General features: G+C 63.7%; 96 protein-coding genes and 2 pseudogenes (2 of these 98 cut by a window edge). 51 read left to right on the top strand and 47 right to left on the bottom strand.

The genetic code is table 11. The annotated features are described in order from the left end of the window. Positions 1–167, bottom strand: the 5' end (the start) of a protein-coding gene (locus tag ABIA96_RS07235; RefSeq protein WP_354136330.1) for a putative bifunctional diguanylate cyclase/phosphodiesterase. Its footprint begins 1,570 nt before the window's first position; only the first 167 of its 1,737 coding nucleotides appear in the window; its start codon is at positions 165–167; its stop codon lies beyond the left edge, outside the window. Between the two features lie 272 nt (positions 168–439). Beyond that, positions 440–1,405 carry a sensor histidine kinase gene (locus tag ABIA96_RS07230; protein WP_354136329.1) on the bottom strand — a complete coding sequence of 322 codons (966 nt, stop codon included), beginning with the start codon at positions 1,403–1,405 and terminating at the stop codon, positions 440–442. 194 nt (positions 1,406–1,599) lie between these two features. Between ABIA96_RS07230 and ABIA96_RS07225 the strand changes: the two genes are divergently transcribed. Beyond that, positions 1,600–2,439, top strand: a complete 840-nt coding sequence (locus tag ABIA96_RS07225) for an SDR family NAD(P)-dependent oxidoreductase (RefSeq protein WP_354136328.1) — start codon at positions 1,600–1,602, stop codon at positions 2,437–2,439. 214 nt (positions 2,440–2,653) lie between these two features. Here the strand turns inward: ABIA96_RS07225 and ABIA96_RS07220 are convergent, their stop codons facing one another. Both ABIA96_RS07220 and ABIA96_RS07215 read right to left on the bottom strand, forming a co-directional pair. Further along, positions 2,654–4,030 carry a cytochrome P450 gene (locus tag ABIA96_RS07220; RefSeq protein ID WP_354136327.1) on the bottom strand — a complete coding sequence of 459 codons (1,377 nt, stop codon included), beginning with the start codon at positions 4,028–4,030 and terminating at the stop codon, positions 2,654–2,656. A gap of 141 nt (positions 4,031–4,171) precedes the next feature. Continuing rightward, on the bottom strand, positions 4,172–5,407 hold the full coding sequence (locus ABIA96_RS07215; protein ID WP_354136326.1) for an LLM class flavin-dependent oxidoreductase: 1,236 nt from the start codon (positions 5,405–5,407) through the stop codon (positions 4,172–4,174). Between the two features lie 310 nt (positions 5,408–5,717). Between ABIA96_RS07215 and ABIA96_RS07210 the strand changes: the two genes are divergently transcribed. After that, positions 5,718–7,130, top strand: coding sequence for an MFS transporter (locus ABIA96_RS07210; RefSeq protein WP_354136325.1), 1,413 nt, complete (start codon positions 5,718–5,720; stop codon positions 7,128–7,130). Between the two features lie 141 nt (positions 7,131–7,271). Beyond that, the gene (locus ABIA96_RS07205) at positions 7,272–8,435 is read left to right on the top strand and encodes an extracellular catalytic domain type 1 short-chain-length polyhydroxyalkanoate depolymerase (protein ID WP_354136324.1); all 1,164 of its coding nucleotides are present in this window, start codon (positions 7,272–7,274) and stop codon (positions 8,433–8,435) included. 12 nt (positions 8,436–8,447) lie between these two features. On the opposite strand, the gene ABIA96_RS07200 is transcribed toward ABIA96_RS07205, so the two are convergent. Next, positions 8,448–9,128 (bottom strand): MBL fold metallo-hydrolase, encoded by a 681-nt coding sequence (locus ABIA96_RS07200; RefSeq protein ID WP_354136323.1) that lies wholly within the window; start codon positions 9,126–9,128, stop codon positions 8,448–8,450. A 171-nt stretch (positions 9,129–9,299) separates the two neighbouring features. On the opposite strand from ABIA96_RS07200, the gene ABIA96_RS07195 reads away from it, so the two are divergent. Further along, a complete protein-coding gene (locus tag ABIA96_RS07195) occupies positions 9,300–10,901 on the top strand; it encodes an alpha-amylase family glycosyl hydrolase (RefSeq protein WP_354136322.1) in 1,602 nt (533 codons plus the stop codon). 135 nt (positions 10,902–11,036) lie between these two features. Here the strand turns inward: ABIA96_RS07195 and ABIA96_RS07190 are convergent, their stop codons facing one another. Further along, positions 11,037–12,737, bottom strand: a complete 1,701-nt coding sequence (locus ABIA96_RS07190; protein WP_354136321.1) for an alpha-amylase family protein — start codon at positions 12,735–12,737, stop codon at positions 11,037–11,039. A 145-nt stretch (positions 12,738–12,882) separates the two neighbouring features. Here ABIA96_RS07190 and ABIA96_RS07185 point away from each other — a divergent pair, with 145 nt between their 5' ends. Beyond that, a complete protein-coding gene (locus ABIA96_RS07185) occupies positions 12,883–13,374 on the top strand; it encodes an MmcB family DNA repair protein (RefSeq protein ID WP_354136320.1) in 492 nt (163 codons plus the stop codon). A gap of 259 nt (positions 13,375–13,633) precedes the next feature. Here the strand turns inward: ABIA96_RS07185 and ABIA96_RS07180 are convergent, their stop codons facing one another. After that, the gene (locus tag ABIA96_RS07180; RefSeq protein WP_354136319.1) at positions 13,634–14,188 is read right to left on the bottom strand and encodes an ActR/PrrA/RegA family redox response regulator transcription factor; all 555 of its coding nucleotides are present in this window, start codon (positions 14,186–14,188) and stop codon (positions 13,634–13,636) included. Between the two features lie 103 nt (positions 14,189–14,291). Then, positions 14,292–15,602 (bottom strand): ActS/PrrB/RegB family redox-sensitive histidine kinase, encoded by a 1,311-nt coding sequence (locus ABIA96_RS07175; RefSeq protein ID WP_354136318.1) that lies wholly within the window; start codon positions 15,600–15,602, stop codon positions 14,292–14,294. Positions 15,603–15,713: 111 nt separating this feature from the next. Here ABIA96_RS07175 and ABIA96_RS07170 point away from each other — a divergent pair, with 111 nt between their 5' ends. The 4 genes from ABIA96_RS07170 to ABIA96_RS07155 all read left to right on the top strand — a co-directional run bounded on the left by ABIA96_RS07170 (position 15,714) and on the right by ABIA96_RS07155 (position 19,979). Continuing rightward, positions 15,714–16,517: an ABC transporter ATP-binding protein gene (locus ABIA96_RS07170; RefSeq protein WP_354136317.1), complete on the top strand. Its 804-nt coding sequence runs from the start codon at positions 15,714–15,716 to the stop codon at positions 16,515–16,517. Between the two features lie 136 nt (positions 16,518–16,653). Continuing rightward, positions 16,654–17,472, top strand: a complete 819-nt coding sequence (locus tag ABIA96_RS07165) for an ABC transporter permease (protein ID WP_354136316.1) — start codon at positions 16,654–16,656, stop codon at positions 17,470–17,472. A gap of 121 nt (positions 17,473–17,593) precedes the next feature. Beyond that, complete coding sequence (locus ABIA96_RS07160; RefSeq protein WP_354136315.1) at positions 17,594–18,922, top strand: polyhydroxyalkanoate depolymerase; 1,329 nt, start codon at positions 17,594–17,596, stop codon at positions 18,920–18,922. A 217-nt stretch (positions 18,923–19,139) separates the two neighbouring features. Beyond that, complete coding sequence (locus ABIA96_RS07155; RefSeq protein WP_354136314.1) at positions 19,140–19,979, top strand: M48 family metallopeptidase; 840 nt, start codon at positions 19,140–19,142, stop codon at positions 19,977–19,979. Positions 19,980–20,160: 181 nt separating this feature from the next. On the opposite strand, the gene ABIA96_RS07150 is transcribed toward ABIA96_RS07155, so the two are convergent. Then, positions 20,161–22,377 carry a transglycosylase domain-containing protein gene (locus ABIA96_RS07150; RefSeq protein ID WP_354136313.1) on the bottom strand — a complete coding sequence of 739 codons (2,217 nt, stop codon included), beginning with the start codon at positions 22,375–22,377 and terminating at the stop codon, positions 20,161–20,163. A gap of 169 nt (positions 22,378–22,546) precedes the next feature. Between ABIA96_RS07150 and ABIA96_RS07145 the strand changes: the two genes are divergently transcribed. Beyond that, positions 22,547–22,972: a DUF1330 domain-containing protein gene (locus tag ABIA96_RS07145; protein WP_354136312.1), complete on the top strand. Its 426-nt coding sequence runs from the start codon at positions 22,547–22,549 to the stop codon at positions 22,970–22,972. Positions 22,973–23,028: 56 nt separating this feature from the next. On the opposite strand, the gene ABIA96_RS07140 is transcribed toward ABIA96_RS07145, so the two are convergent. The 3 genes from ABIA96_RS07140 to ABIA96_RS07130 form a co-directional block, all read right to left on the bottom strand. Continuing rightward, positions 23,029–24,255, bottom strand: coding sequence for an ABC transporter substrate-binding protein (locus ABIA96_RS07140; RefSeq protein WP_354136311.1), 1,227 nt, complete (start codon positions 24,253–24,255; stop codon positions 23,029–23,031). A 178-nt stretch (positions 24,256–24,433) separates the two neighbouring features. Continuing rightward, positions 24,434–25,663 (bottom strand): ABC transporter substrate-binding protein, encoded by a 1,230-nt coding sequence (locus tag ABIA96_RS07135; protein WP_354136310.1) that lies wholly within the window; start codon positions 25,661–25,663, stop codon positions 24,434–24,436. Between the two features lie 150 nt (positions 25,664–25,813). Then, positions 25,814–26,176 carry a DUF1304 domain-containing protein gene (locus ABIA96_RS07130; protein WP_354136309.1) on the bottom strand — a complete coding sequence of 121 codons (363 nt, stop codon included), beginning with the start codon at positions 26,174–26,176 and terminating at the stop codon, positions 25,814–25,816. Positions 26,177–26,270: 94 nt separating this feature from the next. On the opposite strand from ABIA96_RS07130, the gene ABIA96_RS07125 reads away from it, so the two are divergent. Beyond that, the gene (locus ABIA96_RS07125; RefSeq protein ID WP_354136308.1) at positions 26,271–26,801 is read left to right on the top strand and encodes a methylated-DNA--[protein]-cysteine S-methyltransferase; all 531 of its coding nucleotides are present in this window, start codon (positions 26,271–26,273) and stop codon (positions 26,799–26,801) included. Positions 26,802–26,846: 45 nt separating this feature from the next. Here the strand turns inward: ABIA96_RS07125 and ABIA96_RS07120 are convergent, their stop codons facing one another. Beyond that, positions 26,847–27,215, bottom strand: a complete 369-nt coding sequence (locus ABIA96_RS07120) for a nuclear transport factor 2 family protein (protein WP_354136307.1) — start codon at positions 27,213–27,215, stop codon at positions 26,847–26,849. Positions 27,216–27,360: 145 nt separating this feature from the next. Between ABIA96_RS07120 and ABIA96_RS07115 the strand changes: the two genes are divergently transcribed. Beyond that, entirely contained in the window at positions 27,361–28,263 is a 903-nt protein-coding gene (locus ABIA96_RS07115) for a LysR family transcriptional regulator (protein ID WP_354136306.1), read from the top strand. A gap of 90 nt (positions 28,264–28,353) precedes the next feature. Here ABIA96_RS07115 and ABIA96_RS07110 read toward each other — a convergent pair whose 3' ends face one another. Then, positions 28,354–31,146, bottom strand: coding sequence for a [protein-PII] uridylyltransferase (locus ABIA96_RS07110; protein ID WP_354136305.1), 2,793 nt, complete (start codon positions 31,144–31,146; stop codon positions 28,354–28,356). A 187-nt stretch (positions 31,147–31,333) separates the two neighbouring features. Here ABIA96_RS07110 and ABIA96_RS07105 point away from each other — a divergent pair, with 187 nt between their 5' ends. The 5 genes from ABIA96_RS07105 (at position 31,334) to ABIA96_RS07085 (ending at position 35,532) form a co-directional block, all read left to right on the top strand. Then, positions 31,334–32,305 (top strand): aliphatic sulfonate ABC transporter substrate-binding protein, encoded by a 972-nt coding sequence (locus tag ABIA96_RS07105; protein ID WP_354136304.1) that lies wholly within the window; start codon positions 31,334–31,336, stop codon positions 32,303–32,305. Positions 32,306–32,459: 154 nt separating this feature from the next. Continuing rightward, on the top strand, positions 32,460–33,305 hold the full coding sequence (locus tag ABIA96_RS07100; protein ID WP_354136303.1) for an ABC transporter permease: 846 nt from the start codon (positions 32,460–32,462) through the stop codon (positions 33,303–33,305). 17 nt (positions 33,306–33,322) lie between these two features. Further along, complete coding sequence (locus ABIA96_RS07095; protein ID WP_354136302.1) at positions 33,323–34,108, top strand: ABC transporter ATP-binding protein; 786 nt, start codon at positions 33,323–33,325, stop codon at positions 34,106–34,108. A gap of 70 nt (positions 34,109–34,178) precedes the next feature. After that, a complete protein-coding gene (locus tag ABIA96_RS07090; RefSeq protein ID WP_354136301.1) occupies positions 34,179–34,688 on the top strand; it encodes an OsmC family protein in 510 nt (169 codons plus the stop codon). A gap of 40 nt (positions 34,689–34,728) precedes the next feature. Beyond that, a complete protein-coding gene (locus ABIA96_RS07085; RefSeq protein ID WP_354136300.1) occupies positions 34,729–35,532 on the top strand; it encodes a hypothetical protein in 804 nt (267 codons plus the stop codon). Between the two features lie 85 nt (positions 35,533–35,617). Here the strand turns inward: ABIA96_RS07085 and mutS are convergent, their stop codons facing one another. Next, positions 35,618–38,356 (bottom strand): DNA mismatch repair protein MutS, encoded by a 2,739-nt coding sequence (gene mutS / locus ABIA96_RS07080; RefSeq protein WP_354136299.1) that lies wholly within the window; start codon positions 38,354–38,356, stop codon positions 35,618–35,620. Between the two features lie 227 nt (positions 38,357–38,583). On the opposite strand from mutS, the gene pcaF reads away from it, so the two are divergent. The 5 genes from pcaF (at position 38,584) to ABIA96_RS07055 (ending at position 43,450) form a co-directional block, all read left to right on the top strand. Beyond that, the gene (pcaF, locus tag ABIA96_RS07075; protein ID WP_354136298.1) at positions 38,584–39,792 is read left to right on the top strand and encodes a 3-oxoadipyl-CoA thiolase; all 1,209 of its coding nucleotides are present in this window, start codon (positions 38,584–38,586) and stop codon (positions 39,790–39,792) included. Between the two features lie 190 nt (positions 39,793–39,982). Next, positions 39,983–40,876, top strand: coding sequence for a dioxygenase family protein (locus ABIA96_RS07070; RefSeq protein WP_354136297.1), 894 nt, complete (start codon positions 39,983–39,985; stop codon positions 40,874–40,876). Between the two features lie 125 nt (positions 40,877–41,001). Continuing rightward, positions 41,002–41,703 (top strand): protocatechuate 3,4-dioxygenase subunit beta, encoded by a 702-nt coding sequence (gene pcaH, locus ABIA96_RS07065; protein WP_354136296.1) that lies wholly within the window; start codon positions 41,002–41,004, stop codon positions 41,701–41,703. 1 nt (position 41,704) lies between these two features. After that, positions 41,705–42,307 carry a protocatechuate 3,4-dioxygenase subunit alpha gene (gene pcaG, locus ABIA96_RS07060; RefSeq protein ID WP_354136295.1) on the top strand — a complete coding sequence of 201 codons (603 nt, stop codon included), beginning with the start codon at positions 41,705–41,707 and terminating at the stop codon, positions 42,305–42,307. Between the two features lie 81 nt (positions 42,308–42,388). Further along, complete coding sequence (locus ABIA96_RS07055) at positions 42,389–43,450, top strand: phosphotransferase (RefSeq protein ID WP_354136294.1); 1,062 nt, start codon at positions 42,389–42,391, stop codon at positions 43,448–43,450. A 132-nt stretch (positions 43,451–43,582) separates the two neighbouring features. Here ABIA96_RS07055 and ABIA96_RS07050 read toward each other — a convergent pair whose 3' ends face one another. The 3 genes from ABIA96_RS07050 to ABIA96_RS07040 are packed head-to-tail and all read right to left on the bottom strand — an operon-like array spanning position 43,583 to position 46,782. Continuing rightward, positions 43,583–45,139 carry a DHA2 family efflux MFS transporter permease subunit gene (locus ABIA96_RS07050; RefSeq protein ID WP_354136293.1) on the bottom strand — a complete coding sequence of 519 codons (1,557 nt, stop codon included), beginning with the start codon at positions 45,137–45,139 and terminating at the stop codon, positions 43,583–43,585. Positions 45,140–45,143: 4 nt separating this feature from the next. After that, positions 45,144–46,307 (bottom strand): HlyD family secretion protein, encoded by a 1,164-nt coding sequence (locus tag ABIA96_RS07045; protein ID WP_354136292.1) that lies wholly within the window; start codon positions 46,305–46,307, stop codon positions 45,144–45,146. Next, positions 46,300–46,782, bottom strand: a complete 483-nt coding sequence (locus ABIA96_RS07040; protein ID WP_354136291.1) for a MarR family winged helix-turn-helix transcriptional regulator — start codon at positions 46,780–46,782, stop codon at positions 46,300–46,302. The genes ABIA96_RS07045 and ABIA96_RS07040 overlap by 8 nt, the downstream gene beginning before the upstream one ends. Before the next feature lie 156 nt (positions 46,783–46,938). Here ABIA96_RS07040 and ABIA96_RS07035 point away from each other — a divergent pair, with 156 nt between their 5' ends. The 5 genes from ABIA96_RS07035 to ABIA96_RS07015 all read left to right on the top strand — a co-directional run bounded on the left by ABIA96_RS07035 (position 46,939) and on the right by ABIA96_RS07015 (position 51,563). After that, on the top strand, positions 46,939–47,433 hold the full coding sequence (locus ABIA96_RS07035) for a Fur family transcriptional regulator (protein ID WP_354136290.1): 495 nt from the start codon (positions 46,939–46,941) through the stop codon (positions 47,431–47,433). A gap of 35 nt (positions 47,434–47,468) precedes the next feature. Then, positions 47,469–48,422: a DMT family transporter gene (locus tag ABIA96_RS07030; protein ID WP_354136289.1), complete on the top strand. Its 954-nt coding sequence runs from the start codon at positions 47,469–47,471 to the stop codon at positions 48,420–48,422. 12 nt (positions 48,423–48,434) lie between these two features. Continuing rightward, a complete protein-coding gene (gene ispG, locus ABIA96_RS07025; protein ID WP_354136288.1) occupies positions 48,435–49,718 on the top strand; it encodes a flavodoxin-dependent (E)-4-hydroxy-3-methylbut-2-enyl-diphosphate synthase in 1,284 nt (427 codons plus the stop codon). 139 nt (positions 49,719–49,857) lie between these two features. Beyond that, a complete protein-coding gene (locus tag ABIA96_RS07020) occupies positions 49,858–50,754 on the top strand; it encodes a TauD/TfdA dioxygenase family protein (protein ID WP_354136287.1) in 897 nt (298 codons plus the stop codon). Continuing rightward, positions 50,751–51,563 carry an N-acetylmuramoyl-L-alanine amidase gene (locus ABIA96_RS07015; RefSeq protein ID WP_502918803.1) on the top strand — a complete coding sequence of 271 codons (813 nt, stop codon included), beginning with the start codon at positions 50,751–50,753 and terminating at the stop codon, positions 51,561–51,563. The genes ABIA96_RS07020 and ABIA96_RS07015 overlap by 4 nt, the downstream gene beginning before the upstream one ends. 109 nt (positions 51,564–51,672) lie before the next feature. On the opposite strand, the gene ABIA96_RS07010 is transcribed toward ABIA96_RS07015, so the two are convergent. The 3 genes from ABIA96_RS07010 to ABIA96_RS07000 all read right to left on the bottom strand — a co-directional run bounded on the left by ABIA96_RS07010 (position 51,673) and on the right by ABIA96_RS07000 (position 54,742). Further along, the gene (locus ABIA96_RS07010; protein WP_354136285.1) at positions 51,673–53,283 is read right to left on the bottom strand and encodes a Na+/H+ antiporter; all 1,611 of its coding nucleotides are present in this window, start codon (positions 53,281–53,283) and stop codon (positions 51,673–51,675) included. 46 nt (positions 53,284–53,329) lie between these two features. Then, positions 53,330–54,187, bottom strand: a complete 858-nt coding sequence (bla, locus tag ABIA96_RS07005) for a class A beta-lactamase (protein WP_354136284.1) — start codon at positions 54,185–54,187, stop codon at positions 53,330–53,332. Positions 54,188–54,367: 180 nt separating this feature from the next. Further along, complete coding sequence (locus tag ABIA96_RS07000) at positions 54,368–54,742, bottom strand: nuclear transport factor 2 family protein (protein WP_354136283.1); 375 nt, start codon at positions 54,740–54,742, stop codon at positions 54,368–54,370. A gap of 94 nt (positions 54,743–54,836) precedes the next feature. On the opposite strand from ABIA96_RS07000, the gene ABIA96_RS06995 reads away from it, so the two are divergent. Both ABIA96_RS06995 and ABIA96_RS06990 read left to right on the top strand, forming a co-directional pair. Then, positions 54,837–55,265 carry a GFA family protein gene (locus ABIA96_RS06995; protein ID WP_354136282.1) on the top strand — a complete coding sequence of 143 codons (429 nt, stop codon included), beginning with the start codon at positions 54,837–54,839 and terminating at the stop codon, positions 55,263–55,265. Positions 55,266–55,444: 179 nt separating this feature from the next. After that, entirely contained in the window at positions 55,445–57,253 is a 1,809-nt protein-coding gene (locus ABIA96_RS06990; RefSeq protein WP_354136281.1) for a caspase family protein, read from the top strand. Positions 57,254–57,307: 54 nt separating this feature from the next. Here the strand turns inward: ABIA96_RS06990 and ABIA96_RS06985 are convergent, their stop codons facing one another. Together ABIA96_RS06985 and ABIA96_RS06980 are read right to left on the bottom strand one after the other, a co-directional pair. Further along, positions 57,308–57,991, bottom strand: a complete 684-nt coding sequence (locus tag ABIA96_RS06985) for a DUF1345 domain-containing protein (protein ID WP_354136280.1) — start codon at positions 57,989–57,991, stop codon at positions 57,308–57,310. A gap of 306 nt (positions 57,992–58,297) precedes the next feature. Further along, the gene (locus tag ABIA96_RS06980) at positions 58,298–59,221 is read right to left on the bottom strand and encodes a polyprenyl synthetase family protein (RefSeq protein ID WP_354136279.1); all 924 of its coding nucleotides are present in this window, start codon (positions 59,219–59,221) and stop codon (positions 58,298–58,300) included. Positions 59,222–59,382: 161 nt separating this feature from the next. On the opposite strand from ABIA96_RS06980, the gene mtgA reads away from it, so the two are divergent. The 3 genes from mtgA to ABIA96_RS06965 all read left to right on the top strand — a co-directional run bounded on the left by mtgA (position 59,383) and on the right by ABIA96_RS06965 (position 61,197). Beyond that, positions 59,383–60,057 carry a monofunctional biosynthetic peptidoglycan transglycosylase gene (gene mtgA, locus ABIA96_RS06975; RefSeq protein ID WP_354136432.1) on the top strand — a complete coding sequence of 225 codons (675 nt, stop codon included), beginning with the start codon at positions 59,383–59,385 and terminating at the stop codon, positions 60,055–60,057. 168 nt (positions 60,058–60,225) lie between these two features. After that, complete coding sequence (gene rpmF / locus ABIA96_RS06970; protein WP_007598106.1) at positions 60,226–60,408, top strand: 50S ribosomal protein L32; 183 nt, start codon at positions 60,226–60,228, stop codon at positions 60,406–60,408. A 150-nt stretch (positions 60,409–60,558) separates the two neighbouring features. Beyond that, positions 60,559–61,197 carry a hypothetical protein gene (locus ABIA96_RS06965; protein ID WP_354136278.1) on the top strand — a complete coding sequence of 213 codons (639 nt, stop codon included), beginning with the start codon at positions 60,559–60,561 and terminating at the stop codon, positions 61,195–61,197. A 6-nt stretch (positions 61,198–61,203) separates the two neighbouring features. On the opposite strand, the gene ABIA96_RS06960 is transcribed toward ABIA96_RS06965, so the two are convergent. Then, entirely contained in the window at positions 61,204–61,464 is a 261-nt protein-coding gene (locus tag ABIA96_RS06960; protein WP_354136431.1) for a hypothetical protein, read from the bottom strand. Between the two features lie 219 nt (positions 61,465–61,683). On the opposite strand from ABIA96_RS06960, the gene ABIA96_RS06955 reads away from it, so the two are divergent. After that, entirely contained in the window at positions 61,684–63,378 is a 1,695-nt protein-coding gene (locus tag ABIA96_RS06955; RefSeq protein WP_354136277.1) for an EAL domain-containing protein, read from the top strand. A 102-nt stretch (positions 63,379–63,480) separates the two neighbouring features. On the opposite strand, the gene ABIA96_RS06950 is transcribed toward ABIA96_RS06955, so the two are convergent. The 4 genes from ABIA96_RS06950 to ABIA96_RS06935 form a co-directional block, all read right to left on the bottom strand. Further along, positions 63,481–66,348 (bottom strand): PAS-domain containing protein, encoded by a 2,868-nt coding sequence (locus ABIA96_RS06950; protein WP_354136276.1) that lies wholly within the window; start codon positions 66,346–66,348, stop codon positions 63,481–63,483. A 199-nt stretch (positions 66,349–66,547) separates the two neighbouring features. Continuing rightward, entirely contained in the window at positions 66,548–67,423 is an 876-nt protein-coding gene (locus ABIA96_RS06945; RefSeq protein WP_354136275.1) for a GNAT family N-acetyltransferase, read from the bottom strand. A gap of 36 nt (positions 67,424–67,459) precedes the next feature. Beyond that, entirely contained in the window at positions 67,460–68,440 is a 981-nt protein-coding gene (locus tag ABIA96_RS06940) for an amino acid--[acyl-carrier-protein] ligase (RefSeq protein ID WP_354136274.1), read from the bottom strand. Between the two features lie 33 nt (positions 68,441–68,473). Further along, entirely contained in the window at positions 68,474–69,691 is a 1,218-nt protein-coding gene (locus ABIA96_RS06935; RefSeq protein WP_354136273.1) for an acyl-CoA dehydrogenase family protein, read from the bottom strand. Between the two features lie 357 nt (positions 69,692–70,048). Here ABIA96_RS06935 and ABIA96_RS06930 point away from each other — a divergent pair, with 357 nt between their 5' ends. The 3 genes from ABIA96_RS06930 (at position 70,049) to mtnA (ending at position 72,513) form a co-directional block, all read left to right on the top strand. Then, entirely contained in the window at positions 70,049–70,321 is a 273-nt protein-coding gene (locus ABIA96_RS06930; RefSeq protein WP_354136272.1) for a phosphopantetheine-binding protein, read from the top strand. Between the two features lie 188 nt (positions 70,322–70,509). Then, positions 70,510–71,385, top strand: coding sequence for an S-methyl-5'-thioadenosine phosphorylase (locus tag ABIA96_RS06925; protein ID WP_354136271.1), 876 nt, complete (start codon positions 70,510–70,512; stop codon positions 71,383–71,385). Positions 71,386–71,403: 18 nt separating this feature from the next. Next, positions 71,404–72,513 carry an S-methyl-5-thioribose-1-phosphate isomerase gene (gene mtnA / locus ABIA96_RS06920; protein WP_354136270.1) on the top strand — a complete coding sequence of 370 codons (1,110 nt, stop codon included), beginning with the start codon at positions 71,404–71,406 and terminating at the stop codon, positions 72,511–72,513. A 119-nt stretch (positions 72,514–72,632) separates the two neighbouring features. Here the strand turns inward: mtnA and ABIA96_RS06915 are convergent, their stop codons facing one another. Further along, positions 72,633–73,268 carry an HAD-IA family hydrolase gene (locus ABIA96_RS06915; protein WP_354136269.1) on the bottom strand — a complete coding sequence of 212 codons (636 nt, stop codon included), beginning with the start codon at positions 73,266–73,268 and terminating at the stop codon, positions 72,633–72,635. 110 nt (positions 73,269–73,378) lie between these two features. On the opposite strand from ABIA96_RS06915, the gene ABIA96_RS06910 reads away from it, so the two are divergent. Beyond that, on the top strand, positions 73,379–74,137 hold the full coding sequence (locus ABIA96_RS06910) for a S1 family peptidase (RefSeq protein ID WP_354136268.1): 759 nt from the start codon (positions 73,379–73,381) through the stop codon (positions 74,135–74,137). Positions 74,138–74,260: 123 nt separating this feature from the next. Continuing rightward, complete coding sequence (locus ABIA96_RS06905) at positions 74,261–75,763, top strand: flavin-containing monooxygenase (RefSeq protein WP_354136267.1); 1,503 nt, start codon at positions 74,261–74,263, stop codon at positions 75,761–75,763. Positions 75,764–75,969: 206 nt separating this feature from the next. Here ABIA96_RS06905 and ABIA96_RS06900 read toward each other — a convergent pair. Next, a pseudogene (locus ABIA96_RS06900) lies at positions 75,970–76,083 on the bottom strand (DNA-binding response regulator); the annotation flags it as partial. 13 nt (positions 76,084–76,096) lie between these two features. On the opposite strand from ABIA96_RS06900, the pseudogene ABIA96_RS06895 reads away from it, so the two are divergent. Beyond that, a pseudogene (locus ABIA96_RS06895) lies at positions 76,097–76,189 on the top strand (transposase); the annotation flags it as partial. Positions 76,190–76,208: 19 nt separating this feature from the next. Here the strand turns inward: ABIA96_RS06895 and ABIA96_RS06890 are convergent. Beyond that, positions 76,209–76,676 carry a MarR family winged helix-turn-helix transcriptional regulator gene (locus ABIA96_RS06890; protein ID WP_354136266.1) on the bottom strand — a complete coding sequence of 156 codons (468 nt, stop codon included), beginning with the start codon at positions 76,674–76,676 and terminating at the stop codon, positions 76,209–76,211. A 59-nt stretch (positions 76,677–76,735) separates the two neighbouring features. Between ABIA96_RS06890 and ABIA96_RS06885 the strand changes: the two genes are divergently transcribed. Continuing rightward, entirely contained in the window at positions 76,736–77,167 is a 432-nt protein-coding gene (locus ABIA96_RS06885; protein ID WP_354136265.1) for a cupin domain-containing protein, read from the top strand. A gap of 40 nt (positions 77,168–77,207) precedes the next feature. On the opposite strand, the gene ABIA96_RS06880 is transcribed toward ABIA96_RS06885, so the two are convergent. The 4 genes from ABIA96_RS06880 to ABIA96_RS06865 form a co-directional block, all read right to left on the bottom strand. After that, the gene (locus ABIA96_RS06880) at positions 77,208–78,038 is read right to left on the bottom strand and encodes an MlaD family protein (protein ID WP_354136264.1); all 831 of its coding nucleotides are present in this window, start codon (positions 78,036–78,038) and stop codon (positions 77,208–77,210) included. Between the two features lie 191 nt (positions 78,039–78,229). Continuing rightward, positions 78,230–80,449, bottom strand: a complete 2,220-nt coding sequence (locus ABIA96_RS06875; RefSeq protein ID WP_354136263.1) for an acetate--CoA ligase family protein — start codon at positions 80,447–80,449, stop codon at positions 78,230–78,232. Between the two features lie 180 nt (positions 80,450–80,629). Next, entirely contained in the window at positions 80,630–81,199 is a 570-nt protein-coding gene (locus tag ABIA96_RS06870) for a class GN sortase (RefSeq protein ID WP_354136262.1), read from the bottom strand. 178 nt (positions 81,200–81,377) lie between these two features. Further along, positions 81,378–83,639: a marine proteobacterial sortase target protein gene (locus ABIA96_RS06865; RefSeq protein WP_354136261.1), complete on the bottom strand. Its 2,262-nt coding sequence runs from the start codon at positions 83,637–83,639 to the stop codon at positions 81,378–81,380. A 187-nt stretch (positions 83,640–83,826) separates the two neighbouring features. Between ABIA96_RS06865 and ABIA96_RS06860 the strand changes: the two genes are divergently transcribed. Beyond that, positions 83,827–84,597 (top strand): helix-turn-helix domain-containing protein, encoded by a 771-nt coding sequence (locus ABIA96_RS06860; RefSeq protein WP_354136260.1) that lies wholly within the window; start codon positions 83,827–83,829, stop codon positions 84,595–84,597. A gap of 76 nt (positions 84,598–84,673) precedes the next feature. Here the strand turns inward: ABIA96_RS06860 and ABIA96_RS06855 are convergent, their stop codons facing one another. Both ABIA96_RS06855 and ABIA96_RS06850 read right to left on the bottom strand, forming a co-directional pair. Further along, the gene (locus tag ABIA96_RS06855) at positions 84,674–85,894 is read right to left on the bottom strand and encodes an ABC transporter substrate-binding protein (protein WP_354136259.1); all 1,221 of its coding nucleotides are present in this window, start codon (positions 85,892–85,894) and stop codon (positions 84,674–84,676) included. Positions 85,895–85,968: 74 nt separating this feature from the next. After that, a complete protein-coding gene (locus ABIA96_RS06850) occupies positions 85,969–87,519 on the bottom strand; it encodes an acyl-CoA synthetase (RefSeq protein ID WP_354136258.1) in 1,551 nt (516 codons plus the stop codon). 265 nt (positions 87,520–87,784) lie between these two features. On the opposite strand from ABIA96_RS06850, the gene ABIA96_RS06845 reads away from it, so the two are divergent. The 7 genes from ABIA96_RS06845 (at position 87,785) to ABIA96_RS06815 (ending at position 96,507) form a co-directional block, all read left to right on the top strand. Then, positions 87,785–88,921 (top strand): acyl-CoA dehydrogenase family protein, encoded by a 1,137-nt coding sequence (locus ABIA96_RS06845; RefSeq protein ID WP_354136257.1) that lies wholly within the window; start codon positions 87,785–87,787, stop codon positions 88,919–88,921. A 12-nt stretch (positions 88,922–88,933) separates the two neighbouring features. After that, positions 88,934–90,097 carry an acyl-CoA dehydrogenase family protein gene (locus ABIA96_RS06840; RefSeq protein WP_354136256.1) on the top strand — a complete coding sequence of 388 codons (1,164 nt, stop codon included), beginning with the start codon at positions 88,934–88,936 and terminating at the stop codon, positions 90,095–90,097. Further along, positions 90,097–90,753: a glutathione S-transferase family protein gene (locus tag ABIA96_RS06835; protein ID WP_354136255.1), complete on the top strand. Its 657-nt coding sequence runs from the start codon at positions 90,097–90,099 to the stop codon at positions 90,751–90,753. Before ABIA96_RS06840 ends, ABIA96_RS06835 begins: the two co-directional genes overlap by 1 nt. Positions 90,754–90,928: 175 nt before the next feature. Continuing rightward, entirely contained in the window at positions 90,929–91,729 is an 801-nt protein-coding gene (locus tag ABIA96_RS06830) for a helix-turn-helix domain-containing protein (RefSeq protein WP_354136254.1), read from the top strand. A 211-nt stretch (positions 91,730–91,940) separates the two neighbouring features. Further along, positions 91,941–92,807 (top strand): beta-keto acid cleavage family enzyme, encoded by an 867-nt coding sequence (locus ABIA96_RS06825; RefSeq protein WP_354136253.1) that lies wholly within the window; start codon positions 91,941–91,943, stop codon positions 92,805–92,807. A gap of 113 nt (positions 92,808–92,920) precedes the next feature. Beyond that, positions 92,921–94,537: an acyl-CoA carboxylase subunit beta gene (locus ABIA96_RS06820; protein ID WP_354136252.1), complete on the top strand. Its 1,617-nt coding sequence runs from the start codon at positions 92,921–92,923 to the stop codon at positions 94,535–94,537. Further along, positions 94,534–96,507: an acetyl/propionyl/methylcrotonyl-CoA carboxylase subunit alpha gene (locus ABIA96_RS06815; RefSeq protein ID WP_354136251.1), complete on the top strand. Its 1,974-nt coding sequence runs from the start codon at positions 94,534–94,536 to the stop codon at positions 96,505–96,507. The genes ABIA96_RS06820 and ABIA96_RS06815 overlap by 4 nt, the downstream gene beginning before the upstream one ends. A 113-nt stretch (positions 96,508–96,620) precedes the next feature. On the opposite strand, the gene ABIA96_RS06810 is transcribed toward ABIA96_RS06815, so the two are convergent. The 7 genes from ABIA96_RS06810 to ABIA96_RS06780 form a co-directional block, all read right to left on the bottom strand. Next, positions 96,621–97,607 (bottom strand): ABC transporter ATP-binding protein, encoded by a 987-nt coding sequence (locus ABIA96_RS06810; protein ID WP_354136250.1) that lies wholly within the window; start codon positions 97,605–97,607, stop codon positions 96,621–96,623. Further along, positions 97,604–98,611 carry an ABC transporter ATP-binding protein gene (locus ABIA96_RS06805; RefSeq protein ID WP_354136249.1) on the bottom strand — a complete coding sequence of 336 codons (1,008 nt, stop codon included), beginning with the start codon at positions 98,609–98,611 and terminating at the stop codon, positions 97,604–97,606. Before ABIA96_RS06805 ends, ABIA96_RS06810 begins: the two co-directional genes overlap by 4 nt. After that, the gene (locus ABIA96_RS06800) at positions 98,611–99,504 is read right to left on the bottom strand and encodes an ABC transporter permease (RefSeq protein WP_354136248.1); all 894 of its coding nucleotides are present in this window, start codon (positions 99,502–99,504) and stop codon (positions 98,611–98,613) included. Before ABIA96_RS06800 ends, ABIA96_RS06805 begins: the two co-directional genes overlap by 1 nt. Positions 99,505–99,513: 9 nt before the next feature. Continuing rightward, complete coding sequence (locus ABIA96_RS06795) at positions 99,514–100,461, bottom strand: ABC transporter permease (protein WP_354136247.1); 948 nt, start codon at positions 100,459–100,461, stop codon at positions 99,514–99,516. A 29-nt stretch (positions 100,462–100,490) separates the two neighbouring features. Then, positions 100,491–102,089, bottom strand: a complete 1,599-nt coding sequence (locus ABIA96_RS06790) for an ABC transporter substrate-binding protein (protein WP_354136246.1) — start codon at positions 102,087–102,089, stop codon at positions 100,491–100,493. 406 nt (positions 102,090–102,495) lie between these two features. Continuing rightward, positions 102,496–104,046, bottom strand: coding sequence for an AMP-binding protein (locus ABIA96_RS06785; protein WP_354136245.1), 1,551 nt, complete (start codon positions 104,044–104,046; stop codon positions 102,496–102,498). A gap of 19 nt (positions 104,047–104,065) precedes the next feature. Next, positions 104,066–105,220: an iron-containing alcohol dehydrogenase gene (locus tag ABIA96_RS06780; protein WP_354136244.1), complete on the bottom strand. Its 1,155-nt coding sequence runs from the start codon at positions 105,218–105,220 to the stop codon at positions 104,066–104,068. A 526-nt stretch (positions 105,221–105,746) separates the two neighbouring features. Here ABIA96_RS06780 and ABIA96_RS06775 point away from each other — a divergent pair. The 3 genes from ABIA96_RS06775 to ABIA96_RS06765 all read left to right on the top strand — a co-directional run bounded on the left by ABIA96_RS06775 (position 105,747) and on the right by ABIA96_RS06765 (position 111,478). After that, positions 105,747–106,964, top strand: a complete 1,218-nt coding sequence (locus tag ABIA96_RS06775) for an efflux RND transporter periplasmic adaptor subunit (RefSeq protein ID WP_354136243.1) — start codon at positions 105,747–105,749, stop codon at positions 106,962–106,964. Beyond that, positions 106,961–110,122, top strand: a complete 3,162-nt coding sequence (locus tag ABIA96_RS06770; protein WP_354136242.1) for an efflux RND transporter permease subunit — start codon at positions 106,961–106,963, stop codon at positions 110,120–110,122. The genes ABIA96_RS06775 and ABIA96_RS06770 overlap by 4 nt, the downstream gene beginning before the upstream one ends. Positions 110,123–110,287: 165 nt before the next feature. Beyond that, positions 110,288–111,478 carry an ABC transporter substrate-binding protein gene (locus ABIA96_RS06765; RefSeq protein ID WP_354136241.1) on the top strand — a complete coding sequence of 397 codons (1,191 nt, stop codon included), beginning with the start codon at positions 110,288–110,290 and terminating at the stop codon, positions 111,476–111,478. 61 nt (positions 111,479–111,539) lie between these two features. Here the strand turns inward: ABIA96_RS06765 and ABIA96_RS06760 are convergent, their stop codons facing one another. The 3 genes in view from ABIA96_RS06760 to ABIA96_RS06750 are tightly spaced (at most 26 nt apart) and all read right to left on the bottom strand, a layout consistent with a single transcriptional unit that may run on beyond the window. After that, positions 111,540–111,926 carry an MAPEG family protein gene (locus tag ABIA96_RS06760; protein ID WP_354136240.1) on the bottom strand — a complete coding sequence of 129 codons (387 nt, stop codon included), beginning with the start codon at positions 111,924–111,926 and terminating at the stop codon, positions 111,540–111,542. 26 nt (positions 111,927–111,952) lie between these two features. Further along, a complete protein-coding gene (locus ABIA96_RS06755; protein WP_354136239.1) occupies positions 111,953–113,035 on the bottom strand; it encodes a lipocalin-like domain-containing protein in 1,083 nt (360 codons plus the stop codon). After that, positions 113,025–114,703 carry the 3' portion of an ABC transporter permease gene (locus ABIA96_RS06750; protein ID WP_354136238.1) on the bottom strand. 784 nt of this gene lie beyond the right edge of the window, so 1,679 of the gene's 2,463 nt are visible here — the last part of the coding sequence; its start codon lies off the right edge, out of view; the stop codon is at positions 113,025–113,027. Before ABIA96_RS06750 ends, ABIA96_RS06755 begins: the two co-directional genes overlap by 11 nt.

Genomic DNA, 114,703 nt, shown 5'->3' with positions numbered 1-114,703 from the left:
GACGGACGGCTGCCGTCCATGCCGAGTTGGGCGGCCGCGACATCGTTAACCAGGAGAAGCTTGCCTTGCGCATCCTGCACGGTCAGGCCGGCAGGCAGCATTCTAACGATTTCCTTGAGAAATCCGAGTTCGGCTTCATTCGCGCCGCTATATGCATTGTCGTTCATAGAGTCATGAATCTTGTTGTTTCAGCGCGCCTTTGCAATGAGCGCGATCATGCGCAGTTCCCTCTTAGGTTTGGTTAAGGGGTCCGCAGAAATACGGGGGTGTTTTGGGGGAAACTTGTGGCGTTGCGAGGTGCGCCGCCGATCGTCATTAACGGAAGGTCAACAGCGCCTGCAAAAGGGAGAGCGTAGCGCGCGGCTATCTTTCGTTTGGGTCGTGATTGAATCGGCGCGAGCGATGGTGGACACCTCTCGCTGCTGGGGAGAGGCGATCCTCACTCACTTTTGGGAATGCGACATTGCATGGTGCAATGCAGCCCGGTCTTCAAATAAGAGACCTCGGTCTTGCCGTCGAAGGCTGACAGCGCCGACTTCAGCAGCTTGGTGCCGAAGCCGGGCTCGGAGATGTCGCCAACGGTCGGTCCCTCGGTTTCATCCCAAGTGATGGTCAATCGATCGTCGCTCAAGGTCCACGACACCTGCAGCAATCCGCGAGGCGAGGAAAACGCGCCGTATTTGCCGGCGTTAGTGGCGAGTTCGTGAAACATCAATGACAGCGTCACCGCAAGCTTTGGCGGCAGAAACAGCCGGTCGCCGTTGAGTGTGAAGCGGACATGGCCGTAAGGGCCGAGCTCGGAGATCAGGAGATCGCGAATGTCGCAGCCGGCCTTGTCGACCCGTGCGATCAAATCGTCAGTGGCCGCCAGCGAGCGCAGCCGCGGGTCGATGCGGGCCCAGACCTGTGGCTCGTCGTGCAGCACCTGGTGCAGCACGGCGTGTACCGTCGACAGCTTGTTCTTCAGCCGGTGCTGGAGCTCGTCGACCAGGACCTTGCGATAGTCTTCCTCCTCGATCAGGCGCTTGGAGATCCGGCGCTGCTCCGTCAGCATCGTGCGATAATGCTCGACACCCCAGATGGTCAGCGCGGAGACGCCCCAATAAAGCGTCAGCAGGGCGAACCGCGCGCGATCGGCAAACGCATGGTCGAAATTCACGACGACGCCGAGCACGCCGCCGACCAGTGCCGTCACGACGCCGATCCGAAGGCCCCCGAAGGCGGCTGCAAAGAACACCGCCGGGAAGTACGGTGTGAAGTAGACGTCGGGACGCACATGCGCGAGTCCCCAGCGCGCCAAGGTCGCGATCAGCACGCAGGTCACGGCAAACGCAATGCTCAGGCCGAGCGTTGGCGGCGCCACGCCCTGCCAGCCCTTGCGGAATTCGTCGATCAGCTTCCCCATGCGTAGCCCGGTTGCGGCCCGTCTCTCGATTTTCGGACTTCCATCGCCATGATGTTACGCATCTCGCATGCGCAAGCAAAGCTTGCCTTGCCGGGAGCCGGCGGGGATAGTGAATGCGGCGCCGATTGTCGTGGTGACGTCATCGATCGGTGTCCGCCATTTGGCTTCAAATCATTCGAAAACAGGGACATTCCATGGGCAGGCTTGACGGTAAGGTTGCGGTGATCACGGGTGCGACGAGCGGGATCGGATTGCGTACCGCGGAAGTCTTCGTTGCCGAAGGTGCCAAAATTGTGATCGCGGGCCGCCGTATGCCGGAAGGCGAGGCGCTGGCAAAACAGCTCGGCGTTGCCTGCGTTTTCCGCCAGACGGATGTGACCGTCGAAGCGCAGATGCAGGCGCTGATCGCGCTCGCGGTGGAAAAATTCGGCCGGATCGACTGCCTCTTCAACAATGCCGGCGGCCCGGCGCAGACCGGCGGCATCGAGGGCCTCGAGGTCGAGCGTTTCGACGCCGCGATGGCGACCCTGGTCCGCAGCGTCATGCTCGGCATGAAGCACGCCGCGCCCTATATGAAGAAACAGGGGTCCGGCAGCATCATCAACAATGGCAGCATCGCCGGCCGCCTTGCCGGCTTCTCCTCCTCGATCGTGTATGGCGCGGCCAAGGCGGCGGTCATCCATCTCACCAAATGCGTGGCGATGGAGCTCGGCGAGTCCAATGTGCGCGTCAACTCGATCTCGCCCGGCGCGATCGCGACCGGCATTTTTGGCAAGGCGCTGGGACTATCGACGGAAGCTGCCGAGAAGACGCCGGCGGTGATGCGCGATGTCTACAAGACCGCGCAGCCGATTCCGCGCGCCGGCATTCCCGACGATATCGCCAACGCCGCGGTGTTTTTGGCGAGCGACGAATCCAGCTTCATCAACGGCCACGATCTCGTCATCGACGGCGCCATCACCGGCGGCCGCAACTGGAGCCAGCAGCAGCAGGGCCTGACGGCCCTGCGCAAGGCGTTCGATCAGGGCGCGTAGGAGCTCCGGAGGAGGTCCCGTAGGGTGGGCAAACAAAGCGAAGCGTGCCCACCATCTTTCGTTCCGAAAATTGGTGGGCACGGCGCTATGCGCCTTTGCCCACCCTACGAAACCGGGTTTCCGTCATTGCGAGAAGCGAAGCGACGAAGCAATCCAGAATGTTTCCGCGGAAAGGCTCTGGATTGCTTCGCTTCGCTCGCAATGACGACTGTGACTAAACCGCCTGCACCCTTACCCTCAACCCATCCCGCGGCTTCGGGATCGGCCACATCTGCCAGTCCGGCTTATAGCCCGGCTCCAACGACACCTCGATATTCTGCAGGAAGTGCCGGGCAAAACATTTCGCCTGCATGTAGGCGAAGTGCAGGCCAAGGCACATATGCGCGCCGCCGCCAAACGGCACCCAGGCGAAGCGGTGACGGTTGCGCTGGGCTTCTTCGGTGAAGCGCAGGGGATCGAAGCGATCCGGCTCCGGCCAGATGTCCTTCATGTGGTGCGTGTAGAGCGGATTGACGCCGACAGCCGTGCCCGCGGGAACCGTATAGCCCTTGAATGCAAAATCGCGCATCGCGCGGCGCGGCATCGAGGGGACCGGCGGCTTGATCCGCAGCGCTTCCTTGAAGGCCATCTCCGTCAACGGCATCTTTTCGAGATCGTCGAAGCTGCTCGGCGCGCCCGGAGCAAGCCCGAGCGCGAGAACTTCGGCGCGCAGCTTGGTCTGCCAGTCCGGATTGGCGGCGAGCTCGCCAATGAAGGACGTCAGCGACGAGGTCAGCGTGTCGTGCGCCGCCATCATCAGAAAGCTCATATGGTCGATGATGTCCTGCTCGGACAGCAGCGCACCGTCCTCATGGGTGGCGCGGCAGAGTTGCGAGAACAGATCGTCGCCGCCGTGATTGCCGCGGCGCAGCGGGATCTGCTCACGGAAATAGGCGATGATACGTTTGCGCCCCTTCACCCCTCGCGCCATCTGCGTGCCGGGCAGGGGACGGCGGATCGGGGCGACCGCCGCGGCAACCATATCGACGAAGGCGCGGTTGATCTCGTTGACCTCCGGTCCGATATCGGCGCCGAGGAAAGACGCTGCCGCAAGATCGAGCGTGAGTTGCTTCATCGCCGGATAAAGCTGCATCTCGCCGGGCTTGGCCTTCCACTGCGCCACCCGTGCCGAAATGCCGCGGTCGAGGTCGCTGAGATAGGACTTCATCGGCCCGGACTTGAACGCGACCGAAAGGGCCTTGCGATGCAGCCGGTGCTCGTCGAAATCCAGCAGCATCAAGCCGCGCGGAAACAAGAGCCCGAGCACATTATTCCAGCCGTGGGTCGACGAAAACAGCTTCTGCTGATCGAACAGCACGAGCTCGTTGGCTTCCGGCCCGAGCAGCACGACATTGGTCTCGCCGAAGATGTGGGTGCGATAGACGGGCCCGTATTTGGCGCCGTTCCTCTCGATATGTCCCTTGGGGTCGGCGAGCACCCGGAAGGTCATGCCGACGATCGGCCAGCCTTCGTCGCCCGGGATATGCGTCAGTTCATTGCGTTTGGGTGCGGTGTACTGAAGCGCAGGCGTGGCCACATTCTGCATGGACATGACGATGGCTCCGGTTGGCTGACCGAACAGAGATCGCGCGACCGCGACAACAATACGGCCTGCGCCAGGCGGATCGTGATCAGCATAGCACAGGCCGAGATATCCTGCTTGTGAACGTCGTTACAAGCGTAGCGCCGATGCCTACCGCTTGGCCGCTTCCTTCTGCAGATCCGGCGCGTTGACGGCGGGAATCGCGACGCGGCCGGGGCCGGTCATTTTCAGCGCCTCGGCAGCCTTCTCGTTCTGCATGATCTTGGCCATCACGGCCTGGCCGGCACGTTCGAAGATCGCGCGGTTCTCGATCACGAACTTTTGCGACCTACGGAGGCCATCGATGTAGCCGTTGATCTCCGGCACGACGTAGCGCGCGACCATGTCCCAGCTCCGGCGCGTGGCTTCCGGATTGGCCCAGTCGTGCACGAAGCCGATGACGGCGCCGACGCCGCCGGACACCTGCATCACGTTCTTGATGGTTTCGACGAGATCGTCGGGCGTGCCGATGGTGGACGCCGCGCCCTCGACGAAAGCGGTCTTGTCCACGGCCTCGTCGGGCGAGGAGAATGCGGTGAGGCCAGGCCGCTGCAGCGTGCCGACATTGTATTCGTTGTGCCAGCGCATCAGTCCCGCGCCGGCCTCTTTGCGCGCCTGCTCGCGGCTCTCGGCGATGTGGAAGCTTAGCAGGACGCGCCAGTCGGCGCGGCTGACCTTGGTGCCGTGTTTCTTGGCGGCATCCTCGGCAAACTGCCATTGCTGCTGCAGCGACATCAGGCCCTGCGTCGTCATCGAGCCCAGCGAGATGATGCCGATGCCGTATTTTCCGGCGAGCGTCATGCCCGACGGCGAGATCTGCGACGCCACAACGAACGGCATCTCTTCCTGCAACGGCAGGATCTGAAGCGCGGCGTCGTTCATGGTGAACCAGTCGCTCTTGGCGGTGACGCGCTCGCCGTTGAAGAGCCGGCGGATCACGCCGATTGCCTCGTCCTGGCGGTCGCGCTGTGTCATCGGGTCGATGCCAAGCGTGTGCGCGTCCGAGGCCAGCGCGCCGGGGCCGGAGCCGAAGATGGCGCGGCCGCCGGTCATGTGGTCGAGCTGCACCATGCGCTGGGCGACGTTGTAGGGATGGTGATAGGGCAGCGACACCACGCCGGTGCCGAGTTTGATCCGCTTGGTGCGCTCGCCGGCTGCGGCCAGGAACATCTCGGGCGAGGCGATCATCTCCCAGCCGGAGGAATGATGCTCGCCGCACCAGAACTCGTCATAGCCGAGCGCATCGAGCTGCTCGACCAGGTCGAGATCGCGCCGGAACTGAAGCATCGGATGCTCCCCGATCGGGTGATGCGGGGCAAGAAAGGCTCCGAATTTCAGGCGCGCCATGGCGTTCTCTCCGGCTGTCATTTTCTGTTTGTTGGTGCCGTGAGGCTACGTGCCCGATGGCACGAACGCAATCGCGCGTATGTCCCGCACGACGGAATGCAGGCATGCGTTGAGGCGCTGCCGCGATGTGCTCGGCCTGCATGGCCCGAGACGCTGCGCTTTGCGGGCTCCCCACCATGAGAGTCCAAGACCACGGCGGTTCAGCACGGTCCGACGCCAAAGAGGCAGGTCCTACCTCCGAGGTAATCGCGCCGATGACGCCGATCTGCGAGCCTGGCGCGCAAATATATTCCCGAGGGGGCGCGCGCCGATGCATCAACCCGTCACAAAGCCCGTTGATTCGACGCGCCGCTGGTGGGTGCTGGCGATCGTCGTCGCCGCGCAGTTCATGTTCGGCGTCGACGCCTTCATCGTCAACGTCGCCATTCCCACCATCGCGGTCGACCTGCACGCGACGCCGGCGCAGATCGAGTCCGTCATCGCGATCTATCTGATCGCCTATGCGACGCTGGTCGTCACCGGCGGCCGGCTTGGTGATATCCACGGCACCAAGAATGTCTTCCTGGCCGGCGTGCTCGGCTTCACCGTGACATCTCTGTGGTGCGGCCTGGCGCAATCCGGCATGGAGCTGATCGTCGCGCGGCTGGCGCAGGGCGCGACCGCAGCGCTGATGGTGCCGCAGGTGCTGGCGACCCTGCATTTGCTGTTCACCGACGACTCGCGCGGTCGCGCCTTTAGCATCTACGGCATCGTGCTCGGGCTCGCGGGCGCTGCGGGCTTTCTGCTCGGCGGTCTGCTGGTCACGATCGACCTCGCCCACACCGGCTGGCGCTCGGTGTTCTTCGTCAACGTGCCCTGCGGGGTCGTGATCGCCGCGGCCGCCTGGCGCATCATGCCGCCGGTGCCGCGACGGGCTGGTACAAGGCTCGACATCAGGGGCAGCATCGTGCTGTTCGCGGGGCTGCTGTGCCTGATCGGCCCGTTGCTGTTCGGTCACGATGCCGGCTGGGCACCGGGGCTGTGGATCGCGATGGCGATGGGCGGCGTGATCCTGGCGGCGTTCCTGCAACTCGAACATTCGGTCGCGCGCGCCGGCGGCATGCCGTTGATCGATCTGACGCTGCTGGCGGATGCGGCCTTCCTGCGCGGGCTCGGCGCGGCCTTCTTTTTCTTCGTCGCCAACCTCTCGTTCTATCTGGTGATGACGCTGTTCATGCAGCGTGGGTTAAGGATCGCGCCGCTCGCAGCCGGCCTCGCCTTCATTCCGCTCGCACTCGCTTTCGTGGTGGCGTCGCGCCACAGTGGTGCGCGGGCGCGGCATCGCGGCACCAAAGTGCTGATCGAAGGCTGCGCGCTTCAGATCGTTGGCCTCGCCGCGCTCGCGCTTCTCGCGAATGATCTCGATACGCCGACGCCGATCGCACTCGCGCTGATCATGATCATCTTCGGCTACGGCCAGGGCATGGTGATGGCGCCGCTCTCGGGCGCGGTGCTCTCGACCGTCAAACCCGTCGCGGCCGGCTCGGCGTCCGGCATGTACGGCACCGTTGCGCAGATCGGAAATGCGGCCGGAGTGGCCGCAATCGGCGCGGTGTTCTTCGCGGTCGAGGCGTTGCAATCAGCGCGGGCAGGATTTCTCGTCTCGCTCGGGCTGTTTGCGGCGTTAATCATGATCTGCGCCGCATTCCTGACGTGGATGCGTCATGCATCTGCACGAAGTTGAGGCAGGGCGGTTAATACCTGCTGATTCCTGCGGGAATTTGCGTGATTCCCGGCATGTTGACAGCACACGGCCTTTTCATTTTGCACTGCAGCAACTATCTGGTCTGGGTAAACGTTGAACGTCGCCCACCAGGAATTTGCCGTGTCGCTAGCCCGTAATCTCGATCTCTTGAAACATCTGCCGAAGATGGATGGTCTGCGCTTGCCCGACTTTGGCGCGAGCGCCGACGCCTCAAGTCCGCTCGCGGAAGTCACAGGCTTCGGTGACAATCCCGGCAATCTTCGCATGTTGGCGTTCGTGCCGGCGCAATTGCAGAAGCCGCGCGCGCTCGTCGTCGTGCTGCATGGCTGCGGCCAGACCGCGGCGGCTTACGACCTTGGCGCGGGCTGGTCGACGCTCGCGCGTCACTACGGCTTCGCGCTGGTGATGCCCGAGCAGCAGCGCCTCAACAACGGCAACACCTGCTTCAACTGGTTCAATGCGGAAGACACCGCGCGTGACAGCGGCGAGGCGCGTTCGATCCGCGAGATGATCGCGCATATGGTTCAGGCACATCGCATCGATCCCCGGCGCGTCTTCATTACCGGCCTCTCCGCCGGCGGCGGCATGACCTCGGTGATGCTCGCGACTTATCCGGAAGTGTTCGCGGCCGGCGCGGTGATCGCAGGCCTTCCTTACGGCATTGCCTCGAACTTGCGCGAGGCGCTGGACGGTATGTTCCATTCGCCGGCGCGGCCCGAGCGTGAGCTTGGTGATTTCGTGCGGCGGGCGTCGAACCATCGCGGGCCGTGGCCGAAGGTGTCGGTGTGGCACGGCAGCGCCGACCGCACCGTCAATCCCGGCAATGCCAACGAGATCGTCAAGCAGTGGCTCGATTTGCACGATTTGCCGACGGCGCCGATGGCCGAGACCAATGTCGACGGCTATCCGCGCCAGGCCTGGTGGAACAGGGACGGCGAGACCCTGGTGGAATCCTACGCCATCACCGGCATGGCGCACGGTACGCCGCTGGGGATTGCCGACAACGACCAGCGCTATGGCGTCGAAGGCGCGTTCCTGATCGAGGCCGGCATTTCATCGTCGTATCATATCGCAAAGTTCTTCGGCCTGACCGGATGGATTCAGGACGCGGTGAAAAAGCCGGCGGACTCGAAGCCGGCACTTTCGCCGGCACCGCATCTCGCCCGCTCGATCCGCGCGGCGGTGGCCGATGAGTCGGCCGAGCCGAAGCGGGAGATGGCCAGCGGCTTCGATCTCGGCGCGGTCATCACGCGTGCGCTGACGGCCGCGGGATTGATGAAGTAATTCGCTGCGCCCCTACATCTCGCCGGTGATGAACGGATTGGTCATCCGCTCCTGGCCGATGCTCGAGCCCGCGCCGTGGCCGCAGATGAAGCCGACATCATCGCCGAGCGGCAGCAGCTTGGTCATGATCGAATTGATCAGCGTGGCGTGATTGCCGCCGGGCAAATCGGTGCGCCCGACCGAGCCCGCGAACAGGACGTCGCCGACATGGGCAAACCGCAAATCCTTGTTGAAGAACACCACGCTGCCCGGTGAGTGGCCGGGGCAGTGAAAGACGTCGAAGGTCAGGCCGCCGATCGAGACGGCGTCGCCCTCGTCGAGCCAGCGGTCCGGTTCGAAATTGCGCACCTCCTTCATGCCGAAGCGCGCGCCGCTCTCGACCACATTGTCGAGCAGATATTTGTCGGCGACATGCGGGCCCTCGATCGGCACGCTCAGCGCATCGCGCAATTCCGCTGCGCCGCCGACATGGTCGATATGGCCGTGGGTCAGCCAGATCTTCTCGACCGTCACGCCGGTCTGCTTGATCGCCTCGAGGATCTTCGGCACGTCCCCGCCGGGATCGATCACCACGGCTTTCTTGGAAAGCTCGTCCCAGATGATGGTGCAGTTCTGCTCGAACAGCGTCACGGGGACGATGATCGCGCCGGCCTTGGCCTGCGAGGATTCCTGGGTGTTATTTTGCTCAGTCATGGGCCTCACAATGCCGATTTTTGCTGCGCCGCCAAGCAAAATAGTCGTGGCGCGGACGGGGAACAGTCGCGTCCGCCGTCACACAGCCGTCCCAATTCGCGTGGCTGTTTGAACCGGGGCGTTGCTGCCGCGTTCTATCGCGCAGGCAGATTTCCGGGTGGGTTTTCCGACATGGCTCAAAGCGGCGAGAACTGGTGGCGCGACGGCATCTTCTATCAGATCTATCCGCGCTCCTTTCAGGACAGCAATGATGACGGCGTCGGCGATCTCGCCGGCATTTTGCGGCGGCTGCCTTATGTGAAATCGCTCGGCGTCGATGCGATCTGGCTGTCGCCGATCTTCCCGTCGCCGATGGCCGATTTCGGCTATGACATCTCGGACTATACCGGCGTCGATCCCCTGTTCGGCACGATGGCGGATTTCGATGCGCTGCTCGCGGCCGCGCATGACAATGGTCTGAAGCTGATCCTCGACCTCGTTCCGAACCACACGTCCGACCAGCATCCCTGGTTCATCGAAAGCCGCTCCTCGCGCGACAACCCCAAGCGCGACTGGTACATCTGGCGCGATCCAGGCGCGGACGGCGGCGTGCCGAACAACTGGCTGTCCGAGTTCGGCGGCAGCGCATGGCAAGTCGACGCGGCGACGGGGCAATACTACTATCACGCCTTCCTCGCCGAGCAGCCCGACCTCAACTGGCGCAATCCGGACGTTCGCACTGCGATTTACGACGTGATGCGGTTCTGGCTGGAGAAGGGTGTCGACGGCTTTCGCGTCGACGTGATCTGGCACCTGATCAAGGATGCCGAATTTCGCGACAATCCGCCGAATCCGCATTACGTCGAGGGCCGGCCGCCGAATGAGAACATTCTGACCCGGTACTCCACCGATCAGCCGGAGGTGTTTGACGTCATCGCCGAGATGCGGCGCGTCACCGATGCCTATTCAGCGCGCGTGCTGATCGGCGAGGTCTATCTGCCGCTGCACCGGCTGATGGCCTATTACGGCAACGACCTTACCGGCGCGCAGATGCCGTTCAATTTCGCGCTGCTCTCGACCTTCTGGAGCGCGCGCTCGATCGAGAAGATCATCGAGGACTACGAGAAAGCGTTGCCGAAGGGCGCGTGGCCGAACTGGGTGCTCGGCAATCACGATCGTCCGCGCGTCGCCAGCCGGGTCGGGCCGGAGCAGGCCCGTGTCGCTGCCATGCTGCTGTTGACCTTGCGCGGCACGCCGACCCTTTACTACGGCGATGAGATCGGCATGCACCAGCTCGCCATCTCCCCTGCGGATGTCCGCGATCCCTTCGAGAAGAACGTGCCCGGCATCGGCGTCGGCCGCGACGGTTGCCGCACGCCGATGCAATGGGATTCGTCCAACTTCTCCGGCTTTTCGGAGGCGAGGCCGTGGTTGCCGCTGCCGGAGGATCATACCCGCGAGAACGTCGTTAATCTCGATGCCGATACGCGCTCGATTCTCAGTCTGTACAAGCGCCTGATCGCGTTGCGGAAGAGTTCACCGCCGCTGTTCGCCGGCGACTATCATCCGATCGCCGCGCAAGGCGATTTGCTCGTCTATCGCCGCGAGGTCGAGGGCAGGGCGGTCATCGTCGTGCTCAATCTCGGCCCTGAGCCGATTGCGGTGACGACGAGCTCTATTCGCTTCGGCAGTGAGATCCTGCTGTCGACGTTTCTGGATCGCGAGGGCGAGCGGCTGGAAGGCGTGCTGGATTTGCGGGGGAATGAGGGTGTGATCGTCCTACCGCCATCGTAGCTGCCGCGAAATGGCCGACACTCTCGCCCCGTCATTGCGAGCGCAGCGAAGCAATCCAGACTGCCACCGCGGAAAGACTCTGGATTGCTTCGCTGCGCTCGCAATGACAACTGTGGAAACGACGACATCGCGACATTATCCGGGATGCCTCTTCCCCCGCACCGTAGTCTTGTCGATATCACTCCGCTTCAACAAATAATCCAGCCCGCCGACGCGGTACCAGCGATAGCCATAGGGCTCCAGCACGATGCGGTGCTGGCCGCGCTTGTCTGCGTGGCTGTGATCCTCCGCGAGCAGATTGATCAGGTGCTCGCCGGCATCGCCGGGCAGGCCCGCCGCAAACGCGATCTCGCGCGGCTTCTCGTCGAGATTATGCACGAACAGCACGGAGTTGTTGCGCCAGTCATAGCGCATGATGAACACAGCGGGATCGCGTGTCGGGATGATCGCAAAGTCGCCCCAGCCGATCTCGGGCACCTCCTTGCGCATGCGGACGATGCGCTCGGTCCAGTTCAGCATCGAATTGGGATCGCGCCGCTGTTTGGCGACGTTGACGTGCTCGTAGCCGTAAGGTCCCTTGTCGATGACAGGGTTTGCCGGCTTGTTGCTCTTGGTGAAGCCGCCATGCGGCTCGGTCGACCATTGCATCGGCGTGCGCGCGCAATTGCGTTCCGGCAGCGAGAGATCGTCGCCCATCGCGATCTCGTCGCCGTAGCGGATCACAGGCGTTCCCGGCAGCGTGCACATCAGGCTGTAAGCGAGCTCGAGCCGCCGGCGGTCGCCCCCCAGCATCGGCGCAAGCCGGCGCCTGATGCCGCGGTTGTAGAGCTGCATGTCCTTGTCGGGACCAAAGCTTTTGAACACGGTGTCGCGCTGCGCCTTGGTCAGGCGTCCCAGATCGAGCTCGTCATGATTGCGCAGGAACAGGCCCCATTGCGCCGAAGCCGGCCGCGGCTTTGTTGCTTTCAGTGCCTTCGCCAGAGGTCGCGAGTCGCTCGACGCCAGCGCATAGAACAGATGCTGGTTCACGTGAAAATTGAACATCATATGCATGCGGTCGGCGTCCTCACCGAAATATTCCATGTCGGTGTCCGGCAGCACATTGGCTTCGGCCAGAATGATGGCGTCGCCCTCACGCCATTGCAGGAATTCGCGGAAGGTCCGCAGCATGTCGTATTGCTCTATTGGCCTCTTCACCTTCGCGCCCTTGGTGGCGATGATGAAGGGCACGGCGTCCATGCGAAAGCCTGAGACGCCGAGCTGGATCCAGAACCCCATGATCTTCAGGATCTCCGCCTGCACGTGCGGGTTCGACGTGTTGAGATCGGGCTGGAAATCGTAGAAGCGGTGGAAGTAATACGCGCCGGCTTCCTTGTCGCGCGTCCAGGTCGATTTCTGCACGCCGGGAAACACCATGCCCTTGTTGGCGTTGGCAGGCTTCTTGTCCGACCAGACATACCAGTCGCGATAGGGCGAGTTCTTGTCGCGCCGCGCCTCCTTGAACCAGGGATGCTGGTCGGAGGTGTGGTTCACCACGAGGTCGATGATGACGCGGATGCCGCGCTGCTTGCAGCCATGGGTGAACTCGACGAAATCGCCGAGCGTGCCGTAGCGGGAATCGACGCTGTAATAATCGGCGATGTCGTAGCCGTCGTCGCGGCCCGGCGAAGTCTGGAACGGCATCAGCCAGATCGTGGTGATGCCGAGGCCATGCAGATAATCCAGCCGGCGCAACAGGCCCTTGAAGTCGCCGACACCGTCGCCGTTAGCGTCCATATAGGTGCCGACGGAGAGGCAATAGATGACGGCGTTCTTGTACCAGAGATCGTCGATCATAGCGGGGCAGCCCTCGATGCTCCCGCCGAGGTGCGGCGGCTGCGTGATAAGTGCGTGGGGGAGGGGAGGTTCCCGCGAGTGTGACGCCGCGGTTCGGCTCCGTCGGGCAGTGTCCCCGCCCACAGGAATCGGCTAATCTGTCCGCATGGAGAACCCCGCCCGCAACATCGCCTTCGTACCGCCGCCGGACCGTCGTCAATCCGAGACGGCGCTTGCGATCGCGCGCGGCACGGCGCGGCTGTTGCGCTCGCTCGGCTTTACCTGCATCAGCGAATTGCCGCTGCCGTCAGGCCGGCGCGCCGACCTGGTGGCGCTGAACGAGCGCGGCGAGATCTGGATCGTCGAGATCAAATCGTCGGTGGAGGATCTGCGCGCCGACCAGAAATGGCACGAATACCGCGCCCATTGCGATCGGCTGTTCTTCGCCTTCACGCAGGACCTGCCGTGCGAGATATTTCCGCAAGATACCGGCCTGATCATCGCGGACGCCTATGGCGCGCACATGCAGTGCGAAGCGCCCGAGCACAAGATCGCAGCAACGACCCGCAAGCAGATGACGGTGCGGTTCGGAATGGCGGCCGCGCTGCGGATCAACCGGCTGGTCGATCCGCAGGGGCATGCGGATTTCTGGGAATGAGCGCCGCAAACAAAGGTGTCGTAGGGTGGGCAAAGCGCAGCGTGCCCACCATTCAAGCCAATCAAGATTAATGCAGAGATGGTGGGCACGGCGCTTTGCGCCTTTGCCACCCTACGAGACCTATACTCCCGTCATCCTGAGGTGCTCGCGCAGCGAGCCTCGAAGGATGCAGGGCCGAGATGCAGCCGGGCCGTCGCCCTTCGAGGGCCGCTTCGCGGCCACCTCAGGGTGACGGTGATAGATTATTGGTTGCGGAAATCTACCTTGGCGCGCGCTTCGCCAAAATCCGCTGCAGCGTACGCCGGTGCATGTTCAGCCTCCGCGCCGTCTCCGAGACGTTGCGGTTGCACATTTCGTAGATGCGCTGGATGTGCTCCCAGCGCACGCGGTCGGCGGACATCGGGTTCGCCGGCAACTCGGACTTGTCCGAGCTGGTCGAGAGCAGCGCCGCGACGACGTCGTCGGCATCCGCAGGCTTCGAGAGATAATCGATCGCGCCCATCTTCACCGCGGTGACGGCGGTAGCGATGTTGCCATAGCCGGTCAGCACGATTGCGCGGGCTTCGGGACGCTTCTTCTTCAGCGCGGAAACGACGTCGAGACCGTTGCCGTCGCCGAGCCTGAGATCGACCACGGCGAAAGCGGGCGCGGACTTGCCGATCTGCGCAAGACCGTCCGAGACCGTGTCACACGACGTCACCGCGAAGCCCCGTGTTTCCATGGCGCGCGACAGGCGCTCCAGGAACGGCTTGTCGTCCTCCACGATGAGAAGCGAGCGGTCGCTCTGTTCGTTCATTTCGGCGATGGCGTTCAAGGCTTTGTCCTCTCTTCAGCACATCTACATATGGCGTCGCAATCAGGCGGTGCCAAGGCCGCCAACAGTCGATCGGGCCTTACATGCGACGCAAGGTCGCGGCCTATCCTATTGTTTCTTCTAGGCTCTCGATAGTCTCAAAACGTTCGCGCGGCCACGCGATCTGTACCACTGCACCGTGTTCCGGAAAGGGCCGATTGGTAAACGAGACCTTGGCGCCGGTGCGTTCGAGCAGCGTGCGCGCGATGAACACGCCGAGCCCGAGGCCGCCGCCTGCATCCTGGGTGCGCCGCCGCGACAAATAGGGCTCGCCGATCCGGTTCATGAGATCGGGGGGAATGCCGGGGCCGTCGTCGGAAATCACGATCTCGATCGTCTCATTATTCCACCACGCATTCACTTCTACGGCGGTGCGCGCGAAATCGACGGCATTCTCGATGATGTTGCCGACGCCGTAGAGCACCGCCGGATTGCGCGATCCGACAGGTTCGGTCGCGGCGGCTACCGCGATCCGGACCTTGATGTCGACACCGAAGTCGCGGTGTGGCGCCACCACCTCTTCGATCAGCTCGGACAGTTTCATGCGGTCGAAGGGCGCACCGGTGGAGGAGAGCTGGGTGATCTTGCTCAAGATGTCGCGGCAGCGCTGCGTCTGTTCACGCAAGGTCTTGAGGTCGGCAGCGAAGACCGGATCCGTCACCGTCTTCTCGAGCTCGCGCGAGATCAGGAAGATGGTTGCGAGCGGCGTGCCGAGTTCGTGGGCGGCGGCGGCGGCCAATCCGTCGAGTTGGGTCAGATGCTGCTCGCGTGTCAGCACCAGTTCGGTCGCGGCCAAGGCGTCGGCGAGCTTGCGCGCTTCCTCGGTCACCTGGAACGAGTAGAGGCTGGTGACGCCGATCGCGAGCACGATCGAAAGCCATACGCCGACGAGATAGATCGGCGGCAGCACCACGGGATCCTCGGAGTCCCAGGGCAGCGGCAGATGAAAGAAAAACAGGATCGAAGCGCAGGCCACCGCCAGAAGGCCGAGGGCGAATGTCAGCCGGGCCGGCAGCGCGGTGGCCGAAATCAAGACAGGCGCGAGGAACAGGAACGAGAACGGGTTCTGCAATCCGCCGGTGAAGAACAGCAGTCCCGCCAGTTCCACGATGTTCAGCGCCAGCAGCCCGGCCGCCTGGAGCGGCTCAAGCCGTTGCATCGGGTTGGCGACGGTTTGCAGAGCCAGATTGAGCGCCGCTGACAACGCGATGATGCTAACGCAGGGGACGATCTCGACGTCGAACTCGAACCCCTGCGCCACGATGAAGATCGCGGCGAGCTGGCCCAGCACCGCGAGCCAGCGCAGCCGCAGGATGGTGTCCAGGCGGATGTGTCGTTGCGAGGGGCGGAAGTCGGAAGCGGCAGTCTCGGTCATTTCGGCCAATCTAGCGGTGCGCGTGTCCGATCACAAACACGCTGGCCCACACATTCGGTCTGCTTACAAGCCTTGCGCTTACCAGCGCAATGGCGGAAGAACGCCTCTAGCATGACCGAGAACGCCAATGCTGCAAGTCGGCCGACTGTCGCGGATGGCATTTTGTCCACGGCCATCGAGGTCGATCGCCTCGTCAAGGTCTACAAGCAGACCCGCGCGGTGGACGGCATCTCCTTCACGCTGCCCCGCGGCAGCATCACAGGGCTGCTCGGCGGCAACGGCGCCGGCAAGACCACCACCATCGCGATGATCATGGGGCTGGTGCTGCCGACCTCCGGCCGCGTCCGTGTGCTCGGGCACCGGATGCCGGAGGACAGCGCCGCCGTGCTGGGGCGGATGAATTTCGAGAGCCCCTATGTCGACATGCCGATGCGGCTCACGGTGCGGCAGAACCTCACCATTTTCGGCAAACTCTATGCGGTCAGGCACCTCGCCGACCGTATCGCCAAGCTGGCCGACGATCTCGAACTCAACGAGTTCATTGACCGCGCCAACGGCAAGCTCTCCGCCGGACAGAAGACCCGCGTCGCGCTCGCGAAAGCGCTGATCAACCAGCCGGAGCTGTTGCTGCTCGACGAGCCGACCGCCTCGCTCGATCCTGATACCGCCGACTGGGTGCGGGCGCATCTGGAGCGGTACCGCAAGGAACACAACGCCACCATCCTGCTGGCCTCGCACAACATGCTCGAGGTCGAGCGGCTCTGCGACCGGGTCATCATCATGAAGCGCGGCCGCGTCGAGGACGACGACACGCCCGACGCCATCATGGCCCGCTACAACCGCACCACGCTGGAGGAGGTGTTTCTGGACGTCGCGCGCGGGCGGACGAACGGTGCGAATGAGGGGGCGCGATGAGCGAGTTTCTATCTTTGGGTCGTAGCCCGGATGGAGCGAAGCGAAATCCGGGGCCAATCCATCCGGGCGCCGCGGCCCCGGATTGCGCTTCGCTCCATCCGGGCTACCGGCTCCATCCGGGCTACTCGGTACCACGATGAGCAAGCTTTCTCTCCACCGCGGCATCTCCGCCCAACGCATCGGCGCGATGATCCTGCGCTACTGGTATCTGCTGATGTCGTCCTGGCCGCGGCTGCTCGAGCTGTTGTACTGGCCGGCGCTGCAAATCATCACCTGGGGCTTCCTCCAGCATTACATCGCCCAAAATGCCAATTTCTTCGCGCGCGCCGGCGGCACGCTGATCGGCGCCGTCATCCTCTGGGACATCCTGTTTCGCGGCCAGCTGGGCTTCTCCATCTCTTTCCTGGAGGAGATGTGGGCGCGCAACCTCGGCAACCTCATGATGAGTCCCCTGAAGCCGATCGAGTTTCTGCTCTCGCTGATGGTGATGAGCCTGATCCGGCTGACGATCGGCGTCATTCCGATGACGCTGCTCGCGCTGATCTTCTTCCACTTCAATGTCTACAGCCTCGGCCTGCCGCTGATCGCCTTCTTCTGCAACCTGATCTTCACCAGCTGGTCGGTCGGCATCTTCGTCTCGGGTCTGGTCTTGCGGAACGGCCTTGGCGCCGAGAGCATCGTCTGGACGTTGATGTTCGGCATCATGCCGCTTGCCTGCATCTATTATCCGGTCAGTGTCCTGCCGGGTTGGCTGCAATATGTCGCATGGTCGTTGCCTCCGACCTACGTGTTCGAGGGGATGCGCGCGCTGCTGATCGAGAACACCTTCCGGACCGATTTGATGCTGCAGGCGTTGGCCATCAACGCAGTGCTTCTGGTTGCTTCCTTTTGGGCATTCCTCGCTCTTTTGCGCAGCGCCCGAAAACACGGCTCGCTGCTGTCGGGCGGCGAATAACGTCACTTTCCCGTGGATTCAGGCTGATTTAACCGCGCCCGCCACGTAGATGTACGGAACCATGCATTGACGCAATATTACGCATTCGGCAGTATGCTGCGATGCGAAGAGGAATTTGATCATGCCGATTGGTGAGTTTGGCGGCGCGCCGCCCCTGGCTGCAGAAGGCAGTCCGGTCCTGACAACGCCGATGTACTGGATGTACGAGATGGCTCAGGCCTCCCTCAATCCGGCACGCGCCATCACCGACGCGACCAAGCTGCTGTTTCAGAATCCGCTGAATCCCTGGGCGCGCACCGAAGTCGGCAAGTCGGTGGCTGCGGCCTGCGAATTGTTCGAGCGCACCACGCGCCGCTACGGCAAGCCGGAATGGGGCCTCGACGACACCGATGTCAACGGCATCCGTGTCCCTGTCGAGGTCCGCTCGGTCTGGGAAAGACCATTCTGCAAGCTGCTCCATTTCGATCGCAAGTTCGCCCGTCCGCTGCGCAGCCCGCAGCCGCGCGTGTTGATCGTGGCGCCGATGTCCGGCCATTACGCGACGCTGCTGCGTGGCACCGTCGAGGCCTTCCTGCCTGCGCATGAAGTCTACATCACCGATTGGGCCGACGCCCGCATGGTGCCCTTGAGCGAAGGCCGCTTCGATCTCGACGATTACATCGATTACGTCATCGAGATGCTGCATGTGCTCGGCGGCAACACGCACGTGCTGGCGGTGTGCCAGCCTTCCGTGCCCGTCGTCGCCGCCGTCTCGATCATGGAAGCGCGGCGCGACCCTTTCGTGCCGACGTCAATGACGCTGATGGGCGGCCCGATCGACACCCGCCGCAATCCGACCGCGGTGAACCAGCTCGCCCAGGAGCGCGGCATCGACTGGTTCCGCAGCACCGTGATCAGCAAGGTGCCGTTCCCGCATCCGGGCATGATGCGCGACGTCTATCCGGGCTTCCTGCAGCTGAACGGCTTCATCAGCATGAATCTCGATCGGCACATGGACGCCCACAAGCAGCTCTTCGCCAATCTGGTGAAGGGTGACGGTGACCTCGTCGACAAGCATCGCGACTTCTATGACGAGTATCTCGCGGTGATGGACCTCTCGGCCGAGTATTATCTGCAGACAGTCGACACCGTGTTCGTGAAGCATTCGCTGCCGAAGGGCGAGATGATGCATCGTGGAACTCGCGTCGATCCGTCCAAGGTCACGCGTGTTGCGTTGATGACGGTCGAAGGTGAGAACGACGACATCTCGGGTCTCGGTCAGACCGAAGCGACGCACGGATTGTGCAGCTCGATTCCGGATCATCGCCGCGTTCATTACGTCCAGAAGGGCGTTGGACATTACGGTGTGTTCAACGGCTCGCGCTTCAAGTCGGAAATCGTGCCGCGTATCCATGATTTCATGGTCTCGGCTACGAATCCGAACACAGCACAGGCGGCCGCGGCCGAATAACTGCGTTTTTCGGCTTTCCCGTCGAAAATTCCGACCCCGTGGGAGGCTTCGGGAGGGTTAGGTTCCCGTCAGATTCGAGGTATTTAGGTAGCTTTATAGGAGTGAGTCCTCCCTCACCCCTTGGGGGTGTCACATGCATCCTACGGGGGCGAAAAAACCGGGTTCCAACCCCAGTCTGTAGGGTCTCCCGGACGCCAGACCCCTGTATATTGGGCAAATGATTTGTTTTTGCGCCGAGCGCTTTCCCTGGCGGCGGTTATGGCAGAATCCGGGCGAACTCTTGCTCCCCGGACTGACAGACATGGCCACACGCGCACTCCTCTATCGGCGGCCCCACGAACCGAAGACCGTTTTGATCGCCCATGGGTCGCAATTCTTTGCGATTCGGCTGCGCAGGCATCGTCGAGCGCGCCGTTACACGCTCAGAATTCATCCGAGCGACCGTGAAGCCATCCTCACGATCCCGCCGCGCGGCACGCTCGCCGAAGCCAAGGACTTCGCGCAGCGTCATGGCGCATGGATTGCGGCACGTCTCGGCCGTTTGCCCAAGGCTGCACCGTTCCAGCCTGGCACAGTGATACCGCTCCGCGGCGTTCCTCACCGCATCGTACATCGCGCCATCGCGCGCGGCACGGTGTGGACCGAAATTCGTGACAGCGGTGAGCGCATTCTCTGCGTCGCCGGCGGGCTCGAACATGCCGATCGCCGCGTCAGCGACTTCCTCAAGCGCGAAGCGCGCAAGGATCTGCAGCGCTCGGCGGAGATTCATGCGGCCGAGCTCGGCGTCAAGGTGAAGCGGCTCTCGATCCGCGATCAGTCCAGCCGCTGGGGCTCCTGCACCTCGGCCGGCTCGCTGTCGTTCTCCTGGCGCCTGATCCTCGCGCCACCTTACGTGCTCGACTATCTCGCCGCGCACGAGGTCGCCCATCTCGTCGAGATGAACCACTCGGCCCGCTTCTGGCGCGTCTGCGGCAAGATCTGCCCGTCGATGGAGCGCGCCAAGAAGTGGCTCGACACCTGTGGCAATGATCTGCACCGGTATGGGGTCGAGGATTAGGGCGCGCTGTTGTTGCATTTGACGCCGTCATCGCCCGCCTTGTGCGGGCGATCGCATTTTGCTCCATCACATCAGGGCTTTCGACCCATCGAGCGCCCCTCATGCCGCTACACGCCGGCTACTGTGCATGGGGTTGTTCTGGCGTTTTTGAATTGAGGTCACCCGCGACCTCAGATCGAAGCTACCGGTTTCCGCCAAACAGCCGGTCCATCAGCCAGCCATCGAGCCCTGCCGCGGCTTCCGGCCGCGCATTGACATTGGCGCGCGTCGGCGGCGGGGCACGATAGCCGCCATTGCTGACCGGCGCAGGTCCAGGCGCTGCCACCTGTGTCGGTGGCGACACCTGCGATGAGATCTGCACGAGGTTCGCCGGCCCCCAATTGCTTTGCAGGTTCGGCAAGGCCGCCACCGGCACGCCCTCGTGCGCGGTGCGCATGAAGCGGGTCCAGACTTCGACCGGCAGGCCGCCGCCGGTCGCCTTCTTGGTCGGCGAGTTGTCGTCATTGCCGAGCCAGACGCCGGTGACGAGGTTGGCGGTGTAGCCGATGAACCAGGCGTCGCGATAATCCTGGCTGGTGCCGGTCTTGCCGGCCGCCTGCCAGCCCGGGATCTCGGCCTTCTTCGCTGTGCCGGAGATCAGCGTCTCCCGCATCATCGTGTTCATCATGCCCACGTAACGCGGCTCGATCACCTGGCTATGCTCGTCGGCAGGCCGCATGTAGAGCAGCTTGCCGTCGAGCGTCCTGATCCGGGTCACAACATGCGGCACGGCCGCGAAGCCGCCATTGGCGAACGCCGCATAGGCCCCGACCATCTCGACCACAGAGACTTCCGAGGTGCCGAGCGCGATCGAGGCGTTGGGCTCGAGTTTGGAGGAGATGCCGAGCCGATGCGCAGTCCGTACCACGTTCTTCGGCCCGACCTCGAGGCCGAGGCGGATGGCAACGGTGTTGAGCGACATCGCCAGCGCATGCGTCAGCGTCACCGCGCCGAAATACTCGTGCGTGTAGTTCTCGGGCTTCCAGCCCTTGACCTCGATCGGCGCGTCCTGGCGGATGGTGTCGGGCGTCAGCCCTTGTTCCATCGCCGTCAGATAGACGAACGGCTTGAAGGATGAGCCCGGCTGGCGCTTCGCCGTGACCGCGCGGTTGTACTGGCTGTCGGAATAGTTCCGCCCGCCGACCATGGCACGCACCGCGCCGTCGGGCGTCATCGCCACCAGCGCTCCCTGGCTGACATTGAACTTCACGCTCTTGGCCGCAAGCTCGTCGATGATGGCGGCCTCCGCCACGGCCTGGAGCTTTGGATCGATCGTGGTCTCGACCTTGATGCTGTCGTCGATCTGGCCGACGAGATCGTCCAGCACCTCGCCGATCCAGTCGGCGACGTAGTTCACGGTGCCGGCGCCCACCGGCTTCACGTTGTAGGAGGGATGGCCGATCGAAGCCTGCGCCTGCGCTTCGGTGATGAATTTGGCGTCCGCCATCGCTGCAAGCACGATCTTCGCGCGCGCTTCCGCACCTTCCGGATTGCGGTTCGGCGCCAGGCGCGAGGGCGATTTGACCAGGCCGGCCAGCATCGCGGCTTCGGCGATCGTCACGTTCTTGGCCGGCTTACCGAAATATCTTTGCGCGGCGGCCTCGACGCCGTAGGCGCCGGAGCCGAAATAGACGCGGTTGAGATAGAGTTCCAGGATCTCGCTCTTGGTATGCTTGCGCTCCAGCCAGATCGCGAGCTCCGCCTCCTGCAGCTTGCGCTGCATGGTGCGCTCCTGCGTCAGGAACAGGTTTTTCGCGAGCTGCTGCGTCAGCGTCGAGCCGCCCTGCGACACGCCGCGATGGAGCACGTTGGTGACGAGCGCGCGCAGAATGCCGATGGGGTCGATGCCGAAATGCGAAAAGAAGCGGCGGTCTTCGATGGCGATGAAGGCCTTGGGCAGATAGGGCGGCAGGTCTTTCAGCGAGACGTTGGCGCCGGCCATCTCGCCGCGCTGCGCCAGCAGGCTGCCGTCCATGCCGACGATCTGGATCGTCGGCGGCCGCTTTGGAATCTCCAGCGACTGGATCGGCGGCAGATGGGCGCCAACCCAGATCACGACGCCAACGATGGCGATCACGCCCCACAGGCTCAGCACGGCGCCCCAATAGACGAGGCGGCCGAGGCCGGCGCTTATACTTGATTTCGACCGGCGCTTGGCGCCGCTGCGGCTGGCCGGCGTCTTGCGCTCGCGCGGCGGCTCGTCGTCGGACGAATCGGTCTTGCGCTTGGTGGAGGACTTTTTCGGCTTGTCGCCGCCGCCGGGAATGCGATCAGCCGCGGTCAGGCGCAGATCGGCGAGCGCCGCGGGCAAGCCGAACAACGGCTCCTTCCGCCCACCCTTTTTCTTTCCCGACCCCATACGCAAACGCCCGGTCACCCCGCCCCGCCGCACGCTAGCGGTCGCTGTTTAAGGCCCGGTTACCCGGTCGTTAACGCGCGATTAGGAGGTGCGGCATTCGCCCGCCGCAGTTCCGCTCATGGGAAGGCAGAGCTAGGATCGTGGCCACAGACAAGAGGGAACCCCACGCATGGGCCACATCGATCCGACCAAGGACATCTTTGCGCAATTCCGGGATAACGACCGCCCCGGTCCGATCCACATGCTCAATCTGGTGCGACTGCGCAAGGACGCGGCCTATCCCGACGGCCGCAAGGCAAGCGGCGCGGAAGCCTATGCGGCCTATGGTCGCGAAAGCGGCCCCGTGTTCGAGCGCCTCGGCGGCCGCATCGTCTGGCAGGGCAGGTTCGAATTGATGTTGATCGGCCCGCAAGAGGAGCGCTGGGATCACTGCTTCATCGCCGAATACCCAAGCGTCGCCGCCTTCGTCGAGATGATCCGCGATCCCGTCTATCGCGAAGCCGTCAAGCACCGCCAGGCCGCGGTGGAGGATTCGCGCCTGATCCGGCACGCGGTGCTGCCAGTGGGGAAGAACTTTGGGGAGATACCGAAGTAGGCCTCCAAAAAAATCGGCGGCCCTTGGGCCGCCGATTGCATTTCAGATCTCAACCACTAACCCGCCGGACCCGCGTCCTCCAGGATCGGGCCGAACAGCTCCCAGCGCTCGCCGTTGAACTTCATCATCTGAAGCTGCTTGTTGACGCGGTAGTCGGTCGCCGAGGTGTTGGCCTTGATGCCCGGCAGCGCGACGTCGCTCGTAAAGTCCTTCAAAGAAGCCGCCTGCTTCATGACGTTCTCGCGCGTCAGGTTGTCGCCGCACTGCTTCAGCACATAGACCAGGAGCTGGGCGGTGCCATATCCATAGGTGTTGAAGTTCGAGTCCTTGTCGCCATCCGGATAGTACTTGGCCATGAAGTCGAAATACTTCTTCAGACCGGCGTCGTCCTTCCAGGTCGGATCCAGCGGCTCCTTGCCGTAGTTGACGCTGATCAGGCCCTTGGCGGCATCAAGGCCTGCCGGCTTCAGCACCGCGCCGACCGAGGTGGCGTTGATGTCGACGATCTGCACCGGATGCCAGCCCATCTCGGCGATCTTCTTGATTGCCTGCGCGGCCTGCTTCGGCGTCGTCGCGCTGAAGAACAAGTCTGCGCCGGCATCCTTGATCTTGAGGATCTGCGAGTCGACTGTGGGATCGGACACCTCGTAGGACGCTTCTGTCACGATCATCTTGGCGGCCTTGTCGCCGAGGCCGGCCTTCATGCCGTTCAGATAGTCCTTGCCGAGATCGTCGTTCTGATAGAGCACGCCGATCTTCGCGTTCGGATGCTCCTTCAGAATGTACTGGCCGTAGATTCGACCTTCGACGAAATAGTTCGGGTTGTAGCCCATGGTCCACGGGAAGTTCTTCGGGTCCGTGAACCTCGAGGCGCCGGTTGCCGCGAACAGCTGCGGCACCTTCTTGGAGTTGAGATATTTCTGGACGGCCGCGTTCACGGGCGTGCCGATGATCTGGAAGGTCAGGAGCACCTCGTCGCTCTCGACGAGCTTGCGGATCTGCTCCACGGCTTTCGGCGGCGAATAGGCGTCGTCATACTGGATCAGATTGATCTTGCGGCCGTTGACGCCGCCCTGGTCGTTGATCATCTTGAAATAGGCAGCCTGGGTCTTGCCGATCGACGAATAGGCCGACGCCGGTCCCGAAAACGGCATGGTCTGTCCGACCTTGATCTCGGTGTCGCTGGCGCCAGGATCATATTTCTTCTGGGCATTGGCCGCAGAGACTGACAGCGCGAAGGTCAGCGCCGTTGCCGTGGCCAGATGCAAAATTCCATTCCTCATTCGCAATTTCCTCGATGTGTTATTGCAGATGGTCTGCCCGACGCACTGCTGCGCACCCGACGCCATCGCTGGCCGCGAGTGTGGAGGAACCCTTGCTGCAACGCAAGGTGGGCGGAGACGCGCAGTTCGTAGGGTGGGTTGCGACAGCGTAACCCACCCTACGAGATCGGTTCTAAGGTTAACCCGCCGGGCCATTATCCTCAATGATCGGCCCGAACAGCTCCCAGCGCTCGCCGTTGAACTTCATCATCTGCATCTGCTTGTTGACGCGGTAATCGTTCGGCCCGGTGTTGATCTTGATGCCGGGCAGCGCGAAGCTCGGAGTGAAGTCTTTGATGTTGGCGACCTGCTTCATCACGTTCTCTCGCGACAGGTCATCGCCGCATTGCTTCAGAACTTGGACCAGGAGTTCGGCAACCGAATAGCCATAGGTGTTGACGGTGTTGAGCTTGTCGCCTTCGGGGAAATACTTGTCCATGAAAGCGAAGAACGCCTTCACACCGGGATCGTCCTTCCACTGGGGATCGCCGGGCTCCTTGCCGTACTGGGTCGAGATGATACCCTTGGAGATGTCGAGGCCGGCCGGCTTCAGCGTCGCTGAGATCGGGCTGGCATTGATGTCGAGAATGTGTACCGGCGTCCAGCCGAGCTCGGCGACCTTCTTGATGGCCTGTGCCGCGAACTTCGGCGTCGAGGCATCGTAGAAAAGATCGGCGCCCGTCGATTTCAGCTTGACCACCTGCGAGTCCACCGTCGGATCGGTCACTTCGTAGGAGACCTCGCCGACGATCATGCCGGCGGCCTTGTCGCCAAGGCCGCTCTTCAGGCCGGCAAGATAGTCGCGGCCCATGTCGTCGTTCTGGTACAGCACGCCGATCTTGGCGTTCGGATGCTCCTTGAGAATGTACTTGGCGTAGATTCGTCCCTCGGAGATGTAGTTGGGATTGTAGGCAATGGTCCAGGGGTAGTTCTGCGGATCGTTGAAGCGCGCTGCACCAGTCGAGGCGAGGAGCTGCGGGATCTTCTTGCCGTTGAGATATTTCTGCACGGCGGCGTTGGCGGCCGTGCCGATGATCTGGAAGGTGAAGAGCACTTCGTCGCCTTCGACGAGCTTGCGAACCTGCTCGACGGTCTTCGGCGGCGAATAGGCATCGTCATACTGGATCAGATTGATCTTGCGGCCGTTGATGCCGCCCTGGTCGTTGATCATCTTGAAGTAGGCGGCCTGCGTCTTGCCGATATTGGCGTAGACGGAATAGGGGCCGGAGAACGGCACGGTCTGGCCGATCTTGATCTCGGTGTCGCTCGCACCGGTGTCGTATTTTTTCTTCTGTGCGAGGGCTTGGTTGGCGGAGAACGCGAAGGCGAGCGCCACCGTGGCAGCAATGAAGGCTCTGCGATTGCTCATGTTGGGTTGTTCCTCCTGATGGAATTTTCTGGTCGACGGTCTTTTTCCCGTTGATTGCAACGGTCGCCATCGCTGCCGAAGATTGTGGAGGAAGGGCAGGCGCCGCGCAAGGATCGCGGCACTTGCGCCTTAGCGTCTCAGGCGAAGGTCTTAGGACAGGAACAAAGCAACCAGCGCGATCGCCGCGGGCAGCGCCTGTACGATCAGGATGCGTGTGCTGACGGTCGCGGCGCCATAGGCGCCGGCCACGATCACGCAGAGCAGAAAGAACACTTTGATCTGGAACGCGAATGCCGGGTTGCCGTGGACCAGACCCCAGATCAGGCCGGCGGCGAGGAAGCCGTTATAGAGGCCCTGATTGGCAGCCAGCACCTTCGTGATCTCGGCCTTCTCGGGCGTATTGCGGAATGTCTTCAAGCCAAGCGGCTTGTCCCAGAGGAACATCTCCAGGATCAGGAAGTAGGCGTGCAGTGCGGCAACCAGCGCCACCAGGATATTGGCGATCCAGATCAAGTTGAGCTCCCCCAAAAAGCATCAGCTTTCGGGTGGACGTTATCACGGCCGGCATGGCAAACGCGATGGCGTGTTTCGATGCCATGGTGCCGCAATGCCCGCGCGATCAATCAAGCCGTCTGTTAGCTTTGGCCTCGATCGGCTGCCGACGCCGATCGGGATCGCGCTGCTCGTCACCGATGCCGACGGCGCGTTGCGGGCGCTCGACTGGGACGATTACGAGCACCGCATGCGCGAACTCCTGCGCCTGCATCATGGCGCGGTGGATTTGGTTGATCTGCCCGCGCCGACGGCGATGAAGACCGCGCTGTCGGCTTACTTCGAGGGGGATCTCGGTCAGCTGTCAGGCATTGCATGGCGCATCGCCGGCACCCCGTTCCAGCAGAAGGTCTGGACCGCGCTCGCGAAAATTCCCGCAGGAACCACGATGAGCTACGGCGCGATGGCCGCAAGGATCGACATGCCCAGGGCTATTCGCGCCGTCGGCCATGCCAACGGCTCCAATCCGATCAGCGTCGTGCTGCCCTGTCACCGCCTGATCGGCGCCGATGGCTCGCTGGTGAAATACGGTGGCGGCCTCGAACGCAAGCGCTGGCTGCTGCGGCATGAAGGGGTAGAGGTTTAAGAGGTTTGAGAATTTGTGAGCGACTCGCGGCGCTGTAACCGATCCTCAGACTTTGGACGTCATCACTTTCTGCACGATCTTCCAGGTCCCGTTCACCTTCAAGCACGACAACAGGTCCGTGAAGGACCGCGGCGGAATCTGCAATTTCACCTTCAAGAGCGCGAGCTCGCCTTCAACATCGATTGACAGGATCTGATCGTCTCGCTCGAACCCCTGTTGCTCCGGCGCTTTCATGTTGCGGACCGCTGTTAGCCAGGTCGCAATCGGCGTCACGCCCACGTTACCGTCCTCGGCGACCTTCGTCACGGAACTCGAGGGGTGAAATATGGATGCAAATTTCTCAGCATCCATTTCGTAGGCAGCATCGAAATAGGTCTGCGCAAGGGAGCGCAAGACGGGAACGTCCGTATCCATTGTCATCCTCAAGCTGTTGTACCGAACTCATTCATGCGGCTCAGCCAGTCGTGCCAAGCGTCAACCTGCTTGCGCATGACTACGGCAAAGCGGCTTATGAGAATAGACGTCTTGCATGGCATGGGCTCATGAGCAATATTCATAAATGATGACAAGCGAAATGAATGAACTCGCTGCGTTTGCAGTCGTGGCCAGTGAACGAAGCTTCACACGCGCTGCGATAAAGCTAGGTGTGTCTCAGTCTGCCTTGAGCCACACAATCCGGAGGCTTGAGCAACGGCTTGAACTGCAGCTGCTCGCTCGAACAACCAGGAGCGTTGCACCAACCTCTGCGGGGACAGCTCTCCTGGAAGACTTGTCTCCGGCACTTGAGCAAATTCGTCATGCCCTGGACAAAGCCCGGAACGTTCGGCACCGACCCGAAGGTCGCCTTCGAATTGTGATGTCACGATCAGCTGCCGTGATGGTATTGTTACCGCGGTTGAGAGCTTTCGCTGAGGCCTACCCTGACATTGTGCTCGACGTTGTCACCGTCACTGGCCCCGTGGATCTTGTTGCAGGCGAGTTCGATGCCGGTATTCAGCTTGGCGAGTACATTCAAAAGGACATGATCGCGGTTCGTGTCACACCCGAACTGCGATTGGCGGCGGTAGGGTCGCCACGCTATTTCGCTTCACGACGCATCCCCGAAAAGCCAAAGGACCTCAACGATCATCGGTGCATTACTCTGCGTCTTGCGGGTGGTCCATATCGGTGGGAGTTCGAGCAGGGACGAAAGTCGGTCACGATCAACGTGAACGGCCCGCTCGTAATTGACGATACTCACTTGGTGATTCAGGCGGCGCTCGCGGGCGTTGGTATTGGAATCGCCTATGAAGAGCAGGTCGCCGGATATGTCGCGAAGCGCCGCCTTGTTAGGGTGCTGGAGGATTGGACGCCGCCAATTCCCGGCTTTTTCATGTATTACCCCAGTCGTCAGCATCAACCAGCCGCGCTGTCTGCCTTGGTGAGGGCGCTACGACTCTCCGAACAAAAGTCGACGCGATGACTGGTAAGGGGTTGAAGGCGTAACGTGCCGACCTCTCCTCTCGTCATTCCGGGACGCCGCGCAGCGGCGAGCCCGGAATGACGAAAGAAATCACGCCGCCGGTGCCGCGACCGCCTTGTCGCCGGCCATCACATGGGTCAGCGCGCTCTTGATCGCGGCCTGGCGGGTCGGCGCGTTGATCTGCGCGCCCAAGAGGTCGGTGACATAGAACACGTCGCGGGCGCGCTCGCCGAAGGTCGCGACATGGGCCGAGGCGATGTTGAGGTTGAGCTTGGAGATCGCGGTGGTCAGCTCGTAGAGCAGGCCGGGGCGGTCGAGGCCTGACACCTCGATAACGGTATAGCGGTCGGACCACTGGTTGTTGATGGTTACTTCCGGCTCGACTACGAAAGGCCGCGCCTTGCTGCGCACCGTGCGGCGCGCCACCACTTCGGGCAGGCGCAGCTTGCCTTCCAGCACGTCCTCGATCATTTCGCCGATGCGCGTGGCACGGCGCCCCTCGTCCTCGTCGCGGTCGTACTCCCGGGAAATCGAGATCGTGTCCAGCGCGCGGCCGTCGGTCGTGGTGTAGATCTGCGCATCGACGATGTTGGCGCCGGCCGAGGCACAGGCGCCCGCGATGATCGACAGCAGCCAGGGATGGTCGGCGGCGAAGATCGTGAGCTCGGTGACGCCGCGCACCTCGTCGAAGCCGACATTGATCGCGAGCTTGTGGCCGGCCTGTTCGCTCGACCGCACGAAGCGTGCGTGGCGAATTTTCCGCGGCAGCTCGACCTTGAGCCAGTAGGCGGGATAGTGCCGGCCAACATAGGCATCGAGCTCGTCCGCCGGCCACTCGGCGAAGGCGTGCCGGAATTCGGCGTAGGCGGCCGTGAGGCGTTTGCCGCGGTCGACCTCCGAGAAGCCGCCGGTCAGCACCGGCTCGGTCTCGTAATATAATGAGCGCAACAGCTGCGCCTTCCAGCCGTTCCACACACCCGGACCGACGCCGCGGATGTCGGCTGTGGTCAGAATGGTCAAGAGCTTCATCTGCTCGACCGATTGCACCACGGCGGCGAAATTCTCGATGGTCTTGCGGTCGGAGAGATCGCGCGACTGCGCGACCGTCGACATGGTCAGATGCTCCTCGATCAGCCACGCCACGAGCTCGGTGTCAGCCGCGCTGAAGCCGAGCCGCGGGCAAAGCCGGCGCGCGACCTTGGCGCCTGCGATCGAATGATCCTCCGGCCGTCCCTTGGCGATGTCGTGCAGCAGCGTCGTGATGTAGATCACTGCGCGGTGCTCGGGCCGGATCTTGCGCATCAGGTCGCTGGCGAGCGTAAACTCGTCGAGGCCGCCGCGCTCGATGTCCTGGAGGAAGCCGACGCAGCGGATCAGGTGCTCGTCCACGGTATAGTGATGATACATGTTGAACTGCATCATCGAGACGATCTTGCCGAAGGCGCGGATGAAATGACCGAGCACGCCGGTCTCGTTCATCCGCCGCAGCACGATCTCGGCGTTGTCGGAGGTCAGGATCTCCATGAACAGCTGGTTGGCTTCAGGATTCTCGCGCATCTGCGCGTTGATCAGTCCGAGTGAGCGCGTCACATCGCGCATCGCATCCGGGTGGAAGGCCAAATTGTTCTTCTGCGCCAGGCGGAAGATGCGGATCAGATTGACGGGATCGTGCTTGAAGACGTCGGGCGCGGCGACGTTGATGCGGTTATTGTCGACGATGAAGTCGTCGCTGTCAGGGACGCGCCGCTTCACGGGCGTCGGGCGCAGCCGCGCCATCATCCGGCTCAGCACCGGTGCGGGCTTGGCCTGCTGGTCCTCGAGCTTGGCGCAGAGGATAGCGGTGAGGTTGCCGACTTCCTTGGCGACCAGGAAGTAGTGCTTCATGAAGCGCTCGACGTCCTGCATGCCGGGATGCGAGGTATAGCCGAGCCGGATCGCGATCTCGCGCTGGAGGTCGAAAGAGAGGCGCTCTTCGGCGCGGCCAGAGTAGAAATGCAGATTGCAGCGCACCGACCAGAGGAAATCGGCGCAACGGCGGAAGCTGCGGTACTCCTGCGCGTCGAACACGCCGCGCTCGGCCAGTTCGTCGGTGTCGCGCACGCGATAGACGTATTTGGCGATCCAGAACAGTGTGTGCAGGTCGCGCAGCGCGCCCTTGCCGTCCTTGACGTTGGGCTCGACCAGATAGCGCGACTGGCCGCCGCGGCGGTGACGTTCCTCGCGCTCGGCGAGCTTTGCGGTAACGAATTCGGACGCAGTGCCCTGCACCACTTCCTTGTCGAAGCGGGCGACCAGTTCGTCATAGAGCGGCTGGTCGCCGGTGAGGAAGCGCGTCTCCAGGATCGCGGTGCGGATGGTCATGTCGCCGCGCGCCTGCCGGATCGATTCATCGACCGAGCGCGTGGCATGGCCGACCTTCAGGCCCATGTCCCAGAGACAATAGAGAATGGCTTCGGCGACCTGCTCGCCCCAGGCCGTCTGCTTGTAGGGCAGGATGAACAAGAGATCGATGTCGGATTCGGGGGCCATCAGACCGCGGCCATAGCCGCCGGTCGCGACCACCGCCATGCGCTCCGCCCCGCTCGGGATCGGCGAGCGGTAGAGATGACGGGTCGCGGCCGAATACAGGATACGGATAATCTCGTCCTGCACATGGCACAGCCGCTCGGCGCAGCGCCTGCCATGGCGGTCCTTCAGTAGAATTGCCTGCGCCGCAGTCCGCGCCGCAAGCAGCTCGGCCTTGAGCAATTGCGCGGTCGCCGTACGGAACGCGTCCTCGCGGCCTCGATGCTTTTCGGCAAGCGCATCGACCGCGGCGGTGATCCGCGCGGTGTCGAAGCGATCATCCACTTCGGGCTTGTGCTCTGTCGCGACGCTGTCCATGTCTCACCGGATATAAGAGGTGACAGGCGCTGTCACCCGCCATTCTCAGGCAATAGTCGTTCCATGCTGGAAATCGCGAGCTTTGAGCAAAGTTGTTCTCAGGCAGCGCACTTTCAAGGGGAGATTTTCTCGTTGACCTCCGGATATAACTCATTGAAAAACAATGAGGTTTTGGAGGATTCTGGGCATGACCAAGATTTCACGACGTATTCTTTTGGTGGGAGCCGTGGCGCTCGCCGTGACCCCCGCCGCAAGGGCTGTTGATCCGCTCAAGGAGATCCGTATCGACTGGGCGACCTACAACCCGGTGTCGATGGTCCTGAAGCAGAAGGGGCTCTTGGAGAAGGAGTTCGCCAAGGACGGCATCACCATCACCTGGGTGCAGTCGGCCGGTTCGAACAAGGCGCTCGAATTCCTCAATGCCGGTTCGATCGATTTCGGCTCGACCGCGGGCTCTGCGGCGCTGGTCGCGCGCATCAACGGCAACCCGATCAAGTCGATCTATGTCTATTCGCGTCCCGAATGGACGGCACTGGTGACATCAAAGGATTCCAAGATCGCCGATATTGCTGACCTCAAGGGCAAGCGCGTCGCGGTGACGCGCGGCACAGATCCGCACATCTTCCTGGTGCGTGCGCTGCTCAGCGCGGGTCTGACTGAAAAAGACATCACGCCGGTACTGCTCCAGCACGCCGACGGCAAGACCGCGCTGATCCGCGGCGACGTCGATGCATGGGCCGGTCTCGATCCGATGATGGCGCAGGCCGAAGTCGAGGAGGGCGCCAAGCTGTTCTATCGCAAGGCCGACGCCAATACATGGGGCATCCTCAATGTGCGCGAGCAGTTCTTGAAGGACTATCCGGACGCAGCCCGCCGCGTGCTCGCGGTCTACGAAGAGGCGCGAAAGTATTCGCTGGCGAATTACGATGAGCTGAAGAAGACCTTCATCGCCGTGACCAAACTCCCTGACGCCGTCGTCGACAAGCAGCTCAAGGAACGCACCGAGCTCACCCACAGCCGCATCGGCGCGCCCCAGCGCGAGTCGATCCTCGCCGCGGGCCTCGCGCTGCAGCAGGCCGGCGTCGTCGATGCCAAGGTCGATGTGAAGGCGACGCTGGATGCGCTGATCGACGATCAGGTCCCGCTGCCGACGAACTAGTTCGGCCTGTAGCCCGGATGGAGCGAAGCGAAATCCGGGATTTCTCCCCGCGGCACGATTCCCGGATTGCGCTGCGCTCCATCCGGGCGACGCGGGCGGAGGCCGTGGCAAGAGTAGTGTTGCATTCCCGCGCCAGACGCGCTTCCTACCGGCCATGATCTCCGACGCGCCAGTTTTGCAGCAATCCTCGGAACCCACCGAGAGCGCCGTCGCGCCTTCGCGGCTGTCGCGTTATGCGCGGCCGATGCTGGGGCTGCTGCTGCCACTACTGCTCGCGGCTGGATGGGAGTTCGTGGTCTGGCTCGGCTGGTCCAACGGCCGGCTGGTGCCGCCGCCTTCCCGGGTCTTCGCGACGATCTCCGATCTTGCCCGCTCCGGCGAGTTGATCCGCCACATCGCCGCAACACTGTGGCGGGTCGGCCTCGGCTTTGCCTTCGGCGTCATCGCGGGCACGCTGTTGGGTGCCGTTTCCGGCTATTGGTCGCTGGCGCGCCGGCTGCTCGATCCGACCGTTCAGGCGCTGCGCGCGATTCCCTCGCTGGCCTGGGTGCCGCTGTTTATCCTCTGGCTCGGCATTTTCGAGACCTCGAAGATCGTGCTGATCGCGGTCGGCGTGTTCTTTCCGGTCTATCTCGGCGTGATGGGCGCGATCCTCTCGGTCGATCGCAAGATATTCGAGGTCGGCCGCGTCTTCCGGCTGTCCGGGTTCGCGATGATCCGCCGCATCCTCTTGCCCGCAGTGCTGCCGGCTTATGTCGTGTCCTTGCGCGTCGGCCTTGGTCTCGGCTGGATGTTCGTCGTCGCGGCCGAACTGATCGGCGCCTCCGAAGGCCTTGGCTATCTCCTCCTCGACGGCCAGCAACTCGGCAAGCCTGCGCAGATCATGGCCGCGATCGTGATCTTCGCCATTCTCGGCAAGCTCACCGACTGGCTGATCGAGATTGCCGCTGCGCCGTTCCTGCGCTGGCAGGACGCCTTCGGGCGAGCCAAAGCAACTTGATAGGGGAGCGTAACGCGATGCTGGCGCTCGACCGGGTCAGCAAGACCTATCCCAACGGCGTGCAGGCGCTGGCTCGCTTCTCCGCCGAGATCAGGCAGGGCGAGATCCTCGCCATCATCGGCGGCTCCGGCTGCGGCAAGTCCACGCTGCTCCGCGCCATCGCCGGCCTCGACCGCGCCAGCTCGGGCACCGTGACGCTCGACAGCGAGGCGATTGCCTCGCCGCATGCCAAGATCGGCATCATCTTCCAGGAGCCGCGGCTGCTGCCCTGGCTCAGCGTCGCTGACAATATTGGCTTCGGCCTCGCCGATCTGTCCGCGGCTGAGCGACGCGAGAAGGTGGCGCGTGCGCTCGCCCGCGTCGGCCTCGCCGACAAGGCACAGGCCTGGCCGCGCGAGCTCTCCGGCGGGCAGGCGCAGCGCGTCGCGATTGCGCGGGCGCTGGTGCCGCAGCCCGAAGTGCTCCTGCTCGACGAGCCGTTCTCGGCGCTCGATGCCTTCACCCGCCGCGACCTTCAGGACCATCTGCTCGACCTCTGGGCCGATACGCGCCCGACCTTGATCCTCGTCACACATGACGTCGACGAGGCCGTGGTGCTGGCTGACCGCGTGCTGGTGATGCGGCCGCGGCCGGGCCGGCTGTTCGACCAGATCGACATCAATCTGGGCCGGCCGCGCGACCGCAATTCGCCGCTGTTCGAGAATTTCAAGCGAAGTGTGCTGACGTCACTCGACCGGTCGCTCGACCGCAACGTGCCCGACCGTGACGCAACCCAGGGTCCCGGACAGGCCATGTGGTGGTGACAATTTCTCTCTGAGCCGGTACATCGCAAGCAGGTACTTCGTAGGGGCAATTTTTCCGGGAGAGAACAAGATGGACGCCGCAGAACTGCGCCAGATGCAGGCCCCGATCAAGGAACGCTACAAGATCGATCCCAAGACGGCGATGATCACGCTGAAGGCCAAGGGCTCGACCGACAGCGAAGGCATCGCCTGCAAGGTCGAGACCGGCCGCGCCATCGCGATGGCTGGCCTGCATCCCGCCACCGGCGGCTCCGGCCTCGAACTCTGCTCCGGCGACATGCTGCTGGAAGCACTGGTTGCCTGCGCCGGCGTGACGCTGAAATCGGTCGCAACCGCGGTCGAGATCCCGCTGAAGACCGGCAACGTCTATGCCGAGGGCGATCTCGATTTCCGTGGCACGCTCGGTGTCGACAAGGAAACCCCGGTCGGCTTTGCCGAGATCCGCCTGCGCTTCGAAGTCGACACTGATGCGCCGCAGGATAAGCTCGACCTCCTGCTGAAACTGACGGAACGCTATTGCGTGGTCTATCAGACCATCAAGAATGGCCCGAAGATTTCGGTGTCGATGCAGCGGATGTAGCTGCCACCTTCCCCCTTGAGGGGAAGGCAAGAAGAAAAAAATGTCCGCCGAACTGTCTTACATCCTCTTCCTTCTCCTGCGCATGGCGGTTGCGGCCGCCTTCGTGGTATCGGCGTCTGTTATCACCGAGCGCTCCGGCCCGGTGATCGGAGCTCTGGTGGCGACGCTGCCGATCTCGGCGGGGCCTTCCTATGTCTTCCTCGCGATCGACCATGACGCCGCCTTCATTGCGCAGGGCGCGCTGTCGAGCCTTCCGGTCAACGCCGCAACGATCTTCCTGGGGCTGACCTATGTCGTGCTGGCGCAGCGGCATAGCTTTGCCGTGAGTGCCGGAAGCGCGGTGGCGGTGTGGATTGTGCTGGCGTCCATCATCCGTCTGTTCGACTGGACCTTGACGGCCGGGCTCGCCGTCAACCTGGTCGCCTTCGGCATCTGCATTCCGCTGCTTGCGCAGTACCGCCATGTGAAGATGCCGCTGGTGACGCGTCGCTGGTACGACATTCCGTTCCGCGCCTCGCTGGTCGCAACTCTCGTCGCGATCGTGGTCTCGACCTCGGGATGGGTTGGCCCGCGCGTCTCCGGTGTCATCGCGCTCTACCCGATCGTCTTCACCAGCATGATGGTGATCCTGCATCCCCGCATCGGTGGGCCGCCGACGGCAGCGGTGCTTGCGAATTCTGCCTGGGGTCTGCTCGGTTTCGGCATGGCGATTGCGGTGCTCCATGTCGGTGCCGACAATTTCGGGTCGGTGATCGGACTGAGCATGGGGCTTGCTACCTGCATCGTCTGGAATTTGACGCTGTGGTGGAATGGGCGACGGAAACGGCTGGCGGCGGTTTCGTAGGGTCGGCAAAGGCGCGCTCTTCGCGCGCCGTGCCCACCGTTAGTAAGTGGTGGGCACGCTACGCTTTGCCCACCCCACGGCACCGTTACTGCTTCGGCAGTTTGGCCTTCAGCGCATACAGCGCATCCAGCGCCTCGCGCGGGGACATCTCGTCCGGGTGCAGCGCCTTGACGGCTTCCATCAGCAGCTCGGCCTCGGTCGGCGGCGCAGCCTCCGCGGCGGCGCGTGAGGGGACTGCGAACAGCGGGAGGTCATCGGCGAGCGCACGGGCGGTCTGGCCGCGATCCTGGGCCTCTAACTTCGCCAGCACCGATTTCGCGCGCGTGATCACCGCGGGCGGGAGGCCGGCGAGTTTGGCCACCTGGATGCCGTAGGAGCGGTCGGCCGAGCCCGGCAGCACCTCGTGCAGGAATACGACATTGCCCTGCCATTCCTTCACGCGCACGGTCGCGTTGAACATGCGCGGCAGTTTGGCCGAGAGCGCGGTCAGCTCGTGATAGTGCGTCGCGAACAGCGTGCGGCAGCGGTTGCTTTCGTGCAGATGCTCGATCGCGGCCCAGGCGATGGAGAGGCCGTCGAAGGTCGCGGTGCCGCGGCCGATCTCGTCGAGGATGACCAGCGCGCGCTCGCCGGCCTGGTTGAGGATCGCAGCGGTCTCGACCATCTCCACCATGAAGGTCGAGCGTCCGCGCGCGAGATCGTCGGCGGCGCCGACCCGGGAGAACAGGCGGTCGATGATGCCGATCCGCGCGCGTGTGGCCGGCACGAAACTTCCGATCTGGGCAAGAAGAGCAATCAGTGCGTTCTGGCGCAAGAAGGTCGACTTACCCGCCATGTTCGGGCCGGTGAGCAGCCAGAGCTGGCCGGACTTTTGTGCCGGCGCGGGCGAGAGGTCGCAGGCATTGGCGATGAACGGCTCGCCATTGCGCTTCAGGGCCTGCTCGACCACGGGATGACGGCCGGCTTCGATGGCAAAGCCGAGGGAACCATCGACCTCGGGCCGCACATAGTTCACGTCGACCGCGAGCTTGGCCAGCGACGTTGCAACATCGAGCAGCGCAAAGCCTTGCGCCGCGGCGCGCAGATCGTCGCTGATCTCGATCGCCTTGGCGCAGAGCCGTTCGAAGATGTCGAGCTCGAGCCCCAGCGCGCGGTCGCCGGCGTTGGCGATCTTGGCTTCGATCTCGCCCAACTCGGAGGTGGTGAAGCGCACCTGGCCCGCCAGCGTCTGGCGATGGATGAAGGTCGCGTTCAGCGGCGCCGACATCAGCTTGTCGCCATGCTGCGCGGTGACCTCGACGAAATAGCCGAGCACGTTGTTGTGGCGGATCTTCAGACCCTTGACGGAGGTCAAGTCGGCGTAGCGCGCCTGCATCGAGGCGACGACGAGGCGGGAAGCGTCGCGCAGGCTTCGCGTTTCGTCCAACGCAGGTTCATAGCCCGCGCGAACGAAGCCGCCGTCGCGTTTGATCAGCGGCAATTGTTCATCGAGCGCACCGGCAAATTCGGCAGCGAGATCGCGCGACGGGCGCTGCAGGGCCGCCCTCACGGCAGCGATTTCCTGCGGCGGTTGGTCGAGCTCGCCGAGCCGCGCCAGCACCTGATCTGCGGTGATGATCCCGTAGCGCAAGCCCGCAAGATCGCGCGGACCGCCGCGGCCGACCGAGAGACGGGCAAGCGCCCGCGACATGTCGGGCGCACCGCGCAAGATGCTGCGGATGTCCTCGCGCGTCGCTGAATCCGCGACGAAGGCGCTGACGGCATCGAGCCGCCGCGCGATCGCCGGCGCATCGGTCAAGGGTGCCGCGAGCCGCTGTGCCAGCAGGCGTGAGCCCGCTGACGTCACCGTGCAATCGATGGCATCGAGCAGCGAGCCGCGGCGTTCGCCCGCCAGCGTCCGCGTCAGCTCGAGATTGGCGCGCGTGGCCGGATCGATCGCCATGGTCGCGCCCGAGGCCTCGCGCCTCGGCGGCGACAGCGGCGGATGCTTGCCGACCTGGGTGCGGTCGACATAGGTGACGGCAGCAGCCGCAGCGGTGGCTTCGAGCCGCGTCAGCTGCGCCAGCCCGTCCATGGTCGCGACGGCGAAATAATCGCACAGGCGCTTTTCCGCGGTGGCGCCATCGAAGACGTCGCGGGTCACCGGCGTCACCGCCGGCAGCTCGCGCAATGTCTGTCCGAGCTCGTTATCGCTATAGAGCGCGTCGGTGACGATCGCCTCGTTCGCGTTGATGCGCGCCAGCGTCGCGGCGAGCTCGCCACCCGAAACTTCCGTGACCGTGAATTCGGCGGTCGTGATGTCGATCCAGGCAAGGCCGAACCGGTCGCCGCCCGCAGACGAGCGCGCCCGGGCGATCGCCAGCAGGTAATTGTTGGCACGGGCGTCGAGCAGCGTGTCCTCGGTCAGCGTGCCCGGCGTGACCAGCCGCACTACGCCGCGGCGGACCACGCTCTTGTTGCCCCGCGCTTTCGCGGCGGCCGGATCCTCGGTCTGCTCGCAGACGGCGACCCGGTGCCCGGCGCTGATCAGGCGGTGCAGATAATCCTCGGAGCGCTCGACCGGCACGCCGCACATCGGGATGTCAGCGCCCTGGTGCTTGCCGCGCTTGGTCAGCACGATGCCGAGCGTTTTCGAGGCGATCTCGGCGTCCTCGAAGAACAGCTCGTAGAAATCGCCCATCCGGTAGAACAGCAGCAGGCCCTGATGCGCCGCCTTGATTTCAAGGTACTGTTCCATCATCGGCGTGACGCGCGCGGCGGCTTCCGCCTGTGGCGCGGGGACGTCGTCGGGAGGCGGTACGGGAACGGGCTGTTGCATGGTCATGAGCCGCGCAACCTACAAAATTTCGCCTCGTGCTCCTATCGCTTTGGCCGGAGGAGGCGGGTTTTCCACGTTGTCCGCACCGCGGCATGCGGTGGCGGCGTGCGCACCCCTCGGAACAAGCAGGAAACCGTCAATTGACCTGCCGCGGGCGCGCTCCTAAAACTCCGCCGACATTCAAGAATTTTGGAAGAATTTTCGCCGAACCGCGGCATTCAGGGAGAACAACGATGCGTGACGTCTTTATCTGCGATGCCGTGCGGACCCCGATCGGCCGTTTCGGCGGCTCGCTCGCCAAGGTGCGCGCCGACGACCTCGCGGCGGCCCCGATCAAGGCGCTGATGGCAAAACACCCCAATCTCGACTGGGCGCAGGTCGACGAAGTCTTCTTCGGCTGCGCCAACCAGGCCGGTGAGGACAACCGCAACGTCGCGCGCATGGCGCTGCTGCTCGCGGGTCTGCCGGACTCGGTTCCCGGCCAGACCCTGAACCGGCTCTGTGCCTCCGGCCTCGATGCGGTCGGTGCTGCGGGGCGTGCCATCCGTTCCGGCGAGATCGAGCTTGCGATCGCCGGCGGCGTCGAATCCATGACCCGCGCGCCGTTCGTGATGGGCAAGGCGCAGGAAGCCTTCTCGCGCGCCGCCGACATCTTTGACACCACCATCGGCTGGCGCTTCATCAATCCGCTGCTGAAGGCGCAGTACGGCGTCGATGCGATGCCGGAGACCGGCGAGAACGTCGCCGAGGAATTCCAGGTCTCGCGCGCCGACCAGGACGCTTTCGCGATTCGCTCGCAGCAGCGCGCGGGCGCGGCGATCGCCGCGGGCTATTTCGCGGAAGAAATCATCCCGATCACCATTCCCGGCGGCAAGGCTGGCCCGATCACGGTCGACAAGGACGAGCATCCGCGTCCCGAGACCACGCTCGAAGCTCTCGCCAAGCTGAAGCCGATCGTGCGCAATCCCGGCACGGTGACCGCCGGCAATGCGTCCGGCGTCAATGACGGCGCGGCCGCGATGATCCTGGCCTCTGAGGCCGCCGTGAAGAAGCATGGCCTGACGCCGCGCGCGCGTATCCTCGGCCTCGCCTCGGCCGGTGTGCCGCCGCGCATCATGGGCATCGGTCCGGTGCCGGCGACCCGCAAGCTGATGGAGCGGCTCGGCAAGAAGATCAGCGATTTCGACCTGATCGAGCTCAATGAAGCCTTCGCCTCCCAAGGCATTGCCTGCATGCGCCAGCTCGGCGTCGCCGACGATGCCGATTTCGTCAATCCGCACGGTGGTGCCATCGCGCTCGGCCATCCCCTCGGCATGAGCGGCGCCCGCCTCGCGCTCACCGCTGTCCACGGCATGGAGAAGCGTGGAGGCAAGCTCGCGCTCGCCACCATGTGCGTCGGCGTCGGCCAGGGCGTTGCCGTCGCGATCGAGAAGCTGAACTGACGGTCTATCCTCTCCCTCTCCCCGTTCTTACGGGGAGAGCGGTGGGGTGAGGGGCCTCTCTCCGCAGCTGAGTTGGCCGTGGGACCTGTACCCCTCACCCGGAATTTTCTGTCGCAGATTCCGACCACTCCCCGCAAGCGGACTGCAAGCGGGGCGAGGTGAAGAGCTCGCGGACGGCTGGGAGACAAGCATGATCATCGCGCGCGAGCAGGACGTCACGGCCGCGGCTTTGGCGGTAATGGAGCGAACATCCGATCCACGGATGCGGCAGATCATGATCTCGCTGGTCAAGCACCTGCACGGCTTCGTCCGTGACGTTCGTCTGACTGAAAAGGAATTCCGCGACGCTACCGCTGTTATCGCCGAACTCGGCAAGCTGACCACCGACACGCACAATGAAGTCGTGCTGATGGCGGGCTCGCTCGGCGTCTCGCCACTGGTCTGCCTGCTCAACAACGGCGATCAGGGCAATACCGAAACCGATCAATCGCTGCTCGGACCCTTCTGGCGGCTGAACTCGCCGCGGGTGGAGAATGGCGGATCGATCGTCCGCTCCGAGACCCCGGGTGCACCGCTGTTCGTCAGCGGCCATGTCGTCGACAAAGACGGCCGCCCTGTTGCGGGCGCAGAGATCGATGTCTGGCACGCCTCGCCGGTGGGCCTCTATGAGAACCAGGACCCCGAGCAGGCCGACATGAATCTGCGCGGCAAGTTCACGACCGATTCCGACGGGCGCTTCGCCTTCCGCTCGGTGATGATGATCGGCTACCCCATTCCGACCAATGGCGTCGTCGGCCGCCTCTTGGAGGCGCAAAGCCGGCACCCTTATCGTCCCGCGCATCTGCACGCCCTGATCTTCAAGCCGGGATTCAAGGTGCTGATCTCGCAGGTCTACGATCCCAACGACCCCCATATCGACAGCGACGTGCAGTTCGGCGTGACACAAGCGCTGATCGGCAAATTTGTGCGCCACGAGACGCCGCATCCGACCGCGCCTGACGTCGCAACGCCCTGGTATTCGCTTGACCACACCTACCGGCTGGAAGCCGGCGAGGCCGTGCTGCCGCGTCCGCCGATCAAATAGGACGATTGGCCCAAATGCGGGGTGTTGGAAGGCGCTAAACCCGCTTCCCTAGATTAGTTATATTCTATAATGATTGGCCCAAATGTTGACCGGCTGGCCCAAGATGGCCGGGGAGGAGTTTGCCAATGACATTCATCTATCCCGTCGACAGCAACAAGGCGCATCCGCTGCCGCTGTCGCCCGAATACAAGAGCTCGATCAAGCGTGCCCCGAACAAGCCCTTGATCCCGATGCGCCATACGCTGTCGGAGCTGACCGGCCCGGTTTACGGCCACGAGACCGTGCGCGAGGGTGACAGCGACCTCACCACCCAGCATACCGGCGAGCCGCTCGGCGAGCGCATCATCGTGCACGGCCATGTCCGTGACGAAGATGGCCGTGGCGTGCCGGACTCTTTGGTCGAGATCTGGCAGGCCAATGCCTGCGGCCGCTACGTCCATGTCCGCGACCAGCATCCGGCGCCGCTCGATCCGAATTTTACCGGCGCGGGCCGGACCCAGAGCGATGCCTCCGGCTATTATCGCTTCGTCACCATCAAGCCGGGCGCTTACCCCTGGGGCAATCACCACAATGCCTGGCGCCCCGCCCATATTCATCTCTCGGTGTTCGGCCATTCCTTCGTCACGCGCCTGGTGACGCAGATGTACTTCCCCGGCGATCCGCTGTTCCCGTTCGACCCGATCTTCAACTCGGTGCCGGACGAAAAGGCGCGGATGCGCATGGTCTCGTCGTTCGATTTGGAGAATACCAAGCCGGAATGGGCGCTGTGCTACCGCTTCGACATCGTGCTGCGCGGCAAGAACGCTACTCCCATGGAGACCAAGTAACGTGCAGGATTCTGTGAAGCCCGATGGGATCACACCATCGCAAACGGTCGGCCCGTTCTTCAAATACGGCATGACGCCAACCGGCGAATATGCCTGGAACGACGCCTTCACCAATTCGACGCTGACGCCTGACGTCACGGGCGACCGTGTCCGCATCGAGGGCCGGGTGTTCGACGGCGACGGCGCCATCGTGCCTGACGCCATGCTGGAGATCTGGCAGGCGGACGCGCAGGGACGCTTCGCCGACCCGCAGGACAAGCGCGCGCTGCCGAACGCCAGCTTCCGCGGCTTCGCCCGCTGCGGCACCGACAAGGACGGCAATTATTCGTTCGACACCATCAAGCCGGGCGTGGTGCCCGATCCTGATGGCACGCCCCAGGCGCCGCACATCGTTCTGGCGGTGTTCGCACGCGGCATGCTGCGGCATCTCTATACCCGCATCTATTTCAGCGACGAGGCCGGCAATGTTGCCGATCCCGTGCTGACGCTGGTCCCGGCCGACCGCCGCGCCACGCTCATCGCGGTGCGTGAGGCCGGCAAGGCTGTCTACCGGCTGGACCTGCGTTTGCAGGGCGGCAACGAGACGGTGTTCTTCGACGTGTGACGGCTGGCCGCCGGCCTCAGCGCGGCTGGCGCTTTCGGGTGTGATCGTGCACAATGTGCACGGCACTCGGGGGCGCGCGCCATGACATCTCCACAACTGCCAGCGGTCGTTGAGCCTGCAACACTGACGGCTGCACTGCGCAAGGCGGGCGCGCTGGACGCCGGCGCCGTGCGCGAAGTGAAGGTGCTGCATGAGCGCGACACGTTGGTGTCGCACATCACCCGGCTCGGCCTGCGTTATGTCGGGGAGTCCACGGGCGCACCGCAGACGCTGATTCTCAAGACGCCCCATGCCAATTTTGCCAAGACGCTTGCGCATGGCGGCCGGCACGAGGTGGCCTTCTATGCGAAGCTCGCACCGAAAATGCCCTCGGGACTGGTGCCGCGCTGCTTCGACGGGCGCTTCGATGAGGAAAGCCCCAGCTGGCATCTCCTACTCGAAGATCTCACCGACAGCCATGAGATCGCGACGCAATGGCCGCTGCCGCCGTCGCGGGAACAGGCGATCGCGATCGTCACGACTCTCGCAAGCTGGCATGCGGCTTGGTGGGATCATCCCAGCCTCGGCGACACCGTCGGCACCTGGGTGAGCGCCGAAGACAGTGCGCAGCACATGGAGACCTTCGCCGGTCATTACGATCGCTTTGCCGATCTGCTCGGTGATCGCCTCAGCGAGGAGCGGCGCATTCTCTACCGCCGCCTCATCGACCAGTCGGCCCGTCTATCCGAGCGCTACCATTCACGCCGGCATCTCAGCATCACCCATGGTGACGCCCATACCTGGAATTTCCTGCTGCCACGCGCCGGTGTCGTCGACACCGTGCGCATTTTCGATTTCGACCAATGGCGCATCAACGTGCCACCCACCGACCTCGCCTACATGATGGCGATGCAATGGTATCCGGCGCAACGGCAGGCGCTCGAACGTCAGCTGCTCAATCACTATCACGAGACGTTGCTCGCGCATGGGGTGGTCGGCTATACGCGCGGCGCGCTCGACCAGGACTATCGCCGGTCGGTGCTCTGGCACATTACCAAACCGGTCTGGCAATGGAGCCTCAACATCCCGCCGCTGATCTGGTGGAACAATCTGGAGCGCGTGATGATGGCGGTCGAGGATTTGGGGTGTGAGGAGCTGTTGTAGGGCTCTGCGCTTATCTTGCGCCCGTGTATCCGCGTCGTCATTGCGAGCGTAGCGAAGCAATCCAGACTGTCGCCGCGGAAAGATTCTGGATTGCTTCGCTGCGCTCGCAATGACGAAGAGGCGTGAGCCCCGCTACTCCATCACCGCATGTTCCGGCGCTGCGGTCTGCTTGCGCAGCGAGGCTTTGGTCGAGCCGATCATCAGCGCCAGCGGGATGGTGCAGAGGATGAAGAACATCACGAGCTGGTAGTCGTGCGCGAAGGCGATGATCTGCGACTGCACGCTGACCATGCGGTCGGCCATGGCGCGGCCGGTGTCGGTCGAGAGGTCGATCATGCTGCGTACGTTCGGCATCTGGAGCGCGTGGTTGAACGGGTTGATGTATTCCGACAGGATCGCATAGGTCCCGCGCGTGCCCTGCGTCAGCTGGGCGATGACGATCGAGATGCCGACGGAGCTCGCGACGTTGCGCATCAGCGTGAGCATCGAGGTGCCGTCGGTACGCAAATGGTTCGGCAGTGTCAGGAACGCCACCGTCGAAAGCGGCACGAAGACGAGGCCGAAGCCGAAGCCCTGGATCACGCTGACGATGACGATCTCCGGCACCTGGGTCTGGTCGGTCCAGCCGGTCATCTGGAACAGCGAGGCGGCCGTCAGCGACAGGCCGCAGATGATCAGCGTGCGCGCCTCGATGTAGCGCATGATACGGCCGACCATCATCATGGCAAAGAAGGTGCCGAAGCCGCGGCTTGCGAGCAGGCCGCCGGCGGTCATGATGGGATAGCCGATGACGTTTTGAAGGTAGGGCGAGGCCAGCGCCATTGTCGAGTACAGCACGAGGCCCATCACCGTCATGAAGATGCAGCCGGTGAGGAAGTTGCGATCCCGAAACAGCGCAAACTGGATGAAGGGACGCGATGTCGTGAACGAGTGGACGAAGAAGTAATAGAAGGCGATTCCCGAGACCACGAACTCGGTCACGATCTCGGCCGATTCGAACCAGTCGAGTTGCTCGCCACGGTCGAGCGCGAGCTGGAGCGCGCCGATCCCGAGCGCGAGCGCGGCAAAGCCGAACCAGTCGAACTTCAGACTGAGATTCTTGTCCGTCTCGTCCATGAAGACGCCGAGCCCGAGCACGGTGATCGCGCCGAACGGAAGATTGACGAAGAATACCCAGTGCCATGAATAGGTCTCGGTCAGCCAGGCGCCGAGCGACGGACCCATGATCGGGCCCATCATCACGCCCATGCCCCAGATCGACATGGCGGTGGCCCGTTCCTGCAGCGTGTAATAATCGAGCATGACGGACTGCGACAGCGGCACCAGCGCCGCGCCGAACACGCCCTGCAACAGGCGGAACAGCACCATCTGGTTGATGTCCTGCGCGAGGCCGCAGAGCACGGACGCGAACGTAAAGCCGGCCGCGCAGGCGATGAAGATGCGCTTGCGGCCGTAGCGGTTGGAGATCCAGCCCACCGGCGCCGTCATGATCGCGGCCGCGACGATATAGGAGGTCAGCACCCAGTTGATCTGGTCCTGCGACGCCGACAGCGTTCCCTGCATGTAGGGCAGGGCGACGTTGGCGATCGTCGTGTCCAGCGCCTGCATGATGGTCGCGGTCATGGCGCAGATCGTCACCATGTTCCGGCGCAGGCCGGGGACCATCAGGGCAGCGTTGGACTCCGCCATCGGATCAGTCCTTGTCCTGGCCAGCCGTCGCCGACAGGCCGAGCAGGCCGGCGAGCGAGCGCTGGTGGCCGGTGTCGATGGTGGCATAGACGCTCATGCCGGCCTTCAATTTCTTCACGTATTTGTCGCTCTCGTCGAAATAGATGCGGATCGGCACGCGCTGCACCACCTTGACGAAATTGCCGGTCGCGTTCTGCGGCGGCAGGATCGCGAATTGCGCGCCGGTGCCGGGCGAGAGCGAACCGATCTTGCCCTTGAAGACGTGGTTCGGGAACGCATCGACCTCGAGGGTCACAGGCTGGCCTTCGGTGACGTAGGTGAGGTCGCTCTCCTTCGGATTGGCATCAACCCAGGGATGGGCGACGTCAATGATGGAGAACACCGGCGTACCGGCGGTGACGTAGCGGCCGAGCTGGATCTGCTCGACCTGGGTTGCGATACCGCCCATCGACGCCCGCACCACGGCGTGGTCGAGATTGCGCTCGGCATTGTCGAGCTTGGACTTGGCCTCAACGTAGGGCGGGAATTTCTCCAGCGGCAGGTCGGAGTCGCCGAGCAGCTGCGTCTTGGCGGTCGAGATCTGCTGCTTGACGTATTGCGCGATCGAGCCCGACGTGACCAGCGCGTTCGACGCGTTGTCGAGGTCGAGTTGCGAGCCGTAGCTGTTCTTCACCAGCGCCTGCTTGCGCTCCACGTCGCGCTGCTTCAGGTCGACGCCCTTCTGAGCGAGATCGAGCATGTCGCCATAGATCTTGATGTTGGCGCGAAGGTTGTCATAGGTCGACTGCGTCTGCATCAGCTGCGCCTTGGCCTCATCGACCGCGAGGCGGAACGGCACGGGGTCGATCTCGAACAATTCGTCGCCCTGCTTGACCAACTGGCCCTCCTTGACGACGACCTTCTGAATCTTGCCGGAGATGTCCGGTGTCACCAGCACCTTCTGCGCGCCGACATAGGCGTCGTCGGTGCCGACATAGCGGCCGCCATTTAGATAAAAGGCCAGCCCGACGACGATGGCGACGATCGGCAGCACCACCATCAGCAAAAATCGGCGATAGCGGCGCAGGCCGGCGACGAAGCGGCGGCGCGGGTCGGTGCCGGCCTTCTTGGTCGGCTTGCCGCTGTCGATCTTCTGTTCGGGCTGGAATTTGAGAACCTGATCAGCCATAGCGCTGCTCCTTACGTGCTTGTTCCGCGCCGGACGCCTGGATCGCGTTACGCACGTTTTCCTTGATGGATTCGAGTTGGGTGACGAGACGGTGGGCATCCGCCGGGCTGATGCCGTCGAGCGCATTCGCGGTCAGCTCGGATTTGAGGCCGCTCATCTTGCCGAGCAGCTGGCGTCCGGCCTTCTTGAGGTAGAGGCGCTTGACGCGGCGATCCGAGGCATCGCTGCGGCGCTCGATCCAGTCGCTGTCGCAGAGCTTGTCAATCAGCCGCGTCAGCGTAATCGGCTGCATCTCGAGCAGCTCGGCGAGTTCCGACTGCTTCATGCCCTCGCTGCGCTCGACCTTGGCCAGCACCGCCCATTGCGCACGGGTGATGCCGAAGCGCGAGGCCTCCTTGTCGGCATAGACGCGCAAGAGCCGGTAGAGCTCGCCGAGCGTGAACAGGAAATTATGGTCGACAGACCCGCGGGTCATGAGTTTTGCCTCCAATAAGCTTCACTATAATAAGCAAGCTTATGATTATTTCATGGCGGGTTAATGCGATGCTGTCCCGCAGCAAAAGCATGGCTGACCGCCGCCGCGCCGGTCGTGCTTTGGGTTCCCGGGCCGAAATGCTAGAACGCAGGCCGGATGACCCTCGCAAAGCCGGCATTTCCGACGCCCGACCATGATCACGGCCGCTGCACCGCGGACGCGTTGGCGCATGCCGAGGTGGTTTGCGTGCAGCGAGCGCAGAAATTCACGCCGATACGCCGCCAGGTACTGGGCGCGCTGCTCTCCAGCCACCGGCCGCTCGGCGCCTATGAAGTGATCGACGAGCTCGCCAAGTCGATGCCGCGGCCGGCGCCCATCACGGTCTATCGCGCTCTCGATTTTTTGATGACCAACGGCCTCGTGCATCGCATCGAAAGCCGCAACGCCTATCTCGCCTGCGCCGCCCACGACCACGATGCGACCTCGGCGGTGGCGTTCCTGATCTGCGAGCGCTGCGGTCTCGTCGGCGAGATCCCATCGGCGTCCTTCGCCAAGGAGCTCAACGCCGCGGCGCGCGCCTCAGGCTTCGCGCCCAAATTGTCCGTGGTCGAGATCACGGGTATCTGCACCCATTGTCAGAAAACGTCTTGAAGCAACAACGGCGCAAAGCCGGATATCAGGAAGACATGTCCTCACCTCAAGCCAACCCGTCAGCCGCGCGCCCCCTCAGTGCCGGCGCCATCGCCCTGATGCTCATGCTGTGCCTGACCTGGGCCTTCAACCAGATCGCGGTGAAGCTGGTGCTGCCGGACATTCCGCCGATGCTGCAGGCCATGATCCGCTCGATGGGCGCGCTGCCGGTGTTGTTCATCATCGGCACCCTGCGGGGCGTCAAATTCTTCGAGAATGATGACACCTGGAAGCCCGGCCTGATCGCCGGGCTGATGTTCGGCATCGAATTCGTGCTGATCTTCCAGGGCCTGCGCCTCACCTCCGCCTCGCGCGCGGTGGTGTTCCTCTACACCGCCCCGTTTTTCGTCGCGCTCGGCTCCTACCAGATGCTCGGCGAGCGCCTTGGCAGCACGCAATGGCTGGGCCTGGCCGTGAGCTTTGCCGGTGTCGCGCTCGCGATCGGCGTCCCGCAGGCCAATGTGGATTCACACGTGCTGCTCGGCGATCTCATGATCGTGCTTGGTGCATCGCTGTGGGCGGCGACGACGCTGGTCGCCAAGGGCACGAGGCTGCGCTTCGCTGCTCCCGAGAAGGCGCTCGGCTATCAGGTCGCGATCTCGATTCCGATCCTGGGTGCTGCCGCCTTGCTGTCCGGGGAATCCATCACGCACACCCCGTCGCCGCTGTCGTTTGCCCTGATGGCCTTCCAGGCGATCTGGGTGGTTGGAACCACGTTCACGCTTTGGTTCGCGCTGGTGAAGGCCTATTCGGCCAGCAAATTGTCGGCTTTTACCTTCATCACCCCTTTGTTTGGCGTGGTGGGTAGCTATTTCATCATGCACGATACCCTGAGCCTGGCTTTCGGGGCAGCAGCGATCCTTGTAATTGCTGGGCTTTTTCTGGTTAACCGTCCCAGCCAATCCGCTGCGGCGCCGCGCGATGCATTGCTGAACGTCACCAAAACCTGATATTTGGACCCCATGAACAAGCCCGAAACCACCATCGATTCCGACATCGCGGGGCCTGCGCCGCGCCATCACACCACCCAGGTCAAGGTCGGCGACGTTGCCGTCGGCGGCGGTGCGCCGATCGTCGTGCAGTCGATGACCAACACCGACACTGCCGACATCGACGGCACCATCGCCCAGGTCGCCGCGCTCGCGCGCGCCGGCTCCGAAATGGTCCGCATCACCGTGGACCGCGAGGAGGCCGCTGCCGCCGTCCCGCATATCCGCGACGGTCTGGCGAAGCGCGGTATCACCACGCCGCTGATCGGCGACTTCCATTATATCGGCCACAAGCTGCTCGCGGCCTATCCGGCCTGCGCCGAGGCGCTGGCCAAATACCGCATCAACCCCGGCAATGTCGGCTTCAAGGACAAGCGCGACACCCAGTTCGCCGACATCATCGAGATCGCGAACAAGAACAGCAAGCCGGTGCGCATCGGCGCCAATTGGGGTTCGCTCGACCAGGAGCTGCTGACCAAGCTGATGGACGAGAACGCCGCGTCCGCCGATCCGCGCGACGTCCGCGCGGTGACGCGCGAGGCCATGGTGCAGTCCGCGCTGCTCTCGGCCGCGCGCGCCGAAGAGCTCGGCATGCCGAAGGACCGCATCATCCTGTCGGCCAAGGTCTCGGCGGTGCAGGATCTCATCGCGGTCTATCAGGATCTCGCGTCCCGCTCCGACTACGCCATCCATCTCGGTCTCACCGAGGCCGGCATGGGCACCAAGGGCATCGTGGCATCGTCGGCGGCGCTCGGCATCCTGCTGCAGCAGGGCATCGGCGACACCATCCGCATCTCGCTGACGCCGGAGCCCGGCGGTGACCGCACCCGTGAGGTGCAGGTTGGCCAGGAGCTCCTGCAGACCATGGGCTTCCGCACCTTCGTGCCGCTGGTCGCAGCGTGCCCCGGCTGCGGCCGCACTACGTCGACCACGTTCCAGGAGCTGGCGAGCTCGATCCAGGGTTTCATCCGCGACGAGATGCCGAGCTGGAAGACGAAATATCCGGGCGTCGAAGAGCTCAACGTCGCGGTGATGGGCTGCATCGTCAACGGCCCCGGCGAATCCAAGCACGCCAATATCGGCATCTCCTTGCCCGGCACCGGCGAAGCGCCGGCCGCGCCCGTCTTCGTCGACGGCAAGAAGTTCCGCACGCTGCGCGGCCCGACCATCTCCGCCGACTTCAAGGCGCTGGTGATCGACTACATCGAGCAGCGTTACGGCCAGGGCGCGAAGGTGCCGGTATCAGCGGCGGAGTAAGCGTCTCGAATGGCAGAATCGCAGGGCGGGTTCGCGAAAAGCGACCCGCCCTATTCTTTTGCGTGGACCATTCCCGGATTGCGCTTCGCTCCATCCGGGCTACGATGCTCTCAATCAACAATGATGGGGAGCAACGCCCATGAGCTCACTCGCCGGCAAGCAAGGTCCGCGCTATCGCCACACGGCGGAAGACGGCGCGGCTTACGAGACCATCGCAGTCGAAAAGCTCACCCCCATCATCGGCGCGGAGATCTCAGGCGTCGACATCGGCAAGCTCGTCTCCGACGATGCCCGCTCCAATCAGCAGATGGACGAGATCCACCGCGCGCTCGCCGAGAACCTCGTCATCTTCTTTCGTGACCAGGAGATCACGCCAAAACAGCATCTCGCCTTCGGCCGCAAGTTCGGCGAGCTGCATTTTCATCCCGCAGCGCCCCATGAGGACGAAGACCCGGCGCTGATGAAGATCTACGCCGACAAGAATTCGCCGCGCGCCAATGGCGAGGGCTGGCACTCCGATGTGTCCTGCGATCTCGAGCCGCCGATGGGGTCGATCCTCTACATCAAGCAGTGCCCGCCGCGCGGCGGCGACACGCTGTTCGCCAACATGTATGCCGCTTACGACGCACTGTCGGACCGCATGAAAGCCTATCTCGACGGGCTGACCGCGCTCCACGACGGCGAGCCGATCTATCGCGGTCTTTACGCCAATTACGGCGTCACCGACCGTCCGTCCTATCCGAGCGCCGAGCACCCGGTGGTGCGCACGCATCCCGTCACGGGCAAGAAGGCGCTGTACGTCAACCGCGGCTTCACCCGCCATATCAACGGTATCCCCCGCGACGAGAGCGATGCGATGCTGGCCTATCTCTACCAGCACGCCGAAAACCCGCTGTTCCAGTGCCGCTTCCGCTGGACCGAGAACGCCATCGCCTTCTGGGACAACCGCTGCACCCAGCACCGCGCGATGTGGGACTACTGGCCGCATACGCGCTCGGGCACGCGGGTGACGGTGAAGGGGGAACGACCGGTGTGAAGATATCGTGGCGCGTCGTCGCCGCTATCGCTGTTTCGCTGATTCCGCTTTTGCTTTCGTCAGCTGACCATGGCCAGGCGGCCGGGGCGCGGAAGGCAACAAGGACTAAAATCAAGCCGCCGGCCGCGGAGACATGCGATCCGCGCAGATTCCGGATGATCCTCGATGTCGGACACACCTCCGAATCGCAGGGCGCGACCAGCGCGCGCAATGACGTGGAGTTCGGCTTCAACCTGCAACTCACACGATTGATCGGAACGCGCTTGAAGTCGGCGGGCTTTGCCGCGACCCGCGTGCTGGTGACCGAAGGCAAGGCGCGGGCAAGCCTGCTCAAGCGCGTCGGAACCGCCAATAGCGCGCATGCCGATTTTTTCCTGTCGATCCATCATGATTCCGTACCGGACAAGATGCTCGAGCCATGGGAATTCGAGGGCGCCAAGAGCTATTTCAGCGACCGCTTCAGTGGCCATTCGCTGTTCGTGTCCGAGCACAATCCACATTTCAGCGCCAGCCTCGCCTTCGCCCGGTTGCTGGGCCGGGAGCTGAAGCAGAAAGGCCTGCAATACGCCACCCAATACAGCCTGCCGCTGATGGGACGTTACCGGCACCCATTGCTGGACAAGGATGTGGGCATCTACCGCTACGACGGGCTCGTCGTGCTCTCACAGACCCGAAGCGCCGCGGTCCTGCTGGAAGCCGGCTCCATCATCAACCGCGACGAGGAGATGGCGATGAACTCCCCGGAGCGGCAGGAGCTGATTGCGACGGCCGTGACCGCGGCGATGCGGGCGTATTGCGAGCGGCGGTAGATTGCTCCGTCGCTTCAACAGCCGTCATTGCGAGCGCAGCCAAGCAATCCAGAATCTTTCCGCAGAGACAATCTGGATTGCTTCGCTTCGCTCGCAATGACGAAAGAAACTACAGCGGCGCCCCCTGATACTCCCGGTTCGCCAGGCTGGCCTCTTCCAGATCGAGGTCGCGTTCGATCCTCCGCCGCGTCTCGTCCGTGATCCGCCCGTCGCGCAAGATGTCGTGGATGAATTTGCGTTCGGCGACGATCAACTCGCGAGTCAGTGCGGTGCCGGCAGCGGAGACGTCATGGTGGGCGGGATCGAGTGAATCAGGAAGCTGGTTGACGCGAATTTCGTGACGAGCGCGCAGCAGCCGCATCACTTCGTCCGAGACCTCTTTCTCTTCGGTCAGTGCATCCAGCGATTTCAGCGCGGCGTCGAGCGCCTGGCGACGTGCCGCGATCTCGGCCTCGTGTTCGGCGACATGCTCGTTGCGGCCGGCCTCCGCGATGCCGAGCCAGCGCACCACCGGCGGCAGTGTCAGGCCGACGCCGATCAGCGTGATGAAGATGACACCAAAGGCGACGAACAGGATCAGGTCGCGATACGGGAATGCAGCGCCATCGGGCAGGGTGAACGGCAGCGCCAGCGCGGCTGCCAGCGACACCGCGCCGCGCACACCGGTGAACGCAAGCGCGAACGGCCATTGCCAGGGCGGCGACGGATCGCGCCTGCGCAGCGATTTGCTGAGCATCCGCGGCAGATAGGTCGCGGGGTAGAGCCAGGCGAAGCGCGCCAGAACGATGATGACCATGACCACGGCGGTCGCGATCATGATGTCGTCCAGCGGGAACGCTTTCGATTTCTCGTAGAGCGCGCGCATCTGGAAGCCGGTGAGCAGGAACAGCAGGCCTTCGATCAGATAGATGATGAGGTCCCAGAAGAAGATGCCTTGCAGGCGCGTCGACGCCGAAATCAGCAGCGGCCCGTTCCAGCTCACATAGAGGCCGCAGGCGACGGTGGCGATCACGCCGGAGCCGCCGATATGCTCGGGCAGCCAGTAGGACACATAGGGCGTAATCAGCGACAGCGTCAGCTCGACCTGCGGATCGCAGGACCATTTGCGGAAGCGGAGGGAGAGCCAGCCGACGCCGATGCCGAAGGCGATTTCGCCGGCGACGATGAGGGTAAATTCGCCGGCCGCCAGCGGCAGCGAGAAATGCCCGACCACGATCGCGGCGAGCGCGAAGCGATAGAGGATCAGCGCGGTGGCGTCGTTGGCGAGCCCTTCGCCCTCGAGGATGACCAGCAGCCGGCGCGGCATGTTCAGCCGGCGCGCGATCGCGAGCGGCGCCACCACGTCGGGCGGCGCGACGATGGCGCCCAACAGGAAGCCGATGCTCCAGGGCAGGCCGATCACGTAATGGGTGGCCGTCGCGACCATCGCCGCAGTGAAGATCACGGCGCCGACCGCGAGCAGCACAATGGGGCGCAAATTATTCCTGAACTCGCGCCAGCTCATCGCGACGCTCGCCGAGTAGATCAGCGGCGGCAGCACCATCAGCAGCACCAGTTCCGGCGGCAGCTCCACCGGCGGCATGCCCGGCACAAAGGCGAGGCCGACCCCGGAGAGCATCAGCAGAATGGCAGGTGCGATGTTGAAGCGGCGGGCGACCAGCGCGGTGCCCGCCAGCACGGCGAGCAGGATGAGGAAGGTTTGAAATTTCGCTGCGATCATGACCTGTCTTGGCCCGGAAGCGGCCAAGAGGTCAATGCAGAGCGGCTTACACCAGTCGTTCGGCCACCATGCGTCCGATGCGGGCGAACACCGCCTCGATCTGCGCTGCATTCGGAGTGCCGCCCTGGGTATAGGCCGCGATCAGGATCGGCGCATCGGGCTTGGGCCAGGCGACTGCGATATCGCCCGACGCGTCCTTGCCGTTGTTGCCGGTCTTGTCGCCGATCTTCCAGCCTGCCGGCAGGCCGCCGCGCAGCCGGTTCGCGCCGGTCTTGCAGCCCACCATCCAGTCGGTGAGCTGGGCCCGCGAGGCCGGCGACAGCGCTGCGCCCGTCACCAGCCGCTTGAGATTGCCCGCCATTGCCGCCGGCGTCGTGGTGTCATGGGGATCGCCGGGCGGCGAGCGGTTCAGCTCGGGCTCGTTGTGGTCGAGCCGCGAAGTGATGTCGCCGATCGATCGCCAGAACGCGGTGAGTGCGGCGGGGCCGCCGATCCGCGCGAGCAGCAGATTGGCGCAGGTGTTGTCGCTGAGCTCGACGATTGCCTTGCACATATGCGCGACCGACATTGCGCCGGCCGAGAGGTTTTGCTTCGCGACCGGCGCGTACTCCAATAGGTCGGTCTTGCCATAAGGGATCATCGCGGCCAGCTTCTCCTCGCCGCGATCGACCCGCGCGAGCACGCAAGCCGCAAGCGAAGCCTTGAAGGTCGAGCACATCACGAAGCGCTCGTCAGCCCGCCAGGTCAGCTTCGCTCCGGTGGCGAGATTCTCCGCGTAGACCCCGACCCGCCCGCCGCTTTCGCGCTCGTAGGATCCGAGCTCAGGCGGTGCGTCCGCGGCGAGCGCGGGCGAAGCGGCCATCCAGCAGAGAGAGGCGAGCAAAGAACGGCGATCGAGCAGCATGGGGGACTTTCGGGCGATTGGGAGACGGGAGACGCAATGGACGCGCCATCCGCGCCCGTCATTGCGAGCGCAGCGAAGCAATCCAGTCTGTCACCGCGGCGGGATTCTGGATTGCTTCGCTGCGCTCGCAATGACGGAGAAATGCGAGACGATTGTGCCTGATTTCAGGCAGCGAAAGCCTCACTCCTTCAGGTCATACCGATACGATTTCGACACGATCTGCCAGCCATCGGCGAGCTTCATGGCCACCAGATAATCCGTGAAGAAACGCGGCGGCAGCTGGCATTTGACCTTGATGAAGGCGGTCTTGTCGTCGGAGCGGTCGATGGTGACGATGAAGTCCTCGCGCGGCTTGCCTTCCGCCTTGGCGGAGGCGCGCTTGCGCACGCGGTCGAGCCAGTCCGGCACGGTGAGCACTTGCAACTCGCCCTTCTCGACCCAGCGCAGATCGGCAGACGGATGGAAGATAACGCCGAGCTTTTCGGCGTCGCCCTCGTAGAGCCCGTCAAAATAGGATTGCACGACGGCTTCGACGCTCGAACGATTCTGGCTCATGGTCATCCCTTTGAACGATGGCGCGCGGCGAACTTAATGGTAGGCATCGAATTGCGCTATGGGTGTCTTCCGCCATTTGTACGAGGGCACCGTCATGACCGGATCAGAAGAATCGAACGCTCGAATCCTTGCCGGCGAATGCTATTGCGGCGCCGTCCGCTACGAGGTGGCGGATGCGTTCGCCTATGCGCTGAACTGCCACTGCTCGAACTGCCGCCGGACCACCGGTTCCGCCTTCAAGCCGTTCGCCGGCGTCGAATCCAGCAAGCTCCGCCTCGTCAGGGGCGAGGACCAGCGGATGATTTACGGGGACGACATCACCCATGACGCGCACTGCGGCCGCTGCGGCTCGCTGCTTTATTCCCGGGTTCGCGAAGGAAAATGGGTCCATGTCGCCATGGGAACCCTGGTCGATGCCCCCTCGATCCGCCCGACCGCCCATATTTTCGTCGGCTCCAAGGCGCCGTGGCACGAGATCACGGACGGTTTGCCGCAGTACCGGGGACACGTCGGGGATGCCTAGGGAAGGCCAGCCCGCGCGGGCTTTGGCGGCGAACCGCCAAGGCACTGGCGCGACTAACAAAAGGGGCTCCCCGGCCTGTCGCCGCCGCTGTCTTCGTGACCTCCATCACAAGCGCAGGCGCTGGATCTTGCTAAGGCTATCCCTGAGGGTGTGAACTGCCCCGAACTTTTGGAAGTTGTGTGCGCAATTTTTTCAGACTTTGCCCGTTTCTCCTCGCTGCTGCGCTGATGTTCGGCGCTGAGCCCGCCTTCGCCGGAAAGCGCGTCGCGCTGGTGCTGGCCAACTCGGCCTATCAGCACGCGCCCTCGCTCGCCAATCCCGTCAACGACGGTGCGGTGATGGCGAAGACGCTGACGGACGCCGGCTTCGATGTCGTCGATTCCCGCCACGATCTGACCGCGCTCGATACGCGGCGCGTGCTGCGCGAGTTCGCCGATGCGACCCGCGATGCCGACATCGCCGTGGTCTACTATGCCGGCCATGGCATCGAGGTCGAAGGAGCCAACTATCTGATCCCGGTCGATGCAAGGCTCGAGCGCGACACCGATGTCTATGACGAGGCGCTCTCGCTCGATCGTATTCTGGTCGCAGTGGGGCCGGCGAAACAGCTTCGTCTGGTGATCCTCGACGCCTGCCGTGACAATCCGTTCGGCAGGACCATGAAACGCACGCTCGCCGCGCGTGGCATCGGCCGTGGTCTGGCTCGGGTCGAACCGTCCAGCTCCAACACGCTGATCGCCTATTCTGCCAAGGCCGGCTTCACGGCGCAGGACGGCGACGGTGCCAATAGCCCGTTCACCATCGCGCTGTCGAAGCATCTGACGACGCCGGGTCTCGACATCCGCCGCGCTTTCGGTTTCGTGCGCGACGACGTGCTCAAGTCGACCGGCAATAAGCAGGAGCCGTTCGTCTACGGCTCGCTCGGCGGCGATGACGTGCCGCTGGTGCCGGTCAAAGTGATGGCCGCAGCACCAGTGGCGCCTGTGGTGAATCCGCAGGCCGACATGCGCCGCGACTACGAACTCGCGCTCCAGGTCGGCAACAGGCCGGCGTGGGATGCCTTCCTCGCCCAGCATCCCGACGGCTTCTATGCGAATCTTGCCAAGCTTCAGATCGACAAGATCCAGGCCGAGCAGGTTCATGTGGCGGCGACCGAGAAGGCGAAGCAGGCCGAGGCCGAGCGCGACCGTCTCGCCGCATTTGGCGCGCAGAAAGATGCGCAGGCCAGGGCTGCTGCCGATGCGAAGGTGGCCGAGCAGGCCCAGCTTGCCGCGCAAAAGGCCAAGGAGCAGGCCCAGCAGCAGGCTGCGGCTGCCGAGCAGCAGCGCGTCAATCTCGCCGCCACTGCACCGAACGCCGCGCCGGCCAGCACGGCGAGCCCTGCCGGCACCAATGTCGCTTCATTGACGCCCGCAACGGCACCGGCCGATCTCAGCAGCTCGGTGCAGACCGAGCTCGGCCGCGTCGGCTGTTTCTCCGGACAGGCTGACGGTAACTGGAATACGTCCGCGCAGCCGTCGCTGTCGCAGTTCAACCGTTATGCCGGCACCAGGCTCGACGTGAAGGAGGCGAGCTCGGATGCGCTCGATACGGTCAAGTCCAAACAGTCGCGCGTCTGCCCGCTGGTCTGCGATCACGGCTTCAAGGCCGACGGTGACAAATGCTCCAGGATCGTCTGCGGCGATGGCTATGCGCTGAACGGCGACAATGAATGCGAAAAACAGCGCGCCGGCAAGGCGACCAAGCCTGCAACCGCCAAGCGCGACGACGGCGATGATCGTCCGGCACGGCAGCGGCGTCAGTCCGGTGGCGCGGCCGCTGGAGCGGCGGGCGGCAACGCTGCGGCCGGCGCGGGTCGCGCCTCGGGGGGCGGCGGCCAGATTTTTTGCAACGATCTGCTCTGCCGTCCGGTCCAGCGCGGCTGCCACCTCGAATATCGCGGTGGCGGCGGCCCTCACGTTGATGCCAATGTCGAGGTCTGCAACTGAGGGCGCTGTTTCCCCCGACATTGTCCCGGCGAAGTCCGGACAATGTCGCGGGGATCATGTCGCAATCGCGCTCGCCGCGATGTTCACCGTCAGCGCCAGCAGCGCCGTGTTGTAGATGAAGGACACGATGCCGTGCGCCGTGGCGGTGCGGCGGATGGTCTTGTCGGTGATACCGACGTCGGAGACCTGTGCGGTCATGCCGATCACGAACGAGAAATAGACGAAGTCCCAATAATCGGCGTGGTCTTCCTTGTCGCCGCTCGGGAACTGCAATCCGCCCGGCGGGTGGCGGTAATAGTCATGGGCGTAATGCAGCGCGAAGGTCGTGTGCACCGCGGCCCAGGACAGTGCGATGGTGGTGATGGCGATGCTCAGCTCCGCAGCGCCGCGATGAGCGCCGAGCTCCGAGACGATCGCGGCAATGCTGGCAAACGCGCCAACGGCCGTCACCAGCAGGATCACGAAGCGGCCGTCGTCCTGCATCGCAGCCGCACGGCGGATGTGCTGGTGGTCGTTGCACAGCATCATCGTATAGACCAGCGCGAGATAAACCGCGATCAGCGCATCCCAGCCGAACAACAGCCGCGTCACCAGCCGGTACGAACCGGGGACGAGCAGGCAGACGAGGATGCCGACAGCGAGCGAAATGAAGGTCCGCGGTCGCGAATAGATCAGCCGCATCGGCCGCGACATCTGGCGGAAGCGGACGAGGACAGGATCTTCTTTGTCAGTGGCCATGATGATGGTGGCTCTCTCACTGTTGCCGAGGCGGCGGTCTGCTCCCTCGCCCCGCTTGCGGCAGGGCAATCGCATATGGGAGCGATTCCCCCGTAGCCATCCTTCGAGACGCCCGCCGTTGGCGGGCCCTCAGGATGAGGACCGAGTGTGCGGCCGTCGTTTCGACCAGAACCGATGCCACTTAGCCTCATCCTGAGGAGACCGCGAAGCGGTCGTCTCGAAGGACGAGGCGCGCGCTGCGATCGCGCAAACTGCCATATGCGATTGCCCTGCTGCTTGCGGGGCGAGGTGAAGTCGTCCGCTGCGTCAGTTCTTGCGTTCGGCGACGAAGCGCGCGGCGGCTTGCAGCACGGCGGCGCGGTCGCCGAAGATCGCGACGGCGCTGTCGGCACGCGCCAACAGATCGCGCACGCGCTGCTTGGCGCCTTCGATGCCGAGCTGGGTGACGAAGGTGGTCTTGCCGAGCGCGGCATCAGCGCCGGCCGGCTTGCCGAGCGCTGCCGCATCGCCTTCGACGTCGAGCAGATCGTCGGCGATCTGGAAGGCTTCACCGAGCGCGCGGCCGTAATCGTCGAGCGCCTGATATTCCGCCTTCGAGGCTTGGCCGAGGATCGCTCCGGCGATGCAGCCATAGCGCAGGAGCGCGCCGGTCTTCATCTGCTGAATACGGGCGACATCGATCGGTTCGTTGCCGCCAAAGCGGCCTTCGCCGGCGAGGTCGAGGATCTGGCCGCCGACCATGCCGCCGATGCCGGCGCAGCGCGCCAGCGCCCGCGTCAAGAGCAGCCGCACATTGGCGTCGCGATGGATCTCGTCGCGGGTGACGATGTCGAAGGCAATCGTCAGAAGGCCGTCGCCGGCGAGGATCGCGGTGGCGTCATCGGTCTGCTTGTGCAGGGTGGGGCGGCCACGGCGCAGGTCCGAATTGTCCATCGCCGGCAGATCGTCATGGATCAGCGAATAGCAATGGATGCATTCGAGCGCGGCGCCCACGAGCAGCGCCGCTTCGCGGGGAACACCGAACACGGCCGCGCTCTCGACCACCAGGAACGGCCGCAGGCGCTTGCCGCCATTCAGGCTCGAATAGCGCATTGCGTCCATCAGTCGCTTGGGACGGGCGATCTCATCGTGCAGGATGTCGTCCGACAGGAGGCGCCCGAGCAGGGCCTCGGTGTCGTCAGCGGTCTTGTCCAAACGCTTGGCGAAATCGGACGGGGACGTGCCGGTCATCAAGAAAGGCTCCAAGACTAAAATTCGGCGGGACAATCCTTTATGCGCCCGCCCCAGTCAATCGTTTGGAAGGCCTAAAAAGTGCTGGAAAAGGCCCGAATTATCACAGACTTAATGGCGGGATCCTCGGCCAGGTTTTATTTCGCGCCGGAAAGGTCGATTTGCGCATTGTTAGAATCCTGCTGCTGGTGCTCGCGGTCGTGGCTCTCGCGCCCTATTTTGTCGCGCCGTTCTACCGCGCTGGTCATCCTGTTTCGACGCTGATGGCCTGGCGCTCGCTGACGGGCGCGCCGATGCATCGGGAATGGATCGATCTGGCGGCGATGTCGCCGTATTTGCCGCGATCGGTGGTAGCCGCCGAGGACGCCCATTTCTGCAAGCACCACGGCATCGACTGGGGCGCGCTGCGCGAGGCGATCGACGACGCCCAGGAGGACGGCACCCCGTTCCGCGGCGCCTCCACCATCACCCAGCAGGTCGCGAAAAACCTGTTCCTCTGGCAAGGCCGGGATTTTGTCCGCAAGGCGCTCGAGTTCCCGCTGGCGCTCTGGATCGATTTCGTGCTGCCCAAGCATCGGATCCTGGAGATTTACCTGAACATCGCCGAGCTCGGCCCGCAGGGCCAATTCGGGGTGGAGACCGCCAGCGCCTATGCCTTCGGCAAGTCGGCCGCCAGCTTGTCCCCCCGGGAAGCGGCCCTTTTGGCCTCGATCCTGCCGAATCCGGTCAAACGCAACGCCAGGACCCCTGGACCGGGTGTCCGACGGCTGGCCGGGACCTATGTGGCGAGGGGGCAAGCCTCCTCACTATTGACCTGCTGGCGTGAAAATCGCTGATTTGGGGCCCTTTTCGGGCGCATTTTCCGGTCCAAAAGCCTAGATTTGCGGCCAGCCTTCCTCTATAAGCCCGGCCTTGACCGGCATTCAGCTCGCCTCGGTTTGCGGGTGCTGAGCCGTCCGATCGCGGACGATGCCCCAAAACACCAATCCCTAGAGGATATTGAAATGGCCGTTCCGAGAAGAAAAACCTCGCCGTCGCGCCGTGGCATGCGCCGCTCGGCAGACGCCATCAAGAAGCCGACCTATGTGGAAGACAAGGACTCCGGCGAGCTCCGTCGTCCGCACCATCTCGACCTCAAGACCGGCATGTACAAGGGCCGTCAGGTCCTGAAGAAGAAAGAGTCCTGAGCCAGGGCTCTTCCTCGGGCAGATAGTCAGGATAGCGTGACCTGCCTGATTTCGGCCAATCCATGAGGTATGACGGTGACGGCGGCGGAGCGAATGCTGCGCCGCTGCATTGTCCTGTTCGGACATCTTGATCGAGAAGGCCTTCCCCCGATGGTCGGTTTCCCGCTGCTTCTGATTCCGCTCGCGGTCTACAACATCATCGCCTTCCTGATGCCCAGCGTGTCCTTCTCGGATGTGCTGTTCAAGGTGCCGATGATCACGGGCGAGACCTGGCCGGTCACGCTGGCCGATCTGCTGCTCGCGCTCGGCGTGCTGCTGCTGCTGCTCGAAGTGGTCAAGGGCGCGCGGCCCGGCGCGAAATTCCTGATGGATCATCTGCTGTCGCTGATCCTGTTCGGCGCGGCCGCTGCCGAATTCGTGCTGTGGCCCAAGTTCGGCAACTCGACCTTTTTCCTGCTGGTGCTGCTTGCGATGGCGGATTTCCTCGGCGGCATCGCTCAACGCGCACGCCGCCGTATCGCCTATGTTGCGGCCGAGACCGTAGCGGTGCCGCGCAAGGCGAAGCGCCAGGCCGAGGCGCCGCCACCGGCAACGGTGTTCGAGCCGAAGCTTGATCCCGTGCTTGCGCCGCAGCCTGAGCCGCCCTCACCCTCGGCACAATCGGTTGCCGAATCCGTACTGATGGATCACCCCGTGCCGAAGCCGGGCATCGCGCCGTCGCCGGAAATTCCCTCGCCGCATTTGCAGCCGGGCAACGGCACGCCATCCTCGCCTGAAGAGCCGCGCTGAGCGGCGTTACGCCACCTGACGCGTGCGTGAGCTGACGCTGGGAAGCGGGTGTTTGCTGCCATAGGCCATGCGCGCATTCTCGGACGTTTCGCGACGCAGCCGGCTTGCCTGGGGCGCGTGCTCGGCATTGGCGATCAGTTGGGTGACGAAGCTTGGATCGGGGCGCGTCAGCGGCATCTTGCGGACCCACTGCAAAACCGGCGTCAGCGGTACCAGCGCGGTACTCGCTTCCCGCGTTGTCTCCTCGATCTGGTCCACATTCACCATCGCAACACCGCTAATCCGGTTGAACTGGCGCGTTTTGGGACGCTCGCGCCGGTGCATGTGATGGTCTCGCAAGGTCTATGCCGGCCGAGCCTATTCCGTTCCAGGGCACTCGGAAACGTGGTTTCCAAATTGTTTATGAACTTTGCCTAGGGTCGGGGGCGAATCTGGCCGTATTCTGTCCCGGCTCAGGACTCCCCGCTGTCCCGAAACGAGGCGCTTTTGACCCCAGCATTGCCGCAAGCCTCCGAAATCCTGGCCGCTCTCGGTCAGGCCGTGTTCGTCTGGGATATCGCGAGCGACGCCATCGTCTGGGGTGAGCAGGCCGGCGTCATCTTCCCCGGGATTCCCGCTGAGCGGCTCGCGACCGGCGCCGAATTCGCCAAGCTGATTGAGCCCGCGCAAACGCTGCGGAACGCCGCGTTGGCGCAGACATCCGCCGTGCACGGTACCGAAGGCACGCCCTACCGGGTCGAATATGGCGTGCGCATGAGCGCCTCCGATCCGGTGGTCTGGATCGAGGAGACCGGTCGCTGGTTCGCCGGTGCCGACGGCCGCCCAATGCGTGCGATCGGCTCCGTCCGCATCAACAATGAGCGGCACGCCCGCGACGAGGAGCTGACCAAGCTTGCGCGGCTCGATCCGCTGACCGGCGAGCTCAATCGCTCTCACCTGATCGCGGCGCTCGCCGAAGCGATCGAGGAGACGAGCCGCTTCCGCTCGACCGCAGCCTTCATGCTGGTCGGCATCGATCATCTCGCCCGCGTCAACGACGCCTTCGGTTTCGACGTTGCCGATGCCGTGATCCTCGACGTCGCCAGGCGCATTCGCACGCGCTTGCGCGGCGGCGACGTGCTCGGCCGCTTCTCCGGCAACAAGTTCGGCCTGATCCTGAAGAATTGCACCGTCGACGACATGAACGTCGCCGCCGAGCGTTTCCTTGCCGGCATCCGTGACGAGGTGGTGCCGACCAAATCAGGCCCGGTCTCGGTCACCGTCTCGATTGGCGCGGTCAGCCTGCCGCGCTATGCCCGTAATACCGACGAGGCGATCAACCGCGCCCATGAGACGCTGGACGGCGCCAAGCGTCGTCGCGTCGGCTCGTTCGCCGCCTGGCGTCCGAACGCCGAGCGTGACGCGCAGCGCCGCGTCAACATCCGCGTCACCGACGAGATCGTCACCGCGTTGAACGAGCGCCGCATCAAGCTCGCTTATGAGCCGGTGGTGTCGGCTGCCACGCGCGAGCGCGCGTTCCACGAATGCCTGGTGCGGATGGATCAGGGCGACGGCCAGGTGCTGCTCGCGCCCGACATCGTTCCGGTCGCCGAGCGGCTCGGTCTCATTCGGCTCGTCGATCACCGCGTGCTGGAGCTCGTGGTTGCCGAGCTCGCGGCGGCGCCCGATATCCGCCTCAGCCTCAATATCTCGCCTGATACCACGATGGATCCCGACTGGTGGGCCGGAATCGAATCGCTGATGCGCGCCCATCCCGGCGTCGCCGAGCGGCTGATCGTCGAGATCACCGAAACCGTCGCGATCCAGGACATCGACGATGTCCGCGCCTTTGTCAGCCGCCTCAAGAATTTCGGCAGCCGCATCGCCATCGACGATTTCGGCGCCGGCTACACTTCTTTCCGCAATTTGCGCAAGCTCGGCGTGGATATCGTGAAGATCGACGGCGCCTTCGTGCAGAACATCACCCACTCCGTCGACGACCGCGCCTTCGTGCAGACCCTGATCGACCTCGCCCGCCGCCTCGACATCAAGACCGTCGCCGAATGGGTGCAGGACGAGGAGGCCGCCAACATGCTGCGCGATTGGGGCTGCGACTACATCCAGGGCCGCCTGATCGGGCTGGCGTCGGCTGATCGCCCGTGGTGCCCGCCACCGGACAGCGCGCTGCCTGCGGCAAGCTGAGACATCGTCGGGTGGGCAAAGCGAAGCGTGCCCACGAATTTCTCCTTTGAAATCAAAGCCCCTTCTACTGTGTATGGGGTTGTTCTCGCGGAAGGAGAAGGCTCACGCCACCCGGCGGACCGCGTTCAGCGTCTCGATGGTGTGTCCCACTTCGGCTGCCGGACACGGCTTGCCGAAATAATATCCCTGCACCGCGGTGCAGCCGCATTCGCGGACGAATTCGAGCTGCTCCACCGTCTCGACGCCTTCCGCCGTGGTCTCGACGCCGAGCACCGAGCCGAGGCTCGCGATGGTCCGGACGATGGCGACGCTCTCCGGACTTTCGCCGAGTGTGCCGACGAAGGAGCGGTCGATCTTGATGCGGTCGAACGGAAATTTGCGCAGATAGCTCAGTGAGGAATAGCCGACGCCGAAATCGTCGAGGCTGACGTGCACGCCGAGGGCGCGGAGCTGGTGCAGGATTTCGATCGTCGCTTCGCTGTCATCGAGCAGCGCCGTCTCGGTGACCTCGAGCTCGAGCCGTTGCGGCGGCAGACCGGCTTCCGCAAGCGCGCTCGTGACCATCGCCACCAGTCCGCGCGCGCGGAACTGCACCGGTGACAGGTTCACCGCGACAGTGAGATCCGGCCATGACGCAGCTGTGGCACAAGCCGTGCGCAACACCCATTCGCCGATCGGAACGATCAACCCGTTCTCTTCGGCGATCGGAATGAATTCGGCCGGCGAGACGAAGCCGCGCGACGGATGTTTCCAACGCAGCAGCGCCTCGAAGCCGGTCAGCTCGGTGCTGTCGAGCTGCACTTGCGGCTGGAACACCAGATGGAATTGGCTGGCTTCCAGCGCGCCGCGCAGATCGTGCTCCAGCGCGTGCCGCCTGCGCGCCTCCTCTTCCATTTCGGGCTCGAACAGCTGATAGGCGCCGCGCCCCTTGGCCTTGGCCTGGTACAGCGCGAGATCGGCGCATTTCATCAGTTCGTCGGCGTCGAGCCCGTGATCGGGCGCGATCGCGATGCCGACGGACACGCCGACATGGATCGACTGGCTTTCCAGCGGCGGCGGGTGGCCGATGATCTCGACCAGGCGTCGTGCAAGCCGCTCCGCCGATTGCGGCTGCGGTCCGCGCTGGAGCACGGCGAACTCGTCGCCGCCGAGACGGGCGACGGTGTCGTGCTCGCCGACATTCTCCTTCAGCCGCGCCGCAACCCAGCGCAGCAGCCGGTCGCCGGCAGCGTGGCCGAGCCGGTCGTTGACGGTCTTGAAATTATCGAGATCGAAGCACAAGACGGCCATGGCGCCGCCGGCTATCGCAACCTGGTTCAGCCCGTCGCCCATCTTCTCGCGGAACAGCGTGCGGTTGGGCAGGTCGGTCAGCGAATCGTGCTGCGCCATGTGCGCGACCCGGGCCTGGGCCTTGTGACGCTCGGTGACGTCCTCGTAGGTGACGACCCAGCCGCCATGCTCCATCCGCTTGTGGTTGAGCTTGATAATGCGGCCATCGGTCAGATGGCGGTGCAGGGTGTGCTCGCCCTCGCGCAGCCGTTCGACATAGTCCGCGTAAATCCTCGCGCCCGTCGTGTTCGGATGGATGCCGAGATCGCAGCTGTGCTCCATGATCTCGCGCATCGAGACGCCGGGCTTCACGATGTCAGGCGAAAGGCCGTACATCTCGATGTAGCGGCGGTTACAAACGATCACGTGCAGGCTTGCGTCGAGCATGCACAGGCCCTGGCTCATGTTGTTCAGCGCCGCGTCGAAGCGGCGATACTGCTCGCTCAGCTCCTCGACCGCGTGCTCGCGCTCGGTGATATCCTCATAGGTGGCGACGAAGCCGCCCTCGGGCAGGGTGCAATAGCGCACCGAGATCACCGTGTCGTTGGTCATGCTCCGTCGCATCGGCGAGGAGTCACGGTCCGCGATCCGGGTGCGGGCGGCTTCCAGAATCTGCTGCGGGCTGTAGTCGGAGGCGAAGGCGCCATTTGCCATCGAGCGCTCGATCAGCTCGGCGAGATGCGTGCCGGGCTTGCTCTCCTCCGGCGACAGCCGGTAGATTTCCTGGTAGGTGGAATTGCAGATGCGCAGGCGCATGTCGCTGTCGTAGAACGCAAGCCCATGCGCCATGTTTTCGAGCGCGGCATCCAGCATGAGGTTCTGCTGCTTCAGCGTCTCCTCGTGCTGCAGCCGTTCGGTGACGTCCTCGTGCACGGTGACCCAGCCGCCGTCCGGCATGAACCGGGATACGGCTTGCACCTTGCGGCCGTCATAGCGCGTCACCAGAATGGTCTTCGGGCTCCTAATCCGGACGTCGTTGATCCGGGCATCGCGGAACTCCTCTCCGGACATGTCCGTTCTGTTGCCGCGCGACAGCCAGTGGTCGATGGCCGTGCTATGCGCGACACCCGGTTTCACGACGTCGGGGTCGAGGTTGTAGAATTGCAGGAACCGCTCGTTACAGACGACGACGCGGGCGTCGGCGTCGTACATGATGAGGCCGTGCGACATGTGGGCAAGTGCGTGCTGGCTGCGCTCGGTCTGGAGTTGCAGCTCAGTCTCGAGCCGGGCGAGGCGGCTGACGTCGTCGCAGATCGTCATCCAGCCGCCGTCGGGAAGCGGCTTCAGTTCGAGCGTGATGACAAGGCCGCTTGCGAGTGTCTGCCGCGTATGGAACGGCTTGCCGGCGGCAATCAATGCGATCCGGGAAGCGTAGAGCGCGTCAACCTCGCTTGCCGGGATATTGCCGAGCGCCACGCTGTGGCCGAGCACGTCGCGGTAGCGCGTTCCGGTCCGGACGATGTCGGCCGACATTTCGAACAGCTCGATATACCGGCGGTTGACCAGCACGATCCGGTTGTCGGCATCGTAGACGCAGACGCCCTGTTCCATGCCGTCGAGCGCGAGCTGGCTCAGCGAGAGCAGGGCCTGCTGGCCTTGCTCGCGGCGTGCACCGAGCTCGTTGTCGCGGGCCGACGTCATGGGATCAGTGGATCTCGGTGGCAATAGACTTGACGCAACGTAGTTCAGCCACTGAACGTAGCGGAGAGGCGGGAAAATTCCCTTAAGCGCCGTAGTTTACGGAGGGTGACTGGAGATACGCAGAGTGCAGGCCGTGGACCGTGCAAACAAATCCCGGCCTTCGCCGGGACGACGCTGGGTTTGCAGCATGTGGCCCGTATTACGGCCCGTACAGCACGAGCTCGGTGTCCGTGAGGTCGGCCAGCCGGGGGCGGTGCGGGCCCTTGAAATATTTGCGGCCGCGCCGTTCGGTATAAATACCGACAAGGCCGGGGATGCGCTCGTTGGAATCGACGATCACCGCGATCTTGCCCAGCCGCAGCAACAGCCGGCCGATACGGCCGGCGCAAGCAGCGTATTCGGCGGCGCTGCGGCAGTAGATCAGTTGCATCGCCGGCGGAGCAATGAAGCCGCGGCGGATGCGCACCGCTTGCAGGATGAAGGGGAAGGTGCCCTTTGGCGTGCGGCAGACTAGGCTGAGGCAATTATAGCGCGCATGCCGCGTCAGCAGCTCGGTCTCGGCCTCGGACAGGCCCTCGATCTGCTTGGCGTGCGGGGAGATGACCTCGATCTTGCTCCAGCGCGGCGCGCGCGACAGCGCCGGTACCGAGAAGAACAGGCCGCGGCAATAGGCGCGAAAGCCCTGCGTCTCGATGATCGGCCAGGTCCACACGGCCGGGCTGATGTTGAGATAGGTCACGTGCTTGTGCCGCTGCGCGATCTTGGTCAGCAGGGGCGCGTAGTTGCGGTAGGCGGGATCGACATACCAACTCGACAAATTGCACTGAATGGCGGTTTCCTCGCCGTTCTGCCGTGTCGTGTAGATCAGCAGCAGCACGCCGACCGGCTCGCCGTCATTGTCGAGCATGTAGCCGAAGCGCGGATAGCCGTCCGGCACCGGCCGGAAGGCCTGCCGGCGCAAGCCCTGGATCCAGTAATTGCGCGAGCGGCCGACGAAGCCGCGCGTCAGCAAGTCCGCGATGGCTTCAACATCGGACTCGGTGATCTCGCGACATCGGACCTTGGTGTGGATCACGCTCGTCTTGCCCGTGGAAATGATCGGCCTCTTGCCTTAGCGCCAGCCTTCGCCGTGAGCGTCGGCCGCGATTTGCGGCTGCAGGCCCATGATGTCCCGCACCTTGGCGGGCCAGACGGAGAGATCGGTGCCGTGGGTGTGGAACATGGCGACGGCCAGGCGGTCCATACCAAAGGCGACGCAGCCGGTATGGGCGGGTTCGCCATTGGCGTCCTGGATGCCCCAGGTCGTGCCGAAATGTTCGCGATGATAGTTGAAGCTCATGCAGGCGGTCGGCTGCTCTTCGGAGCGCAGCGGGATCAGCAGTTCGAACTTGAGCTGCTGCTGCTTCTGGCTCACCGCCTTCATCTGGCCGACGCGCCCGAAGAAGGGGTCGCTGGCATAGTCGACGCGGAAGGTCAGGCCGAGCTCCGTCGCGATCGCCTGTGCGCGCACCATCCAGCGCTCGCGGAAATCGGCGACGTCATCGGGCGTGCCGATGCAGACATATTCGCGCATCCGGAACGATTGCAGCCGGTCGAGATGTTTCGACGGCTCGCGGCGGAAGCAGTCGGCCGCGACGTCGAAGCGCAGGCCACCCTTCGGCAGCTGGCCACGGCTCGCCGCGATTGGATAGACGGGATAGCAGGCCGCGGGCGACAGCACGAGGTCGGCCGGCGACAGCGACGAAGTCCAGTCGCCGCCGGCGTCGAAGCGGCTCACCGCGGCATTGATCTCGCGCTCGGTGCCGTGCAGGCCGCAGACGCAGCCGAGCAGGTTCGGGAAGCTCTTCAGGTAGCCGGACTTTTCCAGCTGGGCGCGGCTCATCACCGGCGGGAAGCGCATCACCTCGGTGCCGGCCTCGCGGTTGCTGCTGATCAGCGCGGCGAGTTTCTCGACGACGCCTTCATAAAGCGCGGTGCGGGCATAGACGCCGTCCGCGCCCATGCGGTGGAACAGCTTGTCGGCGAGATGATCGAGCGGATCTGCGATCTGCGGGGCGGTCTCGGGCGAATCGGGGAGAACAGCAATGTTCATTGTTCGACTTCCTGTTATCTGCAAATGTTTTGGTCAGTCACGAAGACTTGCCGGGATGCCACTCATCAGCGTCGATGTGGCGGCGTTGGCCAGAATGCGGTCGTTGTTGATCATGATTGGCGACGACAGCACATCGCGCAGGTGGCGGCCCATCGTGAACTCGCCGTCGTTACGGTAGCCGGACAGGCCGGCGGTACGCATCGCATGCATCACGGTTTCGACCGCAAGCTCGGAGGCCTGCACCTTCAGCAGCGTGATCGAGGACTGGAAGTCGAGCGAGCCGAGCGCGCGCTCATCATGCTCGGCGCGAGCGAAGGCGTCGAGATTGGCTGATATCAGCGCGCGCAGCTTTGCCAGCGACATTTTCGCCGCGGTGAAGTGCGCGGCCGCTGGCGGCATCTGACCACCGGAGGTGCGAGCCGCCTTGCGAACGAAAGCCTGTGCACGCGTGACCGAGGCGGCGGCGATGCCGGCCCACGCCGACGACCAGCACAGATGCGCAAACGGCGTCATGGTCTGGGCGTGGATCTTGTCATAGGCTTCCGGGAAGACGCGGTCGGCGGGGCAATCGACCTTCAGCTCGAAGCCGGTTGAGCAGGTGCCGCGCATGCCGAGCGTTTCCCAGCCCTGCGTCTGCTTCAGCGAATAATCGTCCCTGGCGAGCGCCAGCAGCACCTGATCGGAAGCGGCGGCCTCGGTGGCGCGGCGGGCGATGGTGACGAGGCCGTCAGCTTGGGCGCCGTAGGAGATCACGGTGGCGTCGCGTACCAGCGAGACGATGTCGCCGGCGTTGTCGACCGCGGCCGCGCTGGCGCGGATGTTGCCGCCGTTCTGGCCTTCGGTGGTGGAGGAGGCGAGCAGCCACTGGTCGCGGGCGACCCGGCGCATCATGGTTTCCATCCAGGGGATGCCGTGGCCGTGCCTGATCACGCAGGCGACCTTGGTGGTATGCATCGCGTAGATCATCGCGGTCGAGGCGCAGGCGCGGCCGAGTGTGTAGCAGATGTCGGTAACGTCGTGGATCGAGGCACCGAAGCCACCGAACTCGACCGGGATCATGACGCCGAGCAGCTTCTGCTCGCGCGCGGCGTCGAAAGCCTTGTGCGGGAAGCGGGCGTGGCGATCGACGTCATCGGCGTCGGCCACAGCCACGCTTGCCGTGCGCGCCGCGCGCTCGATCAAAGAGGGGCCGTGCTCGAGAAGGCTCGGCCGCGTTTCGTCGACAGTGAGGACTGCTTCACGCACGTTCATACTCGTCCGCCTCCGCTTCGTCGTTCAGGATCGCCGGCATCATTCGCGACGCCGAGTAAGCGATCCTCCGACCATCTTTGCTTGTGAGACGAGGCTACGGATTTAATTCAAATTCGTCGATGAAATACAGGGTAAAGGAACTGCAATTCCGAACGAACAGTTAAGGTCCGGTTGTTCGCATGGTGCAGATTTCCGCGATCGCGTTAGGGTTTTGGAAGAAGACCGAATTCCAGACAATCTGAGTCATCGTTTACTAAGAAACGCGAAGTAATGGTGACGCCCATTGCGGGACCGGCCCGTCGTGCCCATCGTACCCGGCAACCGGCCCGACCTTTATGGACAGATGGGAATTCGCCGATGCAGGCCTTCGATATCGATTTACGCAATCGCATCACCAAGTTGGTGAAGGGCATCCTCGCGCAGAACTCGCTCGCGGCCGAGATTACGCCGTCGACGAAACTCGTTGATGCCGGCCTGACCTCGATGGACATGGTCAATCTGATGCTGGGCGTCGAGGCCGAGTTCGACTTCACCATTCCGCAAACCGAGATCACGCCGGAGAATTTCCAGTCGGTTGAGACACTGGAACGTATGATCGCGACCCAGCTGCAACCGGCGACCGCGGCCTAGGTCGACCCTCTCTTCCGTCATTGCGAGCGAAGCGGAGCAATCCAGACTGCCTCAGCAGCGGCAGCCTGGATTGCTTCGTCGCTGCGCTCCTCGCAATGACGTCAATCGACCCCCATCCCCGTTTCAAAACCGCCGCAAAACTGGCATAGCTTAACCATGTCGCACGTAGCTGACAGGGTGGAGCAGGCATGACGCGGGCGGTATTGGGCATCATCGGCGGCTCCGGCATCTACGATTTGCCGGGTCTCGAGGGCGCGCGCGAAGAGGTGATCAAGAGCCCCTGGGGCGAGCCGTCGGCGCCCGTGCGGCGCGGCGCCATCGCAGGCCTGCCGATCGTGTTCCTGCCGCGCCACGACAAGGGGCATCGGCTGTCGCCCTCCGACATCAACTATCGCGCCAATGTCGACGTGCTGAAGCGTGCTGGCGTCACCGACCTGATCTCGCTGTCGGCCTGCGGCTCGTTCAAGGAAGAGATGCCGCCGGGCACTTTCGTTCTCGTCGACCAGTTCGTCGACCGCACCCACAAGCGCGAGAGCTCGTTCTTCGGCAGGGGCTGCGTGGCGCATGTGTCGATGGCGCATCCGGTCTCGCCGCGGCTGCGCATCCACCTGGCCGCGGCAGCCGAGGCGGAGGGCATCGCGATCGCGCGCGGCGGCACCTATGTCTGCATGGAAGGGCCGCAATTCTCCACCTATGCGGAAAGCATGACCTACAAGACGCTGGGCTATTCTGTGATCGGCATGACCAATATGCCGGAGGCGAAACTCGCCCGCGAAGCCGAGATCTGCTACGCGACCGTTGCGATGGTGACGGATTTCGACTGCTGGCATCCTGATCACGACGCCGTCACCGTGCAGGACATCATTCGCGTGCTGACCTCGAACGCGGACAAGGCGAAGGGGTTGGTGGCACGGTTGGCCAAGGATTTTCCGCGCGAGCATGAGCCGTGTCCGATCGGATCGGACCGCGCGCTCGACACCGCGCTGATCACCGCACCCGAGGCGCGCGATCCCGAGCTTCTGAAGAAGCTCGATGCGGTGGCTGGGCGCATCCTGCGTGCGTGAAGTGAAAGATAGAACGCCATGAAGGTCGACGGAAAGCAGTTCCGCAGCATCTGGCGCGAGCGCGACGGCTGGTCGGTCGGCGCAATCGACCAGCGCCGGCTGCCGCATGAATTCATCGTCGCGCGCCTGACCTCGTGCGAAGATGCGGCAGTCGCGATCGGCGACATGCTGGTGCGCGGTGCGCCCCTGATCGGCGCCACTGCGGCCTATGGCATGGCGCTCGCGATGCGTGAGGACGCGTCCGATGCCGGCCTGAAACAGGCTTACGAAAGGCTCGTCGCGACGCGGCCGACAGCGATCAATCTGAAATGGGCGCTGGACGAGATGCGCGCGACGCTCACGCCGATCGATCCAGTTGAGCGGGCGGAGGCGGCCTACGCCCGAGCCGACGAGATCGTCGAGCAGGACGTCGCGATCAACCGCGGCATCGCCGCCAACGGTCTTGCGCTGATCGAGGCGATCGTATCGAAGAAGAAGCCGGGCGAAGTGGTCAATGTGCTGACCCATTGCAATGCAGGCTGGCTCGCCACCGTCGACTGGGGCACCGCGACCGCCCCGATCTATCTCGCGCATGAGCGGGGCATCAAGATCCATGTCTGGGTCGACGAGACCAGGCCGCGCAACCAGGGCGCCTCGCTCACCGCCTGGGAGCTCGGCCATCATGGTGTGCCGCATACGGTCATCCCCGACAACACCGGCGGGCATCTGATGCAGCACGGCATGGTCGATCTCGCCATTGTTGGTACCGACCGCGTCGCCGCCAATGGCGATGTTTGCAACAAGATCGGCACGTATTTGAAGGCGCTCGCGGCGCACGACAATAATGTGCCGTTCTATGTCGCGCTGCCGTCGCCGACGATCGATTTCGCGGTCAATGACGGCATTCGCGATATTCCGATCGAGCAGCGCAGCGGGACAGAGGTCACGAATATGACGGGCCGTACCGCCGATGGCCGGTTGGAGACGGTGCGTATCGTGCCCGAGGGCTCGCCGGTCGCGAATTATGCGTTCGACGTAACGCCGGCGCGTCTCGTCACCGGCCTCATCACCGAACGCGGTGTGCTGAAGCCGGATCGTGCTGCGCTGGCGGCTGCATTTCCCGAGCGGATCGCTTCAGTATCTGAGTAAGCAGTTATAGGTCGAGCTCGTCCCCACGCCCGTCATTGCGAGCGCAGCGAAGCAATCCAGAATCCCTCCGCGGAAAGACTCTGGATTGCTTCGCTGCGCGCGCAATGACGAAGGATAGACTACCCCAGCTTCAATCCCGTCGCCGCCTCGAGTTCCGCAATCGCCTGTGCGCCGCTCGTCACCTTGATCGTGGTCATGCCCATCTCGCGGGCGGGCTTCAAATTGACGCCGAGGTCGTCCAGATAAACGCATTTCTTCGGGGCGACATTGAGCGTCTCGACCATCAGCTGGTAAATGCGCGGGTCCGGTTTGCGCAGGCCGATCTTGGCGGATTCGATGACGTGATCGAACAGCACCATCACCTCGGCGACGTAGAGCGAGCGCCCGGTCATGCTACCGATGGCGTTGGCCGGCAAATTGTTGGTGATGCAGCCGGTCTTGAACTGCGCCTTGATGCGCTTCAGCGCTTCGACCATTTCGGGGCGCAGATCGCCCTGAAGCAGCGGCAGTACCTCGCGGCCGCGTACCTCCGCGCCGAGCGCGCGTGATTCTTCCGCAAACAGCTTATCGAATGTCTCGACGTCGACCTCGGCGCGCTCGAACCTGGCCCAGGCGTTTTCCAAATGGTTGGCGGCGTTGGTACGCCGGATGATGTCGATAGGCAGACCGCGATCGGTCTCGTACCGTGTAAACGCCTCGAACGGCGAACTCGTCAACACGCCACCAAAATCAAAGATCACAGCCTCGATCGCCACTATCCTGCCCTCGTCAATTCCTTTCCAAGAGGGCTAGCATGCGCTATCGGCAAGGGCCAGTCCGAAGCAATCACGCATCGCCATCGATGCCGACGCCAGAGCGTGTTCTCATGAAGAAGCTTGCAACTCTCATCGTATCCGCGCTGCTGCTCGCCACGCCCGCGTATGCCGTCGTCGGCGGCGGCACGCCGCAGACGGATGGCGTCGCGCGCGCGGTCGTCACTATCGTTGGCTCGCGCGGCAATTTCTGCACAGGCAGCCTGATTGCGCCGAAGGTCGTGTTAACGGTTGCGCACTGCGTGCAGCCCGGCGCCGACTACAAGATCCTCGATCGCATCGCCAACGGTCAGCCGCAATTGCTGGACGTGCGCACTGTCGCGATCCATCCCAGCTTCAACATGCAGGCGATGCAGGCACATCGCGCTACGGCCGACGTGGCATTGTTGCAACTCGAAATTCCACTCAAGGGAAAATCGACAGTTCCAGTCGGCGCGCCGAATATCCCGATCAAGGTCGGTAGCCGCTTCACCATCGCCGGGATCGGCGTCAGCGTGCGCGGCGATGGCAAGAGCGGCGGCGCGACCCGCGTTGCTGCGCTCGTCGCCACAGGCCGGCCCGGCACTTTCCAGATTCGCCTAGTCGATCCCGTAACCAACGGTGTTCGCGACGGAATCGGCGCCTGCACCGGTGATTCCGGCGGTCCGATGTTCGAGGACAAACCGAGCGGCGCCGTGCTTGTGGGCCTCATCAGCTGGTCGACGGGGCCGAATGGCGCCGCCGGCTGCGGCGGATTGACCGGGGTCACGCCGCTGACGCTCTATCGCGACTGGATCTTGCAGACCGCGCGGAGCTGGGGCGCGGCGTTGTAGTTTGACCACGCCTTGATCTATGTCATTTTGCAGAGGAATCGCGATGGGCGACGATGCCCCGTCGCAGAGGAAACGCGCCGCCAATCAAAGCCGGCCTGAGCAAGACAAGGCATAGAAGCAACAATGAATGTCGCTGTTCGCAGTCACGCCACGACCAAACAGGCTTCAGAACATTTCGACGTGCTGATCGTCGGCGCCGGCATCTCCGGCATCGGCAGCGCCTATCACGTCACCAAGCAGCTTCCGGGCACGAGCTACGTCATCCTGGAAACGCAAGCGACGTTCGGCGGCACATGGAGCACGCACCGTTATCCCGGCATCCGCTCGGATAGCGACCTCCATACCTTCGGCTACAGCTTCAAGCCCTGGGTCGGGCCGCCGATCGCATCCGCCGAAGAGATCCTCTCCTATATGAACGAGGTGATCGACGACAACGATATCGCCCGCCACATCCGCTACAAGCACAAGATCAATTCGGCGAGCTGGTCGAGCGAACAGAACCTCTGGACCATCGAGGCAGTGACGACGGACACCGGTGAGGCAAAGACCTTCACCGCCAACTTTCTCTGGATGTGTCAGGGCTATTACCGCCATTCCGAAGGCTACACGCCGGAATGGAAGGGCACGGATCGCTTCAAGGGCCGCATCGTCCATCCGCAGACCTGGCCGGATGATATCGATCTCGCCGACAAAAAAGTGGTCGTGATCGGCTCAGGCGCGACCGCGGCGACGCTGGTGCCGAACATCGCGGACAAATGCGCGCATGTCACCATGCTGCAGCGCTCGCCGACCTATTTCCGCCTGGGGCGCAACGCCATCGAGCTCGCGGAGGAATTGCGTCGGCTCCAAGTCGACGAAGCCTGGATCCATGAGATCGTCCGCCGCAAGATTCTGTTCGAGCAGGATGCGTTCACGAAGCTCTGCCTGTCCAAGCCGGAGCAGGTGAAGAAGGAACTGATCGGCCAGATCAGTGCAGTGCTCGGGCCGGACTACGACGTCGAGACGCATTTTACGCCAAGCTATCGCCCGTGGCGGCAGCGCATTGCGTTCGTGCCAGATGCCGATCTGTTCAAGGGCATTGCCAGCGGCAAGGCCTCTGTGGTGACCGACGAGATCGAATGCTTCGTCGAGAACGGCATCCAGCTCAAATCCGGCAAGCTGCTGGAAGCCGATGTCATTGTCACCGCGACCGGCTTCAACCTTTCAGCGCTCGGCGACATCACCTTCGAGATCGACGGCAAGCCGCTCGCCTTCGGCGACACCGTCACCTATCGCGGCATGATGTTCACGGGCGTGCCGAACATGGTCTGGGTGTTCGGCTATTTCCGCGCGAGCTGGACGCTGCGCGTCGATCTCGTCGCGGACTTCGTCTGCCGGCTGCTCGGCCACATGAAGGCGAAGGGCACGAAGAAGGTCGAGGTGGGCTTGCGCGCCGAAGACCACAACATGCCGATCCTGCCCTGGATCGATCCGGAAAACTTCAACCCCGGCTACATCATGCGCGACATGAACCTGCTGCCCAAGCGCGGCGACAAGCCGGAATGGCAACACAGCCAGGATTACTGGACCGAGAAGGACGAGATCCCGAAGACGGATCTGGATGACAAGGCGTTTGTGTACGGGTGAGAGGGAAGTCGGTGAATGGGGGCGGTTACGATCGCCACTCCGCTGTCGTCCCGGCGAAAGCCGGGACCCATACCGCGAAATCTATCGGTTGCGGATGGTGGCCGTCCCACGACGAAAAATCTTCGACTTCCTGTGGGTCCCGGCCTTCGCTGGGACGACAATAATTATTGGGTGAGCGACACCACAACCCACTCGAGGCCGGCCGTCTACGAATTCCGCCTCGTCGCGTTCGTGGCAATCGCCGCCGCTGCCGTCCGGTTCTCCACGCCAGGCTTGGCGTAGATCTGCTCCAGATGCTTATCGACCGTGCGCGGGCTGATAACAGCTCCCTTCCCGGAAAATCTCACGCTCCTGCCGCTGCCAGCCAAATGCCCCGAACTCAACCCAGTCGAGAATGTCTGGCAGTTCATGCGCGACAACTGGCTCTTAGCCTGCTCCCAGGCCATCAGCCGCGCGACGAGAATCGGCGCAGCGCCGTCATGAAACCGTCGAAACGGTCCGCTCCGATATCGGCGGCCCATTCCGCCTGAATCTTAAGCAGCGTCGCATGGACGACCTTGACCATCCCCCAGGAGCGGGGGGTGAGATAGATGAGGCGACGTTCGCCTTTCTTCGCAGCTCGCCGCTCAAGGTAACCCAGCGCTTCCAGCTGCCCGATAATATGATTGGTCGCTTGCCGCGACATCCGAATCCGGCGCGCGAGGTCGGATGGCCGGACGCCGTCGGGCGGAGGGTAGCTGAACACGGCAAGATGGACGGGTTGCAAGTCGGTGAAGCCAGCTGATCTGAGGTCCGCTTCCATCCGGGCGCGCACATGATCGAGACATTGCCGCAGCAGCGCGCCGACATAGGGCGGACCTTCATCGGCCGGAGCATCGGCGCGCCTAGATTTACGACCTGACGGCGTTGACATTTTTGTAAAATCTCTTTACGAACGACATGTAAAACTATTTTACGGTAGAGAGAGCAGTCATGCAAAGTGCTGTTACAGACGTCATTCGGATTGGTGGGATAGAACTGCGGTTTCTGGTGGATGAAACGCAGGGCTCGGGCGACCTCGTGATCTTCGAGATGACGATACAACCCAACGCCCGCGTCCCCGTCCCGCACTATCACCGCGAGGTCGACGAGGTCATCTACGGCCTGTCGGGAACATTGACGGGGCAGATCAACGGCGAGACGCATGAACTCCGTGCGGGCGACTGTACGCTCATTCCGCGCGGAGCCGTCCATCACGCCGAAAATCGGCACAGCGAGGCCGCGCGCGCCCTGATCGTGTTGAACCCAGGTTCGATCGGCCGCGCCTATTTCGAGGAAATCGCGAAGGCTGTGAGCGGTCCTGGCAAGCCTGATCCGGCGCGGCTTACAGAGATCATGCTGCGGCACGGCCTGGTTCCCGCCTGAAAAGAACCGGCGCGGCGTCGTGCGCTACACTTGGTAGGCTCTACCGCTTCTGCTGTGCCGGCTTGCGCGGCGGGCGCGAGGCGGCGGCGGGTGCGGGCGTTCCGCTCATCTTGTTGGCGGCCTCGCTGACGTCGAGCAGCGAGCGGCGGGCATCCTCGAGGAAGCTTGCCGATTTCTTCTTCATGGTGTCGGCGAGCTCGTGCAGTCCCTTCACCTTTTCGAACAGCTCGTCGGCCTTGCCGTCGACGAAGCCCGGGACCACGCCCTCGATCTTGGTGACCGCCTTGTCGAAGCCCGCAAACGCATTGTCGACCTTGAGCATTACCGCGTCGATCTCGTCGCCCTTGCCTCTGAGATCGGCGGTATAGTCTTCGAACGTGCGCAGGCCGTCCTTGATCGCGGGCGCGTTGCTGACGATGGCGCGATCGACACTATGCAGCGTGTCGACGATGGTTTCGGCATCGCTGAGATCGGCGGTCAGCACGGGAACGCCGTCCGAGTCCAGCGGCACCGGCGGCGCGGACGGGGCGCCGCCGATCAGCGAGACCGCAGCGACACCGGTGAGGCCCTGGAACTCGATGCCGGCCACCGTGTCCTTGCGGATCGGCGCGGTGTTGTCGAGCGATACCAACGCCACGACTTTGCGCGGGTTGTCCAGCTTGATCGACAGGATCTGGCCGGCGGGCACGCCGTCGAAATTGACTGGGCCGCCGCGGCGCAGGCCGCTCGCCGAACCGCCTTCGAACACGACGCGCAACTGGCTGCGGCTCTGGCTGGTGCGCCATTTCTGCACGCCGAGCAGGCCGCCGAACGCGACGGCGATCACCGCCAGCGTCGTCGTTCCGATCACCAGATTGCTCGCGCGTGCCATGCGGGTGGGATTCTACGACCAAAGCGGGGAAGTTGGAAGGAGCCGGGATGGCCGCAATGTTAACGGGGCGGGTTAACGACTTGTCCGCCGTAGCTCGAAGAGCGAAGGCGGAAACACAATCCGCCGTTTTCTTCGCGCGCATGAGGTCGAGTTGGCGGATTACGCCGTGCTAATCCGCGCCTCAGGCGACATCAGTGCCCGGCGGCGCGTTTGGCGGCTGCGTTGTTCAGCACGATCAGTGCATCGACCGCGACACCCGTTTTGGCATTGATCAGGAACGGATTGACGTCGATCGAGGCGATCCGGTCGCCGGCATCCGCAATCAAATTGGACAGGCCGACCAGCGCCTTCACCGCCGAGGTCTCGTGCAGTGCCGGCTTGCCGCGATAGCCGCGCATCTTGATGCCGGCCTTGGTGCGGCCGATCAGGAGCCGCGCCTCGGCTTCGTCCAGCGGCGCGCCGGCGAGTGCCACGTCCTTCATCAGCTCGATGTCGATGCCGCCAGTGCCGAACAGCACGACGGGGCCCATTTCGGCATCGAGCGACGCGCCGACCACGAGCTCGAGGTCGGCCTTGACCTGCTGCGCGATCAGGATGCCGTCGAGTTTCGGCTTGCCCTTCAGCTTCTTCACCCGCGCGGTGATGTCGGAAAAAGCTTTCTTCACCTCGGCCGCGCTGTTGAGGTTCAGCACCACGCCGCCGATATCGGATTTGTGCAGGATCTCGGCGCTGACGACTTTGGCCACGACCGGAAAGCCGATCTGCTTGGCGATCTTCACGGCTTCCGCCGCCGTCCGCGCGATCCCCTCCTTCGAGACCGGAATGCCATAGGCCTTCAGCAGCTTCTTCGAGGCGACTTCGTCGAGCGCGGCGGCGCTCGCCGATTTCAACGCCTTCTCCAGCACGGCCCGCGCGGCCGGCTTCGAGCTCGATACGATGTCGGGCACTTCCTTGCGCAGTCTCGCATAGGCGAGCAGCGATTTGATCGCGGTCACCGCGCGGTCCATGCCCTGCATCACCGCGAGATGTGGCAGCGATTTACGCAGGCCCTTGGTGAACTCGGTGAAGCCGATCGACATCGCGCTGATATAGATCACGGGCTTTGCGGCCCGGCTCGCCATCTCGTGGACGATGCGCAAATTGCGCTCGCGCTGCTCGTGCGGCGCTTTTGGAAACTCGGCGTCGATGATGACGATGTCGATAGCAGGGTCGTCGATCATCAGCTTGATCGACTTCATGTAGACGGAGGGATCGACCACCGCCGCAAAGCCGGCATCGAGCGGATTGCCGACGATCGAGCCCGGGCCGAGCATCTTTGCCAGCTCCGAGCCGACATGCGGGCTCAGCGGCGCAAAATTCAGGCCCTCGGCATAGAAGGCGTCGAGCAGCATGCCGCGCTTGCCGCCGGACAGCGTGACCGCCGCAAGCCGGTCGCCCTTGGGCACGGCCGCATGGACGAAGCATTCGGTGGTCTCGATCAATTCGTCGAGCCCGCTCACGCGGATCACGCCTTCGCGGGTTGCAATCGCGTCGAATGTCTCGATCGAGCCCGCCAGCGCGCCGGTGTGCGCCATCGCGGCGGCGCGGCCGCCCTCCGACGATCCGAGCTTGAGCGCGATCACCGGCTTGCTCGCGGCACGCGCGGCCTTGCAGGCGTCACGAAACGCCCTGGTGTTGCGCACGCCTTCGAGATAGACCACGATCACCTTGACGCTCGGATCTTCGGCGAAGTAGCGCATCAGGTCGGGCGTCTCGAGCCCGGTCTCGTTGCCTGTTGTCACCATGTAGCCGACACCGACGCCGCGATCCTCCAGCGTCTGCCGGATTGCCATGACGATGGCGCCGGATTGGCCGGCGATCGCCACGGCGCCCTGTTCCATGGTGACGATGCGGTCGTCGATATTGGTGAAGAGCTTCTCGCCGGCGCTCAAATTGCCGAGGCAGTTGGGGCCGGTGACGGCGAGCCCTGTCTCACGCACGGCCTGTTGCAGCTCCGTGGCGAGCTTCTGGCTTTCCTCATCCTGCAACTCGCTGAAACCCGAAGTGACGATGGTCGCGGACCGCGCTCCGGCAGCTGCGGCGTCGCGGATCACCTGCACGGCAAAGCGTGCTGGCACCAGTACCAAAACGTGATCGGGCTTCTCGGGGAGGCTCGCAAAATCCTTGTAGCAGGGCACGCCCCAGATGGTTTCGCGCTTGACGTTGACCGGATAGAGCCCGCCCTCGAAGCCGTATTTGACCAGATTGTTCCAGATGCGCTCGGCGTAGTTGCCCGGCTTGTCGGTGGCGCCCACCAGCACGATGTTGCGCGGATGCAGCATCGCGTGGATGCCCTTGACGATGTCGCTGGCATCGGGCGACGGCGACCATGGGCGGGCAGGAACCGACGCGGCAGAGACCTGAGCTTCCATGGCGTGACCTCACCTTTTGTTCTTCTTGGTGGCGCGTCACTTTGTTGTATGGCGAGTTGCGCGGAGTGGCAACCGGCAAGCGCTGCATGCCGCACGACGGAATGCGCGGCGGGTCGCACGCAGCGACGTCAATCGTCAGCTCGCGGCTCTTCAGAAGATCGCGCGTGCCGTCGATCGAGGCTATTCACCATCTCCGATCAGGGTGGCATGCAGGAGATAACGTTCGGGGCCGGACGTGACGGCGTCGAACGGCCAGCAGGTCGCAAGGACAAGCTCGAAATCCTGCGTCGCGGGATCGATGCCAGATGCGTCGAAACGGACAATCGCGGAAGAATCCGCGCGATAGCGAAAGCGTTTGCCGTCACTGCGTGTCACATCGATCACGTCACCTATGGCAACATCCCGCAAAAAGCGGAAATGTGTATCGCGATGAGCTGCATACATAGCAACGCCGCGCTCGCCCGCATCAACCGTTTGGCTGAGATGACCGGGTCCGAAAGCGAGCGCCTGGCCGCTCGTGCCTTCCAGCACGATGGCGCTGGCACCGATCCGTTTCACCTCGATCCGCGCTACCGGCCAGGTATCGGCCCAGGACCATGGCTTGACCGGCTGGCCGGTCGCAACGCTCCGGTCGAACGCACGCTCCAGCAGCGCCTGCGCGAGCCATGCCTTGGCGTGGATGTAGGCGCCGTCGCCGAACAGGATCGTTCCGACAAGCGCCAGGACCAGAGGCGAGATGAGGCGGGGCATGATGTGTCCTCCTCCGTCATTGCGAGCGAAGCGAAGCAATCCAGAGTCTTTCAGGGGAGGCAGTCTGGATTGCTTCGCTGCGCTCGCAATGACGAGAGGAAAAAAGGCGCGCGCGGCCGATGGTATCGGGACAGGCAGCCGCGCGCGCCAAGCAAGAGGAGTTCGGGGAGCTCCTCTCTCAAGCGGCCTCAGTGAGCAAGTGCCGACGCCGGTTGAACACGAACAGGATCAGGGCGAGAACGATCATGATCAGGCCTGCGATCATCTTCAGTGCGGCCGAAGTCGCGGTCTTGGGCAGGCGGATCGCATCGGGTGTGACAGGGATCGGACGCCTTGCCGCAAGCTGGCCTGCATCGGCGCGGCGCTCGCGCAGCTGTGTCGGCGTCAGTTGCGACCGTTCGCCGAACACCTTCGCGAAATCCCAGCCTGCCGGCAGGTTGATCGGCAGCTCGCTCAGTTTGAGCGGCTGGCCTTCGGGACGGCTCGGCGTCTTGTCCACCGCGACGAGACTGGTCAGCCGCGTGACGATCTGATGGTCGAGCGCCAGTGCAAGGATCGTCTTGTCCGTGTCCTCCGGCGTCATCTCGCGGAGCGTCCGCGCCACTTCGGCGTCGCCGATCTTGCGCCTGGCCCAGAGCTTGGACAGGCCCTTGCCTTCGGCCGCATTTTGCAGCGGCAGCGTCAACGACCACGGGCGGTTACCGACACGACCCTTGATCTCCAGCGAGCCCGCGAGCTTGTCGAGCTTCGCGGCCAGCACCAGCGGCTCGTCGCGATAGAGGTCGGGAATGATCGCGGGCGTGACGTCGGCCTTGGCCTCGGAGAATTTTGCGGTGAGGCCGGTCACGGCAGGATTTTCCAGCTTGGCGAACAGGCCGCGCATGCGCTCCTCGACCTGCTCGACGGAGCCGATATGGGTGAAGGTGCCGCGTCCCAGCTCGGATGCCCGCGTCATCAGATAGGTGTTCGGCGCGGAGCCGATGCCGACCATAAAGATGCGCGAGCGGCCGCGCATTGCCGTGATGGTCTCGAACAATTGCTGCTCGTTGCCGATCGCGCCGTCGGTCAGGAACACGATCTGGCGAACCATGTTGGTGTCGGCAAGCTTGTCGGCCAGAGCTGCCCGCATCGCTGGCACCATCTCGGTGCCGCCGCGCGCCTGCAATGCGCCAACGAATGAGGTCGCCTCACCTACATGTGCGGCGTCGGCTGCCACTGAGGTCGGAAACAGCACGTCCATGGTGTCGTCGAAGCGGATCACATTGAAGCGGTCGCTCGGCTGGAGGCGGCCGAGCGCGTAGAGAAGGCTCGCCTTGGCCTGCTCGATCGAGGTGCCGCCCATCGAACCGGAATTGTCGATCACGAACACCACTTCGCGCGGCAGCGGCTTCTGCGTTGCCTGCTCGGCGGCCGGTGGTGTGACGAAGGCGAGCAGATAGTCGGCATCGCCGACATGCTCGCGGAACAGTCCGACCGACGGCGCCTTTTCGGCGGCCGGCTTCCATGTCAGTTCGAAGTCGCGGTCGGCGGGCACCGTGCCGTCGGCAAGCGTCACGACCCGCGTCGCGTTGTCCGGGCTCTCGATCTTGACGTTGTGGTGGTGGCTCTTCACTTCGCCAAGCGCAAAACCGGCTTTCAGATGCACCGTGATACTGGTCGGATTGATCGGCGCATTCCTGGCAGGATCAAGCACGGGCGGCGAGATGCGGTCACGGTCGGGCACCGGGTCTGAATTGGTCGCGCCCCAGCCGGAGCCGTCCTTGCGGAAGTCGACGCTCTGCACGATCGGCGCCGGATTGTAGCGCGGCCCGACCACGAGCGGCACGCGCAGCGAATATTCGTTGCCGGATTGATGTACCGGCTCCTGATATTCGATCTGCACCAGCACGGTTTCGCCGGGACCGATATTCGCGACCGAGTTGGTGAAGATGTTGGGCCGCTCCTGCTCGGTGAGCGCAGCCCTCTGTCCGTTGCGGCGCGCCTGCTCGTAGATCGCGCGTGCCTGCTGACGCTCCCTGATGTCGCCGACGATGACGCGGTCGCCGACCACCATCTTCAGCGTGTCGACGGCGCCGTCGGCGGCCAACGGATAGACATAGGTCGCCTCGACCCAGTCCTTGGTCGGGTTGCGGAAGATCTGCGTGACGCGGGTGCGCAGCGTCGGGCCGGACACCGTGATGTCGACGTCGATCCCGAGGCGGATGGCTTCCGTGTAAGCGCCGTCCTCCTTCAGGAGGAGGCTGCCGGACTTGGCATCGCCGGGCTGGAGCAGGCTTGCCTGTTCCGTTGTCGCCGACCAGCCCGGCGCGAAGCTCACGAGCAGGGCCACGAAGCTGACCAGGAGCACGGCAACGCCCTGCGCCAGAAGGAACAGTCCGACCCTGATCAGCCTGCCCAGCCAGAGGTGTCCGTTACTGTCGACTGCGTCGTAATCGTCCATTTGGCCTGCTCCCGAAGTGTGTTTGACGTTGTCGAGCATCGGTCGGGAGGGGGCGAATTCGCGAGCAGAATGATCGGCAATGTTCCGCCGCGGCTGACCTGGCCAGGCCGCCGTTTTGGCGGCGATGTCCGGTTTTGTGCTGACTTGTCCGCCCTGCTAGACTGGCGGCCGTGGAGCAGGGTTAACGATGCAGACGCCGGATAAACTCAACGACGGGCAGCTTTCGGACGAGCAGAGCCGCGAGGTTGCGGAGACGATCCGCGAGGAAATCGCAAGGCGCCGGATTTCGCGGCAGGCGCTGGCCGAGCAGGCCAAGCTGAGCCTGTCGACGCTGGAGAAAGCGCTCGGCGGCCGCCGCGCGTTCACGCTGGCGACCACGGTCCGGCTGGAGCAGGCCTTGGGCGTGTCCCTGCGCAAGAGCACGGTTGCGCCGTCGCCCACGGCCGGCAACGATGTCGCGCCCGACAGCCTCGGCTCCTATTCGCACCGCGCGGTGACCTGGATCGAGGACGTCTATATCACGCTGCGGCCGTCCTTTGGCGACAAGGACGCGATCTTCGCCTATCGCACCGAGATTATCTGGGAGCCGAAGGTTTCCTCGCTGGTTTTCCGCGAGGGCGAGCGGACCGATGCGGCCTATGAACACACCGGCGAAGTTGCGGTGCCGCACCAATCCGGGTTCATCTATCTTGTCATCAACAAGCATGGCCAGCATCGCGTGATCACGGTATCGCGGCCAACCGTGTCCGGCGCGATGTACGGCATTATCTCGACGCTGCGCGCCGGTGCCGGCTCACAACTGATGCCGGTCGCGGCGCCGATCGCCTATGTGCCGCTCAAGAATGTTCCGGCGCCGTCGCTGGGGCGGGTCGCGCCTGGCGACGCAAACCATGCACTCTATCGCGATCACCTGCGCCGTACCGTCGACGAATCGTTCGCGCTCTTCCTGCCGGGATAGTACGTCCTCGCGGCTTGAATAAAAAATAGCGGCCTTGCGGCCGCTATTTCCTTGAGATGTGCTCGTTCGTCGCGAACTAGCCGCTCGGCTCGGCGCTGATGATGGGGCCGAACAGCTCCCACTGGCCACTCTTGAACCGCCACATCTTGAGCTGTTCGATCGGCGCGAAGTCGGTGGCCGAGGTGTTGATCGTGATCCCCGGGATCAGCGTGTCGGGAGTGAAGTCCTTCAGGCTGGCGGCCTGCTTCATCACGTTCGCGCGGGTGAGATTGTCGCCCGCCTGCTTCAGCACCTGCACCATGGTCTGGGCTGCGGCATAGCCATAAACCAGATTGGCGTCCGAAATGTTGGCGCCCGGCATGTACTTTTCGATGAAGACCATGAACTTCTTCATGCCGGCATCGTCCTTCCACTGCGGATCCGACGCGTCCTTGAGATAGCCGGCCGACAGCACGCCCTCGGAGGCCTCGAGACCGGCGGGCTTCATCACCGCGCCGATCGATACCGAGACGTCCGTCATCAAATGCATCGGCTTCCAGCCGAGCTCGGCGATCTTCTTGATGGCCTGCGCCGCGAATTTCGGGGTTGCGATGTTCACGAAGACATCGGCGCCGGTGTCCTTGAGCTTGACGATATGGGCATCGATCGAAGGCTCCGACGTCTCGTAGCTCTCTTCGGCCACGATCAGCTTCGATGCCTTGTCACCAAACACGTCCTTGATGCCGGCAAGGTAGTCCTTGCCGAAATCGTCGTTGGCATAGAAGATCGCAACCTTCGCGTCAGGCTTCTCCTTCAGAATGTATTTTGCGAAGATCCGCGCCTCGACCCGGTAGCTCGGCTGGAAGCCCATGGTCCAGGGGAAGTTGTGCGGATCGTTCCACTTGCTGGCGCCGGTGGCAAGGAAGAGCTGCGGCACCTTCTTGGAGTTGTGATATTTCTGCACGGCGGTCTGGGTCGGCGTGCCCAGCGCGTTGAACACCAGGAAGACCTCGTCGCTCTCGATCAGCTTGCGGATCTGCTCCACGGTCTTCGGCGGCGAGTAGCCGTCGTCGTAGGAGATCCAGTTGATCTTGCGGCCGTTGATGCCGCCCTGATCGTTGATCATCTTGAAATAGGCTTCCTCGGTCTTGCCGATGACGCCGTAGGCGGACGCAGGTCCCGAATAGGCCTCGACATTGCCGATCTTGATCTCGGTGTCGGTAACGCCGGTGTCGTACGCTTTCTGCGCGTAGGCGCCCTGGGTCGTGAGCAATGCCAACGCCGCTGTAGCGGCGAGCAGGGAGAGTTTCCTCTTCATAAAATTTCCTTGGGTTTCTTGGTTGGAGACAGGCACGTCAGAAACAAAGAAGCGCCCACAAGAGGGCGCTTTGATCAGGCATTGGCGACTTTCTTGTCCGCGTCGGAAGCGACCGAGAATTCCTTGCGCAGGGTCGGTTTGTGGATCTTCCCGGTGGCGTTGCGCGGCAGCGCATCGACGAAGCGAATCTGGCGCGGACATTTGAAGCGCGCGAGATTGGCCGCGCAATGCGCAAAGACGTCGGCCTCGGTCAGCCGCTGCCCCTGTTTGACAGCAACGATGGCGAGGCCCACTTCGCCCCACTGCGGATCGGGAATGCCGATCACGGCCGCTTCTGCGATCGCGGTGATCTGGTGCAAGACGTTCTCGAGTTCGGCCGGATAGACGTTCTCGCCGCCGGAGATGTACATGTCTTTCCAGCGATCGACGATGTAGTAGAAGCCCTCTTCATCGACGCGGGTCGCATCGCCGGTGTGCAGCCAGCCGTCGGTGAAGGAGGATTTGTTCGCCTCCGGCCTGTTCCAGTAACCCGGGGTGATGTTCGGTCCTTTGACCCAGAGTTCGCCGAGTTCGCCGACATCGGCATCGATACCGTCGGGGCGCACGATGCGCACTTCCGTGTGCAGCACCGGCTTGCCGGCAGAGCCGGCCTTGCGCGCCGCGTCCTCGCGATCGAGCACCAGCACGGCCGGTGATGTCTCGGTCATGCCGTAGCCCTGCTGGAGCGCCACACCGCGCGCTTCCCACACTTTCAACAGCGGCACAGGCATCGGAGCGCCGCCGACACCGCAGACGATCAGTCGGGAAAGGTCAGTGGTCGCGAAGGCCGGATGCTGCGCCATGAACTGGTAGATCGCGGGCACGCCGAAGAACACGTTGATGCCCTGGGCGGGATCGTTGATCAGGCCGAGCGCAGCGGCGGGATCGAAGGCGCGCATGATCATCACTGTGCCGCCGGCATGCAGCACCGGATTGGTGTAGCAATTCAGCCCGCCGGTGTGGAACAGCGGTAGCACGGTGAGCAGCACGGAAGACGGCCCGATGCAGGCGGGACCGCCGAGATTGACGCAATTCCAGAACGTCATGCCATGCGTGATGGTCGCGCCCTTCGGATGCCCCGTCGTGCCCGACGTGTACATGATGGTCGAGACATCATCGAGCGTGACCTCCTCGGCTCGGTTGAGCGGCTTCGCGGCCGCGATGCCGGCCTCATAGGCACCGCCGGGGCCGAGCAGCACGCTGGTGGCGACGTTGCAGAGTTTTGCGACGGCTACCGCGGTGTCGGCGAGATCGGTGTCGTGGATCATCACCTTCGGCGCGCAATCGCCGGTGATGAACTGAAGCTCGGGAACGGTGAGGCGGGTGTTCAGGGGAACGAAGACGGCACCTAACCGTCCGCAGGCGAACTGCACCTCCAGCGTATCGGTGGTGTTCAGCGCCAGCACCACGACGCGGTCGCCGCGCGAGATTTTCAGCGTGTGGCGGAAGTACGAGGCGAGGCGCGAGACGCGTGCATCAAGCTGTGCATAGGTGAAGTGGCGTTCGCTCGCGAGGTCAATGACCGCAACCTTGCCAGGCGAGCGGCGCGCATGATGAGCGATCCAGTCGTAGTAACGAACGGCCAACAATCCCTCCCTGGGGCGGTCTGGTGCCGCCTGCATTTTTATTGCCGTGCACCATGACCGGCGTGGCCCTGGGAGGCCAGCCGGAGTTTGTGCAGCAGTCTTTTTTTGATTTGGAGTTGGCCTGCGAGGGGCGAAAAGCGTCTTGCGTTGAGTTGCTAGGTCGCGGCCTGTTCTGGGCGACTCCCGAGCCAGCCACTCCGCGCAAGTGGGCCGTCGAGGTTCCGGCCATGGTGCAACGACAGGAGCCGTCGAAGGCGAAAGCGCAATGAAGAGCCCGTTCTATACCGCCGAGCACGACGCCTTCCGCGACGTCATGCGCCGCTTCGTCGACAAGGAAATCACGCCGTTCGCCCATGAATGGGACGAAGCCGGCGAATTCCCGCGCGCGCTCTATCGCAAGGCGGCCGAGATCGGCCTGTTGGGGCTCGGATTCCCCGAGGAATATGGCGGGATCGTCGCCGACCAGTTCATGAAGATCGTCGCGAGCCAGGAATTGGCCCGGGCCGGCGCCGGCGGCATCAGCGCCAGCCTGATGAGCCACACCATCGGCTCGCCGCCGATCGCGCGGGCGGCAGGGCCTGAGGTGAAGGCGCGGGTGCTGCCGCAGGTGCTCTCCGGCGAGAAGATTTCGGCGCTTGCGATCACCGAGCCGGGCGGCGGTTCTGACGTTGCGAACCTGCGCACCCGGGCGCGGCGCGACGGCAATCACTACGTCGTGAGCGGCGAAAAAACCTTCATCACCTCGGGCATGCGCGCCGACTATCTGACCGTTGCAGTGCGCACGGGTGGCGAGGGCGCCGGCGGCGTCAGCCTGCTCCTGATCGAGGGCGATACGCCCGGCCTGTCGCGCACCAAGCTGAAAAAGATGGGCTGGTGGGCCTCCGACACTGCGACCTTGCATTTCGACGACTGCCGCGTGCGTGCCGAAAACTTGATCGGCGAGGAGGGCCATGGCTTTAAGATCATCATGCGGAATTTTAACAGCGAGCGCATGGGCATGGCCGCAGGCTGCACCGCCTTCGCGCGGGTCTGCCTCGATGAGGCGGTCGCCTATGCCAAGGAACGCAAGACCTTCGGCAAGCCGCTTGCCCAGCACCAGGTCATCCGCCACAAGATCGTCGACATGGCGCAGAAGGTCGCGGTGTCACAATCGATGCTGGAGATGCTGGCCTGGCGTCTGGAGCAGGGTGAGAGCCCGGTCGCGGAAATCTGCATGATGAAGAACCAGGCGACGCAGACCATGGCGTTCTGCGCCTCGGAAGCCGTGCAGATTTTCGGCGGCGCCGGCTTCATGCGCGGCATCAAGGCCGAGCGCATCTATCGCGAGGTCAAGGTCAACGCCATCGGCGGCGGCACCGAGGAGATCATGAAGGATCTCGCCAGCCGCCAGATGGGGTTGTGACGAGAGGAAGAAATGCTGTTCACTGCCGACCACAACGACATCCGTCGGAGTTTACAAAAATTCGTCGTCAACGAGATCAATCCGCATGTCGATGAATGGGAAAAGGCCGACATCTTTCCCGCGCACGAGCTGTTCAAGAAGATGGGCAGCCTCGGTTTCCTCGGACTGAATAAGCCCACGGAGTTCGGCGGCTCGGGCCTCGACTATTCCTATGCGCTGATGATGGCGGAGGAGCTCGGCGCGATCACCTGCGGCGGCGTGCCGATGGCGATCGGGGTGCAGACCGACATGGCGACGCCGGCGCTGGCGCGGTTCGGCTCGGACGAAGTGCGGCGCGAATTTCTGGCACCCTCGATCGCCGGGGACTATGTCGCCTGCATCGGCGTCTCCGAGCCCGGCGCAGGCTCGGACGTCGCCTCGATCAAGACCAGCGCCCGCTCTGATGGCGACGACTACCTCATCACCGGCGGCAAGATGTGGATCACCAATGGCACCCAGGCCGACTGGATCTGTCTGCTCGCCAATACGGGCGATGGTCCCGCTCATCGCAACAAGTCTCTGATCTGCGTGCCCATGAAGACCAACGGCGTCACTGTCGCGCGAAAACTCGACAAGATGGGCATGCGCTCGTCGGACACCGCGCAGATCTTTTTCGACAATGTCCGCGTGCCCAAGCGCAACCTCATCGGCGAGGAGGGCAAGGGCTTTACCTACCAGATGATCCAGTTCCAGGAGGAGCGGCTCTGGGGTGCGGCGGCCTGCCTCAAGTCGCACGAGTACATCATCAACGAGACCATTGAATACACCCGCAACCGCAAAGCCTTCGGGAAGTCGATCCTCGACAATCAGGTCGTCCATTTCAAGCTCGCGGAGATGCAGACCGAGATCGAGCTGCTGCGCGCGCTGATCTATCGCGCTGCTGAGGCGTTGGTCGCCGGCGAGGACGTCACAAGGCTCGCAACCATGGCCAAGCTGAAGGCCGGCCGGCTCGGCCGCGAGCTCACCGACGCCTGCTTGCAATATTGGGGCGGAATGGGCTTTACCAACGAGACCCCGGTCAGCCGCGCCTATCGCGACAGCCGCTTGACCTCGATCGGCGGCGGCGCCGACGAGGTCATGCTGATGGTCCTGTGCAAGATGATGGGCACGCTGCCCGGCAGCAAAGGAAGTTCTTGATGATCACGCTCTATCACTGCGACGCTGCGCGCTCGTTCCGCCCGCTCTGGATGCTGGAGGAGATGGGGCTGTTATATGAGCTGAAGATGCTGCCGTTCCCGCCGCGGGTCTTCGCCAAGGAATATCTCGCGCTCAATCCGTTGGGCACGATTCCCTTCTTGGTCGATGGCGAGACGAAGATGACGGAGTCCTCGGGCATCTGCCACTATCTTGGCGTCAAACACGGCCCGACGCCGCTGATGGTCGGCCCCGAAGAGCCCGCCTATGGCGCTTTCCTGAACTGGATGTATTTCAGCGACGCCACGTTAACCTTCCCGCAAACGCTGGTGCTCCGCTACACCCAGCTCGAGCCGGAAGAGCGCCGCAATCCGCAGGTCGCCACCGACTACGCAAAATGGTTCCTGGGCCGGCTGCGCGCCGTCGAGGCGGCGACTGCGAATACTGAGGCCTTGTGTGCCGGGCGCTTCACCGCCGCTGACATTGTCGTCGGTTACGCACTGCGGTTGGCCAGCAATATCGGTCTCGCCAAGGATTTCGGGCCGAATGTCGCAGCCTATTGGGTATGCCTGCAGCAGCGCGATGGCTTCAAGCGCGCGGTTGCTGCGGAGCAGAAGGCCGGCGCCGAGCAGAATGTTGCGCCGCGCGTGAGGGCGTAAGCATTCCGCAGGATGGGACTGCAGTCTCATCGCGGTTCCGGGAGGACTGATCGTCGTCCCGGAATGGTAATCCTTTGCGCGCCATGACAGCGCTATCCCGTCGTGACAGCGCCCAAATTTCCGCTAAGGTGACCTCCGTCCGCAGCGGTCAAAGAGCCGCGCGAGGAGGATCCCAATGGAAGATAAGGGTCGCGAATCCGACCATCTGATGCTGATCACGCCAGAGCGGGTCTTCTATGCCGGCCTGCTCGGCAGGCCCCGCAAGCGGACCCCAGGTTGCTGCCACGTCTATGTCGCGGTGAAAGGCAGCCTGCATCTGACCATCGATGATGTTCTCGCCACCGCCGAATTGTTCGTCACCCTGCCGAACCAGCGACATTCCATCGCCAGTGACTACCGCACCGCAATCAGCGTCACGCTCGAGCCGGAAAGCATGCCGGATGGCGTGATCGAGGCTTTGGCCCAGCGACTGATGGGACCGGACCGTGCGGTCTATGCCCGCAAAATCCTTGCCGCCTACGCGTTGCTGCGCCACCGTCGTTATGGCGACATCAACACCGCCGAATTCGACGAGATGTGCTTTGGCGAGGCGCTGCCCCGCCGTGCGCTCGACCCGCGCGTGACGCGCGCCGTCGCCCGCATCGAGCGCTTCTCCGGCGAACCGGTGACCGCCGATACCTGCGCTGCGGAAGCGGGGCTCTCCGCCTCGCGCTTCCTGCATCTGTTCAAGGAGGAGACCGGCATCTCGTTCCGCTCCTTCCGTGCCTGGAAGCGCGCGCGACATCTGCTGCATTTCGCCAATCAGGACCTCAATCTCGCCCATCTCGCGCAGGATATCGGCTATCCTGACTCGACCCATTTCAGCCATTCGATCCGCCGCTTCTACGGATTGAAGCCGCGCGCGATCTTCGTAGGCTCGCGCGACCTTGCGATCTATCGCAGTAGCGAGACGGTGGGGCTCGCGGAGGCGAGCTAACGCCGCTCTCGAAGGCTCTCGTAGGGTGGGCAAAGGCGCGCTTGCGCCGTGCCCACCATCTCTCTGCGATCGCGGACGGAATGGTGGGCACGCTTCGCTTTGCCTACCCTGCGAAAGCTCGGCCTTCTTCAGCTTCTCCGCGCAAGAAGCCGCATGCCGTGCATCACATGATCGCCAGCGTTGGATTTTCAACGTGCGAGACATTTGTGGCATGAGCGACAAGGCCGTTATCACCTGCGCGCTGAACGGCGTGCTCACCGACCCGAAGCAGCACAACGTGCCCGTGACGCCCGAGCAGATGGCGCGCGAGGCCAAGGCTGCGTTCGATGCCGGCGCGTCCGTCATGCATATCCATCTACGCCAGCAGGCGCCGAACAAGGGCCACCTGCCGTCCTGGGAAGTCAGCGTCAGCAAGGAAATCCAGCAGGCGATCCGCGAGGCCTGCCCCGGCGTGATCATCAACCACACCTCGGGCGTATCAGGCCCGAACTATAGCGGCGCGCTCGACTGTATCCGCGAGACCAGGCCGGAGATTGCCGCCTGCAACGCTGGCTCGCTGAACTATCTCAAGGTGAAGGCCGACAACAGTTGGGCCTGGCCGCCGATGATGTTCGATAACGCGGTCGAGAAGGTGAAGGACTATCTCGACGTCATGAACGCGGTCGGCACCATCCCCGAGTTCGAATGCTTTGATGTCGGCATCGTACGTTGCGTCGGCATGTACCATCAGGTTGGCATGTACAAAGGGCCACTCGAATACAATTTTGTGATGGGCGTAGCCTCAGGCATGCCGTCTGATCCGGAGCTGCTGCCGATCCTGATCAAGCTGAAGCGTCCCGAGGCGCATTTTCAGGTCACCGCGATCGGCCGCGAAGAGATCTGGCCGCTGCACCAGCGCTGCGCCGAGCTCGGCGGCCATCTGCGCACCGGTCTCGAAGACGCCTTCTATCTTGCCGACGGCAAGAAGGTGACGTCGAACGGCCAGCTGATCGAAGCCATAGCCGCCTGTGCCCGCCGCGCGGGCCGCGAGATCGCCAGCCCCGCCGAGGCGCGGAAGATCTTTGGGACGAATCGCTGAACGCAGCCACACCCGTCATTGCGAGCGCAGCGAAGCAATCCAGAATCTCTCAGCGGATGTGGCCTGGATTGCTTCGTCGCTTTGCTCCTCGCAATGACGGCTAGGATAGAGTTATGTCCATTCTCGAAAACACCATTTCCCCCGGCAGTGCCGCCTACCACGCCAATCGCCACGGCATGCTCGGCCTGATCGACCGTATGCGCGCGCTGGAGGAGCGCACGCGCGCGGCGTCGGCGGCAGCAAAGGATCGCTTCCACAAGCGCGGGCAGTTGCTGCCGCGCGAGCGTGTCGCGCTGGTGCTCGATCCGGGTGCGCCCTTCATTGAACTGTCGACGCTCGCCGGCTACATGTTCGACGTGCCGGATGCGAACAAGAGCGTGCCCGGTGGGGGCGTCATCGCCGGCATCGGCTTCGTTTCCGGCATCCGCTGCATGGTCAGCGCCAATGACGCCGGCATCGATGCAGGCGCGCTCCAGCCTTATGGCCTCGACAAAACGATCCGCGTGCAGGAACTCGCGCTGGAGAACAAGCTGCCCTACGTGCAGCTCGTCGAAAGCGCCGGCGCCAATCTGCTGCGCTACCGCGTCGAGGATTTTGTCCGCGGCGGCAATATTTTTCGCAATCTCGCACGCCTCTCCGCGGCGGGATTGCCCGTTGTCACCGTTACGCACGGTTCTTCGACCGCGGGCGGCGCCTACCAGACCGGCCTGTCCGATTACATCGTCATGGTTCGCGGCCGCACCCGCGCCTTCCTCGCCGGTCCGCCGTTGCTGAGGGCCGCGACCGGCGAGATCGCGAGCGAGGAAGAGCTCGGCGGTGCCGAGATGCACACACAAATCTCCGGCCTCGGCGATTATCTCGCCGAGGACGATCGCGACGCGCTTCGCATCGCGCGCGAGATCATGGCCGCCCTGGAATGGGAGCGTCCGGGCCGGACGGTGCCGCAATTCAAGCCGCCGCGCTATGACCAGGACGAGCTGCTCGGCATCATGCCGATGGACCACAAGCGCTCCGTCGACATGAAACAGGTGATCGCGCGCATCGTCGACGATTCCGATTTCACCGAAATGGCGCCGAACTACGGCCCGGCCACCGTCTGCGGCCATGCCCGCATCGAGGACCAGGCGATCGGCATCATCACCAACAACGGGCCGCTCGATCCGGCCGGTGCCAACAAGGCGACGCATTTCATCCAGGCCTGCTGCCAGACCCGCACGCCGATCCTCTATCTCAACAACACCACCGGCTACATGGTTGGCAAAGCCTATGAAGAAGCCGGCATGATCAAGCACGGCTCGAAGATGATTCAGGCGGTAACTTCGGCGACCGTGCCGCAGATTACCATCTATTGCGGCGCCTCGTTCGGTGCCGGCAATTACGGCATGTGCGGGCGCGGTTTCCATCCACGTTTCTGCTTCTCCTGGCCCAACGCCAAGACCGCGGTGATGGGCGGCGAGCAGGCTGCCGAGACCATGGCGATCGTGACCGAGGCCGCCGCCGCGCGTCGCGGCAAGCCGATCGAGAAGGACAAGTTAGAGGCCATGAAAGCGCAGATCATCGGCGTGTTCGACGGCCAGATGGACGTGTTCTCGACCAGCGCGCGCGTGCTCGACGACGGCGTGATCGATCCGCGCGATACCCGCGCGGTATTGGCCGAGGTGCTCGCGATCTGCCGCGAGGGCGATTCGCGCACGCCCCAGCGCATGCAATTCTCGGTGGCTCGCCCATGAGGAACGGATCAGTGCAGCACCGACCGTTCTTCAAGGTCTTGATTGCCAATCGCGGCGAGATCGCGTTGCGTGTGATGCGCAGCGCGCGGCAGCTCGGCCTTGGCGTCGTCGCGGTTTACTCGGATGCCGATCGCGATGCGCTCCATGTGCGGCAGGCCGATCGGGCCGTGCGCATCGGCGAAGCGCTGCCAGCGCAGTCCTATCTCAATATTCCCGCAATCATTGCCGCGGCCAGGGCCAGCGGCGCGGATGCCGTGCATCCCGGCTACGGCTTCCTTGCCGAGAACGAGGACTTTGCGCAAGCCTGCAAGGATGCCGGCCTCGTCTTCATCGGCCCGTCGCCGCAAGCGATCGAGGCGATGGGTAACAAGGCCGGCGCCAAGGAGATCATGAAGAAGGCCGGCGTGCCCTGCGTGCCCGGCTATCAGGGTGCCGAGCAGGGCGATGAGGTCATGCTCGCGGAAGCCAGCAAGATCGGCTTCCCCGTGATGATCAAGGCCGTCGCAGGCGGTGGCGGGCGCGGCATGCGGCTTGTCACCGATGCCGCATCATTCGCCGATGCCCTGCGCAGCGCGCGGTCGGAAGCGAAGGCCGCGTTCGGTGATCCCACGGTGATCCTCGAACGCGCCATTGAGAATCCCCGCCACATCGAGATCCAGGTGTTCGGTGACAGCCATGGCAACGCCATCCATCTCGGTGAGCGCGATTGCTCGGTGCAGCGCCGGCACCAGAAGCTGATCGAGGAGGCGCCGTCGCCAGCCGTGACGCCGGAACTGCGCGCGAAGATGGGTGAAGTCGCCGTCGCCGCCGTGAAGGCATTGCGCTATGAGGGTGCCGGCACGCTGGAATTCCTGCTCGATCAAAGCGGCGAGTTCTACTTCATTGAAATGAACACGCGCCTTCAGGTCGAGCATCCCGTGACCGAGGCGATCACCGGGCTTGATCTGGTCGAGCTGCAATTGCGCGTCGCGCGCGGTGAGCCCCTACCGGTGAAGCAGCAGGATATCAAATTTTCCGGTCATGCCATCGAGGTACGGCTCTGCTCGGAGGATGCGGCACAGGATTTCATGCCGCAGTCCGGCCGAATGGCGCGCTGGCAGGTGCCCGATGGCATCCGAGTCGAGCACGCGCTTCAATCGGGCTCGGAGATCCCGCCGTTCTACGATTCCATGATCGCAAAAGTGATCAGCCATGGTGCCACGCGCGAGGAGGCGCGGGGCCGGCTGATCGTCGGCCTGGAGCAGCTCACGGCGCTTGGCGTGACGACCAACCAGGCGTTCCTGATGTCGTGCCTGCGTCATCCCGGCTTTGCCAGGGGCGAGGCGACGACGGCGTTCATCGGCGCGCATCGCGACGAGCTGCTGACGCCGCGCGCGGACGCCGCGTTCGAGACGGCGCTGGCGGGTCTGCTGCTCTATGTCACGAATCCGCGCGCACCGTCATGGCAGAGTGGCCGGAGCCTGTCGGCAACGTTCCCGCTGCCTGCAAAACTCGAAATCTCGGGTCACACGCTTGAGATCGAAGTCACGCGTGAGCGTGATGGCAGCTACGCCATCGCCTCTGACGGTCGTCAGGACAAGTTCGAGATCGATCAGCTCGATGCTGACACCATCCGCTTCCGCCACGATGGCGTGATGGACGGCGCAGGATTCCTGCGCGACGGCGACCGGCTCTATCTCGCACATCGCGGCATCCCACTTGCCGTCACCGATCTAACCCTTGCGGCTCCGAAAGCCGCCGCAGCCAATGGCGGCGACGGAAAAATCCGCGCCGCCATGAACGGCCGGGTTGTCGCCGTTCTGGTCAAGCCGGGGGACCGGGTCACGGCCGGTCAGCCGGTGATGACGCTGGAAGCGATGAAGATGGAGCACGTCCACAAGGCCGGCATCGACGGCGTGGTGGCGGCGATCGACGTCGCCGAGGGCGAGCAGGTGACGACGGGACGGATCGTGGCGGAGATCGGGGCGTAGTCGGAACCGCGGGCTCTGCAATCGGGTGGGCAAAGGCGCGGAACGCCGTGCCCACCGTCTTTCATCGGGTCGGGCGTGGTGGGCACGCTTTCGCTTTGCCCACCCTACGGGACCTATGTTGATCGCCCCGTCCCCTCGTTGAGCAGACACGCCACCTGATGCCCGTCGCCGGCATCCATCAGCACCGGCCGGTCCGTCTTGCACCGCTCCATCGCAAACCGGCAGCGCGTGTGAAACGCGCATCCGGGCGGCGGATTGACCGGGCTCGGCACGTCGCCGTCGACCAGCGGCGCGAGCTTCTTCGCCAGCGGATTGGCGATCGGCACCGAGGCGAGCAGGGCCTGCGTGTAGGGATGGCGTGGGTTGCGGAACAACTCGTCCTTGTCGGCAATCTCGACGATGCGGCCGAGATACATCACGGCGACGCGGTGGCTGATATGGGCGACGACCGCGAGGTCGTGCGCGATGAAGAGATAGGAGAAGCCGTGCTCGCGCTGCAAATCGATCAGCAGATTGATCACCTGCGCCTGGATCGAGACGTCGAGCGCGGAGACTGGCTCATCGCAGACGATCAGACGCGGCTCAAGAGCGAGCGCGCGCGCGATGCAGATGCGCTGTCGCTGGCCGCCGGAGAATTGATGCGGGAAATTGCGCATCTGGTCGGGCCGCAGGCCGACCTGTTCGAACAGCTTTGCGACACGCGCCTCCAGCGCTTTGCCGGTGGCGAGCCCATGCACGGCCAGCGGTTCGCCGACGATATCGCCCGCGGTCATGCGCGGGTTGAGCGAGGCGAACGGGTCCTGAAACACGATCTGCATCGAACGGCGATGCCGGCGCAGCGCCGTCTTGGACAGATGCGTGATGTCCTCACCGTTGAGGCGGATCTGGCCCGAGGTCGGTTCGACCAGCCGCAGCACGCTGCGCGCCACGGTCGACTTGCCGCAACCGGATTCGCCGACGAGGCCGAGTGTTTCGCCGGCGCCAAGCGAGAACGAGACGCCGTCGACCGAGTGCACGGCGCCGACCTGCCGGCGCAGCACGCCGGCGCGCACCGGGTAGTGCTTTTTGAGATCGATGACTTCGAGCAATGCCTCGCTCATGCCACCTCCGCGACGTCAGCCGCGCGCCAGCAGGCGGCGAGATGGCCGCCGCCCCAGTCGGCGAGAGGCGGGTATTCTGTCTCGCAGCGCTTCACCGCGAGCTTGCAACGTGGCGCGAAGGCGCAGCCCTTCGGCAGCCGCACCAGCGACGGCACGGTGCCGGGAATTTCGTTCAGCCGCTCCTGCGCGGCGACCCCGGAGGCCGGCACGGCCGGGATCGAGGCCATCAGCCCGCGGGTGTAGGGATGTTTTGGAGCGGCGAATAATGCCTCGACTCTGGCTTCCTCGACCTTTCGCCCTGCATACATCACGATCACGCGCTGCGCGGTCTGTGCGACGACGCCGAGGTCATGCGTGATCAGCACGAGGCCGGTGCCGAGCTCTTTCTGGAGGTCGAGGATCAGCGCCAGGATCTGCGCCTGAATGGTGACGTCGAGCGCGGTGGTCGGCTCGTCAGCGATCAGCAGCGCCGGCCGGCACGCCAGCGCCATCGCGATCATCGCGCGCTGGCGCATGCCCCCGGAGAGCTGGTGCGGATATTCGCGCGCGCGCCGCGCCGGCTCGGGGATGCGCACCAGCCGCAGCATCTCGACCGCGATGTTTTGGGCCTCCTTGGTCGACAGGTTCCGGTGTAGCCGCACGGCCTCGACGATCTGGTCGCCGATCCGCATCACCGGATTGAGCGAGGTCATCGGCTCCTGGAAGATCATGGAGATGCGATTGCCCCGGATCTTGCGCATCTCCGCTTCATCCAGCGCCAGCAGATCGGTGCCTTCGAGCGAGATGGAGCCGCCAACGATCCGCCCGGGCGGATCGGGCACCAGCCGCATTAAGGAAAGCGCGGTGACGCTCTTGCCGCAGCCGGATTCGCCGACGATCGCCAGCGTCTCGCCGCGTCTGACGGTGAAGGATATGTCGTCGACAGCCTTGAACAGGCCGGAATTGGTGAAGAACACCGTCTTCAGGTTCTTCACGTCGAGCACGAGATCGGAGGTATCAGCCATCAGCCGCGCTGCCGGGGATCGAGGATGTCGCGCAGGGCGTCGCCGAACAGATTGGCGCCGAACACGGCGAGGCTGATCGCGATGCCCGGGAAGATCACCAGCCACGGCGCCGTGCGGACATATTCGGCGGCGGATTCGGAGAGCATGCGTCCCCATGATGGATAAGGCTCGGGGATGCCAAGGCCGAGGAAGGAGAGCGAGGCTTCGGTCAAAATGGTTGAGCCGAGCTGGGCGGTCGCAAGCACGATCAGAGGCGCCAGCGTGTTCGGCAGCACGTGGCGGAGCGCAATGCGGACTTCGCTCATGCCGATCGACTTGGCCGCTTCCACGAACGGCTGCTCGCGCAGCGCCAGCGTGTTGGCGCGGGTGACGCGTGAGACGGTCGGGATCAGCGGAATGGCAATGGCGAGGATGACGTTCGGTAGCGACGGACCCAGCGCCGCCGTCATGATCAGGGCCAGGACCAGCAGCGGCAGCGCCTGCAAGATGTCGGACACGCGCTGGAACACGAGATCGACCCAGCCGGAGAGATAGCCGGAGGTGAGACCGACGATCACGCCGATCGAGCCGCCGAGCGCGGTCGAGCCGATGCCGACCGCGAGCGAAATCCGCGCGCCGTGGATGATGCGGCTGAATACGTCGCGGCCGAAGGAATCCGTGCCCATCCAGTGCGCCAGGCTCGGTCGCATCAGCGCGTGCGCGGCGTCGACGCTCAGCGGATCATAGCGCGCGATGAAGTCGGCGAAGATCGCGGTCAGCACGAACAGCGTCATGATGACGAGTCCGGCCGCGCCCAGCACGTGCCGCTGCGCCAGGAACAGCACGCGCCGCCAGCCACCGGTCGCATGCGCGCCAGCCCGCCTCAGTTCAACGTCAAAGTCGATCGCAGCCAAGCTGATCTCCTAATCCGTGTACCGGATACGTGGATCGAACACGGCGTAGAGCATGTCGACGATGAAGTTCGCGCTCACCACCACGACGGCAATCAGCATCACAAGGTTCTGCACGATCGGATAATCGCGCCAGCGGATCGCCTCGACCAGGAAGCGCGCGACACCGGGGATGTTGAACACGGTCTCGGTGACAATGAGGCCGCCGATCAGGAACGCTGCCTCGATGCCGATCACGGTGATGACGGGCAGGATCGCGTTCTTCAGCGCGTGGTGATAGTTCACGGCCGCGTCGGAGGCGCCCTTGGCGCGCGCGGTGCGGATATAATCCTGCCGCAGCACCTCCAGCATCGAGGATCGCGTGATGCGCATGGTCAGCGCGGCGCTGCGGAAGCCGACGGCGGCCGCCGGCACGGCGTAGGTCGCGAACGCCTCGAGCCACGTGGCCGGATTGGGATTGAAGATCGGTATCTGTCCGAACATCGCCACCGACGCGGTGAGGATGAGCAGGCCGAGCCAGAATGAGGGCAGAGACAATCCGCTAAGGCTGACGATGCGGAGTGCGTAGTCGAGCCGTGTTCCCTGCTTCACCGCGCTGATGACCCCTAGCGGAATGCCGATCGACGCCGAGAACAGTAGCGCTAGCCCGGCAAGCCGCGCGGTGATCGGGATCCGCGGCAGGATCTCCTGCAGCGCCGGCTTCTCGGACACATAGGAGTAGCCAAAATCGCCACGCAGAAAGCCGCTGATCCAGTGCCAATATTGCAGGATCAGCGGCTGGTCGATGCCGAGCTCTTTCTCCAGACCGGCCTTGTCGGAGGGATCGACATAGCCGGCCGCCGCGAACAGGATGTCGACGATATTGCCGGGCACGATGCGCAACAGGAAGAAGATGACGACCGAGATCCCGAACAGGGTCACGAGCATCAGGAACAGGCGCCGCACCAGATAGGCAAACATCCCGCGCCCTCCGTCGAACCGTTAGCGCGCTACTTGTCCATCCAAACGTCTTCGTACCGGTACCCATTATAGGAGCTGTTGGTCATGACAGTCACGCCCTTCACATAGGGCTGCCAGCAGGTGCCGGTGCGTGCGTGGAAGATGATTGGGCGGGCGACATCCTCCTGCAATTTCTTGTCGATGTCCCACACCAGCTTCTTGCGTTTGGCGATATCGGTCTCCTGCGACTGCACGTCGAACAGTTTTTCGATCTCCTTGTTGCAATAATTTGTGTAGTTGCGCTCGGAGCCGCAGGAATAGTTTTCGTAGAAAGACTGGTCGGGGTCGTCGACGGCGTTGCCGGTCAGATTAAGGCCGAGCATGTAGTCCTTGCGGGCGATCTTCGGGAACCAGTTCGCGGTCTCGACCACGTCGAGCTCGCCGTCGATATAAATGCTCTTGAGCTGGTCGATCAGGATCACCGCGGGATCGCGATAGACCGGAATGTTGCGGGTCGAGACCTTGACGGCGAGGTGCTTGTCCGGCCCGTAGCCGGCTTTCTGCATCAGCTTCTTGGCTTCCTCGCGGTTGGCGTTGATGTCGGGGCCGTAGCCCGGAATGCTCTCGAGCATCTCCTTCGGCATTGCCCAGAGGCCAGCAGGCGCCGGCTCCATCGTGCCGCCGATATCGCCCTGGCCCTCGAACAGAATCGAGATGAAGGCCTTGCGGTCAAGCGACAGCGCCATGGCCTTGCGGATGTCGATGTTGTCGAACGGCGGCGCGGACGAGTTGACGATGATGTTGGTCGAGACATTGTTCGGCTCGACCTCGCAGACCGCGTTCGGCGCCTGCGATTTCACGTCCTTCAGCAGCGGAATGCTCACCTCGGTCGGGAAGGTCATGTCGAACTTGCCGGCGACGAAGGCGAGAATCGCGGTCGAGCGGTTCGGGATGATGGTGAACTCGATGCCGTCGAGATAGGGCCGGCCCTTGCGCCAATAGTCGGTGTTCCGGGTCAGCTTGATCGATTCATTGGCTTTGAACTCGACGAATTTGAACGGGCCGGTGCCGATCGGATGCGTGCGCATGTCGCCGGGCGAGACGTGGCAGGGATAGACCGGCGTGTAGCCCGACGCCAGCAGAGCGAGCAGCGACGGCTGCGGCCGCTTCAGATTGAACGAAGCCTCGAAATCGCCATTGGTCGAGATGTCGTTGACCTCGTTGTACCAGGACTTGCGCGGGTTCTGCCGGAATTTCTGCTGCGACTTGCCCATCAGCATGTCGAAGGTGCATTTGACATCCGCGGAGGTGAAGGGCTTGCCATCATGCCATTTCACGCCTTGGCGCAGCTTGAAGGTCAGCGTCTTGCCCTCGTTCGACCAGGCCCAGCTCTCGGCGAGCTCGGGCACGATGTTGTTCATCGTGTTCTGGGGCTCGTCCTGCTTGTAGATGACGAGGTTGTTGAACACCGGCATGAAGGGAACATTGAGCGAGTAGGTCGCGCCTTCATGGATCGAGGCGTTGCCAGGGCTGTCGCGGTGATACATCCGCAGGATTCCGCCCTGTTTGGGCTCGCCGGCGAATGCCGTGGTCGAAAACGCCAATAAAGACAGCGCCGCCGTCGCGGCGAGCGCCCACACGCTCCGCATCCTCGGTCCTCCCTGGACATCAGCCATTTGTGGCCTGTTTGACCGGACGATAGCCGAGGCGTGTGGAGGGAGGCAACCGGCAAGGCCGCGTGCTGTCTCGACAATTCGGATGACGAAAGGCCGCGGAGTGTTTCTCTCACAATGTGAGAGTGCGGGTGCGAACGCGCGGTTCCTGCGCGGATATTGTGCGATGCCGGATCAACGAACTCCGCCGTCGTCCCGGACAAGCGCAGCGGCGATCGGGGACCCATAACCACAGGATTGGGTCTGACGAAGATTCGGAGTTACCTGCTCGCGCGGTAACTTCTCCCTGTGGTTATGGAACCCGGGTTCGCGACTTCGTCGCGCCCCGGGACGACACCGGAGTTTGTGGTGCTTGCTCGCGGACGTTACACAGCAGCACTCCTCACACAATCCTTGACGTCTTGTTGCCCCAGTACCGGTCCCGCAGCAGCCGCTTGTACAGCTTTCCCGTCGGCAACCGCGGCAATTCCTTCTCGAAATCGACCGAGCGCGGTACCTTCTGCCGCGACAGCGATGCCCCGCAGAAGGCGATCAGCTCTTCAGCGAGCGCGTCACCGGGCATTACGCCCGGCATCGGCTGTACGACAGCCTTCACCTCCTCGCCGAGATCAGGATTGGGCACGCCGAATACCGCGGCATCGGCAACCTTCGGATGGGTAATCAGCAGATTCTCGCATTCCTGCGGATAGATGTTCACGCCGCCCGAGATGATCATGAAGGTCGCGCGATCGGTGAGATAGAGGAAGCGGTCCTCGTCGACATAGCCGACATCGCCGACCGTGCTCATGCTGCCGTCGGCCGAGCGAGCCTCTTTGGTTTTCTCCGGGTCATTGAAATATTCGAACGGAGATCCCGTCTTGAACCAGACTTGCCCCGGCGTGCCGGTTGGGCATGGCTGCATGTTCTCGTCGAGAATATGGAGATCGCCGAGCAGCACCTTGCCGACGGTGCCGCGGTGGCTAAGCCATTCCTCGCTGTTGCACGCCGTGAAGCCGAGGCCTTCAGTCGCGCCGTAATATTCGTGGATGATGGGCCCCCACCATTTGATGATGTCGTCCTTGATCAGCGCGGGGCAGGGAGCGGCGGCATGGATCGCGATCTCGAGCGATGACAAATCGTAGCGGTCGCGTACCTCCTCCGGCAGCTTCAGCATGCGCGAGAACATCGTCGGTACCAGCTGGCTGTGGGTGATGCCCCATTGCTCGACGAGCTGGAGGTAACGCTCGGGATCGAAAGTCTCCATGATAACCACGGTGCCGCCCATGCGGATCGTGAGATTGACCGCGGCCTGGGGCGCCGAGTGATAGAGCGGCGCCGGCGACAAATAGACCATGCCCTCGCGGTAGTGCCAAAGTTTTGAAAGGAAATCGAATAGCGGCAGATTGTGCCTTGGCGGTTCTTCCGGAAGCGGCCGAATAATGCCCTTGGGGCGTCCGGTCGTGCCTGACGAATAGAGCATGGAGGTGCCAAGCCATTCGTCCGCGATTGGTGTCCGCGGCAGGTCTGCGGTCACCTCTGCGAGCCCGACGATGCGGTCGCTCTCACCGGGACCGTCGGCGACGATGCAGAGCTTGACGTCGGGACAGGCCTGGATCGCCTCGCGCGCGATGTCGAGTTTTGCAACGGACGTGATCAGGATCTTGGACTGGCTGTTGGTAAGGAGATAGGCGAGTTCGCCCGCGGTGAGGAAGGAGTTGATGCAGGTGTAATACAGCCCCGACCGCTCACCCGCGCCGCAGGCTTCGAGATAGCGGGAGTTGTTCTCCATGAAGATCGAGTAGTGATCGCGCTGCTTCAGTCCGTGCTCGCGGAACAGATGCGCCAGCCGGTTGCTGCGGGCATCGAGTTCGCGGTAAGTGACGGCCTCGCCCGTCGCCGCCATGATGAAGGCGGGTTGCAGCGGGCGCAGACGAGCATGCAGACCTGGGTACATCAGTCCTCCGGCTTGAAAATCATGCGGCGAGAAGCAGGATTTCGCGCACTTGCGCTGGGCCCTCGATCTTGCGCGGATTGCGCGGCACCCAGGGCGTGCGCATCGCCTGCTCGGCGATGGCGTCGAAATGTTCGGGCAACACGCGCACGTCAGCCAGGCTACGCGGCATGCCGAGCGAGCGAATGAAGGCATCGAGCACGTCGGCGGCGTTATGGCCGGGAAAACCCATGGCGGCGGCGACGATCATCTGGCGCTCGGCATTGGCGCTCGCATTCCAACGCATCACCGCCGGCAGCATGATGCAGGAGGTGTAGCCGTGCGGCACGTCGAAGGCCGCGCCCAGCACGTAGCCGATGCCATGGCTCGCGCCCATCGGCACGCCGGCCGCAAGCGCGCCCATAGATAGCCATGTGCCGATCTGCGCGTCCATCCGCGCATCGAGATCGGCAGGGTCGGCCTTCACCCGCGGCAGCGCATCGGCGAGCATGGCGAGACCCTTCACCGACTGCGCGTCGGCATAAGGGTGGGTCTCGCGCGAGCAGATCGCTTCGACGCAATGGTCGATGGCGCGGATACCGGTGGAGAGAAACAGCCATTCCGGCGTGTGCACGGTGATGGCGGGATCGAGAATCGTTGCGCGCGGCACGGTCAGCGGATGCCGCAGCATCTGCTTCACATGCGTGCTGCGGTCAGTGACCCCCGCGATCGACGAGAACTCGCCGCCGGCAATCGTGGTCGGCACGCTGATCTGGCGTGCCGTCGGGGCGGTCATCTCCGGTGCGACACCCTTATGCACACGGATGCGCTCGATGCCGTCGATATCGTCGATGCCGTTGGCAAGGCAGAGCTGCACGGCCTTGGCGCCGTCGGTGATCGAGCCGCCGCCCACGGTGACGATCAAATCAGCGCCGGCCTCGCGCGCCGCATTGGTGGCCGCAATCACCGCCTCGCGCGGCGTGTGTGCGGGCATCGCATCGAACAGCCCGGCGCAGCGAGCACCGAGCGCCTGAACGATCTTCGCGATTTCGTCGGTCTGGCGGTTCAGCGTGCCTGACACCATCAGGAAGGCACGTTGCGTCCCCAGCCGGTCCATCTGCGCAACGATGGCCTCGGCCGCCGGATGGCCGAATACGACCTCCTCGATCGCGCCGTAAACGACACGTCCCTGATGCACGCCTGTCCTCCCCGGACAATTCGTCTTGTTTTGTAAGGGGTAATCTAGCCGAGCCCGCCGTATCAGTCATGTGCGAAGACGCTGGCCGCTCTCTCGTCTCCCTCTCCCCGCAAGCGGCAGGAGGTATCGCATTTGGAGGCTGCTTCTCTGCGGCCATCCTTCGAGACGCCCGCCTCTGGCGGGCCCTCAGGATGAGGGCGGAGTGCGCGGCAGCAGTTTTCAACAAGCAAGGATGCCGCTCAGCCTCATCCTGAGGAGACCGCAAAGCGGGCGTCTCGAAGGACGAGGCGCTTGCTCAAGCCCCGCCAAAACGTCATATGCGATAGCCTACCGCAAGCGGGGAGAGGCGAAGGAAGGTCGGCGCATGCCCGTCTCTCTCCCTGTCAACCCGTCATCCGGCCAGGGCATTCTCTTGAGCATTGCGTGTGGTGTAGTCTTGAAGAGTTCATCATCGCCACCCATCTTGTGGCGCCCGCGGGTCAACGAGTACTCTGCTTTTTCCGCGGCTTTCATGCGAGGACCTGGGATGACTGGACCTGACGGAAGCGAGCAATTTGTCAAAACGCACGATTTCGTTCAGCTCCGGCCATACGCCATAGCCGGCCTTCTCGCCGCAGCATTCGCGCTCAGTGGTTGCGGACAGCCGGCCTCCCAAGCAGCCGCACCGCCACCTCCGCCGGTCACCATTGCCCAGCCGGTCAAGCGCACCGTTACCGATTGGGATGAGTACACCGGCCGGTTCGAGGCGGTCGAGGAGGTGCAGGTGCGCCCCCGCGTCGGCGGCTTCGTCAACTCCGTCGAGTTCCAGGACGGTGCGATCGTGCATCAGGGCGATCTGCTCTACGTCATCGACCCGCGCCCGTTCGAGGCGGTGGCCGAGCAGGCGGATGGCCAGCTCTCCGACGCCCGCGCCAAGGTCGAGCTGGCCAAGCGCGAGCTCGACCGCGGCCTGAACCTGGTCCAGACCAGCGCTGTCTCCGAGCAAGTCGTCGACCAGCGCCGTCAGGCCTTACAGGCCGCGCACGCCGCCGAGACCCAGGCCGAAGGCGCGCTGAAGGCCGCCCGGCTCAACATCGAGTTCACCCATGTGACCGCGCCGCTCACCGGCCGCGTCGGCCGCCATCTCGTCAGCCCCGGCAATCTCGTGCAGGGTAGCGACAACGGCTCTTCGACGCTGCTGACCTCGATCGTGACGCTTGATCCTATCTACGTCTATTTCGACATGGATGAGACGACCTTCATCAAATACAGCAAGCTGTGGTTCGAAGGTAAGCGCCCGAGCTCGCGCGATACCGCCAACCCGGTGCAGGTGACGCTCGCCGGCGAAGCCAAACCGTCGCATGAAGGCGCCATCAACTTTCTCGACAACCGCCTCGATGTCTCGACCGGTACGCTGCGCAGCCGCGCTGTCGTCAAGAACACCGATCTCTCGATCCTGCCCGGCCAATTCGGCCGCGTCCGCCTGATCGGCAGCGCGCCTTATGAGGCGCTGCTGATCCCGGACGTCGCAGTTGCGACCGACCAGTCGCGCAAGATCGTGTTCGTGGTGAAGCCTGACGACACCGTGGAGGCGCGGCCCGTGGTGCTGGGGCCGCTCGATGACGGCTTGCGTGTGATCCGCGAAGGGCTGAACGCCGAGGACCGGGTCATCGTCAACGGCATCCAGCGCGCCCGCGTTGGCGCCAAGGTCGCCCCATCTCCCGCGAAAACGCCGGCCGGTGCCAAGCCTGGTGACAAGTCATGAATCTTGGCCGTCTGTCCATCAACCAGCCCATCCTGGCGATGGTGCTGTCGATCGTGCTCCTGATCGTCGGTGCGCTCGCCTACTCGACACTGCCGATCTCCGAGTATCCGCAAGTGGTGCCGCCGACCGTTGTCGTCACCACGCAATATCCGGGCGCCTCGGCGCAAACCGTGTCCGACACCGTCGCCGCTCCGATCGAGCAGCAGATCAACGGCGTCGAGGATATGCTGTATCTCTACAGCCAGGCGACCTCGAACGGTCAGCTCACCATTACCGTCACGTTCAAGTTGGGCACCGATCTCGACAAGGCGCAGGTGCTGGTCCAAAATCGCGTCGCGATCGCGCAGCCGCAGCTGCCGGACGAGGTCCAGCGTAACGGCGTCGTCACCCGCAAGAACTCGCCCGACATCCTGATGGTCGTGTTCATGCTGTCGCCCGACGACACGTTCGACCAGCTCTACATCTCCAATTACGCGCTGCTCCAGGTCCGCGATCAGTTGCTGCGCATCGACGGCGTCGGCGACATCCAGATCTTTGGCGCGCGCGATTATTCGATGCGGCTTTGGCTCGATCCCGACCGCATCGCCAATCTCGGCCTGACCTCGACCGAGGTTCTGGCCGCGATCCGCGCCCAGAACGTGCAGATCGCGGGCGGCCAGATCGCCGAGCCGCCAATCGCCGACCGCGCCTTCCAGCCGAACCTGGTTTTCACCGGACGTCTAAAGGACCAGAAGCAGTTCGAGGATATCCTGATCAAGGCCGGCTCCGATGGCCGCACGGTGCGCCTGCGCGACGTCGCCCGCATCGAGCTCGGGGCTCTCGCCTATTCGACCAACAGCTTCCTGCTGCGCAAATCCGCGGTCGCCATGCTGGTGACGCAGCGGCCGGGATCGAATGCGCTCGCGACGGCAAAAAGCATCTCCGACACCATGACGAAGCTCAAGGAGAATTTTCCGAAAGGGCTCGACTACAATATCGGCTACAATCCGACCGAGTTCATCGCGCAGTCCGTCCACGAGCTGATCAAGACCATCTACGAGGCCATGCTGCTCGTGGTCGTCGTCGTGCTGGTGTTCCTGCAGGGCTGGCGACCGGCGATCATCCCGATCATCGCGATTCCAGTGTCGCTGGTCGGCACTTTCGCGGCGATGGCGGCGCTCGGCTTCTCCATCAACAACCTCACTCTGTTCGGCCTCGTGCTCGCCGTCGGCATCGTCGTCGACGACGCCATCGTCGTGGTCGAGAATGTCGAGCGGCATCTCGAGCGCGGCATGAGCCGGCGCGACGCTGCGCTGAAGACCATGGAGGAGGTCGGCGGCGCGCTGGTCTCGATCGCGCTGGTGCTCTGCGCCGTGTTCGTGCCGACCGCGTTCATCGGCGGCATTTCCGGGCAGTTCTTCCAGCAGTTCGCCGTCACCATTGCGGTGGCGACCGCGATCTCCTGCTTCTGCTCGCTGACGCTGTCGCCGGCGCTGGCCTCGCTGATCCTCACACCCCATGGGGAGAAGCGGCCGCCTGCCGCCTGGAATCTGTTCGCGCGCGGCTGGAACGCCTTCACCGGCGCCTTCAACCGCCTGTTCGACCGGCTGGCGCATGGCTATGCAGGCGTGGCCAATTTCGTGATCCGGCATTCGGTGGTGATGATCCTGATCTATGTCGTGCTGATCGGCAGCGCCGGCTGGCTGATCGGGACCACGTCGCAGGGTTTCATCCCGGCGCAGGACCGCGGCTACGTCATCATCTCCGTGCAATTGCCCGGTGCGGCATCGCTGGCGCGCACGACAGAAGTCGTGCGTGAGATCGAGCGGATTTCGCTGGATACGCCGGGCATCATCCGCGTTGCCGCTTTCGCCGGCTTCTCCGGCGCCACGCGCACACAGGCCGGCAATGCCGCAGCGCTATTCCCGGTGTTCGATGAACCCGAGGTGCGCATCAAGAAGGGACTGACGGCGAACGCGATCACGGCCGAGCTGCGCAAGCGCCTCGCCGCGATCCAGGGCGCTTTCATCATCGTCATTCCTCCGCCGGCCGTGCCGGGCATCGGCACCGGTGGTGGCTTCACCATCCGTATCCAGGATCGCCAGGGTCGCGGGCCGGAGTTGCTGGCGTCCGCAACCGACGAGCTCGTCGCCGCGGCGCGCAAATCGCCCGCGCTGCTCGCTCCCTCGGTATTCTCGCCGTTCTCGGCCAACACGCCGCAGCTCTTCGTCGACATCGACCGCACCAAGGCGCAGAAGCTCGGTGTTCCCATTGCGAACATCAACGACACGATCCAGACCTATTTCGGATCGACCTATGTCAACGACTTCAACCTGTTCGGCCGTACCTATCACGTCACTGCGCAGGCTGACTTCCCGTTCCGCAAAGAACCCAGCGATCTCGCGCGGTTGCGAACGCGCAACGCTTCCGGCGACATGGTGATGCTCGGCAGTGTGGTCGACTTCAAGGATGTCTCGGGACCGGACCGCGTCGCGCGCTACAATCTCTATGCGGCGTCCGAGCTGCAGGGCGAGCCGGCACCGGGTACGAGCTCGACGACCGCGCTGAACGCCATCAAGAAGCTCGCCGATGATACTCTGCCGAGCGGCTTTACGTTCGAGTGGACCGATCTGTCCTATCAGCAGGTCACCGGCGGCAATGCCGGCCTCTACGTGTTCCCGATCTGCGTGCTGTTCGTCTATCTCGTGCTCGCCGCACAATATGGCAGCTGGACCCTGCCGTTCGCCGTCATCCTGATCGTGCCGATGTGCCTGTTAGCTGCCACCATCGGCGTGCGTATCATGGGCCAGGACGTCAACATCCTCACCCAGATCGGCTTTGTCGTGCTGGTGGGATTGGCCGCGAAAAACGCGATCCTGATCGTCGAGTTCGCGCGCGACATCGAGAAGGAAGGCAAGCCGCGGCTGGAGGCCGTGATCGACGCCTGCCGCCTGCGTCTGCGGCCGATCCTGATGACGTCCTTTGCCTTCATCCTCGGGGTGCTGCCGCTGGTGATCTCGTCCGGTTCCGGGTCCGAGATGCGTCAGGCCGTTGGCGTCGCCGTGTTCTTCGGCATGATCGGCGTCACGCTGTTCGGGCTGCTGTTCACGCCGATCTTCTATGTGGTGGTGCGGAACCTGGCGGAAGGGCGGAATGAGAAGAAGCCGGAGGGGGCGTAATGCCTCCCCGATGTCGTCCTGGCTCCGCGCTTCGCTTGTCCGGGACGACGGCATTTTTTGTGGCCGCCCCCATAATAACGGCCTACGCAAAATGAATGGGCATGCGCGCCATTCTTCACTACACTCCGCGCGATTTCAGAACAGAAAACTGCTGGGAGCTAACGAATGAAATCATCACTTTTGGCCGCTGCCGCGACGACTGCCCTGTTGCTGGCCGCGCCGGCCTCCGCGCAAGGCGTCAAGATCGGCATTCTCAACGATCAGTCCGGCGTCTATGCCGATTACGGCGGAAAATATTCGGTCGAAGCCGCCAAGATAGCGATCGAGGATTTTGGCGGCGAGGTGCTCGGCCAGAAGATCGAGATGGTCACCGCCGATCACCAGAACAAGCCGGATCTCGCCACCTCCATCGCGCGGCGCTGGTATGATGCCGACAATGTCGACATGATCACGGAGCTGACGACGTCATCAGTCGCGCTCGCCGTGCAGGAACTGTCGAAGGAAAAGAAGAAGATCGACATCGTGGTCGGTGCGGCGACGTCGGCCATCACCGGCAGTGCCTGCGTGCCCTACGGCTTCCACTGGGCGTTCGACACCCATGCGCTCGCGGTCGGGACCGGCGGCGCGCTGACCAAGGCCGGCGGCGATACCTGGTTCTTCCTCACCGCCGACTACGCGTTCGGCTATGCGCTGGAAAAGGACACCAGCGAGATCGTCGCGGCCAGCGGCGGCAAGGTGCTGGGATCGGTCCGCGTGCCTCTCAACTCGTCGGACTTCTCCTCCTTCCTGCTGCAGGCGCAGAGCTCGAAGGCGAAGATCGTCGGCCTCGCCAATGCCGGCCAGGACACCACCAACTCGATCAAGCAGGCGGCCGAATTCGGCATCGTCGCCAGCGGCCAGAAGCTCGCAGGCCTCCTGATGACGCTTGCCGAGGTGAACGGCCTCGGCCTGCAGGCGGCGCAGGGTCTGGTGCTGACCGAGGGCTTCTATTGGGACCATGACGATGCCTCGCGCGCGTTCTCCGAACGTTTCTTCAAGCGCACCGGGCGGATGCCGAGCATGATTCATGCAGGCACCTATTCGGCGACGCTGAGCTATCTGAAGGCGGTGAAGGCCGCCGGTACCAAGGACACCGAAGCTGTCGCCAAGAAATTGAAGGAGTTGCCGGTCGACGATGCCTTCGCCAAGGGCAAGGTGCTCGCCAACGGACGCATGGTCCACGACATGTACCTGTTCGAGGTCAAGAAGCCCTCGGAATCGAAGAAGCCGTGGGACTATTACAAGCAGCTCGCAGTCGTCCCGGGCGATCAGGCGTTCTTCACCGCCAAGGACAGCGGCTGCCCGCTGACGAAGTAACCGCCGTCATCACCGCATGCGGAATGCCGCGCCAACGCGCGGCATTTTGCGTGGTGGGGGCTCACACCAGCCGCAACACCAGCGCCCCCAATGCTCCCGCCCATAGCGCAATCGCCGCGATGCCCTGGATCGCAAAGCCGGGGCCACGCTTGGCGGCTGCCCGCGAATAGCCGATGAAATAGACGATGCGGCCGATGATCCAGACTGCGCCGATGCCGGCTGCGATCGCGTCATTGATATAGATCGCGAACAGCCAGAGCGACGGCAGGAAGATCGGCATCCATTCCAGCGTGTTCATCTGGATGCGGAAGGCGCGCTCGAAATCCGGATGGCCTGACATCGCTGGCACCTTGATGCCGGTCTTGGTTCGCGACCGCGAGACATTCATGCAGGTGAAGAAGAAAAACAGGACGGCGAGCAGCGTGACGAGCGCGGTCAGATGGTACATTGAAGTCTCCAGCAGTCAGATGCAGCTCAATAGCCGGTCAGCTCGAGATAGCCAACGCCGTCATGCGTGCCGGCGAAGCTAATCGGTCCCTCCCAATAGGAAAAGCCGGTCCCCATCCACGCCCGGGGATTGAGGGGCTTGCAGGTGATTGAGAAGGAGCGCGAAGGAATTGCGATCTGCCACTCCACCGGCAGCTTGCGTCCGGCAACTTCGGCAGTAGCCCTCGGACTCATCTGGATATCACCACCCGTCATCATCTGCGTGCTGCCTGAGGCGCCGATCCAGTTGCCGAACGGATAGTCCTTGCCATCCCTCTGGCGCAGCCGGTACAGCATCAGCTTGTCGCCGGAGGCGAGATGCAGCGACAGCCAGTCCCAGCCGGTCTGGTCGGTATCGAGCGGCTGGCTGCTCCATTCGCGATCCATCCAGGCCAGGCCGGACACATCGACTGGCTTGTCGTCGATGGTGAGCGTGCCGCGCGCGCGGTAGAACGGCTGGCTGTAATAATAGGATGCTTGCCCACGCTCGGACTTGCGGCTGTATCCAGCGTCGCCCTGCAAGACCACAGGGCGATCCGCTTCAAGCGTGAGCGCGTAGCTGAAATCTGGGCCCGAGGCTTTCAGCGTCACCGGCGACAGGGTGCGATCGTCGGTGCGCTCAGAACCCTTCATCTCCCAATCGTCGATCCACGCCGAGAACGGATGTGCCTCGACCCCGGCCTGTCCGATGCCACCGCGCGAAAACACCTCGCTGAACCGGTGCGTGTCGGCGCGCGTCACCGCGGCATGTGCCATCCAGATCTGCTGATTGGCCCAGCCCTCGGCTTGCGGTCCCGGCTTTGCGGCCTGGCGAAACAACGTCCATTGCAGCCCGCAAGCAGCACCGCTGCTGTCGACGAGGTTCGCGGTCAGATACCACCACTCGATGCGAAATTCCGGATGCGGCCCGTGATCGGCGGGGAAGGTGAATGCCTTTCCCGGCGTGACCTTCGCAAAACCATCGGCGGTCTCGCCGAGCCCGGCATAGCCTTGACCGCTGGCGCGGCGCGCGAGAGTGAGCGCGGCGATGCCGCCGGCAAAGGCGCGACGCGAGAGCTTGTCAGCGCTCATTGGCAAACACCTTGACGAGGCTCGCCGGCTGCATTCGCGCCAATCGCAACACCGGCAGAAGCGCAGCGAAAAGCGAGGCGATCAGCGCGACCGCGACCAGCTCGACCAATTGCAGCGGAAACACGTGGAACGGAAGCCGCCAGCCGAACGCCTTCACGTTGACGATCGCGATCAGGCACCACGCCACCAGCAGCCCGAGCGGCACGGCCAGCAGCGACGTGAACAGCGCAACCGACAGTGTCTTGGTCAGCTCGATCGCGGCAAGACGCGGACGCGTGATGCCGATCGCCCACAGCGGTGCGAGCTGCGGCAGGCGCGAATTCGCCAGCGTCAAGAGGCTGGTCAGGAGCGCGATGCCGGCGACGCCGAGTGTGAACGCATTCAGCGCCGACGTCACCGCAAAGGTGCGGTTGAAGATGCGGATCGATTCCGCCTTCACCGTCGCCTGGTCGGCCACGCTGCGGTCGTCGAGCGCAAATTGCGTCTGCAGCGCCGCGATCAACCCGGGGATCTTGTCGCGCGGGACGATCAGCCCGATTCGCGTCTGCGGTGTCTGCGGAAACTGCCGGATCAGCGCCGCGACATTAACCGCCAGCTGGCCCTTGGGGTTGCCGTAATCGGCATAGATGCCGACGATGTCGAGCTCCCAGATCCCGCCCGGCGCCGGCACCTCGATGACATCGCCGACGCGGATGTTGAGGCGGCGGCTCAGTTGCTCGCTGATGAAGGCGGCATTGCCCGGCACCAATTGCGTCCAGGCACGCGGCGCGGTCTCCAGCAGCGGCCAGCGCTCGCGATAGAGCGCGTGATCGGGCAGGCCAAGCAATTCCACCGGCTGGCCCTGCACCTGAGTCTCGGCGCGGCCGCCCGACAGGATCGCCTGAACCTCGCTGCGTTCTTTCAGCCAATTGCGGATCGCGATCGCCTGTGCGTTGTCGGCGGCGCTGATGTAGACGTCGGCGGCCAGCCGTCCGCTGAGCCAGCCGACAAAGGTCCGGCTGAACGTTTCCACCATGGTGGACACCCCGACATTGACGGCAAGCGCGAGCAACAGCGCCATCAGCGCCAGCGACAATCCGGAGAGCTGCTGCCGGCTGTCCGCCCAGAACCACAGTGCCAGCGGCCCGCGCGCAAGACGCTGGCCCGCGAGCAGGAGGAGCTCGAGAAAGGCCGGCAGGATCAGCGCTGCGCCAAGCATCAGCGCCGCCAGCAGGCCAAAGCCCGCGATCAGCGATTGCCCGTATTGTAGAAGCAGCAGCGCGACGGCGAACACGATGCAGGCGGCTCCGCTTTGCAGGACGAGCCAGCGGCGCTGCCGTTGCTGCCAGGCATGCGGCTGCGCGGTCGCCAAGACCGGCATCCTGACAGCCTTGATGAGGCTGGTGGCGGCCGCCACGATCGCACCCGCAACGCTGATGCCGACACCGGCGAGCCACCACTCAGGCCTTAGCGTGAGCTGCCCCGGAATCTGCGCGCCATAAAGCCCGCGCAGTGACGCCGCGACGTCGGGCAACAGCGCAGCCGCGATAAAATAGCCGCAGACGAGCCCGATCAGGCCTGCGACCAGCGCCAGTGCCACCAGTTCGAACACCAGCACGGTATTGACCAGTCGCGCCGAGGCGCCGCAGGCGCGCAAGGTCCGCAGCATCGGCAGCCGCTGCTCGAAAG

The sequence above is a fragment of the Bradyrhizobium sp. LB11.1 genome (genome assembly GCF_040549385.1).
Classification (GTDB): domain Bacteria; phylum Pseudomonadota; class Alphaproteobacteria; order Rhizobiales; family Xanthobacteraceae; genus Bradyrhizobium.
This window is presented reverse-complemented; position numbering and strand designations above follow the sequence as displayed.

Excerpts from the sequence above, each read along its gene's own strand:
- ABIA96_RS07230 (WP_354136329.1), bottom strand. The coding sequence starts at position 1,405 with ATGGGGAAGCTGATCGACGAATTCCGCAAGGGCTGGCAGGGCGTGGCG.
- ABIA96_RS07225 (WP_354136328.1), top strand. The coding sequence starts at position 1,600 with ATGGGCAGGCTTGACGGTAAGGTTGCGGTGATCACGGGTGCGACGAGC.
- ABIA96_RS07220 (WP_354136327.1), bottom strand. The coding sequence starts at position 4,030 with ATGTCCATGCAGAATGTGGCCACGCCTGCGCTTCAGTACACCGCACCC.
- ABIA96_RS07215 (WP_354136326.1), bottom strand. The coding sequence starts at position 5,407 with ATGGCGCGCCTGAAATTCGGAGCCTTTCTTGCCCCGCATCACCCGATC.
- ABIA96_RS07210 (WP_354136325.1), top strand. The coding sequence starts at position 5,718 with ATGCATCAACCCGTCACAAAGCCCGTTGATTCGACGCGCCGCTGGTGG.
- ABIA96_RS07200 (WP_354136323.1), bottom strand. The coding sequence starts at position 9,128 with ATGACTGAGCAAAATAACACCCAGGAATCCTCGCAGGCCAAGGCCGGC.
- ABIA96_RS07195 (WP_354136322.1), top strand. The coding sequence starts at position 9,300 with ATGGCTCAAAGCGGCGAGAACTGGTGGCGCGACGGCATCTTCTATCAG.
- ABIA96_RS07190 (WP_354136321.1), bottom strand. The coding sequence starts at position 12,737 with ATGATCGACGATCTCTGGTACAAGAACGCCGTCATCTATTGCCTCTCC.
- ABIA96_RS07185 (WP_354136320.1), top strand. The coding sequence starts at position 12,883 with ATGGAGAACCCCGCCCGCAACATCGCCTTCGTACCGCCGCCGGACCGT.
- ABIA96_RS07175 (WP_354136318.1), bottom strand. The coding sequence starts at position 15,602 with ATGACCGAGACTGCCGCTTCCGACTTCCGCCCCTCGCAACGACACATC.
- ABIA96_RS07170 (WP_354136317.1), top strand. The coding sequence starts at position 15,714 with ATGACCGAGAACGCCAATGCTGCAAGTCGGCCGACTGTCGCGGATGGC.
- ABIA96_RS07165 (WP_354136316.1), top strand. The coding sequence starts at position 16,654 with ATGAGCAAGCTTTCTCTCCACCGCGGCATCTCCGCCCAACGCATCGGC.
- ABIA96_RS07160 (WP_354136315.1), top strand. The coding sequence starts at position 17,594 with ATGCCGATTGGTGAGTTTGGCGGCGCGCCGCCCCTGGCTGCAGAAGGC.
- ABIA96_RS07155 (WP_354136314.1), top strand. The coding sequence starts at position 19,140 with ATGATTTGTTTTTGCGCCGAGCGCTTTCCCTGGCGGCGGTTATGGCAG.
- ABIA96_RS07150 (WP_354136313.1), bottom strand. The coding sequence starts at position 22,377 with ATGGGGTCGGGAAAGAAAAAGGGTGGGCGGAAGGAGCCGTTGTTCGGC.
- ABIA96_RS07145 (WP_354136312.1), top strand. The coding sequence starts at position 22,547 with ATGGGCCACATCGATCCGACCAAGGACATCTTTGCGCAATTCCGGGAT.
- ABIA96_RS07140 (WP_354136311.1), bottom strand. The coding sequence starts at position 24,255 with ATGAGGAATGGAATTTTGCATCTGGCCACGGCAACGGCGCTGACCTTC.
- ABIA96_RS07135 (WP_354136310.1), bottom strand. The coding sequence starts at position 25,663 with ATGAGCAATCGCAGAGCCTTCATTGCTGCCACGGTGGCGCTCGCCTTC.
- ABIA96_RS07125 (WP_354136308.1), top strand. The coding sequence starts at position 26,271 with ATGCCCGCGCGATCAATCAAGCCGTCTGTTAGCTTTGGCCTCGATCGG.
- ABIA96_RS07120 (WP_354136307.1), bottom strand. The coding sequence starts at position 27,215 with ATGGATACGGACGTTCCCGTCTTGCGCTCCCTTGCGCAGACCTATTTC.
- ABIA96_RS07115 (WP_354136306.1), top strand. The coding sequence starts at position 27,361 with ATGATGACAAGCGAAATGAATGAACTCGCTGCGTTTGCAGTCGTGGCC.
- ABIA96_RS07110 (WP_354136305.1), bottom strand. The coding sequence starts at position 31,146 with ATGGACAGCGTCGCGACAGAGCACAAGCCCGAAGTGGATGATCGCTTC.
- ABIA96_RS07105 (WP_354136304.1), top strand. The coding sequence starts at position 31,334 with ATGACCAAGATTTCACGACGTATTCTTTTGGTGGGAGCCGTGGCGCTC.
- ABIA96_RS07100 (WP_354136303.1), top strand. The coding sequence starts at position 32,460 with ATGATCTCCGACGCGCCAGTTTTGCAGCAATCCTCGGAACCCACCGAG.
- ABIA96_RS07095 (WP_354136302.1), top strand. The coding sequence starts at position 33,323 with ATGCTGGCGCTCGACCGGGTCAGCAAGACCTATCCCAACGGCGTGCAG.
- ABIA96_RS07090 (WP_354136301.1), top strand. The coding sequence starts at position 34,179 with ATGGACGCCGCAGAACTGCGCCAGATGCAGGCCCCGATCAAGGAACGC.
- ABIA96_RS07085 (WP_354136300.1), top strand. The coding sequence starts at position 34,729 with ATGTCCGCCGAACTGTCTTACATCCTCTTCCTTCTCCTGCGCATGGCG.
- mutS (WP_354136299.1), bottom strand. The coding sequence starts at position 38,356 with ATGACCATGCAACAGCCCGTTCCCGTACCGCCTCCCGACGACGTCCCC.
- pcaF (WP_354136298.1), top strand. The coding sequence starts at position 38,584 with ATGCGTGACGTCTTTATCTGCGATGCCGTGCGGACCCCGATCGGCCGT.
- ABIA96_RS07070 (WP_354136297.1), top strand. The coding sequence starts at position 39,983 with ATGATCATCGCGCGCGAGCAGGACGTCACGGCCGCGGCTTTGGCGGTA.
- pcaH (WP_354136296.1), top strand. The coding sequence starts at position 41,002 with ATGACATTCATCTATCCCGTCGACAGCAACAAGGCGCATCCGCTGCCG.
- ABIA96_RS07055 (WP_354136294.1), top strand. The coding sequence starts at position 42,389 with ATGACATCTCCACAACTGCCAGCGGTCGTTGAGCCTGCAACACTGACG.
- ABIA96_RS07050 (WP_354136293.1), bottom strand. The coding sequence starts at position 45,139 with ATGGCGGAGTCCAACGCTGCCCTGATGGTCCCCGGCCTGCGCCGGAAC.
- ABIA96_RS07045 (WP_354136292.1), bottom strand. The coding sequence starts at position 46,307 with ATGGCTGATCAGGTTCTCAAATTCCAGCCCGAACAGAAGATCGACAGC.
- ABIA96_RS07040 (WP_354136291.1), bottom strand. The coding sequence starts at position 46,782 with ATGACCCGCGGGTCTGTCGACCATAATTTCCTGTTCACGCTCGGCGAG.
- ABIA96_RS07035 (WP_354136290.1), top strand. The coding sequence starts at position 46,939 with ATGACCCTCGCAAAGCCGGCATTTCCGACGCCCGACCATGATCACGGC.
- ABIA96_RS07030 (WP_354136289.1), top strand. The coding sequence starts at position 47,469 with ATGTCCTCACCTCAAGCCAACCCGTCAGCCGCGCGCCCCCTCAGTGCC.
- ispG (WP_354136288.1), top strand. The coding sequence starts at position 48,435 with ATGAACAAGCCCGAAACCACCATCGATTCCGACATCGCGGGGCCTGCG.
- ABIA96_RS07020 (WP_354136287.1), top strand. The coding sequence starts at position 49,858 with ATGAGCTCACTCGCCGGCAAGCAAGGTCCGCGCTATCGCCACACGGCG.
- ABIA96_RS07010 (WP_354136285.1), bottom strand. The coding sequence starts at position 53,283 with ATGATCGCAGCGAAATTTCAAACCTTCCTCATCCTGCTCGCCGTGCTG.
- bla (WP_354136284.1), bottom strand. The coding sequence starts at position 54,187 with ATGCTGCTCGATCGCCGTTCTTTGCTCGCCTCTCTCTGCTGGATGGCC.
- ABIA96_RS07000 (WP_354136283.1), bottom strand. The coding sequence starts at position 54,742 with ATGAGCCAGAATCGTTCGAGCGTCGAAGCCGTCGTGCAATCCTATTTT.
- ABIA96_RS06995 (WP_354136282.1), top strand. The coding sequence starts at position 54,837 with ATGACCGGATCAGAAGAATCGAACGCTCGAATCCTTGCCGGCGAATGC.
- ABIA96_RS06985 (WP_354136280.1), bottom strand. The coding sequence starts at position 57,991 with ATGGCCACTGACAAAGAAGATCCTGTCCTCGTCCGCTTCCGCCAGATG.
- ABIA96_RS06980 (WP_354136279.1), bottom strand. The coding sequence starts at position 59,221 with ATGACCGGCACGTCCCCGTCCGATTTCGCCAAGCGTTTGGACAAGACC.
- rpmF (WP_007598106.1), top strand. The coding sequence starts at position 60,226 with ATGGCCGTTCCGAGAAGAAAAACCTCGCCGTCGCGCCGTGGCATGCGC.
- ABIA96_RS06965 (WP_354136278.1), top strand. The coding sequence starts at position 60,559 with ATGGTCGGTTTCCCGCTGCTTCTGATTCCGCTCGCGGTCTACAACATC.
- ABIA96_RS06960 (WP_354136431.1), bottom strand. The coding sequence starts at position 61,464 with ATGGTGAATGTGGACCAGATCGAGGAGACAACGCGGGAAGCGAGTACC.
- ABIA96_RS06950 (WP_354136276.1), bottom strand. The coding sequence starts at position 66,348 with ATGACGTCGGCCCGCGACAACGAGCTCGGTGCACGCCGCGAGCAAGGC.
- ABIA96_RS06940 (WP_354136274.1), bottom strand. The coding sequence starts at position 68,440 with ATGAACATTGCTGTTCTCCCCGATTCGCCCGAGACCGCCCCGCAGATC.
- ABIA96_RS06935 (WP_354136273.1), bottom strand. The coding sequence starts at position 69,691 with ATGAACGTGCGTGAAGCAGTCCTCACTGTCGACGAAACGCGGCCGAGC.
- ABIA96_RS06930 (WP_354136272.1), top strand. The coding sequence starts at position 70,049 with ATGCAGGCCTTCGATATCGATTTACGCAATCGCATCACCAAGTTGGTG.
- ABIA96_RS06925 (WP_354136271.1), top strand. The coding sequence starts at position 70,510 with ATGACGCGGGCGGTATTGGGCATCATCGGCGGCTCCGGCATCTACGAT.
- mtnA (WP_354136270.1), top strand. The coding sequence starts at position 71,404 with ATGAAGGTCGACGGAAAGCAGTTCCGCAGCATCTGGCGCGAGCGCGAC.
- ABIA96_RS06910 (WP_354136268.1), top strand. The coding sequence starts at position 73,379 with ATGAAGAAGCTTGCAACTCTCATCGTATCCGCGCTGCTGCTCGCCACG.
- ABIA96_RS06905 (WP_354136267.1), top strand. The coding sequence starts at position 74,261 with ATGAATGTCGCTGTTCGCAGTCACGCCACGACCAAACAGGCTTCAGAA.
- ABIA96_RS06890 (WP_354136266.1), bottom strand. The coding sequence starts at position 76,676 with ATGTCAACGCCGTCAGGTCGTAAATCTAGGCGCGCCGATGCTCCGGCC.
- ABIA96_RS06885 (WP_354136265.1), top strand. The coding sequence starts at position 76,736 with ATGCAAAGTGCTGTTACAGACGTCATTCGGATTGGTGGGATAGAACTG.
- ABIA96_RS06880 (WP_354136264.1), bottom strand. The coding sequence starts at position 78,038 with ATGGCACGCGCGAGCAATCTGGTGATCGGAACGACGACGCTGGCGGTG.
- ABIA96_RS06875 (WP_354136263.1), bottom strand. The coding sequence starts at position 80,449 with ATGGAAGCTCAGGTCTCTGCCGCGTCGGTTCCTGCCCGCCCATGGTCG.
- ABIA96_RS06870 (WP_354136262.1), bottom strand. The coding sequence starts at position 81,199 with ATGCCCCGCCTCATCTCGCCTCTGGTCCTGGCGCTTGTCGGAACGATC.
- ABIA96_RS06865 (WP_354136261.1), bottom strand. The coding sequence starts at position 83,639 with ATGGACGATTACGACGCAGTCGACAGTAACGGACACCTCTGGCTGGGC.
- ABIA96_RS06860 (WP_354136260.1), top strand. The coding sequence starts at position 83,827 with ATGCAGACGCCGGATAAACTCAACGACGGGCAGCTTTCGGACGAGCAG.
- ABIA96_RS06855 (WP_354136259.1), bottom strand. The coding sequence starts at position 85,894 with ATGAAGAGGAAACTCTCCCTGCTCGCCGCTACAGCGGCGTTGGCATTG.
- ABIA96_RS06845 (WP_354136257.1), top strand. The coding sequence starts at position 87,785 with ATGAAGAGCCCGTTCTATACCGCCGAGCACGACGCCTTCCGCGACGTC.
- ABIA96_RS06840 (WP_354136256.1), top strand. The coding sequence starts at position 88,934 with ATGCTGTTCACTGCCGACCACAACGACATCCGTCGGAGTTTACAAAAA.
- ABIA96_RS06835 (WP_354136255.1), top strand. The coding sequence starts at position 90,097 with ATGATCACGCTCTATCACTGCGACGCTGCGCGCTCGTTCCGCCCGCTC.
- ABIA96_RS06830 (WP_354136254.1), top strand. The coding sequence starts at position 90,929 with ATGGAAGATAAGGGTCGCGAATCCGACCATCTGATGCTGATCACGCCA.
- ABIA96_RS06825 (WP_354136253.1), top strand. The coding sequence starts at position 91,941 with ATGAGCGACAAGGCCGTTATCACCTGCGCGCTGAACGGCGTGCTCACC.
- ABIA96_RS06820 (WP_354136252.1), top strand. The coding sequence starts at position 92,921 with ATGTCCATTCTCGAAAACACCATTTCCCCCGGCAGTGCCGCCTACCAC.
- ABIA96_RS06815 (WP_354136251.1), top strand. The coding sequence starts at position 94,534 with ATGAGGAACGGATCAGTGCAGCACCGACCGTTCTTCAAGGTCTTGATT.
- ABIA96_RS06810 (WP_354136250.1), bottom strand. The coding sequence starts at position 97,607 with ATGAGCGAGGCATTGCTCGAAGTCATCGATCTCAAAAAGCACTACCCG.
- ABIA96_RS06805 (WP_354136249.1), bottom strand. The coding sequence starts at position 98,611 with ATGGCTGATACCTCCGATCTCGTGCTCGACGTGAAGAACCTGAAGACG.
- ABIA96_RS06795 (WP_354136247.1), bottom strand. The coding sequence starts at position 100,461 with ATGTTTGCCTATCTGGTGCGGCGCCTGTTCCTGATGCTCGTGACCCTG.
- ABIA96_RS06790 (WP_354136246.1), bottom strand. The coding sequence starts at position 102,089 with ATGCGGAGCGTGTGGGCGCTCGCCGCGACGGCGGCGCTGTCTTTATTG.
- ABIA96_RS06785 (WP_354136245.1), bottom strand. The coding sequence starts at position 104,046 with ATGTACCCAGGTCTGCATGCTCGTCTGCGCCCGCTGCAACCCGCCTTC.
- ABIA96_RS06775 (WP_354136243.1), top strand. The coding sequence starts at position 105,747 with ATGACTGGACCTGACGGAAGCGAGCAATTTGTCAAAACGCACGATTTC.
- ABIA96_RS06770 (WP_354136242.1), top strand. The coding sequence starts at position 106,961 with ATGAATCTTGGCCGTCTGTCCATCAACCAGCCCATCCTGGCGATGGTG.
- ABIA96_RS06765 (WP_354136241.1), top strand. The coding sequence starts at position 110,288 with ATGAAATCATCACTTTTGGCCGCTGCCGCGACGACTGCCCTGTTGCTG.
- ABIA96_RS06760 (WP_354136240.1), bottom strand. The coding sequence starts at position 111,926 with ATGTACCATCTGACCGCGCTCGTCACGCTGCTCGCCGTCCTGTTTTTC.
- ABIA96_RS06755 (WP_354136239.1), bottom strand. The coding sequence starts at position 113,035 with ATGAGCGCTGACAAGCTCTCGCGTCGCGCCTTTGCCGGCGGCATCGCC.